At 44.2% G+C, this 112,748-nt stretch carries 118 protein-coding genes, 6 pseudogenes and 3 riboswitches (1 of these 127 only partly in view); of the genes and pseudogenes, 85 read left to right on the top strand and 39 right to left on the bottom strand.

Translation table 11 applies throughout. The features are described 5' to 3' along the window. Positions 1-95 precede the first annotated feature (95 nt). The 6 genes and pseudogenes from MHB72_RS08025 (at position 96) to MHB72_RS08050 (ending at position 2,844) form a co-directional block, all read left to right on the top strand. On the top strand, positions 96-929 hold the full coding sequence (locus MHB72_RS08025; RefSeq protein ID WP_268344882.1) for a hypothetical protein: 834 nt from the start codon (positions 96-98) through the stop codon (positions 927-929). 81 nt (positions 930-1,010) lie between these two features. Continuing rightward, positions 1,011-1,280, top strand: coding sequence for a hemolysin XhlA family protein (locus MHB72_RS08030; RefSeq protein ID WP_017474918.1), 270 nt, complete (start codon positions 1,011-1,013; stop codon positions 1,278-1,280). A gap of 15 nt (positions 1,281-1,295) precedes the next feature. Further along, positions 1,296-1,559, top strand: coding sequence for a phage holin (locus tag MHB72_RS08035; protein ID WP_080624027.1), 264 nt, complete (start codon positions 1,296-1,298; stop codon positions 1,557-1,559). 51 nt (positions 1,560-1,610) lie between these two features. Next, a pseudogene (locus tag MHB72_RS22870) lies at positions 1,611-2,372 on the top strand (peptidoglycan recognition protein family protein); the annotation flags it as partial. A 48-nt stretch (positions 2,373-2,420) separates the two neighbouring features. After that, positions 2,421-2,690: pseudogene (locus MHB72_RS22875) on the top strand (peptidoglycan-binding domain-containing protein); the annotation flags it as partial. Positions 2,691-2,697: 7 nt separating this feature from the next. Next, positions 2,698-2,844, top strand: coding sequence for a hypothetical protein (locus MHB72_RS08050; RefSeq protein ID WP_268344884.1), 147 nt, complete (start codon positions 2,698-2,700; stop codon positions 2,842-2,844). Positions 2,845-2,962: 118 nt separating this feature from the next. On the opposite strand, the gene MHB72_RS08055 is transcribed toward MHB72_RS08050, so the two are convergent. From MHB72_RS08055 to MHB72_RS08075, 4 genes are all read right to left on the bottom strand, one after another. Then, positions 2,963-3,823, bottom strand: a complete 861-nt coding sequence (locus tag MHB72_RS08055; RefSeq protein ID WP_268344885.1) for an HNH endonuclease — start codon at positions 3,821-3,823, stop codon at positions 2,963-2,965. Positions 3,824-3,902: 79 nt separating this feature from the next. Continuing rightward, positions 3,903-4,760, bottom strand: a complete 858-nt coding sequence (locus MHB72_RS08060) for an SMI1/KNR4 family protein (RefSeq protein ID WP_268344886.1) — start codon at positions 4,758-4,760, stop codon at positions 3,903-3,905. Between the two features lie 437 nt (positions 4,761-5,197). Then, complete coding sequence (locus MHB72_RS08070; protein WP_340902270.1) at positions 5,198-5,533, bottom strand: hypothetical protein; 336 nt, start codon at positions 5,531-5,533, stop codon at positions 5,198-5,200. Positions 5,534-5,550: 17 nt separating this feature from the next. Next, complete coding sequence (locus tag MHB72_RS08075) at positions 5,551-7,074, bottom strand: T7SS effector LXG polymorphic toxin (RefSeq protein WP_016886587.1); 1,524 nt, start codon at positions 7,072-7,074, stop codon at positions 5,551-5,553. A gap of 255 nt (positions 7,075-7,329) precedes the next feature. Here MHB72_RS08075 and MHB72_RS08080 point away from each other — a divergent pair, with 255 nt between their 5' ends. Together MHB72_RS08080 and MHB72_RS08090 are read left to right on the top strand one after the other, a co-directional pair. After that, entirely contained in the window at positions 7,330-8,451 is a 1,122-nt protein-coding gene (locus tag MHB72_RS08080; RefSeq protein ID WP_340902273.1) for a Rap family tetratricopeptide repeat protein, read from the top strand. A 379-nt stretch (positions 8,452-8,830) separates the two neighbouring features. Then, positions 8,831-8,923 (top strand): annotated as a pseudogene (locus tag MHB72_RS08090) (peptidoglycan-binding domain-containing protein); the annotation flags it as partial. A gap of 149 nt (positions 8,924-9,072) precedes the next feature. On the opposite strand, the gene MHB72_RS08095 reads toward MHB72_RS08090, so the two are convergent. Further along, positions 9,073-9,405, bottom strand: coding sequence for a MerR family transcriptional regulator (locus tag MHB72_RS08095; RefSeq protein WP_020451114.1), 333 nt, complete (start codon positions 9,403-9,405; stop codon positions 9,073-9,075). Positions 9,406-9,596: 191 nt separating this feature from the next. On the opposite strand from MHB72_RS08095, the gene MHB72_RS08100 reads away from it, so the two are divergent. The 3 genes from MHB72_RS08100 (at position 9,597) to MHB72_RS08110 (ending at position 10,671) form a co-directional block, all read left to right on the top strand. Continuing rightward, positions 9,597-9,752 (top strand): hypothetical protein, encoded by a 156-nt coding sequence (locus MHB72_RS08100; protein WP_020451115.1) that lies wholly within the window; start codon positions 9,597-9,599, stop codon positions 9,750-9,752. 104 nt (positions 9,753-9,856) lie between these two features. Further along, positions 9,857-10,036 (top strand): hypothetical protein, encoded by a 180-nt coding sequence (locus MHB72_RS08105; protein WP_020451116.1) that lies wholly within the window; start codon positions 9,857-9,859, stop codon positions 10,034-10,036. A 173-nt stretch (positions 10,037-10,209) separates the two neighbouring features. Continuing rightward, on the top strand, positions 10,210-10,671 hold the full coding sequence (locus tag MHB72_RS08110) for a MarR family winged helix-turn-helix transcriptional regulator (RefSeq protein WP_020451117.1): 462 nt from the start codon (positions 10,210-10,212) through the stop codon (positions 10,669-10,671). Between the two features lie 5 nt (positions 10,672-10,676). On the opposite strand, the gene MHB72_RS08115 is transcribed toward MHB72_RS08110, so the two are convergent. The 3 genes from MHB72_RS08115 to MHB72_RS08125 form a co-directional block, all read right to left on the bottom strand. Then, the gene (locus MHB72_RS08115; protein WP_216920435.1) at positions 10,677-12,527 is read right to left on the bottom strand and encodes a DNA ligase D; all 1,851 of its coding nucleotides are present in this window, start codon (positions 12,525-12,527) and stop codon (positions 10,677-10,679) included. Positions 12,528-12,530: 3 nt separating this feature from the next. Further along, positions 12,531-13,403, bottom strand: a complete 873-nt coding sequence (ku, locus tag MHB72_RS08120) for a non-homologous end joining protein Ku (RefSeq protein ID WP_026579818.1) — start codon at positions 13,401-13,403, stop codon at positions 12,531-12,533. A gap of 148 nt (positions 13,404-13,551) precedes the next feature. Beyond that, entirely contained in the window at positions 13,552-15,204 is a 1,653-nt protein-coding gene (locus MHB72_RS08125) for a diguanylate cyclase domain-containing protein (protein ID WP_023856782.1), read from the bottom strand. Between the two features lie 288 nt (positions 15,205-15,492). On the opposite strand from MHB72_RS08125, the gene MHB72_RS08130 reads away from it, so the two are divergent. The 4 genes from MHB72_RS08130 (at position 15,493) to MHB72_RS08145 (ending at position 19,313) form a co-directional block, all read left to right on the top strand. Continuing rightward, entirely contained in the window at positions 15,493-16,134 is a 642-nt protein-coding gene (locus MHB72_RS08130) for a DedA family protein (protein ID WP_026579816.1), read from the top strand. 272 nt (positions 16,135-16,406) lie between these two features. Then, entirely contained in the window at positions 16,407-17,174 is a 768-nt protein-coding gene (locus tag MHB72_RS08135; protein WP_020451122.1) for a TerC family protein, read from the top strand. 295 nt (positions 17,175-17,469) lie between these two features. Next, positions 17,470-18,228, top strand: coding sequence for an RNA polymerase sigma factor SigI (sigI, locus tag MHB72_RS08140; RefSeq protein ID WP_020451123.1), 759 nt, complete (start codon positions 17,470-17,472; stop codon positions 18,226-18,228). Next, the gene (locus MHB72_RS08145; RefSeq protein ID WP_216920437.1) at positions 18,225-19,313 is read left to right on the top strand and encodes an anti-sigma factor domain-containing protein; all 1,089 of its coding nucleotides are present in this window, start codon (positions 18,225-18,227) and stop codon (positions 19,311-19,313) included. Before sigI ends, MHB72_RS08145 begins: the two co-directional genes overlap by 4 nt. Before the next feature lie 12 nt (positions 19,314-19,325). Here MHB72_RS08145 and MHB72_RS08150 read toward each other — a convergent pair whose 3' ends face one another. Continuing rightward, complete coding sequence (locus tag MHB72_RS08150; protein WP_020451125.1) at positions 19,326-19,523, bottom strand: alpha/beta-type small acid-soluble spore protein; 198 nt, start codon at positions 19,521-19,523, stop codon at positions 19,326-19,328. Between the two features lie 131 nt (positions 19,524-19,654). Beyond that, positions 19,655-20,374, bottom strand: coding sequence for a DUF1836 domain-containing protein (locus MHB72_RS08155; protein WP_216920439.1), 720 nt, complete (start codon positions 20,372-20,374; stop codon positions 19,655-19,657). Between the two features lie 141 nt (positions 20,375-20,515). Here MHB72_RS08155 and htpX point away from each other — a divergent pair, with 141 nt between their 5' ends. From htpX to MHB72_RS08180, 5 genes are all read left to right on the top strand, one after another. Then, positions 20,516-21,409 carry a protease HtpX gene (htpX, locus tag MHB72_RS08160; RefSeq protein ID WP_020451127.1) on the top strand — a complete coding sequence of 298 codons (894 nt, stop codon included), beginning with the start codon at positions 20,516-20,518 and terminating at the stop codon, positions 21,407-21,409. Between the two features lie 146 nt (positions 21,410-21,555). Then, entirely contained in the window at positions 21,556-22,905 is a 1,350-nt protein-coding gene (locus MHB72_RS08165) for a TrkH family potassium uptake protein (RefSeq protein WP_145652510.1), read from the top strand. A 111-nt stretch (positions 22,906-23,016) separates the two neighbouring features. Next, positions 23,017-25,017, top strand: coding sequence for a penicillin-binding transpeptidase domain-containing protein (locus MHB72_RS08170; protein WP_216920441.1), 2,001 nt, complete (start codon positions 23,017-23,019; stop codon positions 25,015-25,017). 47 nt (positions 25,018-25,064) lie between these two features. Beyond that, entirely contained in the window at positions 25,065-25,280 is a 216-nt protein-coding gene (locus MHB72_RS08175; protein ID WP_101560789.1) for a hypothetical protein, read from the top strand. Then, on the top strand, positions 25,277-25,459 hold the full coding sequence (locus tag MHB72_RS08180) for a hypothetical protein (RefSeq protein ID WP_020451131.1): 183 nt from the start codon (positions 25,277-25,279) through the stop codon (positions 25,457-25,459). The genes MHB72_RS08175 and MHB72_RS08180 overlap by 4 nt, the downstream gene beginning before the upstream one ends. A 52-nt stretch (positions 25,460-25,511) precedes the next feature. Here MHB72_RS08180 and MHB72_RS08185 read toward each other — a convergent pair whose 3' ends face one another. Continuing rightward, positions 25,512-26,537 (bottom strand): acyltransferase family protein, encoded by a 1,026-nt coding sequence (locus tag MHB72_RS08185; protein ID WP_020451132.1) that lies wholly within the window; start codon positions 26,535-26,537, stop codon positions 25,512-25,514. 309 nt (positions 26,538-26,846) lie between these two features. Between MHB72_RS08185 and MHB72_RS08190 the strand changes: the two genes are divergently transcribed. The 3 genes from MHB72_RS08190 (at position 26,847) to MHB72_RS08200 (ending at position 29,767) form a co-directional block, all read left to right on the top strand. After that, positions 26,847-29,057, top strand: coding sequence for a PAS domain-containing sensor histidine kinase (locus tag MHB72_RS08190; protein ID WP_020451133.1), 2,211 nt, complete (start codon positions 26,847-26,849; stop codon positions 29,055-29,057). A gap of 7 nt (positions 29,058-29,064) precedes the next feature. After that, complete coding sequence (locus MHB72_RS08195) at positions 29,065-29,562, top strand: methylated-DNA--[protein]-cysteine S-methyltransferase (RefSeq protein ID WP_020451134.1); 498 nt, start codon at positions 29,065-29,067, stop codon at positions 29,560-29,562. 91 nt (positions 29,563-29,653) lie between these two features. Beyond that, positions 29,654-29,767 carry a hypothetical protein gene (locus tag MHB72_RS08200; RefSeq protein ID WP_023857319.1) on the top strand — a complete coding sequence of 38 codons (114 nt, stop codon included), beginning with the start codon at positions 29,654-29,656 and terminating at the stop codon, positions 29,765-29,767. A 6-nt stretch (positions 29,768-29,773) separates the two neighbouring features. On the opposite strand, the gene mtnA is transcribed toward MHB72_RS08200, so the two are convergent. The 3 genes from mtnA to MHB72_RS08215 form a co-directional block, all read right to left on the bottom strand. Next, positions 29,774-30,835, bottom strand: a complete 1,062-nt coding sequence (gene mtnA, locus MHB72_RS08205) for an S-methyl-5-thioribose-1-phosphate isomerase (RefSeq protein WP_195536248.1) — start codon at positions 30,833-30,835, stop codon at positions 29,774-29,776. A gap of 5 nt (positions 30,836-30,840) precedes the next feature. Further along, a complete protein-coding gene (gene mtnK, locus MHB72_RS08210; protein ID WP_020451136.1) occupies positions 30,841-32,037 on the bottom strand; it encodes an S-methyl-5-thioribose kinase in 1,197 nt (398 codons plus the stop codon). Positions 32,038-32,119: 82 nt separating this feature from the next. Next, a riboswitch (SAM riboswitch) is annotated at positions 32,120-32,263 on the bottom strand. An 83-nt stretch (positions 32,264-32,346) separates the two neighbouring features. Continuing rightward, on the bottom strand, positions 32,347-33,126 hold the full coding sequence (locus MHB72_RS08215) for a carbon-nitrogen family hydrolase (protein WP_020451137.1): 780 nt from the start codon (positions 33,124-33,126) through the stop codon (positions 32,347-32,349). A gap of 95 nt (positions 33,127-33,221) precedes the next feature. Between MHB72_RS08215 and MHB72_RS08220 the strand changes: the two genes are divergently transcribed. From MHB72_RS08220 to MHB72_RS08240, 5 genes are all read left to right on the top strand, one after another. Continuing rightward, positions 33,222-34,412, top strand: a complete 1,191-nt coding sequence (locus MHB72_RS08220; RefSeq protein ID WP_216920443.1) for a pyridoxal phosphate-dependent aminotransferase — start codon at positions 33,222-33,224, stop codon at positions 34,410-34,412. Between the two features lie 49 nt (positions 34,413-34,461). After that, a riboswitch (SAM riboswitch) is annotated at positions 34,462-34,561 on the top strand. 83 nt (positions 34,562-34,644) lie between these two features. Beyond that, positions 34,645-35,862, top strand: a complete 1,218-nt coding sequence (gene mtnW, locus MHB72_RS08225; protein ID WP_216920445.1) for a 2,3-diketo-5-methylthiopentyl-1-phosphate enolase — start codon at positions 34,645-34,647, stop codon at positions 35,860-35,862. Beyond that, entirely contained in the window at positions 35,859-36,557 is a 699-nt protein-coding gene (gene mtnX / locus MHB72_RS08230) for a 2-hydroxy-3-keto-5-methylthiopentenyl-1-phosphate phosphatase (protein WP_026579807.1), read from the top strand. Before mtnW ends, mtnX begins: the two co-directional genes overlap by 4 nt. Beyond that, complete coding sequence (locus tag MHB72_RS08235; protein ID WP_020451141.1) at positions 36,518-37,144, top strand: methylthioribulose 1-phosphate dehydratase; 627 nt, start codon at positions 36,518-36,520, stop codon at positions 37,142-37,144. The genes mtnX and MHB72_RS08235 overlap by 40 nt, the downstream gene beginning before the upstream one ends. 15 nt (positions 37,145-37,159) lie before the next feature. Continuing rightward, positions 37,160-37,696 carry a 1,2-dihydroxy-3-keto-5-methylthiopentene dioxygenase gene (locus tag MHB72_RS08240; protein WP_216920447.1) on the top strand — a complete coding sequence of 179 codons (537 nt, stop codon included), beginning with the start codon at positions 37,160-37,162 and terminating at the stop codon, positions 37,694-37,696. A gap of 27 nt (positions 37,697-37,723) precedes the next feature. Here MHB72_RS08240 and fosB read toward each other — a convergent pair whose 3' ends face one another. After that, on the bottom strand, positions 37,724-38,188 hold the full coding sequence (gene fosB, locus MHB72_RS08245) for a metallothiol transferase FosB (RefSeq protein ID WP_216920449.1): 465 nt from the start codon (positions 38,186-38,188) through the stop codon (positions 37,724-37,726). Continuing rightward, positions 38,175-38,492 (bottom strand): YkvA family protein, encoded by a 318-nt coding sequence (locus tag MHB72_RS08250; RefSeq protein ID WP_023857313.1) that lies wholly within the window; start codon positions 38,490-38,492, stop codon positions 38,175-38,177. The genes fosB and MHB72_RS08250 overlap by 14 nt, the downstream gene beginning before the upstream one ends. A gap of 218 nt (positions 38,493-38,710) precedes the next feature. Here MHB72_RS08250 and MHB72_RS08255 point away from each other — a divergent pair, with 218 nt between their 5' ends. Further along, positions 38,711-38,953: an aspartyl-phosphate phosphatase Spo0E family protein gene (locus tag MHB72_RS08255; RefSeq protein ID WP_020451145.1), complete on the top strand. Its 243-nt coding sequence runs from the start codon at positions 38,711-38,713 to the stop codon at positions 38,951-38,953. A 58-nt stretch (positions 38,954-39,011) separates the two neighbouring features. Here the strand turns inward: MHB72_RS08255 and MHB72_RS08260 are convergent, their stop codons facing one another. Beyond that, on the bottom strand, positions 39,012-40,523 hold the full coding sequence (locus MHB72_RS08260; protein WP_216920451.1) for a PAS domain-containing sensor histidine kinase: 1,512 nt from the start codon (positions 40,521-40,523) through the stop codon (positions 39,012-39,014). A 237-nt stretch (positions 40,524-40,760) separates the two neighbouring features. On the opposite strand from MHB72_RS08260, the gene MHB72_RS08265 reads away from it, so the two are divergent. Continuing rightward, positions 40,761-41,216 (top strand): MarR family winged helix-turn-helix transcriptional regulator, encoded by a 456-nt coding sequence (locus tag MHB72_RS08265; protein WP_020451147.1) that lies wholly within the window; start codon positions 40,761-40,763, stop codon positions 41,214-41,216. Between the two features lie 23 nt (positions 41,217-41,239). On the opposite strand, the gene motB is transcribed toward MHB72_RS08265, so the two are convergent. The 3 genes from motB to MHB72_RS08280 form a co-directional block, all read right to left on the bottom strand. Beyond that, positions 41,240-42,019: a flagellar motor protein MotB gene (motB, locus tag MHB72_RS08270; RefSeq protein ID WP_020451148.1), complete on the bottom strand. Its 780-nt coding sequence runs from the start codon at positions 42,017-42,019 to the stop codon at positions 41,240-41,242. Next, positions 42,012-42,815 (bottom strand): flagellar motor stator protein MotA, encoded by an 804-nt coding sequence (motA, locus tag MHB72_RS08275; RefSeq protein WP_020451149.1) that lies wholly within the window; start codon positions 42,813-42,815, stop codon positions 42,012-42,014. The genes motB and motA overlap by 8 nt, the downstream gene beginning before the upstream one ends. 198 nt (positions 42,816-43,013) lie before the next feature. Further along, entirely contained in the window at positions 43,014-45,110 is a 2,097-nt protein-coding gene (locus tag MHB72_RS08280) for an ATP-dependent Clp protease ATP-binding subunit (RefSeq protein WP_216920453.1), read from the bottom strand. Positions 45,111-45,330: 220 nt separating this feature from the next. Here MHB72_RS08280 and MHB72_RS08285 point away from each other — a divergent pair, with 220 nt between their 5' ends. From MHB72_RS08285 to MHB72_RS08320, 8 genes and pseudogenes are all read left to right on the top strand, one after another. Continuing rightward, the gene (locus MHB72_RS08285; protein WP_161517300.1) at positions 45,331-46,368 is read left to right on the top strand and encodes a YkvI family membrane protein; all 1,038 of its coding nucleotides are present in this window, start codon (positions 45,331-45,333) and stop codon (positions 46,366-46,368) included. An 81-nt stretch (positions 46,369-46,449) separates the two neighbouring features. Next, a riboswitch (PreQ1 riboswitch) is annotated at positions 46,450-46,494 on the top strand. Between the two features lie 138 nt (positions 46,495-46,632). After that, positions 46,633-47,292 (top strand): 7-cyano-7-deazaguanine synthase QueC, encoded by a 660-nt coding sequence (queC, locus tag MHB72_RS08290; protein WP_020451152.1) that lies wholly within the window; start codon positions 46,633-46,635, stop codon positions 47,290-47,292. Between the two features lie 2 nt (positions 47,293-47,294). Then, complete coding sequence (gene queD, locus MHB72_RS08295) at positions 47,295-47,735, top strand: 6-carboxytetrahydropterin synthase QueD (RefSeq protein ID WP_023857309.1); 441 nt, start codon at positions 47,295-47,297, stop codon at positions 47,733-47,735. Further along, positions 47,728-48,459, top strand: coding sequence for a 7-carboxy-7-deazaguanine synthase QueE (gene queE, locus MHB72_RS08300; protein WP_145624526.1), 732 nt, complete (start codon positions 47,728-47,730; stop codon positions 48,457-48,459). The genes queD and queE overlap by 8 nt, the downstream gene beginning before the upstream one ends. A 21-nt stretch (positions 48,460-48,480) precedes the next feature. After that, positions 48,481-48,978 (top strand): preQ(1) synthase, encoded by a 498-nt coding sequence (gene queF / locus MHB72_RS08305; protein ID WP_009328607.1) that lies wholly within the window; start codon positions 48,481-48,483, stop codon positions 48,976-48,978. Positions 48,979-49,631: 653 nt separating this feature from the next. Next, positions 49,632-50,690, top strand: a complete 1,059-nt coding sequence (locus tag MHB72_RS08310) for a tyrosine-type recombinase/integrase (RefSeq protein WP_149169432.1) — start codon at positions 49,632-49,634, stop codon at positions 50,688-50,690. Positions 50,691-50,756: 66 nt separating this feature from the next. Next, a pseudogene (locus MHB72_RS08315) lies at positions 50,757-51,672 on the top strand (tyrosine-type recombinase/integrase). Between the two features lie 349 nt (positions 51,673-52,021). Further along, positions 52,022-52,558 carry a hypothetical protein gene (locus MHB72_RS08320; RefSeq protein WP_216920456.1) on the top strand — a complete coding sequence of 179 codons (537 nt, stop codon included), beginning with the start codon at positions 52,022-52,024 and terminating at the stop codon, positions 52,556-52,558. A 250-nt stretch (positions 52,559-52,808) separates the two neighbouring features. On the opposite strand, the gene MHB72_RS08325 is transcribed toward MHB72_RS08320, so the two are convergent. The 8 genes from MHB72_RS08325 to MHB72_RS08360 all read right to left on the bottom strand — a co-directional run bounded on the left by MHB72_RS08325 (position 52,809) and on the right by MHB72_RS08360 (position 58,694). Beyond that, a complete protein-coding gene (locus MHB72_RS08325; RefSeq protein WP_149169434.1) occupies positions 52,809-52,982 on the bottom strand; it encodes a hypothetical protein in 174 nt (57 codons plus the stop codon). Positions 52,983-53,602: 620 nt separating this feature from the next. Beyond that, positions 53,603-53,746: a DUF3967 domain-containing protein gene (locus MHB72_RS08330; protein WP_243456952.1), complete on the bottom strand. Its 144-nt coding sequence runs from the start codon at positions 53,744-53,746 to the stop codon at positions 53,603-53,605. Positions 53,747-53,868: 122 nt separating this feature from the next. Then, entirely contained in the window at positions 53,869-54,378 is a 510-nt protein-coding gene (locus MHB72_RS08335) for a DinB family protein (protein ID WP_095290342.1), read from the bottom strand. Between the two features lie 376 nt (positions 54,379-54,754). After that, positions 54,755-55,546, bottom strand: coding sequence for a DUF817 domain-containing protein (locus MHB72_RS08340; protein ID WP_145645976.1), 792 nt, complete (start codon positions 55,544-55,546; stop codon positions 54,755-54,757). Between the two features lie 110 nt (positions 55,547-55,656). Continuing rightward, positions 55,657-55,878 (bottom strand): helix-turn-helix domain-containing protein, encoded by a 222-nt coding sequence (locus MHB72_RS08345; protein WP_020451161.1) that lies wholly within the window; start codon positions 55,876-55,878, stop codon positions 55,657-55,659. 10 nt (positions 55,879-55,888) lie between these two features. Further along, positions 55,889-56,371 (bottom strand): DUF2975 domain-containing protein, encoded by a 483-nt coding sequence (locus MHB72_RS08350; RefSeq protein WP_020451162.1) that lies wholly within the window; start codon positions 56,369-56,371, stop codon positions 55,889-55,891. A 551-nt stretch (positions 56,372-56,922) separates the two neighbouring features. Further along, positions 56,923-57,255, bottom strand: coding sequence for a hypothetical protein (locus tag MHB72_RS08355; protein WP_216920458.1), 333 nt, complete (start codon positions 57,253-57,255; stop codon positions 56,923-56,925). Positions 57,256-57,266: 11 nt separating this feature from the next. Further along, positions 57,267-58,694, bottom strand: coding sequence for a lipase family protein (locus MHB72_RS08360; protein ID WP_254122113.1), 1,428 nt, complete (start codon positions 58,692-58,694; stop codon positions 57,267-57,269). A 50-nt stretch (positions 58,695-58,744) separates the two neighbouring features. Here MHB72_RS08360 and MHB72_RS08365 point away from each other — a divergent pair, with 50 nt between their 5' ends. From MHB72_RS08365 to MHB72_RS08375, 3 genes are all read left to right on the top strand, one after another. Next, entirely contained in the window at positions 58,745-59,089 is a 345-nt protein-coding gene (locus tag MHB72_RS08365; protein WP_216920463.1) for a DUF1433 domain-containing protein, read from the top strand. Between the two features lie 490 nt (positions 59,090-59,579). Then, positions 59,580-59,894 carry a hypothetical protein gene (locus MHB72_RS08370; protein ID WP_216920465.1) on the top strand — a complete coding sequence of 105 codons (315 nt, stop codon included), beginning with the start codon at positions 59,580-59,582 and terminating at the stop codon, positions 59,892-59,894. A gap of 412 nt (positions 59,895-60,306) precedes the next feature. Then, the gene (locus tag MHB72_RS08375) at positions 60,307-61,161 is read left to right on the top strand and encodes a DUF1672 family protein (RefSeq protein WP_128822335.1); all 855 of its coding nucleotides are present in this window, start codon (positions 60,307-60,309) and stop codon (positions 61,159-61,161) included. Between the two features lie 321 nt (positions 61,162-61,482). Here MHB72_RS08375 and MHB72_RS08380 read toward each other — a convergent pair whose 3' ends face one another. After that, on the bottom strand, positions 61,483-61,671 hold the full coding sequence (locus MHB72_RS08380; protein ID WP_003181225.1) for a YkvS family protein: 189 nt from the start codon (positions 61,669-61,671) through the stop codon (positions 61,483-61,485). 142 nt (positions 61,672-61,813) lie between these two features. Here MHB72_RS08380 and MHB72_RS08385 point away from each other — a divergent pair, with 142 nt between their 5' ends. The 6 genes from MHB72_RS08385 (at position 61,814) to MHB72_RS08410 (ending at position 68,407) form a co-directional block, all read left to right on the top strand. Continuing rightward, on the top strand, positions 61,814-62,032 hold the full coding sequence (locus MHB72_RS08385; RefSeq protein ID WP_371268714.1) for a hypothetical protein: 219 nt from the start codon (positions 61,814-61,816) through the stop codon (positions 62,030-62,032). Between the two features lie 229 nt (positions 62,033-62,261). After that, positions 62,262-62,870 (top strand): cell wall hydrolase, encoded by a 609-nt coding sequence (locus MHB72_RS08390; RefSeq protein WP_020451169.1) that lies wholly within the window; start codon positions 62,262-62,264, stop codon positions 62,868-62,870. Positions 62,871-63,049: 179 nt separating this feature from the next. After that, entirely contained in the window at positions 63,050-64,390 is a 1,341-nt protein-coding gene (locus tag MHB72_RS08395) for a polysaccharide biosynthesis protein (protein ID WP_023857303.1), read from the top strand. A gap of 63 nt (positions 64,391-64,453) precedes the next feature. Then, positions 64,454-64,945 carry an endospore biogenesis thiol-disulfide oxidoreductase StoA gene (gene stoA, locus MHB72_RS08400; RefSeq protein WP_216920467.1) on the top strand — a complete coding sequence of 164 codons (492 nt, stop codon included), beginning with the start codon at positions 64,454-64,456 and terminating at the stop codon, positions 64,943-64,945. 255 nt (positions 64,946-65,200) lie between these two features. Beyond that, positions 65,201-67,108 (top strand): heavy metal translocating P-type ATPase, encoded by a 1,908-nt coding sequence (locus MHB72_RS08405; protein WP_216920469.1) that lies wholly within the window; start codon positions 65,201-65,203, stop codon positions 67,106-67,108. Between the two features lie 204 nt (positions 67,109-67,312). Continuing rightward, a complete protein-coding gene (locus tag MHB72_RS08410; RefSeq protein ID WP_128822338.1) occupies positions 67,313-68,407 on the top strand; it encodes a M24 family metallopeptidase in 1,095 nt (364 codons plus the stop codon). A gap of 70 nt (positions 68,408-68,477) precedes the next feature. Here MHB72_RS08410 and MHB72_RS08415 read toward each other — a convergent pair whose 3' ends face one another. Further along, the gene (locus MHB72_RS08415) at positions 68,478-68,612 is read right to left on the bottom strand and encodes a hypothetical protein (RefSeq protein WP_003181237.1); all 135 of its coding nucleotides are present in this window, start codon (positions 68,610-68,612) and stop codon (positions 68,478-68,480) included. 473 nt (positions 68,613-69,085) lie between these two features. Between MHB72_RS08415 and MHB72_RS08420 the strand changes: the two genes are divergently transcribed. From MHB72_RS08420 to splB, 8 genes are all read left to right on the top strand, one after another. Then, positions 69,086-69,811 carry an NPP1 family protein gene (locus tag MHB72_RS08420; RefSeq protein WP_145624700.1) on the top strand — a complete coding sequence of 242 codons (726 nt, stop codon included), beginning with the start codon at positions 69,086-69,088 and terminating at the stop codon, positions 69,809-69,811. Between the two features lie 211 nt (positions 69,812-70,022). Continuing rightward, complete coding sequence (locus tag MHB72_RS08425; protein WP_128822342.1) at positions 70,023-70,994, top strand: LacI family DNA-binding transcriptional regulator; 972 nt, start codon at positions 70,023-70,025, stop codon at positions 70,992-70,994. A 137-nt stretch (positions 70,995-71,131) separates the two neighbouring features. Then, positions 71,132-71,977 carry a glucose PTS transporter transcription antiterminator GlcT gene (gene glcT, locus MHB72_RS08430; RefSeq protein ID WP_003181243.1) on the top strand — a complete coding sequence of 282 codons (846 nt, stop codon included), beginning with the start codon at positions 71,132-71,134 and terminating at the stop codon, positions 71,975-71,977. 223 nt (positions 71,978-72,200) lie between these two features. Beyond that, entirely contained in the window at positions 72,201-74,297 is a 2,097-nt protein-coding gene (ptsG, locus tag MHB72_RS08435; protein ID WP_020451176.1) for a glucose-specific PTS transporter subunit IIBC, read from the top strand. 100 nt (positions 74,298-74,397) lie between these two features. Further along, positions 74,398-74,664, top strand: a complete 267-nt coding sequence (locus tag MHB72_RS08440) for a phosphocarrier protein HPr (RefSeq protein WP_003181247.1) — start codon at positions 74,398-74,400, stop codon at positions 74,662-74,664. Continuing rightward, the gene (gene ptsP / locus MHB72_RS08445; protein WP_216920471.1) at positions 74,664-76,382 is read left to right on the top strand and encodes a phosphoenolpyruvate--protein phosphotransferase; all 1,719 of its coding nucleotides are present in this window, start codon (positions 74,664-74,666) and stop codon (positions 76,380-76,382) included. Before MHB72_RS08440 ends, ptsP begins: the two co-directional genes overlap by 1 nt. Before the next feature lie 120 nt (positions 76,383-76,502). Beyond that, entirely contained in the window at positions 76,503-76,736 is a 234-nt protein-coding gene (locus MHB72_RS08450; protein ID WP_025808421.1) for a transcriptional regulator SplA domain-containing protein, read from the top strand. 73 nt (positions 76,737-76,809) lie between these two features. Then, positions 76,810-77,838, top strand: a complete 1,029-nt coding sequence (gene splB, locus MHB72_RS08455; RefSeq protein ID WP_023857297.1) for a spore photoproduct lyase — start codon at positions 76,810-76,812, stop codon at positions 77,836-77,838. Positions 77,839-77,845: 7 nt separating this feature from the next. Here the strand turns inward: splB and MHB72_RS08460 are convergent, their stop codons facing one another. Further along, complete coding sequence (locus tag MHB72_RS08460; protein WP_216920823.1) at positions 77,846-78,538, bottom strand: GNAT family N-acetyltransferase; 693 nt, start codon at positions 78,536-78,538, stop codon at positions 77,846-77,848. Positions 78,539-78,759: 221 nt separating this feature from the next. Between MHB72_RS08460 and MHB72_RS22880 the strand changes: the two are divergent. The 4 genes and pseudogenes from MHB72_RS22880 to MHB72_RS08475 form a co-directional block, all read left to right on the top strand. Continuing rightward, positions 78,760-79,686, top strand: a pseudogene (locus MHB72_RS22880) (HAMP domain-containing protein); the annotation flags it as partial. A 15-nt stretch (positions 79,687-79,701) separates the two neighbouring features. Continuing rightward, a complete protein-coding gene (locus MHB72_RS22885; protein WP_373367297.1) occupies positions 79,702-80,628 on the top strand; it encodes a methyl-accepting chemotaxis protein in 927 nt (308 codons plus the stop codon). Between the two features lie 101 nt (positions 80,629-80,729). Further along, positions 80,730-81,515, top strand: a complete 786-nt coding sequence (locus tag MHB72_RS08470) for an SDR family oxidoreductase (RefSeq protein ID WP_216920476.1) — start codon at positions 80,730-80,732, stop codon at positions 81,513-81,515. 13 nt (positions 81,516-81,528) lie between these two features. Further along, a complete protein-coding gene (locus tag MHB72_RS08475) occupies positions 81,529-82,401 on the top strand; it encodes an NAD(P)-dependent oxidoreductase (RefSeq protein WP_216920478.1) in 873 nt (290 codons plus the stop codon). A 44-nt stretch (positions 82,402-82,445) separates the two neighbouring features. Here the strand turns inward: MHB72_RS08475 and MHB72_RS08480 are convergent, their stop codons facing one another. Then, entirely contained in the window at positions 82,446-83,207 is a 762-nt protein-coding gene (locus tag MHB72_RS08480) for a CAP domain-containing protein (protein WP_050820756.1), read from the bottom strand. A 348-nt stretch (positions 83,208-83,555) separates the two neighbouring features. Here MHB72_RS08480 and MHB72_RS08485 point away from each other — a divergent pair, with 348 nt between their 5' ends. Beyond that, complete coding sequence (locus MHB72_RS08485; protein WP_144497590.1) at positions 83,556-85,664, top strand: peptidoglycan D,D-transpeptidase FtsI family protein; 2,109 nt, start codon at positions 83,556-83,558, stop codon at positions 85,662-85,664. Between the two features lie 160 nt (positions 85,665-85,824). After that, the gene (locus MHB72_RS08490; protein ID WP_216920481.1) at positions 85,825-87,633 is read left to right on the top strand and encodes a PAS domain-containing protein; all 1,809 of its coding nucleotides are present in this window, start codon (positions 85,825-85,827) and stop codon (positions 87,631-87,633) included. Here MHB72_RS08490 and MHB72_RS08495 read toward each other — a convergent pair. Together MHB72_RS08495 and MHB72_RS08500 are read right to left on the bottom strand one after the other, a co-directional pair. Next, positions 87,611-88,833: pseudogene (locus tag MHB72_RS08495) on the bottom strand (aminotransferase A). The gene MHB72_RS08490 and the pseudogene MHB72_RS08495 sit on opposite strands and share 23 nt — an antisense overlap. Positions 88,834-89,024: 191 nt before the next feature. Then, complete coding sequence (locus tag MHB72_RS08500) at positions 89,025-89,183, bottom strand: hypothetical protein (RefSeq protein WP_165583461.1); 159 nt, start codon at positions 89,181-89,183, stop codon at positions 89,025-89,027. A 171-nt stretch (positions 89,184-89,354) separates the two neighbouring features. Here MHB72_RS08500 and MHB72_RS08505 point away from each other — a divergent pair, with 171 nt between their 5' ends. From MHB72_RS08505 to MHB72_RS08515, 3 genes are all read left to right on the top strand, one after another. Beyond that, the gene (locus MHB72_RS08505; RefSeq protein ID WP_020451188.1) at positions 89,355-89,879 is read left to right on the top strand and encodes an RDD family protein; all 525 of its coding nucleotides are present in this window, start codon (positions 89,355-89,357) and stop codon (positions 89,877-89,879) included. Between the two features lie 96 nt (positions 89,880-89,975). Beyond that, complete coding sequence (locus MHB72_RS08510; RefSeq protein WP_020451189.1) at positions 89,976-91,295, top strand: MFS transporter; 1,320 nt, start codon at positions 89,976-89,978, stop codon at positions 91,293-91,295. A gap of 73 nt (positions 91,296-91,368) precedes the next feature. Continuing rightward, positions 91,369-92,286 carry a chemotaxis protein gene (locus tag MHB72_RS08515; protein WP_020451190.1) on the top strand — a complete coding sequence of 306 codons (918 nt, stop codon included), beginning with the start codon at positions 91,369-91,371 and terminating at the stop codon, positions 92,284-92,286. A gap of 28 nt (positions 92,287-92,314) precedes the next feature. On the opposite strand, the gene MHB72_RS08520 is transcribed toward MHB72_RS08515, so the two are convergent. The 4 genes from MHB72_RS08520 to MHB72_RS08535 all read right to left on the bottom strand — a co-directional run bounded on the left by MHB72_RS08520 (position 92,315) and on the right by MHB72_RS08535 (position 95,840). Continuing rightward, positions 92,315-92,776 (bottom strand): YkyB family protein, encoded by a 462-nt coding sequence (locus MHB72_RS08520; protein ID WP_020451191.1) that lies wholly within the window; start codon positions 92,774-92,776, stop codon positions 92,315-92,317. A 141-nt stretch (positions 92,777-92,917) separates the two neighbouring features. Next, positions 92,918-94,219 (bottom strand): MFS transporter, encoded by a 1,302-nt coding sequence (locus MHB72_RS08525; protein ID WP_020451192.1) that lies wholly within the window; start codon positions 94,217-94,219, stop codon positions 92,918-92,920. A gap of 88 nt (positions 94,220-94,307) precedes the next feature. Next, positions 94,308-94,805 (bottom strand): L,D-transpeptidase family protein, encoded by a 498-nt coding sequence (locus tag MHB72_RS08530; protein ID WP_020451193.1) that lies wholly within the window; start codon positions 94,803-94,805, stop codon positions 94,308-94,310. A gap of 177 nt (positions 94,806-94,982) precedes the next feature. Next, positions 94,983-95,840 (bottom strand): metallophosphoesterase, encoded by an 858-nt coding sequence (locus MHB72_RS08535; protein ID WP_216920482.1) that lies wholly within the window; start codon positions 95,838-95,840, stop codon positions 94,983-94,985. 146 nt (positions 95,841-95,986) lie between these two features. On the opposite strand from MHB72_RS08535, the gene fadH reads away from it, so the two are divergent. From fadH to rok, 18 genes are all read left to right on the top strand, one after another. Further along, the gene (gene fadH, locus MHB72_RS08540; protein WP_075753081.1) at positions 95,987-96,751 is read left to right on the top strand and encodes a 2,4-dienoyl-CoA reductase; all 765 of its coding nucleotides are present in this window, start codon (positions 95,987-95,989) and stop codon (positions 96,749-96,751) included. A 68-nt stretch (positions 96,752-96,819) separates the two neighbouring features. Further along, complete coding sequence (locus MHB72_RS08545) at positions 96,820-98,040, top strand: EAL domain-containing protein (RefSeq protein ID WP_095290375.1); 1,221 nt, start codon at positions 96,820-96,822, stop codon at positions 98,038-98,040. 109 nt (positions 98,041-98,149) lie between these two features. After that, entirely contained in the window at positions 98,150-98,776 is a 627-nt protein-coding gene (locus MHB72_RS08550) for a DUF3993 domain-containing protein (RefSeq protein WP_216920484.1), read from the top strand. A 458-nt stretch (positions 98,777-99,234) separates the two neighbouring features. After that, positions 99,235-99,477: a YkuJ family protein gene (locus tag MHB72_RS08555; RefSeq protein WP_003181299.1), complete on the top strand. Its 243-nt coding sequence runs from the start codon at positions 99,235-99,237 to the stop codon at positions 99,475-99,477. A gap of 11 nt (positions 99,478-99,488) precedes the next feature. Beyond that, positions 99,489-99,638, top strand: coding sequence for a hypothetical protein (locus tag MHB72_RS08560; RefSeq protein WP_020451198.1), 150 nt, complete (start codon positions 99,489-99,491; stop codon positions 99,636-99,638). 57 nt (positions 99,639-99,695) lie between these two features. Continuing rightward, on the top strand, positions 99,696-100,214 hold the full coding sequence (locus MHB72_RS08565) for a ribonuclease H-like YkuK family protein (protein ID WP_020451199.1): 519 nt from the start codon (positions 99,696-99,698) through the stop codon (positions 100,212-100,214). Positions 100,215-100,352: 138 nt separating this feature from the next. Next, entirely contained in the window at positions 100,353-100,532 is a 180-nt protein-coding gene (abbA, locus tag MHB72_RS08570; protein ID WP_003181305.1) for an antirepressor AbbA, read from the top strand. A 180-nt stretch (positions 100,533-100,712) separates the two neighbouring features. Beyond that, positions 100,713-101,156, top strand: coding sequence for a cyclic-di-AMP-binding protein CbpB (cbpB, locus tag MHB72_RS08575; RefSeq protein WP_020451200.1), 444 nt, complete (start codon positions 100,713-100,715; stop codon positions 101,154-101,156). A gap of 142 nt (positions 101,157-101,298) precedes the next feature. Beyond that, positions 101,299-102,174, top strand: a complete 876-nt coding sequence (locus MHB72_RS08580; protein WP_216920485.1) for a LysR family transcriptional regulator — start codon at positions 101,299-101,301, stop codon at positions 102,172-102,174. Positions 102,175-102,304: 130 nt separating this feature from the next. Next, the gene (locus MHB72_RS08585) at positions 102,305-102,784 is read left to right on the top strand and encodes a flavodoxin (protein ID WP_020451202.1); all 480 of its coding nucleotides are present in this window, start codon (positions 102,305-102,307) and stop codon (positions 102,782-102,784) included. Then, positions 102,774-103,667 (top strand): WD40/YVTN/BNR-like repeat-containing protein, encoded by an 894-nt coding sequence (locus MHB72_RS08590; RefSeq protein ID WP_020451203.1) that lies wholly within the window; start codon positions 102,774-102,776, stop codon positions 103,665-103,667. Before MHB72_RS08585 ends, MHB72_RS08590 begins: the two co-directional genes overlap by 11 nt. Positions 103,668-103,696: 29 nt before the next feature. Next, complete coding sequence (locus MHB72_RS08595) at positions 103,697-104,149, top strand: flavodoxin (RefSeq protein ID WP_020451204.1); 453 nt, start codon at positions 103,697-103,699, stop codon at positions 104,147-104,149. Positions 104,150-104,255: 106 nt separating this feature from the next. After that, entirely contained in the window at positions 104,256-104,966 is a 711-nt protein-coding gene (gene dapD, locus MHB72_RS08600) for a 2,3,4,5-tetrahydropyridine-2,6-dicarboxylate N-acetyltransferase (protein ID WP_065644039.1), read from the top strand. 69 nt (positions 104,967-105,035) lie between these two features. After that, positions 105,036-106,160 carry an N-acetyldiaminopimelate deacetylase gene (locus MHB72_RS08605; RefSeq protein ID WP_065644040.1) on the top strand — a complete coding sequence of 375 codons (1,125 nt, stop codon included), beginning with the start codon at positions 105,036-105,038 and terminating at the stop codon, positions 106,158-106,160. Between the two features lie 62 nt (positions 106,161-106,222). Then, complete coding sequence (locus tag MHB72_RS08610) at positions 106,223-106,468, top strand: YkuS family protein (RefSeq protein ID WP_003181323.1); 246 nt, start codon at positions 106,223-106,225, stop codon at positions 106,466-106,468. Between the two features lie 294 nt (positions 106,469-106,762). Then, positions 106,763-107,305 (top strand): biofilm-specific peroxidase AhpA, encoded by a 543-nt coding sequence (gene ahpA, locus MHB72_RS08615; RefSeq protein WP_020451207.1) that lies wholly within the window; start codon positions 106,763-106,765, stop codon positions 107,303-107,305. Between the two features lie 89 nt (positions 107,306-107,394). Continuing rightward, positions 107,395-107,853, top strand: a complete 459-nt coding sequence (locus tag MHB72_RS08620) for a redoxin domain-containing protein (protein WP_020451208.1) — start codon at positions 107,395-107,397, stop codon at positions 107,851-107,853. 546 nt (positions 107,854-108,399) lie between these two features. Further along, on the top strand, positions 108,400-108,987 hold the full coding sequence (gene rok / locus MHB72_RS08625; protein WP_020451209.1) for a transcriptional regulator Rok: 588 nt from the start codon (positions 108,400-108,402) through the stop codon (positions 108,985-108,987). A gap of 144 nt (positions 108,988-109,131) precedes the next feature. On the opposite strand, the gene MHB72_RS08630 is transcribed toward rok, so the two are convergent. Continuing rightward, on the bottom strand, positions 109,132-110,088 hold the full coding sequence (locus MHB72_RS08630) for a sporulation protein (protein WP_216920486.1): 957 nt from the start codon (positions 110,086-110,088) through the stop codon (positions 109,132-109,134). A 152-nt stretch (positions 110,089-110,240) separates the two neighbouring features. Here MHB72_RS08630 and mobA point away from each other — a divergent pair, with 152 nt between their 5' ends. The 3 genes from mobA to MHB72_RS08645 form a co-directional block, all read left to right on the top strand. Next, positions 110,241-110,828, top strand: coding sequence for a molybdenum cofactor guanylyltransferase (mobA, locus tag MHB72_RS08635; protein ID WP_026579784.1), 588 nt, complete (start codon positions 110,241-110,243; stop codon positions 110,826-110,828). 105 nt (positions 110,829-110,933) lie between these two features. Beyond that, positions 110,934-111,947 (top strand): molybdopterin-synthase adenylyltransferase MoeB, encoded by a 1,014-nt coding sequence (locus MHB72_RS08640; RefSeq protein WP_216920487.1) that lies wholly within the window; start codon positions 110,934-110,936, stop codon positions 111,945-111,947. Positions 111,948-111,965: 18 nt separating this feature from the next. Beyond that, a protein-coding gene (locus MHB72_RS08645) for a molybdopterin molybdotransferase MoeA (RefSeq protein ID WP_020451213.1) crosses the window boundary here: on the top strand, positions 111,966-112,748 show its 5' portion. 510 nt of this gene lie beyond the right edge of the window; only the first 783 of its 1,293 coding nucleotides appear in the window; it begins with the start codon at positions 111,966-111,968; the stop codon falls past the right edge of the window.

Raw genomic sequence — 112,748 nt, forward strand, 5'->3', positions numbered from 1 at the left:
TTATTTTGCCTTTTAGGGGGTGATCTATGGGCGCGTGCTTCATCCGTTTGATTAGCCAGATTAAAGAGATATACAAAAACAGAGGAGGATGAACATTGGCTAAACACAATTTTTTGTTTCCGTTGGATGCTGATTCAAGACCAGGTGCGGTGAAACCATTTCGGGAGGGAGATACGGATTTTACAGTTCCTAATATGGATGTCAGCGGCGGCGCAGAGCTGCTTACCAATCTACCATTAAAAGCTACAGAGGTTTATAACCAATATGGCCAGGACCGGCTGGGAGATGTACTCATTTCTAAGGTTAGAGGTTATGCTTTTGCAGATAAAGCCGGGTCATTATATGTTGAAGAAAGTGACGACGGGAATTCTTGGTCAACAGTGGAATCTATCGATATAGCAGAACATGCTTTGGGTGACACAGGATGGGTTTATCTATCCAAAAGGTATTATCGTTTCCGATATGTCAATGGCAACCTGGAACAGTCTGATTTTGCCCTATATCAATCCCTTGGATCCGGTGAACAGGATGTCCGGGTTTCAGGAGGATTCGAGGCTCCTTCTTTAGACATTCCAGCTGATGGTCTCCCTGTAAAAGCACTGAAAACTATTACTTCAGAAAGCTTTTTAGAAGAGCAGGTCATCAAAGCGGGAGAGTCCATCTATCTAAATATTGATGCGGCAGGCCATCAGCTTGGGGTTGCGATTTATCTGTATGAAAAGACAAATCTGAGTGTTCGCATGACTTACATCATCCCGGGAACAAGCAACTATACCCTAAAGGGTTATGAAGATATCATTGTATTAGAAAATAATGATCGGGACGCTCAGAAGGTTGATTTATTAGCTGCCTCTCCGCGACTTATGTTGACCAATAACGGAGAAACAGATGTGAAAATTAAAAACCTTGTGGTTACTCATTTCTTGTAAGATCACACCGTAAAAAAACGGTGTTTTTTATTTTGCCTCAAAGGAGGTGAAAACGATGTGAGAACAGGAGGATTAGGGGACATGACGCAACCGAATGAGTATGATGTTTTACAGAAAGAAATCGCGGAGATCAAAGCAGATCAAAAAACACAAGATCAGCGGATCACTACCCTCGAAAGAACGACTGACCGACATGATCAGCAGATCATTTCAATTAATGAAAAACTGAACAAGATCGAGGAAAACACAACTTGGATCAAGCGCAGCATCACCGGCGCGATCATTACAGCGGTTAGCACCGGCATCATCGGCGGCGCAATCGCTGTTTTTTATAATCTACTGCAGAAATAAGGAGGAAAACACAATATGAAAAACTTTGATAAAGGCACGGTAGTCCGGACGGTGCTTCTTTTTATTGCATTGGTAAACCAGACATTGATCATGTTTGGAAAGGCAGCTTTGCCGATCAGTGAGGACCAGGTCAATACGCTGGCCGACGCTTTGTATTTAACTTGCTCTACGATTTTTACAATCGTCACGACGTTGGTCGCTTGGTTTAAAAACAACTATGTCACCGGTAAAGGTAAACAGCAAAAAGAAGTGTTAAAACAAAAAGGATTAACAAAATGAGGTTGCCGTCTGGCAGCCTTTTTTATTTAAAACAAAATAGGAGGGGTTCAAATGGTTAAAGTCGTGAAAAACTTTGTGAAAGTCAATCAATATACCCGGCCAGGGCTGAAGTTGGCGGGAGTGAAAGGGATTGTTATGCACTATACGGCGACGCCGGGCGCTTCTGCATTGAATGAGAGGGATTACTTCAATGGCACATGTATAGCCATTAAACGCAAAGCTTCAGCTCATTATTTTGTGGACCGTAAAGAAGCGCAGCACATCATTCCTGAAAATGAAGTCGCGTACCATGCACATGATAAAAACCGCTGTTATGTGAGTTTTCTTAAACCGAACGCCAACACAAAGTCAATCAGCGTTGAAATGTGTGTCGAAAAAGACGGCAGGATTCACAGTGAAACGGTTCAGAATGCCGCTGAATTGGTTGCCGACCTGTGCAAGCGTTACGGTCTTTCTACTAACAAAATCGTCCGCCATTACGATGTAACAAACAAAATTTGCCCGGCACCGTGGGTGAGCGATTCCAGCCAGTTGGCGGCATTCAGGAAAAAAGTTGATGCTCTGCTTGGAAATAAAACTGTGTCAAAGACAACATCACCCACGAGCCAGTCAAGCAAATCCACAGGGACTATCCTGAAAAAAGGGTCGTCCGGTTCCAAGGTCAAGTCGCTGCAGAAACGTTTGATTGCCGCTAGTTTCTCTCTACCGAAGTATGGGGCCGATGGCTCGTATGGCAATGAGACGGTGCAGGCCGTCAAAGCTCTGCAAAAGAAAGCGGGTATCGCGGTGGATGGAATTTACGGACCGGCTACAGAAAAGGCACTCGCAGGTATTGAAGCGAAAAAGAAAAAGTCGTCCTCAAGCAGTAAAAAATCATCCTACCCGCTGCCGTCTGGCATCTATAAGGTAAAAAGCCCACTGATGAAAGGGACAGGCGTCCGACAGATTCAAGAGGCTCTAGCTGCCCTCTATTTCTATCCAGACAAAGGAGCGAAGAATAACGGCATAGATGGTTATTACGGGCCGAAAACGGCGAACGCAGTCAAACGGTTCCAGCTTATGAACGGGCTGTCTGCTGATGGAATTTACGGTCCTAAAACGAAGGCGAAACTTGAAGCTCTATTGAAGTGATGAAGAAATGCTGAAAAAAATCCAAGAAATTGATGAAAATATAGTTGTTATTGAAGAGCGAACTAAAAAAATAGACAGCTTGCCAACAAAAGATGAAATGCAACTTTGCATTTCTGAAACATTAAAAACCCTTTTGAAAAAGCCCTGTCCTTAAACGGTTTCAGCTGATGTACGGGTTTTCTACCGAAGGTATTTACGGACCGAACACTAAAGCGAAATTGGAATCATTTTGACTCAAAAAAACCAGCCCGTTAGAAAAGGGCTGGTTTTTATTAGAGTTTTCCCCATATAGATTTTCCACCAGTATGTCCGGTTTTTTGATGGATAGTTTTATTTACTAGCTGAAGCTTTCCAGTATCTTGGTGATGATGCCAAACATAACCTCTAGGTGTCTTGCCCATCATAATATCTCCTCTTTGTGCTGAATTAAATTTTTTAGCGTGTTTCGGTGACCTAATTGCAATTCTTAAAGATTCATTTGCGTATTTAAATTGAGTTTTGTTGCTTGATTTAATTAATAGTTGCGGAAGCTTATAAGTGTACTTTGGATTGAAGACTGGAAAGCCCTTTGGGTTGAAAAATATACCGGTTTTAGGGTGTTTCTTATTGGCCAATTTTCCGTTTTTAACTCTTATGTTTTTGGTTGTCTTTTTCAAATATTGTTTAACAAAAAGTTTACCGCCAATCCTTGAAACGATCGCAGTTGCGGGAGGGATCAGCCATACATATTGAACTTGAGCAATGTTTTCATTTTTTCCTATGTCGTCTGGAATTGGTGAATGTTCTGTTTTAATAATTTCATTGTTTTCATCATGAAAAATGTCATCAGAAACTGTTTCTAACTCTTCATCTGTGATATCGTCTTCAAGTTCACCTTGGTATACAGGGTATTCTTCCCATCCCTCATAATACTTAGATTCCTCAAAGTCAGAATAATCTTCATATGTCGACTCTACGTAGTTATTGTATTCCTCATCTTCAGGAAAGGAAGTGTCTTCGTTTGAAGTCTGTGATGTTTGTTCTGTGGAGTAGGCCTGATGAGGGGATTCAGCTTTAGCGAATTCCGGTAAAATAAATGAAACAAAAAGCAGAAGGGGGACAACGGCACATAAAAATTGTCTCGTTTTCTTCATAATAACTCCTTTATAGTATTATTTGGTAACATAACCATAATACTATAAAAATAGAAAAAAACAACACGAATGTTGTTTTTTAAAAAAAATCTTTTATTTGTGAAAGGAGTATATCTAGAACTGAGTCATTCAGTTTCTCAAGCGTAGCAACGATTTCCTTAACCAATAGACTTGTTTCTTCATTATCAAATGTTAAATCTACATGGTAAGAAATAATTGTTTCTAAAGCACTGGCTAGTTCCATTGCAGTTGCACGATTGGCTTTTGCCGAACTTTCTTTTATTTTGGTAAGCAGCCATTTCAGATCTTCAAAACTTTGAATAGGGTATAAAGTAATCCTGTGCAGCTCTATATCTATATTTTTATTTAGAATGTTTTCAGCTTCTTCTTTTGTAATTGCATCTGGATGATCAGGTGTGATATACGAAAGTTTATAGTCTTCAGGATTAATTCCCTGTAAGTTTTCAATGTCATCAATATCAACCGAATCATCTGTGTATAGTTTAGAGAGAAATTCCCCGAATGAATCTGCTAATCTAAAATTTTCTTGTAGCTCTGAATCAAAGTAATGAACAGGTGGATTTTCTTTTGTATTTCTATAGTCTAAAGCAACCCAAGTGTGGCCATCCCCATGAATTAGAATAAGGTTGTCAGGCAATCCCCATTCTTTAATTAAATACTGGCTTTCAAGAATTCCTTCTTTTTTCCCTAAGCCTAATAAATAGTCAAATTCGATATGATCCTTTGCCCAGGAAGTAGGCCGATCAGTAGGGAAAGCATTATAATTGATGTATCCTCCATTTTGTTGAAGAATAAGCTCTTTATACTCCTTAGGGAGTATTACACCTAACTTTTTTTCAGCTTTCAGAATATCTTTCTCTGTTACTTTCTTCAAAGTGTATGGATCCTCATCCTCGTACATCCAAAAATCTTTCAAGCTAGATACCTCCTCATCATTCGCTATCAATATCATTATAAATGCAATGGGGCAAACCTAAAAGGACTTATTAGAAGAAACATCATTATTTGGTATATATGCCATATATTGATTATGAGCTAAAGAGACTTTAATGTCATGCCACATTACAGGAAAAAGTTAGATCTGTTCAATCCCTACGACATCCTCAAATTTAATGAAATTGGTGTCTCCTTTGAATCCACGACATGGAAAGTTTTCTGTTGCTGATTTATGTAATGAATATGACCCTCTATTTGAACGGTCTCCACGATTCCAGGTCCGCGACTTTATTGCGGTCAAACGCCAGCTGATGCACGGGCTGTCTGCCGATGGAATTTGCGGGCCAAAACGAAGGCGAAACTTGAAGCGTTGTTGAAGTAATATAAAAAGGCCCTCTATAAAAAGAGGGCTAACTGTTATTCGTTACTGTCCAATTCCCATACTGTCTGACCATCTACTAAAATTTTATTTGGAGGATCATCATAAAGGGAGATTTCAACCAAGGAGCTTTCCCCTTGCCTTAACCAATCATATACACTGCCTTCGTTATTAATAGGGTGGGATATAATGTTATTCACTCTAAACGCAACTGCATAATATTCTGTGTAATTGATATCGTCATCTTCTAATCCATTATCTGTTTCGTAAAGTGTGTCTGGATTTCCGATAATTTTTAATCCATTTTTCCATTCTAATCGCAGTTCTTTACCACCATATTCATCTAATGTTTTTATTAAAGAGTTATATTCCATGAGTATCAATCCTTTTCTTATGGTTCTAATGGTTTTGCAGGAACTATATGAGCACCGTCTTTTGAATAATGTATTGTTCCCCTGGTAGTTTCAATATATTTACCAGTTTTCATGTCATATGCTTTACCTATTTTTTGGCCGAAGTCAACAACTTCCCTTCCCTTCCTTGGGAATTCTCCCGTGCCAGCATATTTATCAAGCAACTCTTGAGCTTTTTTATTATCCCCATAGAAGATACTCTTGGTTCTGCCATTTGCAATTTCTTGTTTATAATTTGGTGTTCCAGGAATATGTTTTTCTTGAGCTCCTGGTTTAACTTTTGCAGGGAAACCATTTACTTCACGGTACGGACCTTTTGGAACGGATTGTTTGCCGTAGGAAGGGGTTTTATCTACCTTCGCAACTTTCTTTCCAGCTTCTTCACCTTTAAATAACTTGAAGCCGCGCTTTCCGTACTTAAATGCCTTTCCGAAAGGTGTGACACTCAATCCGGCCATCAAACGATCACCATTATCTTTAACGATTTCGCCTGTCGCAAGGTCGTATCCAAACGCTGCTCTTACTGCATCATACACACCTGTAAATTCCATCGCTGTATCGAAATATTTAGCAAAGTCGCTTTTTTCCACATTCTCTGGAAGGGTGTAGGCGGGTTCTATCTTGACGATTGTATCACCATCTATGTATGCCCGGTAAAGCGTATCGTTAAATACTCTATAATCTTTTTTCAGTTCATTCAATTCCTCTTGGGTGTACTCTTTCTTGGAAACCTTTTGTGTCGCCAATTTTTTTAATCGATCTGGATCGGCGAGAGTGTTTACGTCCGCATCTTCTTTGTCTCCGACTTTTTTCAGCATGGCACCCATCGCTGTTTCTTGATTTCCACTCAAGGTATCCATCTCATCCGGCTTTAAAATCGCGCCTTTTTGATAACCGGTGATTTCAATTTTAGGGCCGGTATACATCTTTTCGAGCCGCGCCATGTATCTCTGCATCGTCTCAAGGTCGTTTTCAGCCGTTTTGAGGGCGTTGGTTTGCTCGCGGTCAAAAGCATGCAGCTTTTCAAGTGTTGTGCTGATTTCCTTTAACGCTTTCTGATTTTGCTCATGAAAACCGCTATCATTCAAATCCGGTAAATCAACGATATGACTGACTTTTGCGATCGTGGCGTTGGTCTTAGAAACCAAATTTTTTGTTGTTCGATCAGCGGCATTTAAGCCATTCTCCAACTCGTGTTCGAGAAAGGACTGTGAAATAAATCCGTTATGGTTGGGTTCCAGAGAATTTAGCGCGCTTTTCATTTTCTTCAGCGTGGAACTGTATTCCTCTATGAAAGCATCATAGAACTGTAGAAAAGGGGTGTGACATTCCTCGTAAAAGGCGCGGATCGCGTCGCCGCCTTTTCCTTTTAAAGCATCATCAAGTGATGTGATCCCTTCAACGGCCTTTTTGACTTTGGCGAATTCGTCTGATTGTTGTTTTAATTGTTCGAGCGTTTGATCAATTGCATTGTGCAGCGCTTGAACATCCAGCGTCTTCATGGCATTCTCCTCTAATCCTTTTCGTTAAATCAGTATAAAGTTTACCACTATACGGAAACCAATTGGGGAAAAAATCCTGTGGATCTCTGAAAATGAATCATAATGATTAGGTCAAAAAACCCAAAAGATAGTGTCGTTAGATTGTTGTTGTCAAGAATTGATGTTTTCTGTAAAATGATTACCATGAAGAAAAAGGAAATAACTTTGATTGATTTTTCTGAAAAATTACAATCTTGAGAGAAAGGAAGAGGATATGTGAGCGTCATACCTTATGATTTGGTTGCGACAAAAATGAATTTTTGGTACACCGCCTTAAAAAACAATTGGCCTGGTCAGGCAGAAGATACTAGAAAAGAAGTTGAAAAAGAAATAGATCAAATGGAAGAGAATCAAGACGTGCTTGTCTATTATAATTTATTGAAGTTCCGGCATAATCTTCAGTTTGATTATATGTACTCTGATCCAGGTGGGAATTTAGATGCACGCTTTGATGAATTTAAGAAAATTAGGGATCAGAATAATCTAGAAGGGATGTTGGAGTATTATTATCAATTCTTTGCAGGGATGTATCATTTCAGACAAAAGGAATTGATACTTGCGCTGAATTTTTATAGAAATGCTGAGAGACAACTTGATTCTTTTGAGTGCGATGAATTGGAGAGGGCCGAATTTTATTTCAAAGCATCAGAAGTGTATTACCATATGAAACAAACGTTCTTTTCCATGAACTATGCTACCCGTGCGTATAATATATACAAAAAATACGATACATACGGAGAACGTAGAGTCCAATGCCAGTTCATTTTAACGGGGAATCTAATTGACAAAATGTATCCAGAAAAAGCATTAATCAATTTACATAAAGCGCTTGAGGAATCAAATGATCTTGGTGCTGATCATTTAATTGGCTCATCGCATTTGAATCTTGGAATATGTTATAATCAGCTTGAAGAACTTGAAAAGTCATCCAATCATCTCCAAAAAGCCCTGGAAGTATATAAAGAGGGGAATCACAGTTTTATACCGAAAACTTTGTTTAACCTTGCCCACGTTAAAGCAAAGCAGGCTGAATGGAGCGCAGTCGATAACCTTTATTTTGAGGGACGAGACTTGGCTGAAAAAAATAGCAACTCATACGATCTCGCAAAACTTGAAATGCTAAAGGGGCTTTACTTGATTCATGATGTAGACTTGATTAGGGAGTCCTTTAAGTTCTTCAAAGACAATGGTCTGTATGCTGATATGGAAGACTACGGTGTCATCGCTGCAGAAGTTTTAGAGGGTAAAGAAAAAGTTCGGGATGCCTGTGAGTTCTACCGAATTGCATACGACGGAAGAAGACAAATTCAAAGGAGTGGGATTGTAGATGAAATCTAAGGTATTGATTTGTGCTGTTCTTTTATTAAGTGCAGTTGGCGTGATTGGTTCCTCATACATCCAAGCTGAAAATGCTTCTTATAAAGTTTCGGAGAGGTTAGCATCCTAATAACAAATAAACATTAATTAACTATTGAATGAATAATTAATTTGATATACATTCAGTACACATTTCATCATATCAATGGTAAAAGAAGAAAAGCCCTTCACATTTTCCGAAGGGCTTATTTCAATTCCACCCCAACAATAGCCTCAAATTTAATAAGAGTCGTGTCTCCTTTTGAATCCACGACAAGAAACATCTTGCGGATCTGATTTATGTAATGGATATGGCCCTCTATTTGAGCAGTCTCCCCGATTTCCAGTCCGCGACTTTGTTGCGGTCAAACGATTCTAGGTGATGAACGGTTTGACCGCCAATGGTATTTACGGGCCGAAGACGCGGGCAAAGTTGAATGACCTCTTAAATTAATCTTTGACCACTTTTTGACCTTCTTTATAGTATCTTTTCTGATTGCCTGAGATTTAATCACCGAATAAACCAAGAAATAAATCTGGTTGAGATCATGACGAATTCCGGGTGATTTAAAGGGTATGAAACGGAGGGTATGATTCGTTTTTTTAGCGGTTTTTGTATTTAAAATGAGCGTTAAGCTGTCCTTCGAGCATTTTCTTTCTGAGCTGCTGGTCGTTTTTCAGTCTCTGTTCTTTTTTGCGCATATCTTTGAGGATTTCTGCCGTCTGAACACCGTCTTCCCGCTTGTTTGCGATTTCCATCAGCCGTTCGACGTCAGCAAAGGAATACTTGCGCGTGCCTCTTGAAGAGCGCTGCGGATAGATCAGCTTGCGTTCTTCGTAATAGCGGATCTGCCTGACCGACAAACCCGTCAGCTCGCTGACAATGCCAATAGAAATCACTTTTTTATCTTTATAAGAAAGATCTTCGACTGTCATTTTCCCACCCCTAAGATGACTTTTTTTGTATTATATAAGAAAACGCGCGAAAAAACCTGACGTTTGTTAGAAAATCTAACATTGTTGAAAAACTTTTAAAAAAATCGCGGAAGAAAAGTTTACAGGAACCATGCAAGGGGTAAAAGTGTTTTGTATGCTGTAGATACAGACTGATGAGGGGGAATCATTGGATGAAGGAACACAAAGCGGTCTCACTCGCCAAAGAAATCGTTGCTTTAGACATTAAAAGAGACGAATTGCTCGAGACATTAATGAATCTTGCCGGAAAGGATGCGTTTCCGCTGCTGAGGGCAGTGCAGAACGGCTTTTATCAAAAGTCCTCTTAAATCCGGAAGCGGGAGTGAAAGCAAACTTTACACGGCCTTAAAGCCTGGTTAATAAATAAGGTCTATTCTTATATTACAACACACGAAAATGAAAGGAGAAGATCATGAGCAGGTTGTTAAAAAACGCTTTGGAAAAGGAAAGAAACCATTACTCAAAAAAACTGAGCTCACTCGGTGAGTATAATCAGGATGTTTTGCAGAGGATGACGATTACGGAGCTCAGAAAAGAATATTTTTATTTTTTCCGGAAAAATAAAGCCCGTGTTCAAAATCGGCCATTTTGAAAAAACGGGCTTCTTTTTAATATCTTAAAAAAAATAAGCAGGAGTTTTCTTTCGAATAACGAAAATATATACTTATAGAATATGGGAAAAGCATGACCCTTTCTTTTTCTACATTTGTAAGGGTTTTCATTTCCCGGGTTCATTTTAAGAAAATAGTATAAGAGGTAGATGATATGAGACTTTCGTTTAATGAGGAAGAAGTTCACCGTGCTATGTCGCTGTACAAGGTTTTTGCCAGGGCTTTTAAAAGCGTTTCAGAACATAGTATTCGGGACAGCAAGGAACACGGCTTTAATCCTACAGAATTTGCTGTATTGGAGCTTTTGTATACGAGGGGAGCCCAAAAGCTGCAGCAAATCGGCTCGAGGCTGCTCCTTGTAAGCGGAAACGTAACCTATGTGATCGACAAATTGGAAAAAAACGGTTTCATCAAACGAGAGCAGGACCCGAAAGATAAACGGTCTGTCTATGCGAATTTGACAGAGAAGGGAAAGGCATATCTCGATGAGATTTATCCGATCCACTCCCTGAGAATTGCGCGGGCTTTTTCAGGCTTGACAAAAGAGGAACAGGAGCAGCTGATGGCCCTTTTAAAAAAAGCCGGAATCCACAGCCAGCACCTATTGTTTCGCTGAAAAAGTCAATTTTCCGAACGGTCAATTTCTTTTAAGTGATCGAGAATAGCTTTGATCTGTTTGTCTTGGGGCTGTCTGAAGAAGCTTTCGAAAGGGCATCCGAGCTCCTTTGTGCGTTTGATGACAGCCTCCATCGTAAAATTTGAGGGTGCCAAGTCTGAATGGACTTCATCCCAAAACAGTGGTGCGGCCACTGTGCCAATCTCATTGCCTCTTGTGGAATACGGGCAGATGATCGTTTTTCCCGGAGCGTGCTGCACATAATCAATATAGAGTTTTCCGCCCCTGTTTTTAATCAGGCGTTCGGTTGTGAACAGATCGGGAAAAAGTGAGACGCAATAAGAAGCCGCAAAGCTTGTGAAAAGGCGGGTTTCTTCATAAGTAAAGGCGTTTTTTGAAATCGGAATATAGATTTGTATCCCTTTATTTCCCGACAGCTTTGGAAAAGACAAGAGGCCAAGCTGTTCAAATAAACGGTGCAATTCATTCGCGGCTCTGACGGCCTGTGGAAACTCCGACCTTGAAGGCGGATCGAGATCGAAAACGATTTCGGTCGGACGGGTCGTATCCGCTGTTTGAAAAGGGATATGGAACTCCAGCGCAAGCTGATTGGCAAGCCACAGCAGGACTGAATAATCGCTGCAGATGATATGCTCGTGCTCGTCATCCCGAATGGTCGTGATAAATTCGGGTGCGTAGTCGGGCTTGTTTTTTTGAAAAAAAGATTCTCCGCCGGAACCGTGCGGATAACGGATAACGGTAAGCGCCCGATTGTCGAGAAACGGAAGCAGAAAATCGCCGATTTCATTCAGATATCCAATGTAATCCGCTTTTGTTTTATTGCTTTTAGGAAAGATGACTTTATCAAGGCTTGTCAGCTGCAAATCGGGGTGGACGTTTCTTGAATGAAGCAGCAGGCGCTTGTAAGTACAATCTTCCCAAGCCATGTCAAATTCAAAAGAAACAAACGACACCTCGCGCAATGTCCCGTAATGAATCGTTAAATAATGGACCGTCATGCAAATCGACGGATCTATGGTATATTCGCCGGGCTTTGTTTCGGTTCCGTACTGCTTGACGATTGAAAGAATGGCGTTTCTTTCCTGTTCTCCGAGTCCGTGGGAAACCGAACCGACTTCTTTGATTTGACCGCGGTCATAGACGGCGATTGTCAAATAACGGTTTGCCATGTTGTAGCCTGTCATAAATACAGCTGCTTTTTTGTAGTTTTTGAGCTTGAGCCATTCGGCTGTTTTTTTATTTTCAGCCCAGCGGCTGTCTTTTTTCTTCGCAACAATTCCCTCGCCGTCAAACCTTTTAACAGCATTCCATAGAGCATGGAAATCTGAAGTGTCAGGGATGTATTGAATTCGTGCGTGAGCCATCGGATCGGGAGCCATCGGCAAGCCGAGTTCTTTCATCAGGTCGGAAAGCACGCGTTTTCGTTCGGTATAGGGGAGTGAGGTTAAACTTTCTCCTTTAAAGACCAGTAAATCAAAAACGAGGTACTGACACGGTTTCTTCGCGGCAGCTTGTTCAATCAACTCGGCCTTTTTGCTTAACCCTCTTTTTTGGACGTATTCAAACCGGGAACGAAAACGGTTTGTCAACGACACAATTTCCCCGTCAATCGTAATCGGCAAGTGTTCTTTGAGATTTTCGATCATGCTTTTTGCAAATTCCGTAATTTCCGGAAATGTGTTTTCGAGCGGCTGCGCGTTTCTGCTGATGAGCGAAACGTCGCCGGCCGCAGAAATTTTTAAAATCCCCCGATACCCGTCATACTTGGCTTCATACCGCCAATTGCCGCCTGAAGGAGCGGATGTGGTCAACACGGGTTGCATCGTAATTCCCATTTTTTATTTTGCCTCTGAAGCTTTTTTGCGCGACGTTTTTTTCTTTTTTTCCCCGGTTCCTTTTGCAACAGGCGTTTTTGCCGCTTCCCGGTCAGGCGCTTTTGTCCGTTCGATGCTGGCTTGGAGAGCGCTCACGAGATCGATGACATCCTCGCGCGGAGCGGCGGCTCCGGCATTTGGTGTGACACCCTCATTATGATCGATTTTCTCTTTGATTTTATCCATCAGCGCAAGTCTGTACGTATCTTCATATTGTTCAGGCGCAAATGTCGTCGTCAGCTCGTCTATTAGTGAAATCGCGGTTTGCAGCTCTTTTTCGTTGACCGCGGTTTCCTCCGGAACACCGGGTACGTGGGCCGCGTTTCGGACTTCATCAGGGTAGTGGATAGACTCCATTAAAATGCAGTTCTCGTAGACGCGAAGAATGGCGAGCTGTTTTTTGGAGCGGATGGTCATATGGGCGATTCCGATCTTTTCTGTTTTTCTGAGCGCTTCGCGCAAAAGTGAGTACGCTTTTACACCGTTATCTCCCGGTCCGACGAAATATGAACGGTTGAAATAGATGGGGTCGATTTCCTTTAGCTGGACAAAATCAACAATTTCGACAGCTTTGTCTTCCTGCTCTTCTTTGAGCTGTTTCAGCTCATCGTCCGATAAGACGACGTATTTGCCTTTAACATATTCGTAGCCTTTGACGATGTCGTCGGGCGCGATTTCCTGGTGGCAGTTTGTGCACTTTTTCTCATACTGAATCGGGGCGCGGCATTCTTTATGAAGCGACCTTAATTTAATATCCTTATCCTCTGTCGCTGCGAACAGTTTAATGGGGATATTGACAAGGCCGAAGCTGATTGAGCCTTTCCACATCGTATGCATCGGTTCGGTTCAACTCCTTTTCTTTTATTGATGCCTCTCTGCAGATTGTTTCATGAATAGCAACTTATGGATAACAGCGCGAAAAAAAAGCATCCAGGCTTCGGCCCGGATGCTTGCGGCGATACAGTGATTTGCTTGGGGAAAGCGCTTAGTTCGGCTCGGGTTCCTCCTGCAAAGACGGTCTGTTCTTTCTGGCGAGAGAAGAAGAAAAATATTGATATCTGCTTTTGCTTTTGTGCTTCGCGGCGTACATGGCCATGTCGGCTTTTCTCATCAGCTCATCACCGTCTGTTCCATCGGCCGGGGAAACGGCGATTCCGATGCTGACGGATGTTTTGAGGCGGTGCTCTTTAATGTGAAAAGGCGTTTCAAACTGACTGATCAATTGCCTGGTCAGCTGATCGGTTCCATGTAAAGGGGCGACAATGATAAATTCGTCACCGCCTAACCGGGCGATGAAGCCTTCATCAGGCACACAATGCGCCAAACGCTGTGCTGCTGCCACCAGCAGCAGATCTCCGACGTCGTGGCCAAGGGCGTCATTAAACACTTTGAAACGGTTTAAATCCAAAAACAATACGGCCGTCCCCGTCTTCTGCCGCTCCAGAGCATTTGCGAGATGGTCGACTGCATACCGTCTGTTTGGCAAATCTGTCAACGCGTCATAGTGAGCCATTCTATGGATTTTGCGTTCTGCTTCACGCTGGTTTGTCATATCTTTACAAATGACATAAATGCTGTCAAGCTGCTTTCTGACGTACACCGGTATCAGCGTCACATTTACATCAAAACGCTTTTCAGCTATTTCGATTTCCGTGTCGCGGTTGAGGGCCTGTTTTTCATTTTGGACCTGAAGAAACCAGTTGAGCAGTCTGTCATGATCCTCCTGTCGAAAAAACGAAGACAGGCGCTCAGGCTCAACTCCCATTTTTTCAAGAAGGCTGTATCCCGATGAATTGGCGGAAAGCATTTTGCCTTCAAGCGAAAACACGTAGATCGGATCAATGTTGTGGTTAATTAAGGACTGGAACCGTTCCTCATTATCTTTGATTTTCTCGATATGAAACAGCAGACGCTTGTCAGTGAAGGCGCCGAAAATCAAGAAGCATTGAAGCATCAGGCTGACAAGTACGATCATAATGCCCAGTTCAATTGCATCGATTCCTTCGCGGCCTGTATCACGGCCGTCAGTCATGAAAAGCGTAGCTGCTGCCATTCCTGTATAGTGCATGCCGGAAATGGCGCCGCCCATTAAAAGCGCGCTTCCGATTTTAATGAACAAGATCCGAAAGGAGCCGGTTTTTTTGGCGAATACCACTGACAGTTTTAAGGCAGCGAAGGAGGCGAAAATGGCGATTGCAAAAGAGGCGGCATAAAGAACGGGATGATAGACGATTGTCATATTCTCCATCGCCTCCATCCCGAGAAAATGCATGGATGCGATCGCACTTCCCATTGCAAGGGAGCCCGCCGCCAGTCTTGCATTCGTCGGTTCTTTTCCATTCACAACATAAAATGAAATGAGCGAGCCTGCGAAAGCGGCAACAATCGAAAGCAAGACGAATCTCAAATCGTATTTCATTTCTTCGGCTGTCTGAAATGACAGCATCCCGATAAAGTGCATAGACCAGATACCAAGCCCCATCGTGAGGGATCCGGCCAAAAGCCATCCGATATTTTTCCTGCCCTTTGTATGGACGACCCGTTCCGATAAATCAAGGGCTGTGTATGCTGCCAAAACCGCAGTGATATAGGATAAAAGAACGAACCATCCATTATATTCACCAAAAACTTCTGTCACTTTCTTCTCCGCCTTTTTGTACTATGATGAAAAATCTGAATTTCTATACTGTATTATGAAAGGCCAGACTGCCGTACTCTTAACCGTTGACATAAAAAAGCGGCAATAGCGCTACATCCGGTATAATTCGTGAATTATACTATATATAATGAAATTCGCCAATAAAAAATGATATCCTTCTGCTCTTTCTAAGGAGGACTTCCCATTTTGCTCTTCAATTTTCCTGAATTGTGTTAAAATCGTTTTTGTACGTTCTTTGGAACTTGAAATTATCAATCGTCAAAGGTTGTGGTCGATATCGAGGAGTTTATTTTATCATTGGCTGAGGCGTTTAAGAGCCTCTCGTATTTAGGGATTTTTCTGGCGCTGTGCATCGAATTCGTGCCGGCTGAAATCGTTCTGCCGCTTGCCGGCTACTGGGTGTATCAAGGCGATATGTTGCTGATCGGGGTCGTTGCCGCAGGTTCACTGGGAGGTGTCGCAGGTCCGCTGACGCTTTACTGGCTCGGGAGGTACGGGGGGCGGCCGTTTTTGGAGCGCTACGGCAAATACTTCTTCATTAAGCCTGAAGCGCTCGAAAAATCGGACAGGTTTTTTGAAAAGCACGGGGGGTTTGTCGCATTCAGCGGCCGGTTTATACCGGGCATCAGAACGCTGATTTCCATTCCGTGCGGACTCGCTAGAATGAACGTGTGGGTGTTTTGTATTTATACATTCCTTGCGATCACGCCGATTACGTTCGTCTATGTCTATTTAGGCTTTTACCTCGGCGAAAACTGGAGCAAAGTCGGCAGCCTATTGGACGGATACCTTCTTCCGGTCGGCATCGGATTCATCGTTTTGTTCGTTCTTTACCTTTGGGTGAAAGGCAGGCGGAAGAAAGTCAAATCGCAAAGCGTTTCAACTTTTTTAAATAAAAATAAGGATTGACAGCCGGGCGCATATGAGGTTAATATTATCTTATAATTCAATATTTTCTTTTATCCCAAAGGGGAGTAGCGTCCGGATGTTAAAACCGGAAACAAAGTCGTCAGTTCATGGATGTTCATCCATCGGCTTTGTTGGCATGATTTAATCAATGATAACCATGTCTAGCAAGACCTTTGCCTAATGTTGGCAGAGGTCTTTTTTGTTTTCTGAAAATACCCTGCTGCATTAGCGGGAATAAGAGAAAGAGACAATCACTTAGGAGGAATTATAAAATGGATGCAGCATTATTACTTGAATATGGTTGGGTTCTTCTCATCCTAGTCGGGCTGGAAGGTATTTTGGCCGCGGACAATGCCCTCGTCATGGCGGTCATGGTTAAACACTTGCCTGAAAAAGACAGAAAAAAAGCGCTCTTCTACGGGTTGGCCGGCGCGTTTGTGATGAGGTTCGGCGCTTTGTTTGCGATCTCTTTTCTTGTCAACGTCTGGCAGGTGCAGGCGATCGGCGCCGTCTATCTGCTTTACATCTCCATTCACCATATTTTGAAAACCCATGTTTTCAAAAAGGACGAAAAGGTGAAAGAGTCGAAGCAAAGCGGTTTTTGGCCGACGGTTATCAAAGTTGAGCTGGCGGACATCGCGTTTGCCGTCGACTCGATTTTGGCGGCGGTTGCGCTGGCTGTCACACTTCCGGCAACGAACCTGCCGCAAATCGGCGGACTTGACGGCGGACAGTTCATGGTGATTTTAGCCGGTGGGATTATCGGACTGATTATTATGCGTTTTGCTGCAAGTCAATTTGTGAACTTGTTAAAGAAACGTCCGAGCCTGGAAACGGCTGCTTTTCTGATTGTCGGCTGGGTTGGTGTGAAACTGACGCTCTATACGCTCGCACACCCGCAAATCAACATCGTCTCTGAACATTTTATTCATTCAGGTACTTGGAAGTTCATCTTCTGGGCGGTGCTGATCGCTATTGCGCTCGGGGGATGGTTTATGACAAATCCGAACAAACACGAGAATAAAGCTGCAGAGGAGTAAACAGCTTTCGCCAGACTGCCGGTCTTTCACCGGCGGTCTTTTTTGTTTGCCCGCACTGGGAAGCACCAGGGATGATTGCCCTAGTCCAACCGAAATAAGATTTCATTTTATTAACAGGCGTGTTACAAAAACGGCGGGAAAACCCCCTTAATCGTCAAACAGATCACGAATTGTTCTAGGAGATCAAACAAATCATTGTCACAATTGAAAAATTAGAAATGAATACCGCGTTTTCTCCTTTGCGATTCCCTATCAAATTAGCTATCATTAATGAGTAGTATAGGGAGGAACTGAGGTGAAACCAGTGCTTAGCCTTTTGTTTAAGACAGGAAAAAAGAAACAACAATCATTAGAAGAGTCTGTAATAAGCATACAAAAAGGAAATCAGCAGTTGCAAAACGAGCTTATCCATCAGTATAAGCCTTTTGTGGCTAAAACGGTTTCATCCGTGTGCAAACGATATATAGATGAAAAAGATGATGAATTCAGCATCGGCTTGATTGCATTCAATGAAGCCATTGAAAAATATTCTTCTGATAAAGGAAATTCTCTGCTGGCATTTGCAGAGCTGATCATTAAGCGCAAAGTCATTGATTATATCAGAAAAGAAGCGAGAAATGCCCAGAATATCAATATGGACATGCAAGAAGGAGAAGAACAGGAATCCTCTCAAAGCATGATTGAAGCGGAGCTTTCCATTTATGAATTCAACCGCATGCTCGAACAGGAGCAGAGGCGGGAGGAGATTTTCCATTTTAAAGAAAGGCTTAAAAGTTTTGGCCTGTCTTTTTCCGATTTGCTGGAGCATTCGCCGAAACATACGGATGCAAGGCAAAACGCCATCAAAGTGGCATATACGCTAGTCGAACATGAAGAGTTAAAAAAGATCTTGTTTGAAAAAAAGCAGCTTCCCGTCAAACAGCTTGAAAAGCTGGTGGCTGTCAGCAGAAAAACCGTAGAGAGAAACCGCAAATATATCATTGCTATGGCGATCATTATAACGGGCGATTATGTTTATCTTAAAGATTATCTAAAAGGGGTGCTCAATTCATGAGAAGAGGAATTATTGTAGAAAAAAATAAAAAATTCGTCACATTGCTAACCCCTGACGGACAATTTTTAAAAGCAAAGAGCACAGAGGAAGATTATGAAATCGGTCAGGAAATAGCTTTTCCCGCGGAGACAAGAATGTCGAGGAAGCGTGCGGGCTTTTTTGATCTGCTTTCGCTCCGTCCGCTGAAAGCAGGCGTTTTTTCAATCGCGGCGATCATGCTGCTCGCTTTCATGATCATCCCTGATGTTTTAAACAATAAAGCATATGCCTATATGACGATCGATATCAATCCAAGCTTTGAATTGACACTCAACAAAAACTGTGAAGTGATCGATTTGGTGCCGCTGAACGAGGATGGGAAGGACTTAATGAGCAGTATAGAAAATTGGGAAAAGTCTGACTTTAAAGAAGTGATCAGTGAAATTGTCGAAGACAGCGATAAGAGCGGTTATGTCACCGAATCAAAAGAAGTGCTTATCGCCACCGTATATGAAAACAATAAAGATGACACATATAAGGCGACGGTAAAAAGCGAAATCGATCATGTAGCGAAAAAATACGAGCAGCAGAACTATAAGATGGAAGCGGTGGAATCAGACCTGGATACGCGTGCAAAAGCACAAAAAGAAGGCATCTCAACAGGCCGTTATATCCGTTCCCACAAAGATGAATTAGAAGACAAAAACAAAGATGATGACAATGAAGATAACAAAGATGATCAAAATCAGGGAGAAGACACAGGAGAAAAAGAGAAAGCTGTGAAAGAAGAAGATCAGCCGGAACAACATACAGATGATGAAGAATCAGATACGGAAGATCATCCGGACGGCGAAAAACCTTCAGATCAAGATCACTCTCAATCTGATCAAGAAATGGAAAAAGAAAAGGAGTCAAAATCCCCTAATACCGAAAACCCTCAAGAACATAACCATAATGACAAAGACGGTCAGCAGTCGGAGGAAGGAACGCAGAAAGGCGGTTCCGGCACAAATCAAGAGAGCCCTAAAACTCCTTACCAAAAGGAGAAAAAACCTTCTGACCAAACAAATCAACAAGAATATCCGCCGAGCGGGCCCGGCGAATAAACCATAGCGTATTTATTTGTCAGTATGCCCATTCATTTGAGCTTGTGCCTGCTGTACAAGTCGTTTTGTCATTTCCCCGCCTACAGACCCGTTTGAGCGAGCGACCGAGTCCGAGCCGAGCTGGACGCCGAACTCCTGGGCGATTTCATATTTGAACTGGTCTAAAACCTGCTCCGCCCCGGGAACGACGAGTTTATTCGTTCTTGCCATGATTCTCAACTCCTTTTTCAATTGGTACTGCTTGTTTAGTTTGAAATGGACTGAGGCTTTTTATGCTGGCAATTGTTGAAGGTGTAAAAAAACGCCTGGCTCAGGTAGCCAGGCGCGCCGGTCAGCGGCGATTACTTCATATCATATTTTAAGAAGACGCTGTCAATCATGGAATGGGCGGTCGCCTGTATGTGCGAAGCGATAACGGATAGCACCGTGATAGCGGTGATATCTCTCGCTTTGTTCCATTCGGGATCGGCCAGATCTTGATAAAAACCGCGGAGCTGTCCAGTCTGCTCGATGACGATTTTTTCGAGCGCCGATTCATTCAGCGTATAGTCTTTGATCCGGTACACATAATCGAGAACCCGCGCGTACCCTTCATAAAAGCGCAGCGGACTCACCACATCATCTGAGCGGTCTGTAATCGTATTAAAAACCGTTGTTAAGATCGGACGGATCGTTTCGAAGTCATAAACCGATTTTAAGTCTCGTACAATGAGAAGGATGACGGCTTGGTCGATGGAATATTTTTTGCCGAGTTCCGGATGTCCCATCAAATCTTTTATATCGCGTTTGATCCAGTTTTGGATGGCTGTCGATTTTAAGGATGTCAGTTCGCACAAATTTCCAAGTTCAACAATTTCATTTGTGGAAAGCCCGTGTTCCGTTTTTGGTTTTTTTCGTTCGTACCGGACAATGAATTCGGGGATGTCCAAATTGTCTTCCGGCTCATCGGGCGCCAAATCGGCCGATCTCAAAAGAATCGCAAGCGGACTGACATCCAGCTGCCCTTTTAAAGCGTACATCAGTTTGGCCATTTCCAGGCGAGTCAGTTTAAAAGGTTTCATCATTCCACCTCATTATGTATTAAAATGAAATAGCAAACAATATAAACATTATCTTACGTCTTATCACTTGCATTTTCAATTCTATGCCGTATAATTTTATTATACGAGTTCATTTGATCTTATTATAACATGGAGGTAATCATGGGAAAAAGAATCTTTCTCTTTCTTTTATCGAACATTTTAGTCATTACGACGATCGGTATCGTGTTGTCCATTATCGGTTCGCTGACAGGCGTAGGCACGTATTTCACGGCTGGCGGCGGCATCGATATTGTTGCGCTTCTCGTATTCAGTGCGGTTGTCGGCTTTGTCGGCTCCTTTATGTCGCTTTTGATGTCAAGATGGATGGCGAAAATGGCGATGGGCGTTCAGGTGCTGAATCCTGATAAGCAAACGCTCAGCTACGAAGAGCAGCAGCTCGTTGACCGGGTATATAAGCTGTCCCGCGCCGCCGGACTGACAAAGATGCCTGAAGTCGGCATCTACAATTCACGCGAAGTGAATGCCTTTGCGACCGGGCCGTCCAAAAACCGCTCGCTTGTCGCTGTATCGACGGGTCTTCTTCAGGAAATGGATGACGACGCAGTGGAAGGCGTTCTTGCTCACGAAGTCGCGCATATCGCAAACGGCGATATGGTGACGATGACGCTCCTTCAGGGAATCGTCAACACGTTTGTTGTTTTCTTCGCCCGGATTGCGGCATGGGCTGTTTCACGCGTTGTCCGTGAAGAGCTGGCGCCGATCGTTCACTTTATCGCGGTCATCGTATTCCAAATTGTGTTTTCCATTCTCGGAAGCCTTGTCGTGTTTGCGTACTCCCGCCACCGCGAATATCATGCGGATAGAGGAGGAGCAGACCTTGCAGGCAAGGACAAGATGATTCACGCGCTCCGCTCGCTTGAGCAGTACACTTCAAGAGTCAAAGAAGAGCAGGCATCTGTTGCCACTTTGAAAATCAACGGGAAAAAGCACACATCGCTTTTCTCAACACACCCTGATTTAAGCGACAGAATCCGCCGTTTGGAAGCAAAATAATCAATAAGCAAACCCCCTTGAAAAAGGGGGTTTGCTTTTTAAATTTAAAAATCGAAAATCGGCTGTACATAAGAGCATGTTTCCTTTAAAATGGAACACGTTATACACAAGAAGCTACTTTTGAATATTGAAAAGAAGGAACGATTATGAAGGTTTTATTGAGAAAACTACTGCGCGTGCTGTCTCCTGTACAGCTGATCGCGCTCTATTATTTTTTGGCGGTGACGGTTTCCGTTATATTATTGAGTCTGCCCGTTGCACACAAGAATGATGTGGAATGGTCATTTATCGATGCCCTTTTTACTGCGGTGAGCGCAGTGAGTGTAACCGGTTTGACGGTTGTTGATACAGCTGATACATTCAGCACGGCGGGAATTTGGATTTTGGCGTTTGTTCTGCAGTTTGGCGGGATCGGTGTGATGGCGCTCGGAACATTCGTCTGGCTGATTTTCGGCAAGCGGATCGGTTTGAAAGAGCGCCGGCTGATTATGACCGATCAAAATCAATCCAACTTATCGGGCCTTGTCAAGCTGATGAAGCACGTGCTCGGCTTGATCCTGCTGATCGAACTGTTTGGCGGGCTGATTCTCGGCACTTACTTTTTAAAGTATTTTGATACACCTGGGGAAGCCTTTATACACGGGTTTTTTACGAGTATCAGCGCAACGACCAATGCCGGTTTTGATATTACCGGCAACTCGCTGATTCCGTTTCAGCACGATTATTTTGTCCAGTTTATCGTCATCATGCTGTTGATTTTGGGTGCGATCGGCTTCCCGGTGCTGATTGAGGTAAAGGATTTTCTGCTCAGCAAAGAGCGCAAATTCACTTTCAGCCTGTTTACCAAACTGACATCAGTCACTTTTTTCCTTTTAGTGATTGGAGGCGCGATCGGCATATTCGCCACGGAAGCGCGCTTTGCCTTTTCAGGAAAATCGTGGCACGAAGTCATATTCTATTCGCTGTTCCAGTCGACGACGACCAGGAGCGGCGGACTCGCGACGATCGACATCAGCCAATTCACGCATACGACCATTTTGTTTATGTGCATGCTCATGTTCATCGGCGCTTCGCCAAGCTCTGTCGGCGGGGGCATCCGGACAACGACCTTTGCCTTAAACCTGTTGGCGCTGTATCACTTCGCGCGGGGAAATAAATCGGTGAAGATTTTCAAACGTGAACTGCACCAGGCGGACTTAATGAAGTCATTGATTGTGACGCTGATGGCGGTTATTCTCGTTTTCGGCTCGACACTCATTTTGACAATGACGGAAAAACATTCTTTGCTTGAACTGCTGTTTGAAGTGTGTTCCGCCTTCGGTACGACCGGCTTGTCGATGGGCATTACTTCAGATTTGAGCACGATCGGCAAAAGTGTCATCATCCTTCTGATGTTCATCGGCCGAATCGGCATTGTCACGCTGCTTTATTTATTCGGCAGAAAAGAAATCGAAGCGAACTACCATTATCCAAAGGAAAGAATAATTATCGGATAAGAAAGACAGTTTAGTTAAACTGTCTTTTTTTATGATCATAAAGTCGGTCGCTGTATTTATTTGTATGATATAATGCTTAAATGGCGGATTGAAAAAAAGGGGGAAGCAACGATGAAAATGAGAGTCATCCATTTGTTTATAGCCGCCGGATTTCTATTGCTCGCCGGAGCCTGTTCTAACGAGCCGACAGCAAAAGAAAGCATGGATCAATATGTAAACAAATGGAACGATCAAAAATTTGAAGAAATGTATGAACAGCTGTCGGCTGAAGCGCAAAAATCGATTTCAAAAGACGATTTTATCAAGCGCAATCAATCCATTTATGAACAGATCGGAGTTTCCGATTTGAAGGTTTCAGCCGTCGATAACGATGAAGATGAAAAAAATAAAGAGAAAAAAGATGCAGTGACAATACCGTATAAAGTCAGCATGAATACATTGGCCGGCCCCGTTTCTTTTGAAGGGAAGGCAAAGCTTGTCAAAGAAAAAAAAGGCGGTGACACGTCATGGAAAGTCAACTGGAACCCATCCTTTATTTTTTCACAGCTGAAGGAAGGGGAGACCATCCGGATTACCGCCAAGGAACCAGCGAGAGGCATCATTTATGACAGAAACGGAAAGAAACTCGCTACGAATGCGACAGTGCCTGAAATCGGCGTCGTTCCGAGGCAGCTCGGAGATGATAAAGATGGTGTCATCAAAAAGCTCGCGAACATGCTTGACATGGAAAAAGAAGACATCGAAAAACAGCTGTCCGCAAGCTGGGTGACGGACGAATCATTCGTTCCCTTGAAAAAAGTGAAGCCTGGTAGCACAGAGCTTCTTAAAAAAGCGACCTCTCTTCCCGGGGTTTTGAAACAAGACACGCAATCAAGATACTATCCTTACGGTGAAAAAGCCGCACATCTTACCGGTTACATACGGCCGATTACCGAAGAGGAATTAAAGCAGAATAAAGAAGGCTACAGCGAGCATTCACTGCTCGGAATCGTCGGTCTCGAACACATTTATGAAAAAGAACTCAGAGGAGAAATCGGCTGGACGATTTCGATTCCTGAATCAAACGCGACGGTTGCCTCAAAGGATGCAAAAGACGGAAAAGACATCCATACCACGATCGATATCAACAAACAGGAAGAACTGTACAACCAGTTAAAAGATGACTCCGGTGCTGCCGTTGCGTTAGAGCCGCAGACTGGAGAAACGTTGGCGCTTGTCAGCGCGCCTTCATACGATCCGAACGGGTTTTTGTTTGGCTGGAAAAAAGGAGAATGGGAAAAACTCAACAAAGATGCGTCTGCGCCATTCACCTCTAAATTTAATAAAACCTATGCTCCGGGTTCAACGATCAAACCGATCACGGCTTCAATCGGTCTGAAAAATGACGCGATCAAAGCGGATGAACCTAAGAAGATCGAAGGGAAGGAATGGCAGAAAGATTCGTCATGGGGCGGATATAAAGTCACACGGGTTTCCGATCGATTAAGCGATGTCAACCTGGAAAACGCGCTGATCACTTCCGACAACATTTATTTCGCGCAGACCGCCCTTGACACAGGGAAGGATCAATTTGTCGAAGGCCTGAAATCATTCGGCTTCGAGGAAAAACTTGATTATGAATTCCCGACGAAGTCTTCCTCCATATCAAACGAAGGAATCGACTCGGATATTCTCCTTGCCGATTCAGGATACGGACAGGGGCAAATGCTGATGTCGCCGATACACCTCGCGGCAAGCTATACGCCTTTCTTGAACGATGGTAATCTGATCAAGCCGCACCTGATCAAAAAGGACGGCGAAGAGAAAGAAATATGGCATAAAAACGTACTGCCCACAGGCGGAGCAGAAGCGATTACAAAAGGATTGAAAGGCGTTGTAGAAGACCCTCGCGGCTCGGCTTACAAGCCGGTTGTCAAAGGGCTCACGATCGCAGGGAAAACGGGAACGGCCGAGCTGAAAACGAAGAAAGACGAAAAAGGTAAAGAAAACGGCTGGTTCACCGCTTATGATTACAAAAACAAAAACCTTTTAATCACGATGATGATCGAGGATGTGTCAGATCGCGGCGGCAGCTCATATGTCGTCAATAAAGTGAAAAAAGTGTTTAAATAAGCACCCTTCAGGGTGCTTATTTTTTTGCCGAAAACTGGATGTGTGGAATGTACGGAAACGGAAAGGATATGGATGAAACGACAAAAGAAAGGAATGTCACCATGAAAAGAAAAGTTGCCAGAAATGAAGCGGCTCTTAACAATAAAACGCCTGCTGAAAGCATGCATGATCATCAATACATGACCCAATATGATGCCGAAAACGGAGACAGGGGCGCCAACCGCAACTCGAAACAAGGGAAGCAGGGAGAATCACGCCAATGAAAAAACATCAAAAAAGCAAGGATATGCAAAACCATAAAAAACCGATGAATCCAGATGTGCTTCAAGAGGAATTTTCAAACGAACTGGGCGATGTCAACGCCTTTAAATTGATTGATGTGATCGAGAACAATAAAAAGAAGAACAAAAAGGCGGACGGACAGCAGCGGGATAAAGATTAAAACTGCGGATCAAACGAGAAAGGTGCAAATCGGAAACGATTTGCACCTTCATTTATTTTAAATAAGGGTTATATCCGTTGTCTTTTTTCAACATCCTCATTAAATTCGTCATTTTCAATTCGATGAATGGCTGGGCGACCGTTTTCACAAATCCGCTTGATAAGCAGAAAGTTAAAATCGCCGTGGCGATGATTAATAGTGTCAGACTTTGATAATCGGCAAGCCATTCTTCCGCTCCCGTTTTTCTGAACGACTTGATGATAAAGCCGTGCAGCAGATAGACATAAAATGTGCGCGTTCCCCACAGGGTAAAGAAATACCGCCTTTCAGGCACAAGCGCCATGAACGCGAAGGTTGAAGCGAACGTGATGACGAGGAGCGCCACTCGGTTTAACCCGCTTTTTATCCCGACATCGCCGAATTCCGAATAGGGTTTGGACCCGAACAGCCAGGAGTAATCGAAGTCTACAAAAAAGTAGAAAACGAACGTTGCTGCTAAAACGGCTAGAGCGGCCTGCTTGCCTTTCCAGCCTCTCAGTATTTTAAAATGGTCTTTTTGCAAATAATAGCCCGCCAAAAAGACCGGGAAGAAAACAAACGTGCGGGACAGGCTGAGCGTGTTGCTGATCAAGTCGATATATCCGACAAGAACGGCGATCGCAAAGCTTGCGGCAAACGCCCATTTCGCCGGCAGTTTTGTGAATGGAAACAACAGGATATTCCAAAAGAACAGGCTCAGCAAAAACCAAAGCGACCATTGCGGTTCAATCGGATTTGCGGCCGTTAAGCTTTGATCATCGATAAAGGAATAAAACAGCGTATAGATTCCCTGGAAAATCAAATAAGGAACAATCAGCTTCCAGGCGATTTTTTTGACATAGCCGGGGCGGTTGAACCCTTTTGCAAAATAGCCTGATATGAGAATAAAAGCAGGCATATGAAACGTGTAAATAAATTTATAAATATGAAGCAGAGCATCATTATCATGAATATAGGACCTGATTATATGTCCGAATACGACGAGAAAAATTAATAGGAATTTTGCATTGTCGAAATAGCTGTCGCGCGAAGTCGCCATAACATCACCCTTTCACAAACATTTTCAGGAGACGCCGGTGCGGGAAGCGTCTGAACCCCGGAACATTCTTTCCGGAATGACGTCTTCCACCAGTCTGGCCTCATTTTAAAATTTTAAAATAGAAAGCATGTGTTTTCCTATGCATTAAGTCTTATTGTTAGGTCGATGTAATTGAACAGTAAGGAACTTTTATATCGTCATCTTCCTGTAAAATAGGCGGAAAGGTTGTAAAAGTTCGAAACAAATGAAGGAAGATTTTCCGGTTTGTAGAATAATTGGAGGACAGGTTTTCAAGAAGGAGTGTAATAAATGGAGGAAACTCTTGATTTGAATGAATCCTTAAATCTGCAAAACCAGCTGAACAGACTGAAGAAAGAGAACGCCAAGCTGAAAGCGGATTTGTATCAGTATGAGCTGCTGTTTAACGGGACGCTGGACGCTATTTTTATATTGGATAAACAGATGAACATCATCCAGGCGAATGATGCCGCCTGCAAAATTCTGCAAAGCCAAAAAAAGAATTTGCTGGACCGGTCGGCGCTCGACTTCCTGCACGCCGTCCCGCCGGATGAACTGAACCAGAGCATTCAACGCTTTTTGGAGCGGGGATATGCGAAAAAAGAAGTGGCCATCAGGCTTGACAACGGATCTGTCAAATATATCGAGTTTACTGCAAGCAAAGGAATCGGTGAAGACTGCTATTTTGTCGTCATGAGGGACATTTCATCGAAAAAAATATTGGAGCGGGAGCGCACCATTAATGAAAAGCTGTTTAAAGATTTGTTTCACCGCGCGGTTGAAGGAATCGTCATCTTTGATAAACAAGGCTGTTTCATCGATGCGAACCATTCGTTTTGCCAGAGCTTCGAAATTGAAAAAACAGAGCTTTCAAAACTGAAGCTGTCTCAATTCGTATCCCCTGAAAACAAGGGGCGGCTCGATAAAATCTGGAATGCTCTTTTCAGAAGAGGGAAAGCAAAAGGGGAGCTTCCTGTCCGGCTCAGATCAGGAGAAGACCGGCTGTTTGAGCTTACGATAACCTCGAACATTTTAAACGGCTTTTACATGTCGATTATGAGGGATATTACCGAGAAGCGCTCGATGGAAAAACAGCTGTTTAAAAGCGAAGAACGCTTTAGAGAAGTCTTTGAAAATGCGATGGATGCCATTATACTGATGAATAACGACGGCCGCATCGTCAAAGCGAACCAGTCGGCCTGCAAAATCTTCGAACTGCCGATGGAACAGCTTCTCAACAAGAAGATGACCGATTTTATTGATCAAACCGATCAGAGGTACCATGCCATTCAAAAGCAGTATGATCAAAAAGGGGAAATCCGGGCGGAACTGCTGTTTCGTATGGCAAACGGACAATATAAAGAGCTTGAGTTCACGTCAAAACGGATCATGTTCGACAGCCAGGACCTAACCATTTTAAGAAATGTCAGCGACAGAAAACGAATGGAACAAGAATTGCGGGAAAGCGAATTGAAGTTCAGAAAAGTATTCAACGGATCAATGGACGGAATCGTTCTTTTCAACAACCAGTACGACATTATCGATGCGAACCCCCTTGCCGGAAAAATTCTCAGCACCCCTCTTGAACAGCTGAAAACGTCCAATCTACTTGATGTCATCTCCGGCTATCATATAGAAAACGCAGCTTCTCCCGCTAAAACGATTTCCTTAGAAGAAATGGACAATGACATCCCATTCCTGCTGAGCGACCAAAAACGGATTCTTGAATTTTCATTTAAAAGAAATATCATTCAAAATATGAACTTGGCGATGCTCAGAGACGTGACAGAACGAAAAGAGCTTGAAGAGCGGCTCCGCAAGTCTGATACCCTTCACGTCGTCGGCGAACTCGCAGCCGGAATTGCCCATGAAATCCGCAACCCGATGACGGCGCTAAAAGGATTTATCCAACTGCTGAAAGGCAGCATCCAAAATGAGGATCACGCGCTTTACTTTAATGTCATCACATCAGAACTCAAAAGGATTGAATCGATTATTACGGAGTTTCTCATCCTTGCAAAACCGCAGGCGATTATGTATGAAGAAAAAAATATCGTCAAAATCATGCAGGACACAATGGATTTGCTGCACGCACAGGCAAACCTTGACAACGTTCAGATGCATCTGAAGTGCGAAGGCGGCATTCCGCTGATTTATTGCGAGCCGAATCAGCTGAAACAGGTATTTATCAACATTTTGAAAAATGCGATTGAAGTGATGCCTGACGGAGGCAACGTATATGTGTCGATCAAACCGAAAGGAGACGACCATATCATTATCTCGCTTGCTGACGAAGGAATCGGCATGACAGAAGACAAATTGAAGAGGCTCGGCGAACCTTTTTACACGACAAAAGAACGGGGCACTGGACTCGGGCTCATGGTCAGTTATAAAATTATTGAAGAGCATAATGGAAAAATCGAAGTTGAAAGTGAAGAAGGGAGAGGCACGACATTCCATCTGACTCTCCCGATCAGACAGCATCATGAGGAGGAGGCTTAATCGCATCGTGGGCTTTTATATTGAAATGACCTCGCCTTTTGGACAAGCTTACATTGTCGAGGAAAATCACCACATTACACATTTGCTATTTGAAAAAGATGAACTAAAACAGCTCCAGCAAGACGGCTTGGAGCTTCGCCGGACCGAAACGGAATTGTTGAAGGAGGCAAAGCGCCAGCTCGAAGAATATTTCAGGGGGGAGCGGAAGACGTTCACCCTTCCTCTCCGCCAGGATGGAACCCCGTTTCAGAAAAAAGTGTGGGAGGCGCTGCAGTTGATCCCGTACGGTGAATCACGGAGCTATTTAGATATCGCGTGCGCCGTCGGGAATCCGAAAGCGGTTCGCGCAATCGGCCAGGCCAATAAAAGAAATGCGCTGCCGATTTTGATCCCGTGCCACCGTGTCATCGGCAAAAATCGTTCTTTAACGGGGTACTCCGGAAATGAAACGGATAAAAAAGCGGTGCTGCTCGACATCGAAAATATTGCGTATAAGGGAAAATAATATTCGAGCACGCCGTTTCTTTTTTTCGTCAGCGACATATAATTTTATTAAGTTAAAAATGTTGGTCTTGGTAAAAAAGGAGGACGAATAAGTGAAAACGAACCGCCCGAACAAAATAGCAGGATACGCGGAATTGTTCGTCAAGCTGCACGTGTTGACCGAAGAGCAGAAGAAAGACATCATCAAATCGATTAAAATCCGCTAAAGCGGCCTAAGTAAGGGCTTCAGCGGAAAACAGCGCTTCAATTTCTTCTTCAAACCTGTCTGTGATAATCCCTTTTTCCGTAATGATGCCTGAGATTAAATCGTGCGGCGTGATATCAAAAGCAGGGTTGAACACTGGCACCTCTTGCGGAGCTATTTGCGTTCCGTTTATCAGCCTGACTTCATCCGGATCGCGTTCTTCAATCGGAATGTCGTCGCCGCATGAAATCGAAACATCAAAAGTTGACAGGGGAGCGGCGATAAAAAACGGGATTTGAAAGGCTTTGGCGAGGATTGCCAAGCCGTATGTTCCGATTTTATTGGCTGTATCTCCGTTTCTCGCGATCCTGTCCGCTCCGACAATGACGGCTGAAATGTTTTTTTCTTTCATCGTATGGGCAGCCATGCTGTCTGTAATCAGCGTCACGTCAATTCCCCCCTGCATAAGCTCCCACGCCGTCAGGCGCGCCCCTTGCAGGACAGGCCTCGTTTCACAGGCATAAATATGAAGGTCGAGGTCCTTTGTTTTGGCAAGATAAAACGGGGAAAGGGCCGTACCGTACCTGCTTGTCGCAATCGAGCCGGCGTTGCAGATGGTCATGATGCTGTCACCCGATTTGAACAAATGCAGTGCATTCTGTCCGATTTGCCGGCACGTTTCTTCGTCTTCAACCTGGATCTGAATGGCTTCATGGATCAGATTTGTTTTTGCTTCATTGACCGATTTTGCGTCCTCCGCACTTATTACCAGCCGATTGAGAGCCCAGGATAAATTGACGGCTGTCGGCCTTGCCTGATTGAGTTCATCTTTGATTTTTCCGAGTTCCACCAGAAACGCGGAAACGTCAGATGTATTGATGCTTTGTGCGCAAAGGGCGAGTCCGAAGGCGGCTGTAATGCCGATGGCAGGTGCACCCCTCACTTTCAGCGTTTGAATCGCATCATAGACGTCTTCTTTTGTTGTGAGGTGCAGGTATTCCGTCTTTTCGGGAAGCTTTTGCTGGTTCAGAATTTTTACCGATGCTTCTTCCCATTCGACAGAGCGGGGCACCGCAAATTGTTCAGGCATGTCATTCACTCCTTAAGTGCGTTCCGAAACGCTTCAATCAAGTCTTTTGGCGTCCGGAAACCACTGCGTTTTTCTATGAATGCTGCGCCTATTTTAAGGGCGAGCTTTTTTTGGCTGATTCTCCGGGAAAACGGAACGATTGTTTCAAGGTCCGCCACATGGGCAAGGCCGATCGTCCGGCGGATCATTTCGCAGCCGGCAAAGCCTGCTGCGTCTTCAAACGCCTGCTTCAGAACTGATTCAAGGCGTCCTTTCTCATTTTTGCAAGCGTCAAGAGCATCGTTTTCCCATGCTTCGCTGAATGTCCGGCTGAACGTATGCCAGACGGTCTCGACATGGCGGTATAAAGGAGCCCGCCTGTTTTCTTCGCGGGAAAGCGCGTGCAGCAGCAGGTTGGCGATAAACTGTCCAATGTCAAACCCGATCGGGCCGAAAAACGCAAATTCAGGGTCGATGATTTTCGTTTCGGCTTCTTCACTTGCGAAAATGCTGCCTGTATGAAGGTCGCCGTGGATCAGCGTTTCCTCTGCGGACAAAAAGCGCTGTTTCAGTTTTGCCGCTTCAATTTTTAATGCTTCATTGCGCCAAAGATCTTCCGCTTCATCGCGAAGCTCTTCTTCGAAATCGTTTGTCTCATGATCAAAGAAAGGGTCTGTGAACACAAGGCTTTCTGTAATATCGCACAGATCCGGATTCGTAAACTGCTTCACAAGCCGCCCTTTAACTGTTGGGTCAAGTGCATATTCAGACGAGTAAAAATGTGTTTTTCCAAGGAATTCTCCGATGTCTTCCGACAGGTGCGGATAATCCTTCCCGTCAATCAGTCCTTTTCTGGCGATTTCCAAGTGAGAAAGGTCTTCCAATACGGTAACGGCAAGCTCGGTGTCAGAATAGTACACGTTCGGGACAAGGTGCGGGACATGCTCGGCTTGGCGGATCAGCGCACTGCTTTCGATTCTCGCCCTGTCAAGCGACAGCGGCCAGCTTTCGCCGACGACTTTCGCATAAGGCACCGCCTGTTTGATGATCAGCCCTTTTTGCTGCTCTTTGTCATACACGCGGAAGACCAGATTCAAGTTTCCGTCCCCGATCTCCCGGCATGTCAGGGTGCTTTTGCTTGGAAAAAGCCCGAGGCGGACGGCCAGCGCGGCCGCGGAGCTTTCGGTCAAAGTTTCGTATGCTGCGGTTTTCGTTACGGTCATGTGTGATTCCCCCTAAATGTCGTTAACAATAAAAAAGCCTCTTTCTCATCGAGAGAAAGAGGCTGATTTGTCGCGTTCGCCTCTCTTATCTCTCAGAATTCAAAGTCTGATGGAATTAGCACCGTGCCCTAGCGGCGCAGAATTTCGCGCCCCATTTCACAATGGTATTACGGTCGGTTGCTGTTGGGGTCATTAGGCCAGTCCTTCACCCAACTCTCGATAAGAGAAATCAATATAAAATTTTGAAATTTCAGTTCGGTCAGTTGCTGAAAATGTTACCAGCATCTCAGTTTTCTTGTCAACACTTTTTTAATATAAATCTCTGCGAATGTCCTCAAAAACCGGAATTTGCCCCCGCGCTTTTTCAATGTCCCCGAGGTTGATTTCGGTTCTGATGACGGCTTCACCGCTCCCTGCTTCAGCGAGGGTGCGGCCGAGCGGATCAATGATGATGCTGTGACCCGCAAATTCGTTTGCCGGGTCACTTCCCGCTCGGTTGCAGGCTGCGACAAAGCACTGATTTTCAATCGCTCTGGCTTTTAAAAGGCTTTGCCAGTGATCGAGGCGGGCGAGCGGCCATTCCGCCGATACAAAGATGATGCCCGCACCTTCCTTCGTATGTTTTCTGATCCATTCCGGGAAACGGATGTCGTAGCAGATAAACCCCGCAGCCGGGATCCCTTCAAGCTCGAAGCTCCCGTCGCCTGAGCCCGCTGACAAATAGAGGTGTTCGTCCATCAGCTGGAAAAGGTGAGCTTTGCTGTATTCTTTGATCAAATGTCCGTTTTTGTCTGCGATGTACATGATATTGTACACACCGCTTTTTTTCTTAACGGCGACAGAGCCGCATATGATATGGACACGGTTTGCTTTTGCCGTTTCCTGCAGCCATCTCTTCGTTTGCCTGCCTTCTTCATCTGCGATGGAGCCGAGATTTTTTAAATCATAACCCGTCGTCCACAGCTCGGGAAGGAGAAGAACATCCGCTTTTCGGCTTTCCTGTTCGATCAGCTGCTCCGCTTTTTTAAAATTTTCAGAAGGATTGCCGTATGCGATATCGAATTGCAGACATGAAATTGTCAGCTTCAATCTGGATCACCTCATTTTTTTCTTTACATTTTACATTTAACAATATATGATGATGGACTATCATTTCAAGAATTTTTCAAAAGCGGGTGAATCATATGAAATTTGAGCTTTCAGATATGCTGAAACAGCTGCCTGAGCAGTTTTTCGCTTCCTTGGTGAAAAAGGTGAATGAAAAAATCGCCGCCGGCCATGATGTGATCAATCTCGGCCAGGGGAATCCCGATCAGCCGACACCTGATCACATCGTTGATACAATGGCGCAAGCCGTTCGCAACCCTGAAAACCATCAGTATTCCTCCTTTCGCGGCAGCCGTTCACTCAAGGAGGCGGCAGCCGCGTTCTATCGAAGGGAATACGGTGTAGAGCTCGATCCCGAACGCGAAGTCGCTGTATTGTTCGGCGGAAAAGCCGGTCTTGTCGAGCTTCCGCAATGTTTGTTAAATCCGGGGGATGCCGTACTCGTTCCCGATCCCGGCTATCCCGACTACTGGTCGGGCGTTGAGCTGGCAAGAGCGAACATGGAAACGATGCCGCTTACAGCGGGCAATCAGTTTCTGCCTGATTACAGCCGGATTCCGAAGGAAGTGAAAGAAAATGCGAAGCTCATGTATTTAAATTATCCAAACAATCCAACCGGTGCCCAAGCCACGCCTGTTTTTTTCGAAGAGACTGTCCGGTTTGCCAAGTCGAACGGAATTTGCGTCGTCCACGATTTTGCCTACGGTGCGATCGGCTACGACGGCAAGAGGCCTGTCAGCTTTCTCGAAACGGAGGGGGCAAAAGACACAGGAATCGAAATTTACACGCTTTCCAAAACGTATAATATGGCTGGATGGCGGGTCGGGTTTGCAGTTGGCAACGCCTCTGTGATCGAAGCGCTGAACCTTTATCAGGACCATATGTATGTCAGCCTTTTTAAAGCGGTCCAAGACGCCGCGGCAGCCGCGCTTCTATCAGACCAAGCGTGTGTCAAGGAGCAAAATGAGCGCTACGAAAAAAGGCGGGATGTATGGATTCGTGCGGTCCGTGAAATCGGTTGGCACGCGGATGCTCCACAAGGTTCTTTTTTCGCCTGGATGCCTGTCCCTGACGGGTATACATCTGAGGCTTTTTCCGATCTGCTTCTCGAAAAAGCGAATGTCGTCACAGCGCCCGGCATCGGCTTCGGCAAATACGGAGAAGGCTATGTGAGAGTCGGCCTCTTGACAAGCGAAGAGCGGCTCCGGGAAGCGGCTTCGCGCATTGCCAAGCTGAATATATTCAAAAAGACCGGCCACAGTCATTGACAACCGGGAAAAACGATGGGATAATTCAAAATAATTTATAAAATCAATATTCTTATCAAGAGCAGGCAGAGGGACAAGCCCGATGAAGCCCGGCAACCGACTTTTTAAGCACGGTGCTAATTCTTGCAGCTGACGCTGAGAGATAAGGATTCGAACCTGAAATGCGAAACCTCTTTTAGCTAAAGCAGCAAAAGAGGTTTTTTATATGCATGAAGCAGGAAGGAGCTACAGAATGAGTGAACTTTTGGCAACATATGTTTTGACAGATCAAGGATGTGACGCAGAAAAGCGGGCCGAGCAAATCGCGATCGGACTGACGGTCGGGTCGTGGACAGATCTACCGTTCTTAAAGCAGGAACAGCTGAAAAAGCATAAAGGACGCGTCGTCAAGGTCGAAGAAACAGAAAGCACGCTGGGGGAAAAACAGGCAACGGTCACCATCGCTTATCCGGAAGCCAATTTTACAAGCGACATTCCCGCTGTGCTGACGACCGTTTTTGGAAAGCTGTCTCTCGACGGAAAAATCAAATTGGCGGATTTGGAGTTTTCACAATCTTTTAAACGATCATTGCCGGGCCCGAAATTCGGCGTATACGGGATCCGGAAAAAAATCGGCGAATTTGAAAGGCCTCTGTTGATGAGCATTTTTAAAGGCGTCATCGGCCGCGATATGGAAGACTTAAAGGAACAACTCAGACAGCAGGCGCTCGGCGGAGTGGATTTGATCAAGGACGATGAAATCTTATTCGAAACAGGCAGTGCCCCCTTTGAAAAACGAATCACGGAAGGAAAAAAAGTGCTTGAGGCAGCTTTTGAAGAAACAGGGCGCAAAACGCTGTATGCCGTCAACCTGACGGGCAGGACAATGGAGCTGAAATCGAAGGCGAGAAAAGCAGCCGAGCTCGGAGCCGATGTGTTGCTGCTGAATGTGTTTGCCTACGGGCTCGATGTTTTGCAAAGCCTTGCGGAAGACGACGACATCCCGCTGCCGATCATGGCGCACCCGGCAGTAAGCGGCGCACTCACTTCGTCGCCGCATTACGGTTTTTCCCATTCGCTTTTGCTCGGCAAGCTCAACCGGTATGCGGGTGCTGATTTCAGCCTGTTCCCTTCACCGTACGGAAGCGTTGCTCTGCCGAAGCGGGATGCGCTTGCCATATATGATGAATGCACGAAGGAAGACGTTTTTAAACCGACATTCGCCGTCCCGTCGGCCGGTATTCACCCCGGCATGGTGCCGCTCTTGATGAAAGACTTCGGCATTGACCATATCATCAACGCAGGCGGGGGGATTCACGGTCATCCAAACGGAGCGGCAGGCGGAGGAAGGGCGTTTCGGGCGATCATTGATGCCGTCCTGGAAGCGGAGCCAGTCGAAGAAAAAGCAAAGCGTTCTCCCGATTTAAAGCTCGCCCTTGAAAAATGGGGAAGGGTTGAGGTTTCCGTATGAGGCAGCCGCTTATCATTTGCGATTTTGACGGAACCATTACAACAAACGACAACATCATCAGCATTATGAAACAATTTGCTCCAGAAGAGTGGCTCGCTTTAAAAGACGGGGTTCTGTCCAAGGACATATCGATTAAGGACGGGGTCGGCAGAATGTTTCAATTGCTGCCGACAAGCCTGAAAGAAGACATTATGGGATATGTACTGAAACAAGCCGAGATCCGCCCCGGGTTTACAGAGTTTGTCTCTTTCCTGGATGAGCAGGGTCTTCCGTTTTACGTCGTGAGCGGAGGGATGGACTTTTTCGTCTATCCTCTGCTTGAAGGCATTGTCGAAAAGGAACGCATTTACTGCAATGAGGCCGGCTTTTCAGGGCGCAATATCGAGATCCGCTGGCCGTATCCGTGTGACGGCAGCTGCGGAAATGAATGCGGCTGCTGCAAGCCTTCTATCATCCGCCGGCTGAAAGGCCGGGACGATTTTGTTGTCATGATTGGGGACTCTGTTACAGATGTTGAAGCTGCCAAATGTTCCGACTTGTGCATCGCGCGCGATTATTTGCTGCGGGAATGTGAGGGACTCGGCCTGAAGCATGCGGGATTCGGCGATTTCCGTGATGTAAAGCGAATACTTGAAGAGACCGCGGAGGTGAAAGAATGGACCCTGAGCAAAAATGGCACGAACTTGCCGAGGTAAAAAAAGAGCTTGCGGAAAGGGATTGGTTCCCTGCGACAAGCGGCAATCTGTCAATCAAAGTATCAGAAGACCCGCTGCGATTTCTCATCACAGCAAGCGGAAAAGATAAGCGAAAAGCATCCGCGGAGGATTTTCTGCTGGCGGACGAAGAGGGGAGACCGGCGGAGACCGGACATACGCTGAAACCGTCAGCGGAGACGCTGCTGCACACCCGTGTCTATCAAAATACAAACGCGGGCTGCTGTCTTCACGTCCATACGATTGACAACAATGTCATCTCAGAGCTTTACGCAAAAGAAAAGCAAGCGACATTCAGAGGCCAGGAAATCATAAAGGCGCTCGGTCTTTGGGAGGAAAATGCGGAGGTTACGATCCCGATTATCGAAAACAGCGCTCATATTCCGGATTTGACGGCGGATTTTGCCGGACACCTTTCAGGCGATTCAGGGGCAGTGCTGATTCGCAGCCACGGCATTACCGTCTGGGGAAAAACGGCATTTGAGACAAAGCGGATGCTTGAAGCGTATGAATTCCTGTTCAGCTGGCATTTAAAACTGAAAGCTTTGCAGGCTTACCACGTTAATTAAAAAGGGGGAGAAAGCATGGCGACAATTCGAATCCATGATGAACAAAACACGACCATTGAAAAGCAGGAAGAAGTAGAACAATTTCTAAAGGGGCAGGAGGTCATTTATGAAAAATGGGATATCACAAAGCTGCCGGCCGGCTTAAAAGAAAAATACGATTTGACCGATGAAGAGAAACAGGAGATTTTAGACGTCTTTGCCGTTGAAATCAAAGACATTTCAGAACGCCGCGGCTATAAAGCGAGCGATGTCATCTCGCTTTCTGACCAAAATCCGAAACTCGATGAGCTCTTGAAAAATTTCAAACAGGAACATCATCATACAGACGATGAAGTCAGATTTATCGTCAGCGGCCACGGCATCTTTGCGATAGAAGGAAAAGACGGCACATTTTTTGATGTCCTCTTAAATCCGGGAGATTTGATCTCCGTTCCTGAAAACACCCGCCATTATTTCACGCTTCAGGAAGACCGAAAAGTCGTGGCTGTCAGAATCTTTGTAACGACAGAGGGCTGGGTGCCGATTTATGAGAAAGAGAGTGTGAGCCAATAATGAAAAAGCGTCCGTGTGGACGCTTTTTTATTTGTTTCTTTCATAAAGGGCCTTGATGTGGCCTTCATGAAAGGAGAGATGCTGTTTTTCATTTTGATAGTATTGAAGACGGTCAAATACAGAGCCGGTGTGAAGCTCGAACTTATGGCCGTCCGGATCTGAGAAATAAATTGAATCTTTGTCGCCTTCATGCCGTTTTCTGCCCTTTAGCACGTTTACACCTAAATCGCGTAATTTCTTTTCCCAGAACGGCAAATCTTCCTGTTGAATCGAAAACGCGATATGGGTGTAAGAGTCGTGGATTTCCTGTCTCTTAATGTCTTTCTCTTCGTTTAATGCGAGCCAGATGCCGTTCAGGTCAAAATAAGCAGTTTTCTCGGCCTTTACGAGCCACTTGGCATCAAACACCTTTTCATAGAATGAAATAGAGACGGACAGGTCAGAGACTGAAAACAAGAGATGATTGATACCGAGAATATTATTGTTTGCCATTGCCGTTTATTCCTCCCGTTAGATGTATTTCAAATCCGTCCAGCTCTTTGGTGATTTGCCTGAATAGAAAAGCGAGCACAGCCGCGTCATCAAGCCAGCCGACACCTGCGAGAACATCGGGAATCAAATCGATCGGAGACAGCACATAAATCAATGCCAGCGCGGCCAGTAAAATCGTTTTTTTCGGGAATAAGGGGAAGTCTCCCTTTCTCCAGGCTCTAAATGCCTTGAAAAACAATAAGAGGCCTGAATACGCTTCTTTCACGGCAAAGATGGTTCGGAGCCTTGACACTGGTTTTTTCATCATTTAGACCTCCTTCTATCCTCATGAACTCTTTTAAAGGTGTTTGCCGTATTTCATCGATGGGTATTACACCTTTAATTCCACAAATCTATTATACTCGATTTCAAAATAATTTTTTGAGAAATAGGTTTACAAAATAAGTATAATCTGTAATAATGCTCAAGTACGCAAAATCTGGATGGTTCTAAGAAACGATATGTCGGTAAGGGGTGAAGCGTATGCAAAATTATGTTGAAAAAGAAGCATTGCTCGTTTCCATCAGCAAGAAGCGGCAAATGATGGTTGAAGCCGCTGAAATCTATGGATTTACAGGGGATGAAACGATCAGGCGGAGCCAGGAGCTGGATCAATTAATTTATGAATATCAAAAACTGTCTATGAATGAAAATGCGTCGGACCATCTGCTGCAGGATTTTTTAGGCTGCATCGACTGTCTGACCGTTGAAAAATATACGGCATAGTGACTGAACGAAAAAGAGCTGCCGTGGAAGGCAGGCTCTTTGCAGGAACGGGGAAGCCTCAGTCAACCTGTTCCTTTGAAGTCGGCAGCGTAATCGTTACAGTCGTTCCTTTATGCTGTTCGCTTTCGATCTGAATGGTTCCCCCGTACATGGAAATGATGCGCTTGCACACGACAAGGCCGAGTCCGGTTCCCTTTTCCTTTGACGTGACAAAAGGCTGGAAAATACTCTCCATCATTTCTTTTGGAATGCCTTCTCCGATATCCTTCACAATAATTTGCGCCTTCTCTTTATGATGTTCGATTTGAATGAGCAGCTTTCCGCCGTTTTTCATCGATTCAAGAGCATTTTTGGCGACGTTCAAGACAACCTGCTTAATATGATCTTTTTTACAATACACATAAGCCGGGTCTTCTCCACAGTCTTGAAATTCCACTTCCACATTATATAAATTTGCCTCAGAATGAATAATCGGCATGATTTCGTCAATCATTTCATTCATGGCGTTAAGCTGCCACTGCTCTGCCGTCGGCTTTCCGAGCACGAGAAACTCGCTGACAATCTGGTTGATCCTCCGGATTTCCTGGTCGATGATTGAGAAATACATTTGATCTTCTTTTGATTGATATTTTTTTTGCAGGAGCTGGATAAAGCCGCTGATACCTGTCAGCGGGTTTCTGATTTCATGAGCGGTGCTCGCTGCCAGGGTGCCGATTAATTCGAGCTTCTGGGCTTCATTTTGGGCGCGCTCCTGCTTGGTCCGCCGCTTCAGCAGCACATACTGGAGCATGAGGAACATAATATTCAGCAGAATGAAAATACTTAAAAATGACAGCAGAAGACTGTGAACGATTTCATCAAGCTGGACCGGTTCCGGATAAACTTCAAGCTTCCAGTCGATCTGATCCAAAAAAGCATCGACGGTGCCGCCGTCCGGCTTCTCAGGAGGAGAATGGCCTGCTGTAAAGACAATCTGATTCTTCTGATTGAGAATTTTGATATAAAGCTCAGGGCTCAGGACGTTCATGATATTTTTCAGATAATCGACGCGGATCGAAGCCAGCAGAAAATTTGTCGTTCTGCCTTCGCTGTCATAGACAGGAGTAAAAATATTCAGCTCCAGCCTGTCCGACACTGTATGTATATCATCTGTGATCACGGATTTCTTTGATTTTTCCGCTTTTTGCAGAATGCTTTTGTACGAAACCTTCTTTTTTTCTTTGACGGGAGACGTGCTGACCATGACATCGCCGTCTTTATTTAAAAGGTATAAAGCCGAAAAACGCGGTTCTTTTTTATACGTTTCCGTCAGGATTCGTTTTATATGCTGCTCATTAACAGGGTGGTTGAGGGCCGTGGCAAGGGAGCTGAGCCTTGCTTCTGTTTCGCCGATCAGGTAGTTGATTTGGTTGCGGTGAATATTGAGCATGAGAGTCGCAGTCTGACGGTGCTTTTCAGTGATATTTTCTCGTTCTTGTTCGTATACAAAAAAGCTTATAATGAAGGCGGGGATCATCACCAAGATCAAATAAAGCCTGACTTTCTTCCATAGATTTTTCAAATTGCGCATATTTTTACTCTCTCCCAATCGATACAGGAATAGGGGTATTATATCACTAGTGAGAGCCGATTTATAGAAAAGATAACCAATACCGTGAAAATAGGACACAATACCGGGGAATTTCCGGATATATCTATTTGATGTTCGATTCCTACTCATCATAACATGGTTTGAATGTTAACAGTTGACATTTTCCTCATAGTTTATTAATGTTTTCCTGTAGTTGTTTCTTTGGAGATGAGAGATATGAGTAATAGAGAACAGGAACAGTCCTTGAAATTATTTATTGTATTATCTCGAGCGTACAGATCCATTAATGATCATATGAATAAACATATTCATCATCATGGTCTGAATCCAACCGAGTTTGCCGTTTTAGAACTCCTCTATCATAAAGGGGATCAGCCCCTTCAGCAAATAGGGGATAAGATTCTACTGGCGAGCGGGAGTATTACATATGTGGTTGACAAGCTTGAGCAAAAGGAGCTGATCGCGAGAAGGGCCTGTGCGACCGACCGCAGGGTGACCTATGCGCAAATTACAGATAAAGGCACCAAGCTCCTGGAGAAGATTTTTCCGGGTCATGCAGAAGAGCTTCACCACATGATCAGCGTGTTAAGCGATGAGGAGAAAGAAGCCTGCATCGAAATGCTGAAAAAAGTCGGACTGAACGCAAGAAATATTTATAAGGGCAAAGAATAAGGAAGCTGCCAAAAGGCAGCTTCCTATTCTTTTTTATTCAAGTTTTCCTGGCCGATCGGCAGGATGAGGATTTCAACGCGTCTGTTTTTCCTTCTTCCTTCTTCGGTGTCATTTGAAGCGATCGGTTTAAATTCTCCGTAGCCTTTCGCGCTGAATATCTTGGCGTCAAGCTTGGGATTTTCGATTAAAAGCCCCATGAAATTGACAGCCCGCATCACGCTTAAATGCCAATTTGATTTAAATTGAGAATTTCGAATCGGCACATTGTCCGTATGTCCGCTGATTACGATATTGCGGGGCGGATTCAAGACGAGAAGGTCGGATACTTCCTTGGCCAGCGGAATGTCCTGCTGGCGGATCTCCGCTTTTCCGGAATCAAAAAAGATATTATCCTCGATGGAAAGGAGGAGGCCTTCGTCTGTCAGCTTCGTATTGACCTGTTTTTCAAGACTTTTCTCTTTAATAAACCGGTTGACCTGCTCCTGAATTTTTTTCAGGGACTGCTTGTCTTTTTCTTTTTGATCTTGTGAGAGATCTTTTGCTTGGTCAGGGCTTTTTCCATCTTCGGTTGTGCTCGTTTTCGGCTCGGTGAAGCTGGAATAATCCATCATTCCTGTTCCGCCGGTAAATACGGCATTGAACGATTTAGACAGCATATCGAACTTCTTGGCGTCGATCGAGCTCATGGCAAACAGTACGATGAACAAGGCCAAAAGCAGTGTCAGCAGGTCGGCATATGGGATGAGCCAAGACTCATCCACATGTTCTTCATGGTCTTTTTTGTGCTTCTTTTTTCTAGCCATTGCTGCTGTCTCCTTTGTCTCCTTCTGGGATGACGATGCTGGAGCGTTCGCTTGGAGAGACATACATCAAAAGCTTTTGTTCAATGACTTTTGGCGCCTGGCCTTCCAAGATCGAAAGGATGCCTTCAATCATGACTTCGCGGACTTTGACTTCCTGTTTGGATTTCCGCTTTAATTTATTGGCAAAAGGATGCCATAGTACATATCCGGTGAAGATCCCGAGAAGGGTCGCGACAAAAGCGGCGCTGATCGCATGTCCAAGCGCTTCAGTGTCGCTCATATCCGCAAGCGCTGCGATCAGTCCGACAACAGCGCCCAAAACGCCGAGTGTCGGCGCGTATGTGCCCGCCTGGGTAAAAATGCCCGCTCCGACTTGATGTCTTTCTTCCATTGCTTCAACTTCTTCAGTTAAAACGTCCCTGATAAATTCGGCACTTTGGCCGTCTACTGCCATGCTCATGCCGTTTTTCAAAAATTCATCATCGATCTCATTCAAATTTGCTTCCAAAGCGAGAAGTCCTTCACGTCTTGCGATTTGTGCCCACTCGGAAAACATCGGGATCAATTCGTTGATTTCGATCATCTTCTTCTCTTTGAACAAGATGCCGAAGAGTTTGGGAACCTTTTTGATCTCGCGGATTGGAAAAGCGATCACAACTGCTGCGATTGTACCGACAAGGATGATCAGCCATGCCGCGGGATTGACGAGAACGGAAGGGCTGACACCTTTCATGACCATGCCGACACCTACTCCGATGATAGCTAAGATGATTCCAATTAACGATGTTTTGTCCATTTTTTCACCAATTCCTTTAACTAACTTTTCTATCGTTAATATCGGTGTTGCGTGATAGGAACTTTAGGGTGTTTCTTAAATTGTTTCAAAATCATGGTGAAAAGGGACTTTAGGGTTATTTAATGTTAAAAAATAGAATTTTTGTGATTCTTACGTTGTATGTAAAGCGGCCTCCGCAATTGGAGGCCGTTATGTGTGTTATGCGGTTGGTTTCACCAAGATTTCATCGTTTTCAACGATAACCGCAAAACCGTTGATGTGTTCTTCTTCAAGCAGCAGATCGGTCATTTGATCTTCGACTGCTGTTTGAATGGTTCGTCTTAATGGGCGGGCGCCGAAGGCCGGATGGTATCCGATTTCAGCAATTTTTTCTTTTGCTTCATCTGAAACTTCAAGCGTCATGTTTTGCTCTTTTAACGTTTCTTCAAGCTCTTCCAGCAAGAGAGTGACGATCTTGACCAGATCTTCTTTTTCGAGCGGCTGGAACTCGATGATGCTGTCAAATCTGTTCAGGAATTCCGGCTTAAAGTAGCTGCTTAGGGAATCGATCATTGATTGTTCGCCCATTACTTGTTCTTCCCGGTTAAAACCGACGGTTGTCCGCTTTTCAGATACTCCGGCATTGCTTGTCATAATGATGACGGTATCTTTAAAGCTGACCGTCCGTCCCTGGCTGTCTGTCAGACGTCCGTCTTCCATGATTTGCAGGAACATGTGCTGAACATCGGGATGGGCTTTTTCGATTTCATCAAGCAAAACGATGCTGTACGGGTTCCTCCGGACTTTTTCGGTGAGCTGTCCGGCTTCTTCGTGGCCGACATATCCAGGAGGTGAACCGATCAGCTTCGATACGGCGTGTTTTTCCATGTATTCGCTCATATCGAGGCGGATGACGGCATCCTTCGTGCCGAACAGTTCTTCCGCAAGCCTTTTAGAAAGTTCTGTTTTACCGACACCTGTCGGGCCGACGAACAGGAATGAACCGACTGGCCTGTTTTTTGATTTCAGGCCGGCGCGGCTTCTTTTGACGGCTTTTGCCACTTTTTTTACGGCTTCTTTTTGACCGATCACGCGGCTTGAAAGGTTTGCTTCAAGCTCTTTCATTTTCTTCTGATCGTCGTGCTGAAGCTTGCCGACCGGAATGCCGGTTTTTTGTTCGATGATGGCTTGAATGTCTTCCGCTTTAACGGTTGCTCGTTTTTCTTCCGCATGGTTTTCCATTTTTTTGTGCAGTGCTTCTTCTTCATCGCGGAGCTTTGCTGCAAGCTCATAGTTTTCTTCCTGCAGCGCTTTAGCTTTTTCCGTTTCGATTTCTTTCAGGCGTTGGGAAGCTTGTTCGCCGCTGACCGTGTCGATTTTCAAGTTCGCTTTTGAACCGGCTTCATCCAAAAGGTCGATCGCCTTATCGGGAAGATGACGGTCCTGAATATAGCGGCTAGACAGAACGACACAGGCTTTGATCGCTTCATCCGTGTAAGTTACATCATGATACGCTTCGTATTTTTCTTTCAGCCCGTTTAAAATCGCCGCGGTCTGCTCAATTGTCGGTTCATGCACCATGATCGGCTGGAAGCGCCGCTCTAATGCTGCATCTTTTTCGATTTGGCGATATTCTTTCAATGTCGTCGCGCCGATGACTTGCAGTTCGCCTCTGGCAAGCGCAGGTTTTAAAATGTTGCCGGCGTCCATGGAGCCTTCGGCAGAGCCTGCTCCGACAAGAAGGTGAATTTCGTCAATAAACAAGACCGCGTTTTTGCGTTCTTTCAGCTCTTTCATCAGCTGTTTCATTCTTTCTTCAAATTGTCCTCTGATGCCGGTGTTTGCTACGAGGGAAGCGACATCAAGCAGGTAGAGTTCTTTGTTTTTCAATTTATTTGGAACATCGCCTTCGGCGATTTTGAGAGCAAGTCCTTCAGCAACGGCTGTTTTACCAACGCCCGGTTCACCGATTAAGACAGGGTTGTTTTTATTTCTGCGGTTTAAGATCTCGATTACACGGGCCACTTCATCATCGCGGCCGATCACCGGATCGAGCAAGCCTGTCTTTGCGGCATTCGTTAAGTTGACGGCAAGTTCATCGAGCAAGCCTTTTTTGGCAGCGGTTTGCGTCTGCGCTTGTGATGGCTGGCTGAAGAAAGAACCTCCTCCGCCAAAAAAATGATTTCCTGAAAACATAGAAGGCTGAGTCAGCTCTTTATAGCAGTCTTCACATAAATCCATTTGCTTTTTTGTAAAGTTGATTTGCATGTTCAGGCGAATCGTCGCCTCATTTTTTTGACAATGTTGACAACGCATTTGCCAAAACCCCCTTTATTGTATTTGACCTTTTTTGACCAATTGACTTTGAAAAAATGGTCTGTAGTTTGACCATTTCTGACTATTAGTATACATTGACCTTCTTTGACTTTCAAGTTCTATGCTTTTTTCTTTTTGTTCCTGAATGAGAAGTTGTCCTTCTTTTTAAAGGACATGGCTCATATGGTGTAGAAAGGGAATTCGTTTACGGAGGAGTCGTATGAGTCAATCACATGGATCAGCCTTTCAGCTGGCATTTGTTTATGTAGGAACGGTCGTCGGAGCCGGATTTGCAACTGGAAGAGAAATCGTCGAGTTTTTTTTAAGATTCGGCTGGCCGGGATTAGCCGGAATTTTGATCAGCGGACTGATGTTTACATTTCTCGGCGCAAAAATGATGCTGATTGCGGTCAGAATCAATGCCAAATCTTATCAGGAGCTGAATCAATATTTATTCGGCCATACGCTCGGGAAATTTGTCAATGTCTTCATGCTCGTGATTTTGCTCGGCGTGACGTCTGTCATGCTGTCCGGAGCGGGGGCGATATTTGAGGAACAGCTCGGCTTTTCAAACCAAGCGGGGATGATTGCGACGATTGCCTTGAGTCTGTTTGTCATGATGAAGGGCGTTAAAGGGATATTCGGCGTCAATGTCATTGTCGTTCCGCTGCTGCTTCTGTTCACAGTCATCGTCCTGTTCGATTCGTTTATTTTCAGAGGGCCGGAGATCCACAATTTGGCGGCATTCTCGGCGGCAAAACCCGATTGGATTTTATCCGCTGTTTCGTACGGCGCTTTTAATTTGTCGCTCGCACAGGCGGTTCTCGTGCCGATCGCTTCTGAACTGAAATCTGAACAGCTCATTATAAAAGGAGCATTAATCGGAGGGTGTCTGCTTACCCTTGTGTTGATCGCGAGCTTTCTGTCTCTTTCAACATTGCCTGATGTCCTGTTATACGAAGTTCCGATGGCACAGGTTGTATTCATTGTCCAACATTCTGTCCATATCATCTATCTGTTTATCATTTTCGGGGAAGTCTTCACATCGGTCATCGGCAATTTATATGGTCTTGAAAAGCAGATTAATGAATATCTTCATATGAAAAGCCTGTATGTATTTATGTTCATCCTGCTGACAATCTACTTGACGGGACAAATCGGCTACGGAAAACTGATATCGACCATTTATCCTTTGTTCGGCCAGCTGAGCCTCGTCTTTATATTCTTTTTGATCGTCAAAAGGGTGCCTGAGCGTTGAATGGCAGGCATTGCACTTGGCGAAACATGCGATTTGTGATAAGATGGCGAAGGAAAATTGAAACAAAATCCGCTTGAAACTGCGGGAGAGGTTCTAGCAAAACCCTCTATAAAAAACTAAGGAAAGCTGTATCCTTGGGGTATGGCCTTTTTTATTGTTTTTTTGCTAGAACACTTTTCTCACAGAGAAAGGTGTTTTTTCGTTTAGATATCAGTGAATCTCTTCTTTTATGAAATACTGACGGAAAGCGGAGAAGGAGGAATTATGAAACAGGAAAAAGCGATCGTCGTATTCAGCGGCGGTCAGGACAGTACGACTTGCCTTTTGTGGGCGCTTCGGCAATTTCAGGAGGTGGAAGCGGTCACCTTCCAATATAATCAGCGGCACCGAGAGGAAATCGAAGTCGCGAAAAAGATCGCTGAAAAGCTTGGCGTCAAGCATCACCTTCTTGATATGGAACTGTTAAATCAGCTCGCGCCGAATGCTTTGACAAGGGATGATATCGAGATTGAGGCGAAAGAAGGCGAACTTCCGTCCACTTTTGTTCCGGGACGCAACCTCGTGTTTTTATCGTTCGCTTCGATCCTCGCCTACCAGGTCGGCGCGCGGCACATCATAACAGGTGTATGCGAGACGGATTTCAGCGGCTATCCGGATTGCCGGGATGAGTTCGTCAAATCCTGCAATGTCACTGTCAACTTGGCGATGGAGCGCCCGTTTGTCATCCACACGCCGCTGATGTGGCTGAACAAGGCGGAAACGTGGGAGCTCGCCGATGAGCTTGATGCGCTTGATTTCGTGAAAAACGAGACGCTGACGTGCTACAACGGAATCATTGCTGACGGCTGCGGCGAATGCCCGGCCTGCAAGCTTCGGGCGAATGGCTACAATGAATATATGAAAATGAAAAAGGAGCGAGCTTAACAGTGCTTACACAAATTTACCCGCAACCAAGCCATCCTTACTCTTTTGAACTAAATAAAGATATGCAGATGTCAGCCGCGCATTTTATTCCGAGAGAGGATGCGGGCGCATGCAGCAGAGTCCACGGCCATACGTATACAATCAATATCACGATTGCCGGGGATGAATTAAATGAATCAGGATTCCTTGTCAACTTCAGCACCATTAAAAAATTGATCCACGGGGAATACGATCATACGCTTTTAAATGACCATCAGGAATTTTCGGGTGAAAGCGCGGATCGGATCCCTTCGACAGAAGTGGTGGCGAAAACGATTTACGATAAAACAGAGGCTTATTTGAAAGATCTCAAAAACCGTCCGCATTGCGTTCAGGTGTTTGTCAGGGAAACGCCGACAAGCTATGTCGTCTACCGTCCAAAACCGGGTGTTCACAATGGCTAAGCCGATTCCCGTACTTGAAATTTTCGGTCCGACGGTTCAGGGAGAGGGGATGGTCATCGGGCAAAAAACGATGTTTGTCAGAACAGCCGGCTGCGACTATTCGTGCAGCTGGTGCGATTCAGCTTTTACCTGGGACGGTTCGGCGAAAAAAGACATCAAATGGATGACCGCTGAAGAAGTATACGAATCTCTTAAAGACATCGGCGGAAACGCCTTCTCGCACGTTACGATTTCAGGAGGCAACCCGGCGCTTTTAAAACAGCTGGACGGACTGATTTCCCTTTTAAAAGAAAACGGTATACGGACAGCGCTTGAGACGCAAGGGACGTTTTATCAAGACTGGTTTGCCGGAATCGATGATTTAACAATTTCGCCAAAGCCGCCGAGCTCCAATATGAAAACCGATTTTAACAAGCTTGATCATATTGTTGAAAAACTGAAAGAGCACGGCCGGGCGGCAGCGGCAAGTTTGAAGGTCGTCATATTCACGGCGGAAGACCTTCAATTTGCAAAGCAAGTTCACCAGCGTTATCCTGATGTCCCGTTCTTTCTCCAAGTCGGAAATGACGACGTTCATACAGAAGACCAAGAGCGTCTCGTCGAACGGCTGCTTCAAAAGTATGAACAGCTGGTAGAAGCGGTCACGCGCGACCCTGAATTGAACCGCGTCCGCGTTCTCCCGCAGCTCCACACCCTGATCTGGGGTAACAAACGAGGCGTTTGATTGAAGAAAGGAAGATGAATGATGACCACAAGAAAAGATTCAGAACTCGAAGGCGTAACCCTTCTTGGAAATCAAGGCACCAATTATTTGTTTGACTATTCTCCGGAAGTGCTTGAGTCTTTCCCGAATAAACACGAAAACAGGGACTACTTCGTGAAATTCAACTGCCCTGAATTCACATCCCTGTGCCCGAAAACCGGACAGCCCGATTTTGCCACGATCTATATCAGCTACATCCCTGATAAAAAAATGGTAGAAAGCAAGTCTTTGAAACTGTATCTCTTCAGTTTCCGAAATCACGGCGATTTTCACGAAGACTGCATGAACATCATCATGAACGATTTAATTGAGCTGATGGACCCGCGCTACATCGAAGTCTGGGGCAAATTCACGCCGAGAGGCGGAATCTCAATCGACCCGTACACCAACTACGGCAAACCCGGCACAAAGTATGAAAAAATGGCCGAGTATCGGATGATGAATCATGATCTGTATCCGGAGACGATTGATAATCGGTAAGAGGTGCAGGAGAAGTGAGGGTTTGTGAGGGTTTGTGATCGTTGTGTGACTGGAGTGACAGTAAAAGTGTGACTCGGGTGTGACCCGAAAATAGCGAAGTGTGACCCGTGAAAATACGGTATTTTGTATAGAAATAATGGTCGAGGGGATAGAAATGTTTGTGACCTAGACGTGCAATTACGCACGTCTATTTTTTTTTCATGTAGAACGTTCCTACGGTATTTACCTTGCGCATACGTCGTTTTTAAAAGGCGTCTATGATTCCGAGACGCTGGAAGAAATCGGCCTATATGCGGTACGTCAAACGTTCATCGGAACGAAACGAAAGCATATTCGGAATCTGGCCGGCTACTACAACGGCGTGCTTGACCGGATACTAGACCGCCTATACGAGACAAGATTCGATTCGTTAATCGAAGAGTGAAAGGGGATATTTTTCGTCATTCGCCTCGTTAACGTCTTCGTTCGCTAGTTCGCCAACTTCGCGATCTCTTTCGTTCGGGGTTTCGTTAATTTTCGACAGTTATTCGTCTTGTTTCGTTCGTTTATTAGTGAAAAATACTGCTTTATTCTCGTTTTAAAAGAGTTATTTTTCGGTTTTCACTTGAAGTGACTAAATAATTCAGTTATTCTGACAATGAGGAGGGGATGAGATGTATATGCGGGGGAGACGAAGACCGGCGATTAAACATAGTGAGAAAAATACATACGAAAGTAAGACTCTGTCTGATGTGTGTAAACAAATTTGTAACGTAAAAATGTCTGAAGGACTTACGAAAGAAACAATTGATCGCTATCGCCGGGTTTGTGAGAGTGTGGAAGAATTCGCGGAAATTAAAGGACTGTCCACCAATGTTGAATCTATAGATGTCGAGTTTGCGAGGCAGTACATGACCTATATACTGCACGAGAAGAAAACGTTTAAGGGACACCGTTATAAACCGGAAAGTGTGAAAACTCCAGGGTGTTCTCCGAAATATGCAAATGACCACCTGAAAACTATGAGAGCAGTTTTTACTTTCTGTATAAAGGAAAATATGATTTCGGAAAATCCATTTCAAAAAATAAATAAAGTCAAGCAGCCGGAACCTATAATTCAAATATTATCTGTAGAGGAGATGAAGCAGCTTTTAAAAACACCGAATAAGCGAAAGTTCTCTGAGTTTAGAGATTACGTGGTTATGATGTGTTTAATTAACTCTATGTGTAGAATCGGAGAAATCGCCACTTTAGAGATCGAAAATATAAATTTTGAGTTGAGCTACATTATTCTTGAAGCTCAAAAAACAAAAACGAGAAAAGGCCGTATGATTCCATTAGATAAAAATACAATGCAGCTGCTTAAAAAGTTATTGTTAAGAAATACGCGATTTAAGCCTAGCAAGTATGTCTTCATTACGGAGGAAGGGACAAGACTAACGACCGACAATTTTAGAAAACGGCTTGCGGATTACGCTCATCAGGCAGGAATAAATAAAAGAGTCCATCCGCATTTATTTAGACACACCGCGGCGAGCATGTTTTTGCAGGCAGGAGGGGATCTTAGGCACCTCCAGACGATCATCGGCCATAAAGATTTACGTATGGTATTACGATATACTCATCTGTCATTAGAATCCCTCGCAAGGCAACAGAGTGAATATTCGCTAATAAACCAAGTGGTAGATGGGTTAAATAAGCCAAGGAAGACAAAAAGAAAATACGGAAGGTAGGAAATATCGTGACTCAAAAGAAAAAAAATTTTCTCGGTAGAAGAAAGTCTTCCTGATCTCTCTGGAATGTTTAATAATATCTCGGCATCGCCAAACCCAAAGCAAATTACAATTGAAAAAGCACTTACAATTATTCTCCGACAGATGGAAGTAAGCGGGAATAGGGAGCGGACAATTAGCGATTACCATCTTCATGTATCACATTTTAAGGAATCAGAAGAATTAACATATCTACATGAAATTACATATAAGTCGATTCATTCATGGCTTGGAAACATGGATGTCAGTGCACAAACAAGGCTCACGCGTTTGAAATGTCTCAAAGCATTTTTATCGCGTTGTTTCGATAATGGATGGTTCGAATCGAAGTTTTGGAAGAACGTAAAGGTGAAGGTCGACAATAAAGTTAAAGAGGGGGCGACGGATCAGGAAATCAAAATCTTACTTTCGTTATTAGACCGACTTTGTACAGCTACGTGATGCGACAGCATTGCTTCTTATGTATAAAACAGGTATGCGTGTAGGGACGCTCGCAAACTTAAAAGAAGAACATGTCGATTTTAATGGAGAATTACTTCGGTTAAGTGGTGAAATCGTTAAAAATCGAGAACCTTTACTACTGCCCTTTGATGAGACTCTCGCTCAACTTCTCTCTGTACTGGTGAATAAAAACGCCGAAATCCGCCGAGCATATAAGAAGGACAATAAATTTGTTTTTTTAACAAAGTACGGCAATCAAATAGCAACAGGGCCGTCGAATAACAATATTCAAAAACGGTTGAACAGGTATGCGCGTGAGTACGGATTAAAGAATATAAATCCGCACGCATTAAGAAGGGGCTTTGCGAAATCCTTGCTTGAAAAAGGCGCAAATTTAACTGACATTTCAAGAGCACTGGGACATAGTGATCTTTCGGTAACGACTAAATATTTATATTTAGATAAGAATGAAGTGGCCGAGAGTTTGCGGAGGTTTTTGTGAATAAAGGTCGGTGGCGAGCCGGAACGCTACACGTTTAATCCTAACGTGTTTTATCGACAGTCCAAGACGCCTGACAAGACGTTGCTTGCGATGTTTAACGTGAAGAAGCCGTAGATGAACGAAAAGAGGGCGCCAATTATGGCGCCTTTATTAGTTTTCAATTCCTCTGTTACTTGCGTGTGTAAAAAGTGAAAGTAATGACCAGAATAAATTCTGCCTAGTCATGAAAATGAATCATTTAACAATTATATATTAATAGCAAAAAATATAAAATAAGGGAAATAATGTTGAAAATCATCGTATTCTAGTTTAGAATAAAGTTACAAATAATAGAAAGGGGACTTTTGTTTTGAGTAAGAGAGTAGTGAGCATTGTCGCGACCGTTTTAAGTTTTGTGTTGTTTTTAGCTTTTACAATGCCGTCAGTTAGCTATGCTTTTGCTTCAAGTAAGGGGACATTAAGTGTTGAAAAGGATAAGTACATATCTATTTTAGACGCTTTGGAGAACTCTATTGTGAAAAAGGGTTCTGGTTATGAAGTCGACACTAAAGTAGCTCAAGACTTCGGTCTAAATGCTATTGAAATTACTAATTTAAAAGAATTTGTAAAAAGTAGTTCAAGCCAACAAATTGAAAAGACGTTAAAAGAAGTGCCTCAAGCTAAGGAGCAAGCGAAAAAAGAAAAAACTACAACTTTCGAGATTGCCGGTTTTAAGGAAAAATTGACTGCTGCTATGTACGCGGTATTTGTCACACTTTGCGGAGTAACTTTAGCTCAACAATTTATTTCTGATATGTATGAATATGGCGCTTATAAAGCATGCCACGCCCTCGGTAAAAAACATAAAAGCATAAAAGAAGCATGTAAAATAACAGGGCATTGGTAAAAAAAAATAAGAGGGCGGTAAAACTGCCCTCTTATTTTTTGATAAGCTCTAGCTCTTGAAGACTTTTAAAAAGTTTTTTCAAACCGTAAACCGTAATTAAGCCGGACAAAGTTAAGCCACCAATAAAATACAGCGATAAGTATAATGCACCCATTGTGACTATCCTTTCTTGCTTGAATTTTATTTAGTTGTTAACTTATTATAGCATATAATCCAAACAATTTCCAACACAGGAAAAGGTCCCGTTACGTCATATACTCTTCTTCATACCGCATCTGCGGCACTCCCGAAGGAAAATTCCGTCCTTCACCGAGCTTTTAAACAGCGTATAATCACAGTTGTCGCAGCGGCCATAATGAACATCCGGATATTCCTTGTAGTCGTATATAATCGTTATGTCGTATCCTTTTGTTTCGTAAACCATTCGGCCTCAACCTCCAACTATTAGAATGCGGCAATAGTGCGTTCAATTCAACGCCATTCATGGAACGAAGGAATCCGCAGTAATCCGTTTTCAGTCTTGACCCAGTGTTTGACGCGGCACCCAATCGGCTCAATATAAACGTACTTCTCCGTTTCTTCGACGTCTTTTCTCTCGGCGTGTAGTTTCCGCCGCGCATCCTAAGGCATAAACTCCATAACGCCGGCATACTCTGGCCGTCCATGTCGAAAGAAGCAGCGCACTGTCTTCCTTGCGCAATCCCTTGTCGCGCGTTTTAACTTTTATTTTATACATTCGAATGAATAATCTAAATTAAGAGTCCCTAATTCTACAGTGGGATTCTCTCCTGAATTAAAGCAATTTTGAGAGAGAGTTTGTATTTCTTTATTATTGAAAAAGCTTTTAGAAAAAAAATTAAAGACGCTGTTATCACGAGTGTGAAAGGAATTATTATAGATATCCGAGGTAAATTTGTTAACTTCTTTAATTTCATTCAGATAGTTTTCCTTCCATTATGGGAGTTTTTCTCTTATTATCACTTTTTTGTTTTAAAGTTTCACCCCATATTTTCACTAGTTCATCAATAAACTTAACAAGGAAGATCATTTCCAGAATTGCCACCACTTTTTCTTGCGAACGGCGGCCAGCATTTTTTGAGTTTCCTGGGATTCACGAAGGGATTTCATCAGCATTTCGTCTCTTTCCTTCTGCCGTTTCTCAAAAAGTTCAATGCGTTCCAGCATCATTTTATTGAATTCCTCTTGTTGTTTGACAAATTGAGATAAGGCGTGATCTATATTCAGGCCGTCCAGCATATCTTTTGGTCCACACAGTGGCCTGAACGTAACAGATACGCAGTTGTTATCTATTATTGATCTATAGAAAATTCTTTTTCAGGGAGTCCCAAAATATCTGTATTATTAGGAATATAACCAAGCAACCGTAACATTGCTACAATTTGCCCCTTATGATGAAACTCATGCGTAATAGAATGGACTAGTAATTGGTGTGGTGTTTTTTTTACGATTCCACTGCCCGCTTTCCAAGAAGGCTCTTTTTCGATAAAATCATCAAATTTCTCAGTGAATTGTTCAAACACAGTATCCACATATATATCAGCCTGTTGAAAATAACGTTGAATATCTTCTATCTGCATATTATGGAGTGCTTCCTTTGTTATGAGTGGTGAAGTTGTTTTTGAAAGCACAAAAGAACCCAGCCAAGCATGATAACAACCAGCCACATGAACTAAAGAATCTCTTATACTTTGAAAACCAAATCCAAACTCTTTTGTAAAATCATTTTTATTCAATACTTTACACTGGTCTAGTAAAATCTGTCTTGTTTGTTTCACCCAATCATATTCGTGTTTTTCCATCACTATCCCACCCCTTAAAACATATCAAAATATTCTTCTAATTATACACAAATGTGTACCATCATTAAATGCTTGATTTAATCGAACTTTAATGCAGGCAAATCAAGGCGCTCTATTTTGAGGGGGAAAAGATACATAATAATGATACATAGCCAAGTGCGACCGATAAAATGAAGAAATTGAAGAGTTTAAAACTGCGAAAATACATATGGAAAATCATTGAAGAAAACATGACGGTATATACATCCCGAGAAATAATAAGATAATGAGCTTGTTGCAGTTATGCAAAAAGAATGCAGAGACAAAGATTGCGAATACTAAAAATAGACGCCAACTATGGCGTCATAAACTCCTTGATACCCTTTAAAATAAAGAGTTATAAAAATTGACCGGCATCCACTCTAGTGGAATCTTTCTCCTTAACCAGTTTTAATGTGGCCACGATTAGAAAGCTGACAATCACTAGTAAGAGCCATGAACTCACTTTTCCTAGATGAACGAGACTCCACGCGCTGGTTTGGTTTGGATATGTCCAGGCTCCAAAAAACGTTGCGATATTTTCGGCTATCCATATAAAAAATCCGATGAGCACAAAAGAAAGTGCGAGCGGCATACGGTAACGAATTCCATTAACCTCGTATATGACCCATGATTTCCAAAAGACAATTACTACAAGTCCAGATAACCAAAAGCGGACGTCAATCCAATAATGATGGAGGAAAAAATTCAAATAAATCGCAGCGGCAAGAGGTACAACGACGAAAAACGGCGGCCACTTAACCAGTTCAACCTTAAGCCTCCTCCACGCCTGGCAAAGATAACTGGCGACACTTGCATACATAAAGCCGCTATATAAAGGCACTCCGAAGATTTTGGAATAACCTTCCTCTGGATAAGACCAGGAGCCCATTTGCACCTTGAAAAGTTCAAGAGCTAGTCCAATAATGTGGAACAATGTGATCACCTTTAGTTCATCCCGTGTTTCAAGCCCGGAATACACCATCCACCACTGCATGAGAAGGCAGATGATGAGCAGCCAGTCATACCGCGGCAGGAAGGGAAGAGGAATGATTTGTGTAATTGCCAAAGAGGCAAAAATAACGACAGGAAATAAACATGACAAGGACTGCTCCCAACCAAAACGAACGAGTTGATTTAGTGCTCTCATCATGTGTGCCTCCGAAGTTTTTTTCTGAATATATACGAGGCCAGCTTAGTATTGCAGCTAAACAGATTTACGGGTATACGCATAAGATCACCGCCGAATAGGCTAAATTTTTAATCATGGGTGTCTTCATCACTTCGGTATTCCAAAATATCTCCGGGTTGACATTCTAAAGCCTTGCAAATCGCCTCTAAAGTTGATAATCGAATAGCCTTTGCCTTTCCGTTTTTTAATATAGAAAGATTCGCCATTGTGATTCCAACCCTCTCAGAAAGTTCCGTTACGCTCATTTTTCTTTTAGCAAGCATCACGTCAATATTGATAATAATTGCCATTGTTTTCACCTCAGACTGTTAAATCATTTTCTGATTTTATATCAATCGCTTCTTGCAATAGCCTTTGGAGAACAGCAGCAAAGACGGCGATAACCATTGAAGCAAAAATAAGGACCAGTCCGATTAGTATGATGCCAGGAGCGTCGTCCATCTCCGCGATGAGATAGAAGAGTGGCATGCCTGCCGCTAATAAAATACTGATGGTGATTGCACAGTATTTTATATTCTTTAAAGCCCGTACAGACAATTTCGAGAAAGCTTTATTGTGGTCAATATAGCTTAAAAGTTTAAAGGCTTGATACAGAGCAAAGTAAAAAGGTATTGCCGCTGCATACAAATCGATATAAACGAGATATTTCAGATAAGAAATATCTGGATACAAATCAGCTGCAAAATTCGCTATCTTCGGCACGAAAAATATGCACAAAGCAAGAACTGGGATTCCAATAAGAATAACAGCCATCTTTAAAAAGAGTGTTGATCCCCGTTTCATTAAAAGCACCTCACTTATTTTGTCGATTTGAATTTAACACATTATTTATCGTTTTACAATAAAAAAATATTGATAAAGCTGATTTTATTGTTGTTATGGTATGATACCTTTTTGATTTTAGACAAGCGTTTATAAAGCTATGCAAAGAAATACGTCAGCGGAGTATACATCACCTCTTTTGGACCTTTGCGGCTTCCGCCAAACGAAAAGATCAAGCTTAAAGGGTCTCGAACGATAGCTTATATGAACGCAGGTTCGAGACAGTCAATGAATTGAAAAACGCTGGTTATGCGATAGTTAACCGGAACTCAGCAGAACCATATCGTCAAATAAATCCTAGGGTGAAAAAGCTCAAACGTACCATAAAGGAATATGTGTCAACAAGGAGACAATAAAACAACTTCCGATTGGCATGTCTTTGCCCATAACGTGAAGACTCGGGTTGAAGTCGAGGAGTTATTTGAGTGGAGACCGAAGACGATTAGGATGGTGAAAACAGAAAAGAGAATGTTGTTAGATTTAAATTAAAATAAGACGCCATTAAGGCGCCTTCATCTCGTCTTAAATCCATTCACAAAACTTTCTCCGTCCTGCTCCGTGTTAATAAGCTGCTGGGCGCTTTGGCTGATGCGCTGAGCGAGCGCCTCTTGCGCTTTTCCTTCAAAGCTGTAGAGGAGCGCTGAATAGACGCTGTTCATTTCTTTTTGTATATCGTCTATCTTAAACTTCGGTCTTAGTGTCGTTTTAATGCCTTCAAGCTTCGTTGCGGCTGATACCCTCATGCCCGTTTTCAGCATTTGAAGCTGATTGCGCCGTATGAGGAGCGTATCTTCTTGATCACCGTTTAAGTTGTTGAGTGAGGCTAGTTTATTGAAATTTTCCATTATGTCATCTCCTAAAGCTTAAGCCAGTTTGCCAGCATTTTATCTTTTGATTTAAAATCTTTTGCGATCTGAGCAAGGTACCCGCTGATGTCTTCTAAATCTGAAATCGTATTTTGTAATGAGGCGATGTACGCTTTTTCGGCATGAACATCGTAAAAGAGCGGATTGCCTTTTTTGTCAAACGACTGCGCCAGGTTTTTCAGCGTATTGTTTACATCTTCGAGTGTCAGCTTGTCGTATAAACCGTGGCCGACTTGACGGTAGGTATCGTGTTTCAGGTCGTTGATTTCGGCGTCGTGTTCCTGATAAGCGTTTTCGGCTTCGCGTTTCATCGTCCGGAGATCGTTGATCATCACATTTACTTTTTGCGCGAGCTGCTTAGCGACTTCGGGTGTTACTTTAATTGCGCCACTTCCGGATGCAACTTCCGGTGGAAGCATTGCTTTTAAATTTTTATCGTATACGAGCTCATCGCCCTCTATATTTTGAACATTGCCGTTTTCGTCGAAGGTGAAGTTATTACTTCCGACCCAATGCGTATCAGGCATTCCTAAGATTGCGGTCTGAAAGAAATACCCAGCGTTTTGCCCGATTTGTTGGAATACATCGCCCTGCATTCTCGCCTCGCGCACCGCATTTGATAATTCAGGGTCCTTCGTATAAATTGTCGTACCGTTGTGCCGGTCATACTCGTTCCACCAGCCGGCCCCGACCATATCATCCGGGTTGATAATCGATTTTATGGATCGGTCATATTCACCGTTATTAATTTTTTTTTGCTGCTCCGCAGAGTGTAGGTGGACGATTGAAGGGCTGTTAAACGCTACGGCATAGACATTATTGTTGACCGCACTGTATTCAGCCTCTGCGCCGCCGAGAGAATGTCCGGTTGTTGAAATGACCGTCGAGGTGCCTTTATACTTTTGTTTAACTTCCCGCACCAGATCGTCAGCTTGCCCGATTTGGGACGTTTTCGTAATTAACTTGTAGTTACCGGTGCTAAGCATCGAGTCTTGTGTCGGAGTTCCGTTATATTTTCCGAGTGTTTTAGAAGTATCTTTCGCATCTTTTTCGACTATGTAGTGTTCCTTCTTTTTCGGGTCAATTCCCATTACAACGTTCCCGCCGTCAGCGTCAATAACATCTTGGAAGAATTGGTTCTTAGGATCTGTTCCCGCGAAGGCTACGACGACGTTTTTTGGTGTGTCAGGTTTAACCCATTTACCGTCCTTTTTCTTCGCTTGAACAAATACATACGCGTCGAGTCCGGTGTCAGAGTCCCTTTTAATTTTATCAACGTAATAAGCCTTATTTGATTTACTCTCTATAGGTGTTCTATCCTTGAAAGCTTCTTTCATTTTATTGCTACTATATGTGTTTTGGCTAAGAAAATAATAATCCTTATCTGTTAAATTAGGAATATCGCTCTTTTTATTCATGTACATAACCCCGCAAACTATGTAAAATGTTATGAGGAAAGGATGGTTTTATGAAAAAATACATAATTATCCTTCTTGCTCTGGTCATTATAACATTTGGAGGAATATTTATGAAGCAACAAAATGATAACAGAGAGAAAGAAGAGCTTTATAATTTGGCTAAGGAAAGAATGACAGACTTTATTAAAACGAATTATGAGGACATTAAGTCAATTGATTATTCTGATGACTACGAAGTGAACCCAATGGGCGGAATTGATATTAAAGGGTATCTAAATGGTGATAAGCAAAAGAAAATATGGGGTATTTATGATAAGTCAAATGACGAAGTAGGGTCCTTCACAGTCGATGCTGAAAGAAAGCCCGAATGTAAAGATGAAATTTGCGATTATTAATAAAAGGTCCGACTCGATTGAGCGGGCTTTTTTCTATTTTTATCTCACGTTTGTTTAACTAATCAGTTTTATTACCCCTGATAATAAACCTACCGTAAAGCATTACATCGTTACAGGCATGAAGGGTGAGCTTTCCCCGGTGGAAAAAGAGATTTTCGAAGAGAATTACGAGAAAGTTAGCGAATGACTGAGGAGCCAAATAAACGGTGCCCGTTAAACTCAGATCCCTGTGAAATCTATATTAATTTTTGATGAACCTGTCGTGATATTTCCCTAATGAGGATGTCGATATTAGTCCGTCATAGATGTTTTGGGTACGCCATAAAAGAAAAGATTGCGGATATTAAAGAACCCTTTTAAAATGAGTGAACCTTTTTCCTTACTTCTACAACGTTCCCATGAATAGCCGGAACGATTTAGCTCAGCTCAATCTTGTGAGGAAGGGTATACTTTAGAAAAAGCTTAATATACTGAGGTGAATATTGAAAATATGGATTCGGCATTGAATAATTTAATCATCAGTTGCCATTACGCTTTATTGGGGGCAATTCCATACAAATTAAGGGGACTCGCAGTCAAGTTAGAAAATGAAACGTTATACTGGAAAGGCTATTTTAACGGGGAACCGACAGACGATGAAATAGAAATGCTGAGCGTAGCTTGTACAGAGGTACTTGCTGACTTTCCATATATTAAGGACTGTGAAGAAGAGTATATCAATCATAAGTTTCCTTTAAAAATGGATAAATTACAGTTTTGGGCATTTTTAAGATGGGAAGACAACGAGCATGATGAAATAGGATAAGCTGTAAAACACTTTATTATAATTTGTTACGGAGTTTGGTGTGAAGTGTAATAAACGAAAGGTGAATTCATTTTAAGATTATAGGGATTAAAGCTTTAATATGATAGTTGGTTATCGGGAAACCACTTTCAAAAACGCACAAGTTCACAATAATAAAAAGATATTCATGTTGATTAGGCGTGCATCATTGCATGTCTATTCTTTTTGGAAAGAACTTTTACCTAGAACTAAAGAACTCAAAAAGCGAGAATGACACAAATTTTATTAGTTCTATTGTCTTATTTTTTATACATAATACCAAAAATACACTTCAAATGATTTATAATGAAGCGTGCCTAATAATTAGCAAACATGGAACGTGATTCAATAAAAACGTATAAGGTTATTGCAGTATGAACTGGAGGATACAGTTTTGAAATATAAAAAAGCAGCAGCGCTTGGAATTGGTTTACTTTTATTTATAGGCGGATGTCAGAACAGAGAGGAGTCTGACATTAGCGTCCAAGATTACACAGGACAAGATTTTCATATTCAGAGCAGGGGTTATCAGAAAGAAACCGCTGAGATCGCAGAAGCGCATCGAGATGAGGTTGAAAAAACTGTAAAAGATTATTTCTTGGATCAATATAGAACAAAGGTAAAAGTCCATAACATTGTCGGAGGGCATGGATTTGTTACTGTGTATGCTGAATCGATCGGAAAATTGCATTTCTACACAAGTGCAAAAATTAAAATTGATTTGGACAAGAAAGAGGTGCAGACTGACGCGATCCGTTCATCGGAGTTGGACGTGAAAGACTCGATTACAAGCGCGATATACGCATTGGCTTTTGAAGACGAATTTGCCGCGCTAGATTACTATTTAGAGAAGCTAACAGAAGAAGAGCCGATTGTAGGCAAAACGCAGGCAGCCGTTGATAACACAAGCGGTAAGGGATATCAGACGCCTTATTATGCTGTTTCTTTAACTGCTGATTGGAAGGATGACCTTTATTCAGCATATTTAGAAAACCCGAAAAGAAGCAAACAAGACTGGCAGGAAAAATTAGAAGATGAAGAAATCACCCCAAAATCATGTGATATCAATATAAATTTATATATGAAAAAAGCACATACAAGGCCAAGTGAACGCATTTATAATCAAGTGGTGCAGGATATTGAAGACATGGAAGAGCTGGCACCAGGGACTTACAGCATTTACTTGAATGACAATAGAATCGATAAAAACTTAGGATTTAATCCAAGAAAAAGCACGCTTGGACGATAATGTCTTCCTAAACTGATCATGAAATTGAAAATGTACTGATACGGAGATCTATTTTAAAATAATGTTTTAAGGAGCCGGAAAGCGGTCGGGTATTTCATTTCATTCCGCACGGTCGCCGGTTTTTTCAGCTGTTCAATCAAAAAGCGGCATCGATTACGGCGCGGCGCGATGCTTCAAATAGCAAACTTCTTCGGGACGATGCAGGGAACAGAGGAAAAAAACCGCCGGACCCGGGTGGCAGGCGGTTTTTCCTTTTGCAGAAAAACTTGTGGAAATAAAGCTGCGTGGAAATCGTGAATATGTGCTGTAAAGGGCGGCTGATTAATGCAGGGAATCTTTAATAATTTTATAGTTTTTATGATTGACGACGGTTAAGGAGTCCAGTTCCAAGTCTCTGTAGTTTTCCATAATCGTAACATCGACGATCACAGAGTTTTCGTTTACTTTCTCTACGATTCCGGTGAGTCCGTTTTTAAATTCGATGACGTTCCCGACTTTTGCAATTTTCAAGTGACTTCCTCTCCTTTAAAGTAAATTAACCTATTGAAAGTATTTTGCAATATTTTCTTGGAGAAGTAAAGCAATTTGGGAAGCGGCATCACTATTGTTGTACCCGGTGTGACTTAATGTTATAGTTAATTAGTTAAAGATGATGAGAGAAAAGGGGAGAGAACAGGTGACAGAGCAAAATGCCATCGATCAGATCGAGCAATTAAGGTCAGGGAGCATTCATGAACTCCACGTAAAAAAAGAAGATTTTCTTTCTTTCAGAGCCATCTTAACAAAGCAGGAAGATTTTAAGCATTTTCGCGGCATTGCCCAGCATGGCGGAGATATTATATTTCAATATATGAAAGAGGCAAGAAGCTGAAAAAGGCTTTCTCAGACCGGCTGAGAAAGCTTTTTTTATTTGTGTGAAGCCATATGTTTCTGGAGATTTTGGTGTTTTCTGCATGAAATCGTCCGGCCGTCTGCAATAATGTGACAACCGGACAGTTTGATGGAAGGGATGCCAACATTTTGGCAATGAAATCAGCGATTCGTCTTGTTAGTGTAAAACATATGTTTTTTTCGATGAAGATTTGACAAGGAGGAAGGAAATGAAATCGAAATTTGCTGCGCTAGCTGCGTTTTTAATCTGCATGCTGCCGGCAGCAAGAATCGAACATGCTCAAGCTGTCATGTTGTTCTCGAAAAAAGATAAACAGGAAATGGAACGGCTGATGGAAAGCCTTAAACAGGAAGAAAATCCTGCTTTTCAATTAACAGATGAAAAAAGCTTCATTGAAGCCGCGCATCTGCCGGCTGAAGAGGAGCAGGAAAAAGAAGAAGCTGATGAAGAGACGACGGATCTTTCACATAAAGAAAAAGATCTTTTATCAAGGCTTGTACATGCCGAAGCGAAAGGCGAGTCATTTGAAGGAAAAGTGGCTGTTGCCAATGTCGTCCTGAACCGGGTGGAAGACGGCCGATTTCCTGACAGCGTAAAAAGCGTGATCTATCAAAGAAACGCTTTTGAGCCCGTTCTAAACGGCAGCATCGAGAAAAAAGCAGACCGCGAATCAGTTGAAGCTGTGGAAGAAGCGGTAGATCAAAATAAAAAAGAAACAGACGCTTTATTTTTCTATAATCCCGACATCGCTTCTGATGACTGGATTAAAACAAGAAAAGTCGTGAAGCGCATCGGCAATCATGTCTTTGCGATCTAAAAAGCAGTCAGGGCCATCCGCCTTGACTGCTTTTTATATGCAATTCTTTCTCACTTTTCACAGCCCAAGAAAAAATTTGTTTTTGATACTTTATGAAAATCAATTTTCAATGAAAAAGAAAATAATTTTTAGACTTGTCTCATATGATGGGATAAACCCGTGAGACAAGGAGAGACCTCATGAACCGTTTTGTAAAAGGAATCGTTCTTCTTTCGCTAGCTGCTTTTTTTGCAGAATGTCTTGAATTCGTCATCAACATGATTCTTGCACGGGAGCTTGGCGAGCATGGCATGGGGCTCTACATGAGTGTTTTGCCTTCCATTTTTTTAGTTGTGGTGATTGCGAGCCTTGAGCTGCCTGTATCGATATCGAAGTTTATCGCCGAGTCCACCCCGAAGCTGCACGAAAGCATGCTGAAACATGCATTGCGGATGACTGCGGTCTGCACGGTTTTTTCCACGGCAGCTGCAGTGATCATTCTTCCATTTATTCCGGTTTTTGATTCTTACCACCCTCTGATCAGAGGGCTTGTGATCGGGATGATCCCTACGGTTGCCTTTACGTCGATCGCGAGAGGCTACTTCATGGGCGTTCAGCAAATGGGTAAAATCGCAACGGCGAATGCCCTGAAAAAAATCTTTCAACTCATCGGCTTGTTTTTATTTTTTCAATGGTATTCCTTTGAATTGGATACTTCTCTTCTGATCTCGTTGTTTGTCCTTGTTGCAAGTGAAGTGGTCGTGTTTGTTTATCTGTTTTCTCAGTTTGTTTTGGTCAGGCGCGCCGCTCAAAAAGGGCAGCAGATCCACCTGCGGAGAAACGATGTTTTAAAGCGCCTGCTCACGGTTTCGATCCCGACGACGGGGCTGCGCGTTTTTCACGCTGTGACAAACGCAGTTGAACCTTTTTTGGTGAAGGGGACGCTGCTTGCCGCTGGCGTATCGAGAACATCGGCCATCGACCAGTTCGGCATGCTTTCGGGGGTGGCGATGACAATCGGCTTTTTTCCGGCTTTCATCGCCCATTCACTGATGGTCGTCATGATCCCGAGCATTTCCGAAAGCTACGCTTACGGACAATACGAAAGAGTGATCAAACGGATTAAACAGGCGATCTTCATCACGCTGTTTTACGGCATACCGTCCGTTATGGTGATGTATCACTTTGCAGATCCGCTGACCCACTTATTTTTCGATTCGGTTAAGGCGTCGTTTTACCTGAAAATGCTGTGGCCGTATTTTTTATTTCACTTTTTTGCCATGCCGTTTCAGGCCTGTTTAATCGGAATGGGGTTGGCCAAAGATGCCTTTTATCATAATGTATGGGCCAGTGTTTTGTCGTTTTTGATGATGTATGTTCTCGGATCCATGCAGACATTGCAGATGACGGGGATCATCCTAGCGATGAATACCGGAATGATTTTGCTGACGGCGCTGCATTATGTGACGATTTGCAAAGAGCTGGGCGTCACGCTTTTTTTGACAAACAAATCCCGATCTCCGAGAATTGAAAGCCGCTGATTGACCCTCTTCATAGTTTTGGTTTTTGCGGGGAAGCTAATACTAAAAAGAAGGGGAGTTCATATGCGAAGAATCAGTCTTATTTATCCGCTCATCCTGTTGCTTTTTTTCGGAGCCTTCGTATTTCAGCCGCAGGCCTCTGCAAAATATGCTTCTCCGGCAGTCATGCAGATGAACACGGTGGAGGGGCAGCGCGTCGTCATTCCCGCCGAAGGCCAAAAGACGATCGTTCATTTTTGGACGACCTGGTGTCCGCCGTGCCGTGAAGAGCTTCCGCGATTCCAATCCTACTATGAAAGCAAGCAATCCGGAGTAAAGCTCGTGACCGTGAATCTGCTGAATGCCGAAAAAAACGAACAGAAGGTGAAACAGTTTATTAAAGCAAACAAGCTGACATTTCCGATCGTTTTTGACAAAAAGGGCGAAATGATGAAAGCCTACAATGTCATGACGATTCCAACAACATTTTTCTTTAACGAAAAAGGAGAGCTGGAGAAATCGGTTGTCGGACCCATTACTGTGGAACAATTGAAAGAATGGGCAGGGAAAAGCTGAGCCGGGGGTTCAGCTTTTTTTTGAAATCTAAATGATAATTAATATCATGAAGAAATTATAATAATTATTATTTGAAAACGTAGAAAGCCGTGCTATAATGAGAAATAGAAAAGGGTGTGTTCAATGGACAAGAAGCAGTCATACCCTTTATATAAATAAAATACTCCATGTTTATGCTGCCGATGAGGCGGCAATTTGTTTTTTAAGAAGGAAATTGACGATGAATTACATTCTCAATTAGGGAGGATATTGGAGATGCAATTAGAGATCGGGAAACAATCGCAGCAGAACCGTCACACGTTTCATTTTGAAAATTGGAGGCAGCACGGGGAATTGATTGCTGCGCTTTTGTCGGGTTTGTTGATTCTTGCAGGCTGGCTGTTGTCCGGCAATAAAACATTGTCCGTTGTTCTGTTTATTTTAGCTTTTTGTATCGGCGGCTTTGCCAAAGCGAAAGAAGGTATACAAGAAACGCTGGCGGAAAAAACGCTGAATGTTGAACTTCTGATGATTTTTGCGGCGGTCGGGTCAGCGCTGATCGGCTACTGGGCTGAAGGGGCCGTGTTAATTTTTATCTTTTCTCTCAGCGGGGCGCTTGAAACGTATACATTAAATAAAAGCAAACGCGATTTGACATCGCTGATGAAATTGGAGCCGGCGGAAGCCGTTTTGCTCGAAGAAGAAAGAACAAGAACCGTGGCGGCGGCCGATCTTCAAGCGGGCGACCTCATTCTTATTAAACCCGGGGAACGCATTGCGGCAGACGGGGAGATCGAATCGGGAAGAACGAGTATCGACGAATCGGCACTAACGGGTGAATCAATCCCCGCGGAAAAAACCCTCGGAGACGCGGTTTTTGCGGGTACAGTCAATTTGAGCGGATCGCTCACCGTCCGTGTCACAAAGACAAATGAAGATTCGTTGTTCAAAAAGATCATTCGGCTCGTTGAGTCTGCACAAAACAGTGTTTCGCCGTCACAGGCGTTTATTGAGCGGTTTGAAAATATTTACGTTAAAGGGGTTTTGCTTGCTGTCGGACTGCTGCTCTTTCTGCCACATTTTCTGCTTGGCTGGAGCTGGAGCGAGACATTTTACAGAGCGATGGTGTTCATGGTCGTCGCTTCGCCGTGTGCCCTTGTCGCTTCAATCATGCCTGCCGCGCTGTCTTTAATCTCGAATGGCGCAAGAAACGGCCTGCTTGTCAAAGGTAGTGTTTTTCTTGAAAAACTTGGCAACAGCAAAATCTTTGCATTGGATAAAACGGGAACGATTACGAACGGAAAGCCCGGCGTGGAGGATATGCTTTTAGCTGCTGATATCGAGGAGCGCGAATGCTTGGAGGCTGCTGCTGCGATTGAGAAGCAGTCAGGCCATCCGCTTGCCAAAGCGATTGTCGAGTATGCAGAAGCAAAAGGCATCGAGCCTCCCGCGAATGTGTCAATCGAGGAGACGTCAGGGTTTGGCGTTCAGGCTCGATACAATGGAGAGACATGGCTGATCGGCAAAGCTGGATTTGTCGGGGAAGAGGCAGCCGGGCAATTTCTCACGGCGGCTGTTCAGGAGCTTGCCAAGCAGGGAAAAACAATTGTGTTCGTGAAAAAAGGCGAAAAAATCGCGGGGTGTTTTGCATTAAAAGACCAAATCAGACCGGAAGCTAAAGCGGTGATCGAAGAGCTGAATGCGCTTGGTGTTCAGACGGCGATGCTGACCGGGGACCAGCCTGAAACCGCAGCGGCCATCGCACGAGAAGCGGGCTTGAAAATCGTCGTTTCAGAATGCCTTCCTGACAGAAAAGTAGAGGAAGCGCAAAAACTGAAAAAAACATACGGAACAATCGTTATGGTGGGAGACGGAATCAATGATGCACCGGCCCTTGCCGCCGCTGATGTGGGGATCGCAATGGGGGGAGGCACAGATGTCGCACTGGAAACAGCGGATGTTGTTTTAATGAAAAACGAATTGACAGGACTGACCAAAATGATTCGGCTCTCCCGGAAAATGAATACGATCATTAAACAAAACGTGATTTTCTCTCTTGGTGTGATCTGTCTTTTAATCTGCAGCAACTTTCTTCAAATTCTTGATCTGCCACTCGGTGTCATCGGACATGAAGGCAGCACGCTGCTTGTTATTTTAAACGGTCTCAGGCTGCTGAAATCCTAAATAAAGAAACGGCTGCATGCTAACGGCAGCCGTTTTTTCACATCAGAGGGCTGTTTGAGGAAGAGGCGGCAATAATAGAAGCGGGCGGCATCCCCACAATACATAAGCGGTGAGCAAGAGACGGGAAAAACTGATACAATGGATGTGATGCTTTTACATGTTAAATGTATGGTACGGAAACTGTCTCAAGGAGTGAAAAGGAGCATGGAAAGAATTGAACAAATCTCTTCCTGGCTGAAAGAAAAAAACATATCTTCGGCTTTTATTCATTCAAAAGAAAACGTATTTTATCTTACCGGCTTTTATACAGAACCGCACGAACGGCTGATGGGCGTTTTTATTTTTCAAGATGAAGAGCCGTTTTTTGTTTGTCCGCAAATGGAGGCTGGTCAGGCGAGAGCAGCCGGCTGGGCGTATGAGATCATCGGATACGGGGATCATCAAAACCCTTGGGAACTCATATCCTCAGCGCTTCAAAAGCGAAACAGCCAATGTTCAAAAGTGGCGGTTGAAAAAGAAACGCTTGCTCTGTCGCGCGCCGAAATGCTGCAGGCGGTCACAAACGGTGCGGAGCTTGTCTCTGCAGAAGAAAGGCTGAACCAAATCCGCGTCATCAAAGACGAAAAAGAAATCAGCATCCTCCGTGAAGCGGCCAAGCTTGCCGATTACGGAGTCGAAGCAGGAGCCGCCGCATTAAAAGAGGGGATAGCGGAAATCGATGTCGTCGCTAAAATCGAGTATGAGCTGAAGAAAAAAGGAGTCCAGGGGATGTCGTTTTCCACAATGGTCCTTTTCGGAGAAAAGTCAGGACAGCCGCACGGAAACCCGGGCAGCCGCACGCTTAAGCCGGGCGATTTCGTCCTCTTTGATTTAGGCGTGATCATTGACGGTTACTGCTCTGATATTACAAGAACGCTCGTGTATCAAAATGTGAGTGAAAAACAAAAAGAAATATATGATACGGTGCTTCAGGCCGAAACGGAGGCGCTTAAGATGAGCAAACCCGGTGTCAGAATCGGTGATCTTGATTTAAAAGCGCGCGGCATCATCGAAAAAGCGGGCTATGGCGATTACTTTCCTCACCGTCTCGGGCACGGGCTCGGGATTTCGCCTCATGAATATCCGTCCATGAGCCATAACAATGATGAGCTTTTAAAACAAGGTATGGTATACACGATTGAACCCGGCATCTATGTGCCGGAAATCGGAGGGGTGCGCATCGAGGATGATGTACTTGTCACTGCCGATGGAGCAGAAGCGCTGACAAAGTATCCAAAAGAGCTGACTGTCATTTCTTAAAAAACGGAACCCGCGCCCGCGCGCGGGTTCTTTTTTATGCTGACGTGAATCGTTTGTCTTATTACCCGCGTCAATCCTTTGAAATGAAAAAATCGTCAAAGGAACGGAATGGTTTGATCTCGTGTTTTTCTTTAAGCGGTTTCATCGCCGCTTTTGAAGACAGTACGATAACGATACATAATAGAATCAGAATGAAGATACCCATTTTTCTTCCCCTTTCTGGAATGAAAACGTGTTCAGCACCGGTGCTGACTTCATTCTAAATTATGAAACGCTTTCCATATCAAGCCCTAAATTAATAAAAAACCCTGATGTCAGGGTTTTCAGGAATTTTGCCGAGCCGCTTAATATGATTGACGTTGAAAAAGTCTTGTGATGATCGTTTGAAGAATGAATCTACAGCGCCTTTTTGTTTTTATTATGGGGATTTAGATTGATCAAAAGATAATCGGATTGCATCATTATTCTCATGTTAAAAATTTGTATACTAAGCTCAAAAGAAGGGAGGGATTAAATGGGACAAACGCTGACAAATTAAATCTGCCGCAGACAATTTCATCTCTCATCCAGATATTTCAGTCCCCGCAATGATTGCGGATTCACCCCCACACAAATAAGCGTTAAAAAACTTCTCTAATGATTTGAAGTCCATTATTTATGAAAGGAAGCTAGCAAAGAGTGAAAACATTAGGATATGTACTGTTTTTGTCGATATTTGCTTTTGTCAGTATCGTACCGGCAGCTGACGCGAAAGTGATTGATCATGACAAAGTGCAAGGCTTCAGTGAAGTAACCCCTGTGACGGTTTCTCAAAAAGCGGCCAAACGTTTTCAGCCTTATTTAAAGGTCGGAAGCGGCTGCGTGCCTTTTCCCGCAGTTGACGCACAAGGCAATACAAGCGGAGGCCTGGAGCCTACCGGAGCGCCCGAAGGACACTGCAGCAAAAGCGTGGGACAAGTGTACTCCCGCTCTGCATGGTACAATGGAGTATGGGCGATTATGTACGCATGGTATTTTCCTAAAGATTCACCTCTGCCTTTTAAAGCATTCGGCCATCGACATGACTGGGAAGGAATCGTCGTATGGATCGATAACCCGGCAAATCAAAATCCAAAAGTGTTTTCCATCGCTTATTCTCAGCACGGTAAATTTCAAAAAACAGCTCCAAACAACAAGATCATGGAAGGTGATCATCCGAAAATCCGCTATGATGCTCCTCAAGCACCGATTAACCACAGTTTATATGTGGACAACGCAAAGGGCGGAACCCAGCCTCTCATCGGATGGGAAGATTTGACGCCTGCCGCAAGAAACGCATTGAACACGACGGATTTCGGAAGCGCAAACGTTCCTTTCAATGATCACAATTTCATGAATAACCTTGGAAAAGCATGGTTTAGATAAAAATATTTCGTGTATCGGCTGATTGTGAAATATTTTCATATCAGCCGGTTTTTTTCTCCGTACATCTTCTTCACTGTTTTCTTCATATTTATAGAACCCCGAAAAAAATTCCGAAAACGATCAAAATCCACGTCTCCAAGCGATATAATTTCTTTATGACGCGAAATGATCCGGCATGTATGAAAAGATTTGAAAGAAAGAAGGGAAACGAATGGCAAATATCAGGGAAATAGCTGAAGCCGCAGGGGTTTCCATCACGACTGTTTCAAGGGTTCTCAACGGCCACCCGTATGTCAAAGAAGAAAAACGTCAAAAAGTTCTTGAGACGATTGAACGGCTCGAATATGCAAGGAATATGCATGCCGTTCATTTATCCAAAGGCTTTTCAAATATGATAGGTGTTGTGCTGCCGACCATCGGCCTCCCTTATTTCGGCGAGCTGCTGGAAGGAATCGCTGAAGAAGCTGCAAAGGAAGGCGTTCACTTTTCGCTTTATCAAACAAATTATCAATTGGAAAAAGAAATTTTTGCATTGGAGCAGCTGAAACAAAGACAGGTGGACGGCCTGATTTTCTGTTCAAAAGCGATGTCTGATGAAGCGCTTTTGGACTGGCATGAGACCGGTCCGTTCATTCTGTGCCAGGACTCAAGCGAACGGTATTTTTCAACGGTCAGCATTCCGCACAAAGATGCTTTCCGGTTAGGACTGGATTTTTTGATTGAAAAGGGGCACACAAAAATCGCCATTGGTTTGGCAAGGAAAAATGGCATGAACAGCCATTTTCGCCTTGAGGCATACAAGGAAGCTTTGGCCGCGATCGGGGAGCCTTACCGGGAAGAATGGGTATTCGAGCGGTCGCTGACGATAACCGACGGGCAAAAGCTGTTCTCTGAATGGAGAGAGATGGAGGAGAAGCCGACAGCTGTTTTTATCGCCAACGACCAAGTAACAGCCGGTATGTTTCTTGAAGCGCAACGTCATCAGGTGGATATTCCCGGAAGCCTCGCCATTTTAAGCTGTGACAACCAGCCAATCAGTGAAGTGCTGGGCATTTCAACGATCAAAATTAATATAAAGGAAATGGGGAAGCATGCGTTTCGCCTTTTGCGAAAAAGAATCGGCGGTGCCGGCCCGGAAAAACAGACCGTTCCATACAAGCTGATCAAAAGGGCGACTGTGTAATGTAATCAAAACATCAATCATTTTCCAGACAGTGATCAAATTTCGACATTTTTCATCAAAAAGGTCAAAATAAATTGACGCGCTTTCATGAGTTTTGTACGATATGAGAGATTGATGACAAAAAGGAGCTGAGGATCGTGAACAGATCCTTTACCGTTGAAAAGGTACTCAACAACAACGTTTTAATCGCTCTCCATGATGATTACAGAGAAGTTGTCTTGATTGGCAAAGGAATCGGTTTTGGCAAAAAGCGCGGAGATCTTATCGAACATGAGAACTATGAAAAAATGTTTATCCTGGAAAATGATAAGGAACAATCGCAGTATAAGAAGCTCCTCACTTATGTCGATGAAAAAATGGTTGATATCGCCAATGATGTTATCTACCATATCGCGCAAAAAATCGGCCAGCCGCTGAACGAACACATTCATGTCGCGTTAACGGACCATATCGCATTTGCGGTTAAGCGCTTAGAAAAGGGATTTGATATGAAGAATCCGTTTTTGCTTGAGACGGAATCGCTTTATCCGAAGGAATACGAAGTCGCCAAAGAAGCCGTCGATATGATAAATGAAAAATCAGACATTCAGCTGCCTGAAGGCGAAATCGGGTTTATCGCACTTCATATCCACAGTGCGATGACGAACCGCCCGCTTTCTGAAGTCAATCAGCATTCCCAACTGATCTCCAGGCTTGTCCAGGTCATCGAGGATTCGTTCCAGATGCAGGTCAACAGGGAAAGTGTGAACTATTTGCGGCTGATCAGGCACTTGCGCTTTACGATCGACAGGATTAAACGGGACGAGCCGATTCAGGAGCCGGAAAAATTAATGTTATTGTTGAAAACGGAATATCCGCTGTGTTACAATACTGCTTGGAAGATGATCAAGATCTTGCAGCAAGCGCTCAAGAAACCGGTTCATGAGGCAGAAGCCGTTTATTTGACATTGCATTTGTACCGTTTAACTAATAAAATTTCATAACGCCTTTATAACGTGTTACTGATTCGATCAGGCATGAGTGAAAAAAGGGAAGAAATGAAGACGCTGTCTTTTGTTTCTTAGTGTACCCGCTTTCACCCATGCCTTTTTTGTCGTTCTAAAGGCGAAATGTAAACGGTTTATTTGGATGAAAAAGCAGTCTTTTGAACGAAGTTGTCATGAATTTTTGCTGTAAGGTCAAACTATCCTTAGAGGGGGTTAAAACATGTTTAAATCGCTATTTGGCGTTCTGCAAAAAATTGGACGGGCGCTGATGCTTCCTGTTGCGATCCTGCCGGCTGCAGGGATTCTGCTAGCGCTTGGTAATGCCATGCAAAATCCGCAGATGACAAAAGTCGCACCATTCTTAACGAACAGCACCGTTCAGCTTGTTGCGAAAGTGATGGAAAGTTCAGGTGACGTCGTGTTCACCAACTTGGCGCTCCTTTTCGCAGTCGGGGTTGCCATCGGTTTGGCTAACGGCGACGGTGTTGCCGGAATCGCCGCTATTATCGGATATCTTGTTATGAATGTCACGATGAGTGCAGTGCTTCTTCAAAACGGTTCGATTCCAAGCGACGCAGTTGAAAGAGCACAGTTCTTTACTCAAAACCATCCGGAATACACGACAATGCTCGGCATACCGACATTGGCAACGGGGGTATTCGGGGGTATTATTGTCGGTGTCCTGGCCGCTGCCATGTACAACCGATTCTACACAATCGAGCTTCCGCAGTATTTAGGATTCTTTGCCGGAAAGCGCTTTGTTCCGATCATTACATCGATTTGTGCATTGCTGCTGGGACTCGTCATGCTGTTTATCTGGCCGCCGATCCAAGGCGCGCTGAACAGCTTTTCGACAAACTTGCTTGCAGCAAATGAAGCGGTCGCAGCTCTCATTTTCGGAATGATTGAGCGGGCCCTGATCCCGTTCGGTCTGCACCATATTTTCTACTCGCCGTTCTGGTACGAGTTCTTCAGCTATACGAATCAGGCGGGAGAAATTGTCCGCGGTGACCAAAGAATTTTCATGGCGCAAATCAAAGACGGCGTCGATTTGACAGCGGGTACATTTATGACCGGTAAGTATCCGTTCATGATGTTCGGTCTTCCTGCGGCAGCGCTCGCTATTTATCATGAGGCAAAACCGCAGAACAAAAAGCTTGTTGCCGGAATTATGGGTTCAGCAGCATTGACATCATTCTTAACAGGGATCACTGAGCCGATCGAATTCTCATTCTTGTTCGTCGCTCCGATTCTGTTTGCGATTCACTGTGTGTTTGCCGGCCTGTCATTCATGATGATGGACATTTTAAATGTTAAGATCGGGATGACATTCTCCGGCGGTTTGATCGACTACTTCCTGTTCGGAATTCTGCCGAACCGTACAGCTTGGTGGCTTGTCATTCCTGTCGGTTTAGTCCTGGCTGTCGTCTACTACTTCGGATTCAGATTTGCCATCCGCAAGTTCAACTTGAAAACGCCTGGACGCGAAGATGCAGCTGCAGAATCCGCTGATGAAGGCAAAGAAGCAGCAGGAGATCTTCCTTATCAAATTCTAGAGGCGATGGGTGACCAAGAAAACATCAAACACCTTGACGCTTGTATCACAAGACTTCGCGTCACAGTCAACGATCAGAAGAAAGTTGACAAAGAGCGCTTGAAAAAACTCGGCGCATCTGGCGTGCTAGAAGTCGGCAATAACATCCAAGCAATTTTCGGACCAAGATCCGACAATTTAAAATCGCAAATGCAAGACATTATGTCAGGCCGCACACCGCGTCCTGAAAAAGCACCAAACGCTGCCGAGGAAGTAGAGCAGCAAATCGAAGAAGTCATGGTCGAGCCTCTTCAAAATGAATCAGGTGAAGAAGTATTCGTTTCACCGCTTGCTGGTGAGCTTCATCCGATTACAGATGTTCCGGATCAAGTATTCTCCGGAAAAATGATGGGCGACGGATTCGCGATTCTTCCTGCAGAAGGCACAGTTGTGTCACCTGTAAGAGGGAAAGTGCTGAACGTGTTCCCGACAAAGCATGCGATCGGTCTGCAGTCTGACGGCGGCAGAGAAATTCTGATCCACTTTGGAATCGATACGGTCAGCCTGAAAGGTGAAGGCTTCACTGCATTTGTTTCTGAAGGTGACCGGGTTGAGCCGGGCCAGAAACTGCTTGAAGTCGACATTGAAAAAGTGAAGGACAGCGTACCTTCCCTGATGACGCCGATCGTGTTCACGAACCTTCAAGAAGGCGAAAGCGTGAGCTTAAAGGCAGAAGGCAATGTCAGCCTGACACAGGACGATATCGTCCGCGTTGAAAAATAAATTCACAAAATGGCCGTACTTGTCAGATGACATGTACGGCTGTATGATATAATATTGTGAATGTACTAAAAGCTTTAAATTAAAAGGAGATTGATAAAAAATGGCACAAAAAACGTTTAAAGTAACTGCAGATTCTGGAATCCACGCTCGTCCAGCGACTGTTCTTGTACAAACAGCAAGCAAATATGATGCAGATATTAATTTGGAATATAACGGAAAAACCGTCAACCTTAAATCAATTATGGGTGTTATGTCACTAGGTATTGCTAAAGGTGCTGAAATTACGATTTCTGCTTCCGGCGCTGATGAAAATGATGCTCTTTCCGCACTTGAAGAAACAATGAAAAGCGAAGGTTTAGGCGAATAATGCTTGAACTAAAAGGAATAGGCGCTTCAGCCGGTATTGCGATCGCAAAAGCATATCGGCTTGAGGAGCCTGATCTAACGGTTGAAAAGAAAAACATCTCTGATTCTGATGCGGAAGTAAATCGTTTTGAAGACGCCATCGAGCGTTCTAAAAAAGAGCTTGAAATCATTAAAAACCATGCATTGAAAGAGCTTGGAGAAGATAAAGCGGAAATCTTTTCTGCACATTTGTTAGTATTAAGCGATCCGGAACTGTTAAACCCGATTAAAGACAAAATCAAATCGGACTCCGTCAACGCGGAATTCGCTTTAAAAGAAACGGCCGACATGTTCGTCACAATGTTCGAGTCGATGGATAACGAATATATGAAAGAACGCGCCGCAGACATCCGCGATGTCACCAAGCGTGTCACAGGGCATCTTCTCGGCGTTGAAATTCCGAACCCGAGTCTGATTTCCGAAGAGGTCATCATCGTAGCCGAAGACTTGACACCGTCTGATACAGCGCAACTAAACCGCAACTTTGTTAAAGGGTTTACAACAGATATCGGCGGACGGACGTCCCACTCAGCCATCATGGCGCGCTCGCTTGAAATTCCGGCCGTTGTCGGCACAAAAGCGGCAACAAAAGGCATTCAAAACGGCGTAACAGTGATCGTTGACGGTATCAATGGCGATGTCATCGTTGATCCTGCCCAGGAAACAATCAGCGAATACGAAGAAAAGCATCAAGCCTTCCTGGCGCAAAAAGCCGAATGGGCGAAGCTTGTCAATGAACCGACTGTAACGAATGACGGACATCATGTGGAACTTGCCGCTAATATCGGTACACCTGATGATGTAAAAGGCGTTCTGCAAAATGGAGGAGAAGCAGTCGGCCTTTACCGGACTGAATTCCTTTACATGGGCAGAGACCAGCTTCCGACTGAAGAGGAGCAATTTGATGCCTATAAAACCGTTCTTGAGCGTATGGAAGGCAAATCAGTTGTCGTTCGTACTCTTGATATCGGCGGAGACAAAGAGCTTCCATATTTAGAACTGCCAAAAGAAATGAACCCTTTCTTGGGATACAGAGCGATCCGTCTTTGCCTTGATGAGCAAGAGATTTTCAGAACGCAGCTTCGTGCGCTGCTTCGGGCAAGTACATATGGAAACTTAAAAATTATGTTCCCTATGATCGCGACTGTAAATGAATTTAAAGAAGCGAAAGCGATTCTTTTAGAAGAAAAAGAAAAGCTGAAAGCTGAAGGTCAACAAGTTTCCGAAGACATTGAAGTCGGTATGATGGTTGAAATCCCTTCAACAGCGGTGATCGCTGATCAATTCGCTAAAGAAGTCGATTTCTTCAGCATCGGAACGAATGACCTGATTCAATATACGATGGCTGCTGACCGGATGAATGAGCGGGTATCTTACCTATACCAGCCGTACAATCCTGCGATTCTCCGCCTGATCACGCTTGTCATTGAAGCGGCCCATAAAGAAGGAAAATGGGTCGGCATGTGCGGCGAAATGGCGGGAGATGAAATCGCGATCCCGATCCTGCTCGGTCTTGGACTGGACGAGTTCTCAATGAGCGCGACGTCAATCCTGCCGGCAAGAACGCAAATCAGCAAGCTTTCTAAAAAAGAGACGGAATCGTTCAAAGAGCAAATTCTGTCCATGAGCACAACAGAAGAGGTTGTACAATTCGTAAAAGAAACCTTCAATATGGCATAAGCAATTGAAAATCCGGACAGGCATAACCAATGCCCGTCCGGGTTTTTTTGTTGATCTGAATGATCTCGGCTGCGGCGGAAATAATACATGTGACCAATAGTTAGAAAGGGGGGTTTTGATATGCCCAGGCAGCCATTCAAACCGGGTGATGAGGTCTACGTCATTTACCGGAACCCGCATGCCGCCAATGTCGCGCATATAAAGGAAGCTGAAGTCGTTGATCACCCGCTTCACGAAGGTGAACTGGCATTGTTTATGTATGATACATATCACGCCTTTGCCGAAGATGATGCCGTTTTTTCTTCATATGAAGAGGCGGAACGGCTTTACCGTGAGTTATTTGACGGGATATGAAAATATTACCGGTATATCACATCCTCTAAATGCAAAAAGTAACGGAAATAAGCAAAGGATGTGTCTGTTTCCAATGGTAAAACCGTTTGTTCCCCAGCTCGTCTATATTGAACCGAGAGCGCTGGAATACCCGCTGGGAAAAGAGCTGAGGGATAAATTTTCAAACATGGGGCTTGAGATCAGGGAAACGACTTCACACAATCAGGTGAGGAATATCCCGGGGGAAGGCCACCTGCAAAAATACAGAAATGCGAAATCCACTTTGGTCATCGGCGTCAGAAAAACATTGAAATTCGATTCATCAAAACCGTCCGCAGAATACGCGATTCCGTTTGCAACAGGGTGTATGGGTCACTGCCATTACTGCTATCTGCAGACGACAATGGGCAGCAAGCCGTATATCAGAACGTACGTCAATGTGGAGGAAATACTTGATCAGGCGGACCAGTATATGAAAGAACGCGCTCCCGAGGATACGCGGTTTGAAGCTTCTTGCACATCTGATATTGTCGGGATTGACCATTTGACACACACATTAAAGCGTGCAATTGAGCATTTCGGTCAATCCGACCACGGTAAATTGCGTTTCGTGACAAAATTCCATCATGTCGACCATTTGCTTGATGCCAAGCACAACGGAAAAACGCGTTTCCGCTTCAGCGTAAATGCCGATTATGTCATCAAAAGTTTTGAACCCGGCACATCCCCTTTGGATAAACGGATCGAAGCCGCCGTGAAAGTAGCGGAAGCAGGCTATCCGCTTGGTTTTATCATCGCTCCGATTTATATTCATGACGGCTGGCAGGAAGGCTACAGAGTGCTGCTCGAAAAGCTCGATCGTGCGCTGCCGCAGCATGCAAGGCGCGACATTACCTTTGAAATGATCCAGCACAGATTCACGAAGCCGGCAAAAAGAGTCATTGAAAAAAACTATCCAAAGACAAAGCTCGAACTGGATGAAGAAAAACGGCGCTATAAATGGGGCAGATACGGGATTGGCAAATATATATACCAGAAGGATGAAGAAGCAGAGCTTCGCAGCGCCCTTGAAACGTATATTGATAACTATTTTCCCGAAGCAAAAATCGAATATTTCACATAACAGAGCTTTAGCCGGAAATGCTCTGTTTTTTGTTTTGAGATGTTAAAAAAGGGTTTTTCCACTCCATTAAGACCGCATAATGAAGCGATTCCTCATCTTCAATGTAGCCGGGAATCACGCAAACCGGCGATCGTCCGCACTGGAGCAGGAATGAGAGCACGGGATCGCGCTTTTCCCCGTCCAATACAGCTTGAACATACTGTTCGGGCGTCATTTCTTCAGCCGACTTGTGATAATGGGGAATCCGTCCGCCTCCAATGAGCCGCTTGAGCCCTTTAAAGACCGTCAGTTCATACATGGACTGCATCAGCCGCTTTCCGATGCCGAGTTTTCGATAGTGAGGGGACACGGAAATATCGACGACATAAAGGGAGTTTCCATCGTTTTGATGTGTGCCGATATACCCGTTGTCTGTCACTTCGTCCCAGCTGTGGTGAGGATGATGCGGATCAAAATCAGTCATGAGCGCCGTCATCGAACCGATGATTCGGCCTTCGGAAACCGCGCAAAGTGCACCATCGGGAAATCGTTCAATATGGGAATGGAGCTGCTTTTCATTCCACAAAAGGTCTTCCGGAAACGGAGGCGGAAAGCATTCTCTTTGGAGTGCAATCAAATCGGGAATATCTTTGTTGTTGTAATTGCGGATGTCCACCTGCTGATAAGAAGTGCCGTTATCGACGTAAAACTGTTTATAGATCGCCCATCACTCCTTTTGATATTTCCTTCATTATACCGTTATTTTAGCAGGCTATCTTAATTTTTCGAAATTTTGGCCGATAAAAAGAATATGAAGGTGCATGTAAAGGAGGGTTTCATTTGTTTAAAAAACTGCATGTCAAAATTGCCGGATTTGTTGCCATCCTGCTGATTTTGACGGTTATCGTCCTACAGTTTTCCACAACACATTTGTTGAAATCGATGCTTGAAGATGAAGCAAAAGAATCGACTTCAAGTCTGCTTAACTCGATCAAAGGTAATATCGAGCTTCAATTAGAAAACTATGAAATCGCTTTAAATCGTATGAGCGACAGTCGAATGGCGCAGTCATTTTTAGAAGATGATCAAAATAAATTATTGGGCAGACTGATCAACGACGAATTAAAGCAAATCAAGGATAAAAACGAATTTGTCACCAATGCGTATATAGCGACTTCAAAAAAAGATATATGGATATACCCGAAAGCCGAATTTGATAAAGATTTTGACCCGACGACCCGGCCCTGGTACACATCGGCTGCCAAAACGCCTGATCAAGTGATCTGGACAGAGCCGTATCAAGATGTCGTGTCTGGAGAGATGATGGTCGCAGCGGCTAAAGCAGTCGTTGTCGACAATAAAGTATTAGGCGTCATCAGCTTAGATATTTCACTGAATTCATTAAACAAAATTATCGAAAATCAAAAGATGCCATATGACGGCTACGCATTTATTTTGGACCAAAACGGGACAATGCTTGCCCACCCGTCAAAACAAGGTGACGATATATCGAAAGACAAAACATATCGGGACATCCCGTCATCCAAAGACGGAATCAAAGTAGGCAAAGATACTGTGATCGCTTATCAGACCGTCGGTGGTACGGGCTGGAAAGTCGGTACGCAATTCGACACGGCGAAGCTGATGTGGGTCGCACAGGAAATGAACAAAATGGTCATGATCGTTTCAATCATTGCTTTGGCAGCGGCGATCATTTTAAGCTATTTCCTTGCCAAAACGATCACAGGCCCGATTAAGCAGCTGATTGCCAAAACAAAGGCTGTCGCGGGCGGTGATTTGACGGTCCAGACAGCAGCTGCCTCAAAAGACGAAATCGGTATATTAACAAAAGACTTCAACAAGATGGTCGAAAACATGAAAGAAATGATTGTGCAAGTCGGAACCTCGTCCGGAAAAGTATCGAAAACGACCGATCAATTAAGCGCTGTTTCAAAAGAAACGGTTTCTGCGAGCGATGAGATTGCCAAAGCAATCGAAGAAGTGGCGACAGGTGCGACAGAACAAGCGGCAGAGATCGAAAATGTAAATGAACAATCCGAACGGCTATCTGTCAAAATTAAAGAAATTGAACATCATGCCGACAGCATCAAGAAGCTTTCAAGAACATCAGAAGATGCAAGCTATACAGGAATCGATGCCCTCGGGCAGCTGCTTGCAAAATCAAATGAAGCCAACTCGGAGACGAAGAAAGTGGAACATATGCTTTTGCAGCTTGAAGAAAAAACGAAAAACATTGAAGAGGTTGTTACAGCCATCTCGGCAATCTCTGATCAAACAAACCTGCTTGCTCTGAACGCCAGCATTGAAGCAGCCCGTGCCGGCGAAAGCGGACGCGGTTTTGCGGTAGTTGCAGATGAGGTGAGAAAGCTTGCCGAACAATCGGCGGTCTCTTCACAGCATATCAGCGAAACGGTCAAGCAGATTCAGCTGGAAACGAAAGAAGCCGTTTCAGCGATGACGGAAGCAAGCAAGATGAATGAAGAGCAAAATGGAATGATTCATGAGACAGGAGAAGCGCTCAGCAAAATTACTGCAGAAATGCAGGCGCTCGTCAATTCAATTGACCACATTTACTCTGAAATCTCTGGTATGAGCGGAGAACAGCAAAAAATGTCTGATTCGATCCAAAGCATTTCAGCTATTTCTCAGCAGTCAGCAGCGGCTGCGGAAGAGGTTAGCGCTTCGACAAACGAGCAGCTGACAGCGCTGGAAAGCATCGCCAAATCGGCTGAAGCGCTGAGTGAGGCCAATCAAGAATTATTAAATGCGATCAATAAGTTTAACGTGTAATAAAGAAGTCCCTCTTTTTGAAAGAGGGACTTTTTCAACGCTCACAATCCCAATTTTCAGAATATACATGTTACACTATAAATATGAAGGGAGTGATGATTGTGGACTTAAAGATGAATGGCAAAACGGCGCTTGTGGCAGCAAGCAGCAAAGGACTAGGCAATGCCATTGCAAAAGCCCTTGCGAAAGAAGGGGCAAATGTCATGTTGTCCGGGAGACACGAAGCGGACTTGAAAAAAGCTGCGGAAGAGCTGAATGGACTCGGCGGCGGATCCATCTCATATCAAGTATGCGATCTTGCAGATGCTGACGGGATCAAAGCGCTCGTTCAAAAGACCGCTGACACATTTGGAACGATCGATATGCTCGTCAACAATGTCGGAGGACCGAAAGGCGGCAGCCTGCTCGATCTGACAGACGCTGACTGGACTTCTTCATTTGAATTGCATCTGCTCAGCTATGTCCGTTTAATCCGCGAAACTTTTCCATATCTAAAAAAGGATGGAGGCCGCATTGTTAATATCGCTTCTTCATCAGTCAAGCAACCGATTCCGGGGTTGCTGCTTTCCAACACGTTTCGAATGGGAATCGTCGGTCTGACAAAATCCATTGCGGAAGAGTTGGCCGAACACCGCATTTTGATCAACACGCTCGCCCCTGGGAGAATCGCGACAGATCGCGTGGCAGAGCTTGACCGGCTCAAAGCCGAGAAAACAGGCCTTTCCGAGCAGCAGGTGAAGGAAAGCTATGAGAAAGAGATTCCGCTCGGCTCCTACGGAAAACCTGACGACTTTGCACAATATGCAAGCTTTCTTTTATCAGAATGCAATACATATATGACTGGACAGACTCTGCTGATAGACGGCGGAATGGTAAAAGCAATTTAAGGGGGATGACATCATGAAAAAAACGATCGGATTTATCGGACTCGGTGTAATGGGAAACAGCATGGCCTCGCATATTTTAGCTGCAGGCTATCCCGTCAGCGCCTATACGAGAACAAAACAGAAAGCGGACAGCCTCGTGGAAAAAGGGGCGGAATGGAAATCATCCGTCAAAGCACTGGCGCAGTCGTCTGATGTGATCATCACAATGGTCGGCTACCCAAAAGACGTTGAAGAAGTTTACTTTGGAAGCGAAGGCATTATTGAAAATGCCAAAACAGGTTCTTACCTCATCGATATGACGACTTCCAAGCCTTCTCTCGCCAAACAAATCGAGGCTGCTGCAAAAGAGAGAGGACTTTACGCTTTAGATGCTCCGGTTTCAGGCGGGGACGTCGGCGCGAGAAACGGCACGCTCGCCATTATGGTCGGAGGAGAACGGAAAGCCTTTGATGAATGCTACCCGATCTTTTCGATCATGGGTGAAAACATTCAATATCAGGGGCCGGCCGGAAGCGGGCAGCATACGAAAATGTGCAACCAGATTGCGATTGCTGCAGGTATGATCGGCGTTGCAGAAGCGATGGCCTACGCCAAAAAATCCGGACTCGATCCCGATAATGTGTTAAAAAGCATTACGACCGGTGCTGCGGGAAGCTGGTCCCTCTCAAATCTCGCGCCTAGAATGCTGAAAGGCGACTTTGAACCGGGCTTTTACGTCAAACACTTTGTTAAAGACATGGGCATCGCGCTAGAAGAAGCGGAGTTGATGGGCGAGAAAATGCCGGGGCTCGAGCTTGCTAAAAGCCTTTACGACATCCTTGTGGAAAAAGGCGAAGAAAACAGCGGCACCCAAAGTGTGTACAAGCTTTGGACAGAATATAAATAACGAAAAAAACCACTTGCTCAATGCAAGTGGTTTTTTGCTGGTTCTTATTTTCCGATGAACTGCTGAGTCCAGTAGTTGCCGTCTTTCACATATCCAACACCGATATGCGTGAAGTTAGGGTTCATAATGTTTTTTCTGTGACCTTCACTGTTCATCCAAGCTTTGACAACTTCCTGAGGCGTTTTTTGGCCTTTCGCGATGTTTTCTCCGGCAGTGCGGTATGTGATGCCGAATTTCTTCATCATGTCAAATGGAGAACCGTAAGTCGGGCTGTTGTGATCAAAGTAATTGTTATCTTTCATATCTTGAGATTTCGTGCGGGCAACCTTGCTCAGTTTTTCATCCAAAGTAAGAGGTTTTAGTCCTTGTTTCTTTCTTTCCGCATTCGTCAGCTCAACAACTTCTTTTTCATACGCGCTTACAGAAGAAGATGAAGGCGCTGTATTTTGCTTTTGCTGTGAAGTCTGCTCTTTTGAAGCCGCAGGCTTTGAAGCTTCCTGTTTTTGAGTCTGCGTGCTTTCAGGCTTTGAAGCTTTAGGCGCAGAAGACTTCGGTGCAGAAGCTTTAGGCTGTTGAGTGGCTTGTTTCTTATAAGAATGAAGCAGGGACTGAATTTTTTCCTGGTCAGCTTTAGAAAGCTGGTTCATGTTTTGGATATTCAGTTTGCCTTTGAGATCAGTTACATTTATGGAATGAACGGTTTTGACTTGTACTTGCTGCTGCTCTTTAGCGTCAGCGTGTTGAACGCCGCTGAATGTGAAGAGCGTTGCTGCAGCTGCTGCTGATAAAAGAAAAGCTTTTTTCATAAACAGTAATCCTCCTAAATGTTGTAGTTGTTGTTGTTTCGTACACTAGAATCATAACACGGCTTTTTTGAAATAATAGATCCATATATTCCCTTTGACAAGGTATTATTGTTAATTTTGACATAAAAAAAGAAAAACCCTTTGCTGCCAATATGCAACCAGATCGCTCTTTTACGCGTCTTGTCATAAACGTGGTAAAATTTAAATGTGTTAGCTAAATTTTAATATAAAAAGAGATTGACAGCTTTTTTAAAAACTTTAGATTGTAACAACCATTACAAAAGTGTTACAATATATCTCAGTTAATTAATGTAAAAATTGAATATTGTGAGAGGAGAGAGAGTTTCAGTGACAGAATCTCAACATGATCCGGCTGAAATCAAAAAGAGCAGGCGTTCGCGTTTATGGCGGATCAACCTGTACTTCTTTGCGGTGTTCACTTTGTTCGCTGCGCTGATTGTCAAGCTGGGCCTCGTGCAAATCGTCAATGGAGAGGCGTATGAGCAGGAAGCTTCGAAAACCGAGGCGAAAATTGCGTCATACCCGGCGCCGCGGGGTAAAATGTATGACAGATACGGGCGGGTGGTTGTCGACAACCAAAGCGTTCCTGCGATCACATATACGATGATGACAAGCACAAAAACGGAGGAAAAAATCAGCACAGCCAAAAAACTCGCAGAATTGATCGATATCGATACTTCGTTTCTGAAAGAAAGAGATTTGAAAGATTACTGGCTTGCCAGACATCCGAAAAAAGCTGCTGCACTTCTGAAAGACGGCGAGAAAACCCTCAAGTCTGATCAAACATACAAGCTGCAGGTTGACCGCGTTCCGGCAGAAGAGATCAAAGCGCTGGAAAAGGACAAAGACGAGCTTAAAGTCGCCGCGATTTTCAGAAGGTTTTCAGGCGGCTATGCGTATGAGCCGCAGATCGTCAAAGCGATGAGCCCGAAAACCGAGGGGAAAAACGATGCGCAGCTCCTTGATGAGAAGGCTTCAAAACAGATGCCGGCCAACGATTTAACGTATGAGGAAGTCTCACGCGTTTCCGAGCATCTTGAAGAGCTTCCCGGCGTTGACGTCATCATGGACTGGACCAGGAAATATCCTTATGAAAAAACGCTCTACTCCATTTTCGGAGGCGTCACAACGCCTGAGCAAGGGCTCATCAAGGACCGGGAAGACTTCTACCTGACAAGGGGATATGCCCGGAATGACAGAGTGGGAAAAAGCTATCTCGAGTATCAATATGAAGAATATTTAAATCCGAAAAAAGCGAAAGTGCAATATACAGAAAACCGCTCAGGCAAGGTCATCAGCCAGGAAACGGTTGATGAAGGAAGACGCGGCTACGATCTGCAGCTGACATTCGACATGGAGCTCCAAAAGAAAGTCGAAGAAGCTATCGAAGAGGAGCTTAATAAATTCCGCGGCTCAAACTACATGCTGGACAGAGCGTTCGTCGTCATGATGGATCCGAATAACGGAGATATCCTGTCCATGGCCGGAAAGCGAATCATCGACGGCAAAATCACCGACTATTCAATCGGCGCGTTTACGACCCAGTACGAAATGGGATCGGCAGTTAAAGGTGCGACCGTGCTTGCCGGCTATCAGGACGGCATGCCGCATGGGCAGAGATATTTAGATCATGAGCTGAGCTTCGCAGGGCCTGTTACAAAAGGCTCCTACAGAGGAAACACCATCGGCTGGGCTGATGAGGTTAGAGCGTTGGAAAAAAGTTCAAACGTTTATATGTTTTATGTAGCTATGAGAATGGCAGGGATCACGTATAAACCTGGCGGCTCCCTTCCGGCAAACCTCGAAGACTTAAATAAAATGAGGTATTATTTCAATCAATTTGGCCTTGGGGTAAAAACAGGCATCGACTTGCCGCAAGAGTCGGCCGGGATGCAGACAAACCCAAAAATAGTCGGGGGTCTTCTTCTTGATGAAGCGATCGGCCAGTTTGACACGTATACGCCTTTGCAGCTCGCCCAATATGTTTCAACGATTGCCAACGGCGGATACAGGTTACAGCCGAGAGTCGTAAAAAGCATTCACCAGCCTGAAAGTGAAAAACTCGGTTCAGTCATTGAAGAGCGCTCTGCCAACGTTTTGAATCGTATCAACAATTCCCAAAGCGACATCGCTATCGTTAAGCAAGGATTTAAAAGAGTAACCCAGACGGGAACTGCAGCCGGCGCATTCGGTTCGCTTGACGTATCAGGCAAAACCGGAACGGCACAGACGCACTACTACGGCACAAACCGAAACTGGTGGGGGAGAGGTACTTATAATATCACCTTTGCCGGCTATTATCCGTCAGAAAATCCGCAGGTCGCCTTCAGCGTTGTCGTCCCGTCTGTTGACGACAAAACGAAGATGAACAAAAACATCGCCGCCAAAATCGTCAAAGCCTATGTCGATCTGCAAAAAAAATACAGCAAGGATTAGACAAAAAAGAACACGGATTTTTTCCGGGTTCTTTTTTTGTTATCAAAATTTGACGAATGCTAGAAGTTTTGAAGGAGATTTCTCGCATTTTAGCGAATCCTTTTAAGCAAAATAGTTTTAATGAATGCTGGTCATGAATAGGGTATAAAGGAGGGATATGATGGAACAAAAAACAAAACGTTTTGAGCAATATAAGCCCCATATGAATTTACAGGCAGTCCTGTCAGCTAACGGCCGTTTTATATACATATCTGCAAATTGCAAAGAACTCTTAAGCTACCAGCAGAATGAACTGATCGGTACGTATTTGAAGGACTATTTACACGAAGACGATCTTTTTCTGGTAGAAAGCTATTTTTACAATGAGCATCATTTGCTGCCTTGCACCTTCAGATTTGTGAAAAAAGACTACACGATGATCTGGATCGAAGCATCGATCGATTTCGTGACGACCCATGTTGGAGAAAAAGAACGCGAGATTGTACTCAAAATGAAAGTGTTTGAAGACCGTCCCTCTAAGAAAAGCAGCTCCATAAAAGAGGAAGACACACCGGAAGAAGCTGCCAGGCTGCCGGCAAAAGAGGAATTCGAAGCCATGGTGGAAGGCTTGCCAAACCCTCTGTGCATCAGCGTTCAAGGGGAAATAGTCTACGTCAATGACGCCATGGTCAACCTGCTCGGAGCCGAGCACAAACGGCAAATTATCGGAAAGTATTCCTACGATTTTATCGAGAAAGAGTACCATGACATCGTCAAAAACCGTATCAAGCGGATGCAGCAGGGACTTGATGTCGGAATGATCGAGCAAACTTGGCATAAGCTCGACGGCACGCAGATTCACCTCGAAGTCAAGGCGGCACCGACCATTTATCAAAAACAGAAAGCGGAGCTGCTCCTGCTCATTGACATTTCATCGAGGAAGAAATTCCAGACCATTTTGCAAAAAAGCAGGGAGCGCTATCAGCTCTTGATTCAAAACTCAATCGATACGATAGCCGTTATTCATAAAGGTAGATGGGTCTTTATGAATGAATCAGGCATTCGTCTGTTTGAAGCAAAGACGTATGAGGATTTAATCGGCAAAGATATTTATGAACATCTGCATCCGTGCGATCACGAAGATGTCAAAGCGAGGCTGGAACGGATTACAGACCGAAAATCCGAATCTGAAATCATAAAGCAGACGTGGTATACATTTGAAAAAAGGCTCATCTATACAGAAATGGTTTGCATCCCTACGACATTTTTCGGGGAAACGGCCGTTCAGGTGATTTTAAGGGATATTTCTGAACGCAAGCAGACCGAAGAGCTGATGGTCCGTTCGGAAAAACTGTCGATCGCCGGACAGCTTGCAGCCGGGATCGCCCACGAAATCCGCAATCCGCTCACCGCGATTAAAGGGTTTTTACAGCTGATGAAGCCCACGATGGAAGAAAATGAACATTATTTTAATATTATCTTTTCCGAATTAAGCAGAATCGAACTGATCTTGAGCGAGCTTCTCATGCTGGCAAAGCCGCAGCAAAACGCATTGAAAGAAAAGCTAGATCTGATCAGGCTGATCCGCGAAGTGACGGCTCTTTTAGAAACGCAGGCCAACTTAAACGGCATTTTGATCAATACGATCCTCCCGGACAATATCTATATTAAAGGGGACCAAAATCAATTAAAGCAAGTGTTTATCAACCTGATCAAAAACGCCGTCGAATCCATGCCGAACGGCGGTACGGTCCATTTGACCGTCAGAGAAACCGATGATTCGGTCATCGTCGAGGTGGAGGACGAAGGAGAAGGGATACCTGAACATGTCATGAAGCGAATCGGCGAGCCGTTTTTGACGACGAAGGAAAAAGGAACAGGCCTCGGTTTGATGGTCACCTTCAATATCATCGAAAATCACAACGGAACAATCGAAGTCGACAGCAAAGCAGAAAAAGGCACGACATTTAAGATTTCATTCCCAAAATAAAATAAAAAACAACGGCGTAAAAGCCGTTGTTTACGTAGTCTGTATCGATTGCCTCTTATTGAAAACAAAGGACTCCAGCCGGTCAAGACCTTCCCTTAGCGTATCAGGAGAATATGCGTAAGAGATCCTCACATAGCCTTCCCCGTATTCAGAAAACGAGCTGCCCGGCACGATCGCAAGCCCCTCTTCCTCAAGAAGCGACATGCAGAAATCAAAGGAAGACATTCCAAATGATTTGATGGACGGGAAAATGTAGAATGCTCCCGACGGTTTAATCACATCGAGGCCCATTGTCACAAGTCTGTCGTACACGTAGTCAAGCCGTTTTTTATATTGCTCGCGCATGATCAGCGCGTCATCAAACCCGTTGGTGACGGCTTCTAGAGCCGCTTTTTGAGAGATCGATGAAGCGCATGATACGTTGTATTGATGGACTTTTAAAATATGTTTGGCGATTTCCTTCGGCGCGAACAAAAATCCGATTCTCCAGCCTGTCATGCTGTGGGATTTGGAAAGTCCGCCGATGACGATCGTCTGGTCCCTTAACACAGACGCGATGGAGTGGTGCGGTCTGTCAAAAGTGAGTTCGCTGTATATTTCATCCGAAAGCACAAAGACGTTTCGACCTTTTAAAAGGGAGGCGATGTCCTTCAGCTCTTCTTCGGACAGCGTCATTCCCGTCGGATTTGACGGATAAGGAAGAACAACACATTTTGTCTTCGGCGTCAGCGCTTCCTCGATCAATTTTGCTGTCAGCTTAAAGCCGTGAGACGTGGTGTCAATGATCAATGGAGACGCTCCGCACATTTTGATGATCGGCTCGTATCCGGGGTATACCGGCCCCGGAAGAATGACTTCATCGCCAGGTGATAAAATCGTGCGGAATGCCGAATCGATGGCCTGGCTGGCTCCGGTCGTCACAATGATCTCGCTTTCCGCTTCATAATTTAAATCGGCTTTTTTCTTCATATAAAGCTGTACAGCCTGCCTCAGTTCGGGATATCCGGCGTTGTGAGTGTAAGATGTTTGATTCTCATCTATCGCTTTTTTGGCGGCCTGTTTGACATGGTGGGGGGTGAAGAAATCAGGCTGGCCGATTGTTAAAGAGATTACGTTTTCGTACTGGGATACAAGGTTTGAGAACTTGCGGATCCCTGAGATTTCGATTTCTTTTACATTTGGATTAAGCAAATGTTCCATTTAGCATCACCTTAAAAATGTTATGGTTTATCTTATTTTACCATCATCAGACCAATTGTCATCTTTTAATCAATCAATTTTATAAAAACTCGTAACAAGTATATGCAAAACAATGCAAGGTATGCGGACATGCGGATGGCAGCAGATAGAAAAATAAGACAATCAAACGATTGTCTTACGTTATATTTCGTTTAGTAGCCGTAATCGAAGTCAACATCTTCTTTCCACGAAATATATATTTGTTCTTCACTGTCTGAAGCATCCTTGAGCATTTCTGTGTAAACGGCACGGCTGACCCCTTCTAAAATGGTCATTTCATGATTTTTAATCGTTACAATTGTTCCCATCATAAACACCTTTCCTGAAAAATCCTTGACCATTGTAACACGATAAATGTCAAAGTCAATGAAAAACTTGTGAGCCGTACATTAATTTAACTTTAAAAAAACGTGATACGTATTGATAATATTCAGCGAATCTTAGTAGTATATAGAAGTCAAGATGTTAGGAGGAAAAGCACATTGGAATTGGAATTAGACAAACACGAAACTGCTCCTGAAAGGAGCGAGTATGCCGGAATCGGCGCGCGTTTTGTAGCTTCCCTGCTCGACGGATTGATTCTCGGGATTCCCGCATATATTTTCACGTACGTTTTAACAGCGGCGTTGATGTTGGGAAATTCGGATATCATGCTCATGATGGAGACTGATCCCGAGTATTTGAGCGATCAGGAAATCTTTACGTTTATCATCAGCATGTTCAAAACCATAGCGATCGTTGGAAGTATTACTTTTATTGTTTATTTTCTTTATTACACGCTGATGGAATCATCCAAATGGCAAGGGACGCTCGGCAAGAAAATCATGAACGTTCAGGTGGCGAAAGCAGAAGGCGGAAGAATCTCTTTCGGCCGTGCGGCCGGAAGGTTTCTGGCCAAAAGCTTTCTTTCTCCGATTTTGTTGGTCGGCTACATTATGGCCTTTTTCACAGAAAGGCGCCAGGCGCTTCATGATATGTTGGCAGGAACCATTGTCGTAAAAAAATAACGGGTAAAAGACAGCACGCTTTCAGCATGAATGCGTGCTGTCTTGTTCAGGAAAATGTTTCACGGCAGGAATAAAAATAAGGAGGCATCAATCCAGATGGATACTCAGCCGGAACGTGAACAAGCTGTAAAGCGGGCGCAAAGAACGGGAATCAAACTCTTTTTGACGTTGCCGATTCTATCTTGGGCGTTATACGATTTTGCAAACACGATTTTTTCATCAAACATTGTGACGATCTTTTTTCCTTTTTATTTGCAGGAGGCAGTCGGCGAAAACGCCAGCATGAATCAGGTGGCAAGCACTTTTATCTCCTATTCGAACGCAGCCGCAAGCTTCCTGCTCGTCATTTTCACGCCTTTATTCGGGGTGTTGATTGACCGGACGGGCAGAAAGAAAAAATACATCGGTCTGTTTACGATGATTTGTGTTTTGTGCACCATCTTAATGGGGGTTTTTGCGGGCGCTTCGTTTCAGAAGGACATATACGGGCTTCCGTTATCTTTGATCCTTGTTGTTGTCATGTTTGTGACCGCAAAGTTTTTCTATCATTCAAGCTTGGTGTTTTATGATACGATTTTGGCTGATTTGGGTACAAAAGAAGAAATTCCTCTCTTATCAGGATTCGGGATTGCGATCGGATATATCGGTACTTTGGCCGGCTTAACGGTTTACCTTCTGGTCGGGAACCAGGATTTTCACCGTGCTTTCATCCCGTCGGCTCTCTTGTTTTTACTTTTTTCACTTCCGTATTTGCTCTTCACGAAAGAGAAAAGAAAACCGGAACCGAAAGAAAAAAAATCGTTTTTCAGCGGATACAGGGAAATCGTGCAGACGTTCAAGGACATTCGCCTGTACAAACCGGTCTTCTTGTTCATGATCGCCTACTTTTTCCTGAATGATGCGCTTGCTACAGCAATAGCCATGATGGCGGTTTATTCAAAAACGGTCATCGGTTTTACGACCGGTCAATTTGTATTACTTTACCTTGTTTCAACGGTCTCAAGCATCATCGGTTCATTTTTGCTCGGCTTTGTAACAAAAAAGATCGGCGCTAAACACGCAGTCAGTCTTGTCGCCGCCATTATGATCACCGCTTTGACGATTGGAGCATGCACGACGTCAACAGTCTTGTTTTGGATTGCGGGAAGCCTTTTCGGTATCTCGCTTGGAGGCACATGGGTCGCATCAAGGACACTGATTATCGAACTGACGCCCGAGCATAAAAGAGGCGAATTTTTCGGATTGTTTGCTTTGTCGGGGAAAATCTCTTCCATTTTCGGTCCGGTCCTGTACGGATCGATTACTTTGCTGTTCAGGGATTTAGGGAACATGGCCAGCAGAATGGCTTTCGGATCTTTAGTGTTATTGGCAGCGATCGGCCTGATCATTCATCAAAATGTTAAGGCAAAAGCTTAACCCAGAGCATCAACTTTTAACAAAAGACGCCGATATAAAAAGTAAACACAAAGTAGGATAGAGAGGGATATCAGTGTCTTCAAACCAACAGGAAATTTTATTAAGTTCGGGAACCAATGAATTAGAAATCGTGAAGTTCGAAGTTGGTCTCAACATTTTCGGCATAAATGTCATGAAAGTCAGAGAAATCATTCAGCCGGTTGACATTACGAAAGTGCCTCATTCGCACAAGCATATGGAGGGCATGATCACATTGCGCGGGGAAATTCTTCCCGTCATTGATTTATTCTCTTTCTTCGGCGTCGAACACGGTGAGGACGAGCATCAAGAAAAATACATTGTGACGGAATTCAACAAGCGGAAAATCGTCTTTCACACTGGATCGGTTTCGCAGATTCACCGGGTGTCGTGGGAAGAAATCGAGAAGCCGACCGCTTTAAATCAAGGAATGGACCGTCACCTTACCGGCATCATTAAGCTCGACGGCACAATGATTTTCCTGCCTGATTACGAAAAAATCATTTTTGATCTTGAGTCTGAGTCAGGTACGGACCCTTATCAAATGAAAGATGAAAAATTTGATCAGAGACGGACTGACAAAAAGCTGATGATTGTCGAAGACTCTCCGCTCCTCTTGCGGCTTTTGGTGGAAAAGCTGAATGAAGCAGGGTATAACAACATCGTGTCTTTTGAAAACGGAAAAGAGGCTTACGAACATGTGCTTCAATTGATGGAAGACGGCACAGCCCTTCACGAAAAAGTCGATCTCATGATCACGGATATTGAAATGCCGCAGATGGATGGACACCGGCTCACAAAGCTGTTAAAAGATAACCCGCTGAGTTCGGAGCTGCCGATCTTGATTTTCTCTTCTTTGATTACAGACGATCTTCGCCATAAAGGGGAACAAGTCGGAGCTGACGAACAAATCAGCAAGCCAGAGCTCAACGAACTGATCGAAAAGCTTGATAAATATATTTTCAAGAACTAAAAAAAGCCTCTTTTCGAGGCTTTTTTTATTAAAAATAGCTTTCGCCAAGCTTCTTGAAGACGGGCTTTGAGGCAGGGCGCTTCCGGTTTGTGACGAGCGGTTTTTCCTTAATTCCCGTGTAGTTTTGAAGAAGCTGTTTCGCTATATTCAAGGACATATGAGCTTTAGGGTTCCGATACGAATGATTTAATGTACCTAAGTGTGGAAGGCTTGCGAAGTCTTCTTTTGTTGGAGGCATGTGAAAAAAGTAGTCTCCGAGAGAAATCAGCACATCTGACTGCTGCTGGCTGAATCTTGGATTTTTCGAAAAGTGAAGGCCTACCTTTTTACCCTTTCCTTCATTAAGCAGCTTTTGCAAAGCTTTCTTTTTCAGAAGATACAGGTATTTGGGATTAGTCGCGGTTTTTGCATGGCGATTAACTGTATAAATCGCTTTTGAAAGGTTTTCAACTGTCGGTTTTAATTCTTTCGTATGATTATGGTCGTCCATTTTTTCTCTCCTATCCATTCGTTTCTAGATCACCTCCTAAAGTTGCAAGGCTTATGTCTAAATTATACGAAATAGAACAGAAAATGCAAATATCTCATAGAAAAAACGCGCGATTTTTTAAGGAATCGCGCGTTTTCATCTTTATAAAACAGAGTTCATTTTCGCTTTTGTATTTTTTTGTCTCTTCAGCGCCGCTTGAACGTCGATTTCCGCGTTCTCGGCGCTTAATTTAGGCAGGACGATAAAATAGTACATCGCCGCCAGCAGAATAATGCCCGCCAAACCGTAATATATATAATCCACATCGGCGATGATTCCCGGGAATAGAACAGCGATCACGCCAAGCGCTGAGGATTGCGCCATCATTGTCAGCGGATCGGTCCACCCGCTGACTCTTCCCATCAGCCTTGGGTGGACGATTTTGGGAATCCAGCCGCCAAGCGCTGTGTTGATCGGTCCGATGCATATTCCGGCAAGAAACGCAGCCGAGTAATATACGGGCAATTGATCTGTAAAGCCAAGCAAAATGATAAAGGCACCCGCAATAAAAATCGGGACTGACATCATGTATGCCGGCTTCACTTTTTTTTCAAGCAGAGCGGCGACGGCAATCCCTGTCAAAAGTCCGATACCCAGTACGATTGTAAAGAGGGATGTGTGCCACTCATAACTGTCAGGGGACAGCTCATACTTCATTTTAAACATCGGCAGAACCGAAAGTCCCCCGCTGACAAGTCCGAAGATAAAATATCCGAATACGAGAGAGGCAAGCAATTTATTTTTTAATATATAAACGATGCCTTCCTTAAAATCGTGCATCGAATCTTTGACGGTCATGTTTTTCCAGCCTTTTTGCCCGTTCGGCTGCCGCGCTTCTAGCGGAATATCGCAGGAACGGATTAAAAAGCCGGATACGATAAAGCTCACAAAATCAAGAGCGATAGCACCATGAAGGCCGATCGTCTTGTACATAAAAGCTCCAATTCCTACGCCGAACAATAGAAACAGGCTGAAAAGCATCTGGTTCAGTCCGGCTGCCTTTGCATACTGATCCTTTCTTAAAATGGCCTGGACCAAACTTGCTTCGGCCGGGTAGAAAAATTTTGTAACCGCGCTTCTGATAAATAGAACTAAAAACACAAGCGGTATGATCTGAAGATACAGTACAAAGAAAAGAACGACAGTCAATCCCGCTCTGATCCAATCACAGTTTTCCGCGACTTTCTTGCGGTCAAAACGGTCAGCGACCACCCCGACGATAAAGAATACAAAAACCGTCGGCAAGGAATACATCAGCTCGGCGATTGTAGTGTAGGCCGGCTGGCTGCTGAAACGGTCGAGCAAGAAAAAAGCGAAAGCCATGTTTCCGACTGTCGTTCCCATTTGAGAAGCGAAAGCTGCGAAAAAAAGTCGGACGAAATTACGATTTTTAAAAAGATCCATATATACGCTCCTTACCCTAAAGGTCCCATTATATCTTAATACAAGATGTTGTATTGTTCAAATTGCATTTGTCTGGAAATGTACTGGTCTAAGGTGTAATGGACACTCGGGTTCCGTTGGGTACGATAGAAGCAAGTTCCAGAACATCCTGATTGTGCATGCGGATACATCCCCTTGAAACAGCTTTGCCAATTGACGCCGGGTTATTCGTGCCATGGATGCCGTAGTGCTGTTTTGAGAGGCTCAGCCAGTAGGCGCCGAACGGGCCGCCTGGATTTGGCTGCCGGTTGACAATGACAAATTCGCCTCTCGGCGTCTGTGTGAGGATTTTTCCGACGGCAATCGGATATGTTTTTACAAGTCTGTTTTGCTCATATAATCTGAGCGTTCTCCCGCTGAGAGACACGACAATCCGGTAAGGGATTGTGTCCGGGTTTCTAATGCCGGGAATGATAATCGATTGGCCTGCGGACACTTGGCCGCCGTTTAAGCCCGGATTCGCCTGCAGCAAAGCCTGCCGGGTCATTCTGAAATCGGCGGCGATGCTTTCCAGAGTTTCTCCAGATTTTACTTGGTACATCAGCAATAATCAGCACATCTCCTTTTCAAAACGAAAAGAGAGCCTTTTCCGCTGCTAATATATAGACGGAAAGAGGCTGGGGAAGTTTCGTTTTTTTAATGAGGATTGGATGAAATGAGCGGGAATGCTTTTACTTAATGTATGCAGATGCCTTTCATTTTGAGCCAAAAGGCCGGTTAAGGATTAAGTGGATTTAAGCTGGAACACGGTGATTTCAGGCTTTGACAAAAAGCGGAGCGGCAGCCTGGTCGTGCCGATTCCTCGATTGACATAGATTTTCATTCCAGCTGTTTCATACATCCCTTCCGTATAAATTTCTCCGTACGGAGGCGTGATTAAAGGACCAAATACGGGAATCTGAATTTGTCCGCCGTGGGTGTGTCCGGATATTTGCAAATTGACGGGGTATTGTTTTGCCGTTAAAGCAGCGTCTGGCTCATGGACGAGCAAAATCGAGAAGGCTTTTTTACTCAGTTTTGACAGGATGCCTTCATAGTCGGGGCTGCCGAGCATCAAATCATCGAGTGACGCGATCTCTATTACGCTTCCGTCTATCAATTCAAGCTTCATGAAGTCGTTTCGCAGCACCTGAAAACCGGCCGATGCCATGAGCGTCTGATAGACTTTTGTTCCATAGCCGCCGTGATCATGGTTTCCGAATATGGCAAGCTTTCCATAGGGGGCTGAAAGCTTTTTTAAGGCGTTGACAGCATGCTCGTGTTCCCGGTAGCGATGCGGTTTATCTATTAAATCCCCGCTGAATACGATAAGGTCCGGGGAAAGGGCGTTCACTTGGCTGACAACATTTGAAAGCTCGTCTGCTGTAAAGTATTCGCTTAAGTGGGTGTCGCTGAATTGAACGATCCGAAAGTGGTCAAACCCTTTAGGAATGAGACGATGCCGAATGGGAATCAAGTTTGTTTCAAGCATGTGCGGCTCGAGATAGCGCGCATAGCCCAAGCCGCCGGCAGCGGTAAAGAGCCCTGCTGCAGCAAGGCCTAAGAAGCCTTTTAAAAATTGTCTTCTGGACGGATTTTTCATAAGCAACCAACCTTTAATAGAATCTCTACATTATATCATCCAGAAAAGCCATTTTAGGACAGTCCGCGTGTTTTGTTAATTTTTTTTAACTTATATGATAAACTATGAATTGAATGAATACTCATTCATAAACAAGGGGGATGGATATGGACAGAAAAGTTGTAATCGTGACCGGCGGGTCGAGCGGAATGGGAAAAGCGATCGCCAAAAAGCAAGCCGAAGAAGGCTGGAATGTGATGATTACAGGCAGAACGCAAGAAACGCTTGAAGCGGCCAAAGAAGAAATTGAAACATTTGCGGGGCAGGTGGCTATATGCCGGATGGATGTCAGGTCTGTTGAAGATGTGGAACAGATGATCACAGAGACGGCAGGACGCTTTGGTACGATCGACGCTTTGGTTAACAATGCCGCAGGGAACTTTATCTGCCCTGCTGAAAAACTGTCGGTCAACGGCTGGAAGGCGGTCATCGATATCGTGCTGAACGGCACATTTTATTGCAGCCAGGCAGCCGGCCGCTACTGGATCAAGGAAAAAAAACGTGGCCAGATTTTAAATATGGTCGCGACATATGCATGGGGCGCGGGTGCCGGTGTCGTTCATTCCGCGGCGGCAAAAGCAGGTGTCCTGTCGCTGACGAGGACGCTTGCCGTCGAGTGGGGAAGTGCATACGGGATCAGGTGCAATGCCATCGCGCCCGGTCCGATCGAGAGGACGGGCGGTGCCGAAAAATTGTTTGAATCGGAAGAAGCCGCGCACGCGACAATCAAAAGCGTTCCGCTCAACAGGCTGGGAACCCCTGAAGAAATCGCGGGACTCGCCGCATTTTTGCTTTCTGAACAGGCGGGATATGTCAACGGGGAGTGTGTGACGATGGACGGCGGCCAATGGCTGAATCCCCGTCCGTTTTAAGATTTCAAATTCAAAGGTGCGGGCCGGTATGGTATAATCAGACAAAGATTAGAAGCAGGTGATATGCCATGTTGGATCCACTCGATATTTTAACGAACATTGAAGATGTTATTCCATACTATCAGCCGATCTTCAGTGCTGAAGAACAAAAGGTGATCGGCTATGAAGTGCTGGGGCGTATCAAGGTAGAATCTGAAGTGAAGAGTCTCGGGCCGTTTTTTTCTGATCCGACAATTCCTGAAGAATACAAGAAAGAGGTTGATCTCAAGGTGATCCGCCAGGCGCTTGATCATTTTTTGGAGAGCGGGCGCGACCTGCTCATCTTCGTCAATCAAGATGCAAATGTGCTGATGATGGATCACGGTGAATCGTTCCTCGACCTGTTGATGGAATATCAGGATAAAGGGCTCGAGCTCAACCGTTTCGTTATCGAAATCACGGAGCAAAAGTTTGAAGGGGATATTGAACAGCTGCATCATTTGCTGACCTACTACCGTACATACGGAATTAAAGTCGCTGTTGATAATATCGGAAAGGAAAGCAGCAACCTCGACAGAATCGCTCTTCTTTCCCCGGATCTGTTAAAGATCGACCTTCAGCCGCTCAAGCTGTCTTCTCCTTCGCCATCCTATGAATATGTGCTTTACAGCATATCGCTCCTTGCCAGAAAAATCGGCGCCGCATTGCTTTACGAGGATATTGAGGCGAGCTTTCAGCTGCAATACGCATGGAGAAACGGAGGCCGGTATTTTCAGGGGCAGTATCTTGAACTGCCGAAGGATGAATTTATCGAACGGAATGTATTAAAGGACCGGCTGCATGCCGAGTTTCACCAATTTATCACACATGAGAAGAAGAAGCTAACCATTTTGTACGACCACTCTGAGCAGTTTTACAAACGGATTCATCAGCTTGTCACATCGCTAAAGAAAACAGCTCAGTCAGACGATGAGTTTCTCTTCAATCTCGGAAAAGAACTGACCGATTGCAGCTTTAGAATTTACATGTGCGATGAAGACGGGATTCAGCTGACGAAAAACGTGTTTAAACATGACGGAGCATGGATATTTCAGCCTGAGTACATCGGCAAAAACTGGAGCTGGCGCCCTTATTTTCTCGAGAATATCATGAGGATGAGAACGATGAGAAAAGGGTTTTTCAGCGATTTGTACAGCGATATCGAAACGGGGGAAATGATCAGAACATTTTCCTATCCGATGGATGAAGAATTGTATCTGTTCATTGACCTGTCCTACTCATATTTATACGAACAAGACGGATTAATTTAAGCGGCGGCCTTTCGCCGCTTTTTCTTTTCGAAAAAATGAATCCCGAGAGGTTTGTTTTGCGTATATAAAGGAAAATGTGAATATATATGATAAAAAAGGGGCGGATCATATGAAGAACGTTTGGTCATCCTTACTGTGCGGACTATTGACTGCGGCTTTTGTATTCCTCTGTGCGGATTTTGCCGAAGCCGGAGAAAAACCGACAAGAGCGTCGTTATTTGAGACCCTTCAATCCGTATCCGACGTCCATTTTCAGCTGACCGAAAAGGAAAGAACGAAAACAGACATGTTATCCCTCTTGGAACCTTATATGGAACACGCCATGGCAGCGAAGTACGTGGAGGCGAACGCCTTTCCCGAACAAGCGGGGTGGATTTTTTACGGGACAGACGCGCCGGAAGTGGCAATCCCTTTCTTCAGCTATGATGAAAACACAAAAGTGGCGGTGAAAGACGGAAACTATACCGTATACGAATGTGTTGGAGATCAAGACCGCGGTCCTGTTTCATATCAAAAAAATTATCAGACGGTGACGCTAAAGAATATCGGCGGCAGCTTCAAAGTAACGGCTATCGGCCAATCTGATACAAAACCGGCTGGAGAAGACATGATGGCCGAACAACCGGACGAGAAAGAAACAAACTCGAATTTTGCGGATAACAAGGAAGAAGATCACGCTGTATTCCCGCTGTTTGTCATCGATGTTAACTGGACATTGGCCGAACTTTTCAGCTAGAAAAAGAATTTTTAAAAAATTCATTGACAATGATACTGATAATCATTATCATTTAATTATAGAGAGATGAACCTCTCTGTTCCCCAACCCCTCTATCAGATCAAGATTTTAAAAAACTTGGCGCTGCCCCCGCCAAGTTTTTTATTTGCGTGGAATCCCGCATTGCAAATGGCTGCGGGATTTTTGGGCTTTAGGTGTGGGACAGGAATAAGACAATCCTGTTGCCCCATAAATCTAAATTGGTGGTTAAAATAGGCTCCTCTGCAGTCAAAAAAATATTTTTCATGTATGACATGAAAAAAGAAAACTCAAACTATGAAAAGCGGTTTTTCTTTTTCATGATCAGAAACGAAAAATGTCATCGGCTGATACTTTGTGGTATGATGCGTGTAGAACTTGTATTATAATTAATACTTGTTGATCCTGAAGTTGTTTTTTTGAAAGGAGTCTTTTTTAGAATGTCACAATTAATGGGTATCATCACGAGACTGCAGAGCCTGCAGGAGACTGCGGAGGCTGCCGGAGAACCGACGCAGCGCAATTTTGAAGTAAACGGAGAAAAAATTTGCAGCGTAAAATATTTTGAAAAAAACCAAACATTTGAGCTGACAGTTTATCAAAAAGGCGATAAGCCTACCACATTTCCGTTTGACAACATCGATATGATTTCAATCGAAATCTTTGAACTGCTTCAGCAATAGGAGGATATGGCATGAAAGCTTTTCCAAGCGTTATTTGTCCGAATTGCAAAACAACCGAGCATATGGATCAAGTGCTGACAGCCCAGTCCAATCAGAATGTAATTTACAGATGTGACAGCTGCGGGTTCAGCTTGAAAAATATACCGACCAAAAAAGGATAGCAGACAGACGAATCGTTCCATCTTCGGTGCAGATCAAAAATGAAAAGGGGCATTCCAATGGCTGATTCTTTTCTTTTTTATAATCTTTCTGAAGATCAAATGACATTTCCTGAAGTGATCGGGAGACTGAAGGCGTTCATACGCCAAGATCCGCGGGCAAGCTATCTGCTGTCCGTCGGAACAGACTCGCAAATCCATCAGAACTGCACAAAGTTTATCACGGCTATCCATTTGCACCGCAAGGGCAAAGGAGCGTGGGGCTGTCTGAAAAACACGGTTGTCAACAGACCGATACATAGCCTCAGGGAGAAAATATCGCTTGAAACAGCTTACAGCCAAGAGATTGCCGCATATCTTTTAAATGATTACTTTAATGAAATTATGGATCTGCTTCTTCCGTTTACAGACGAGGGAGCAGATTTAACCCTTGAAGTTCATTTGGATATCGGAAAAAAAGGAATGACAAAGGATTTAATCCAGGAAATGACGGGCCGGATCACCTCCATGGGAATCTGTGCCAAAATTAAACCTGACTCCTATACAGCTTCAAGCTATGCAAACCGGTACACAAAATAATTGTTTGAAAGAAAATCGAACATATGTCGAAATGTGCGGTTGACGTTTGAATTGCAATTTCATATTCTAGCCCTATAGAAACTAGAGAGAACATATTGTTTCTGACTCTAGCTAAATCAATTAGGGGGCTGGTTAAGAATGGAACGCTTTTCAGAAGAAGAGAGAAAACTGTTGCTGAACGTACTTTTGGACCATGAGTATGCCGTAGAGCTACTAAGCAGTGAGATCAATGATATAGAAACGGGTACAAAAAATGTGGATAGCCTGACATATAAAAAACTGGTTACCTTATACGACCGTGTCCGGTCTGAAAATTAGGTCAGATTATATCAATTGATACTCATTAGAGTATCTTTTTTGTTTCCTAAAAGGATATGGAATGATAAACTGACCTTGGAAGAAAGGAAAGTTTTCGACAAATATTGATATCGTTTATATTATTGTAGTATAGGGAAAATATGCGTTGATGGATTAAAGCTGAAAAGGAGTCGAAAAATCATGATTAGTATGCAATCAGATGAACTTCTTGAAACGACAGTAGGTCAGTTTATGATCGATGCTGATAAAGTAGCCCATGTTCAAGTCGGAAATAATCTGGAACATGCCCTTCTCGTGTTGACGAAAACCGGATATACCGCGATCCCTGTACTTGATGCTTCTTTCCGTTTGCACGGATTAATCGGAACGAATATGATCATGGATAAAATCTTCGGCTTGGAACGAATCGAATTTGAGAAGCTTGACAAGATTCATGTTGAAGAAGTCATGCTGACAGACATCCCACGCTTGAAAATTGACGACCCGATCTTAAAAGGATTCGGACTGGTCATCAACAACGCGTTTGTATGTGTCGAAAATGAAGAGCAGGTTTTCGAAGGCATATTTACAAGGCGTGTCGTGTTAAAACAGCTGAATAAGCATTTGAGAACGTTGAATAAATAGGCGCGGCAGCGGCCTATTTTTTATTTGCAGCGCTCCACCAAACCCTCCGCACATTCTCCGAAGCCTGACTTTCCGCTTGATTAAAAAACAGCCGTTTGATTAAATGTATGATAAGAAAAACTTATTGGAATGAGGAATGTCCATGCAGCTTCAAGAGCTCCAAATGCTTGTCGTTCTGGCGGAAGAATTAAATATGCGGAAAGCGGCTGAACGCCTGTTTGTTTCCCAGCCGGCTTTGTCCCAACGCCTGCAGACCATTGAGAAATCATGGGGAACGAAAATTTTTTTGAGATCGCAAAAAGGGCTGACGGTTACGTCTGCCGGAGAAAAAATCATCCAGTTCGCAAAAGATGTGACATTGGAACAGGAAAAAGTGAGAGAGAATATCGATGAGTTGGAGGGCGAGATTCACGGTACGCTCAAATTGGCGGCCGCTTCGATCATTGGGCAGCATTGGCTTCCCAACGTTCTGAAAACCTATGTCAAACAATATCCAAACGTGAAAATTTCGCTCGTGACCGGATGGAGCAGCGAAATGCTGAAAAGCCTCTACGAAGACCATGTTCATGTCGGCATTATCAGAGGAAACCCGGAATGGAAAGGACCGAAGCATTACTTGATGCGGGACGAATTGTACCTTGTCGATACAGAGATCCGTAACATTGAGGACATTGCCAAAACGGAACGGCCGTTCATCCAGTTCAAAAGCGACAGCACGTACTATCAGGAAATTCAGCACTGGTGGCATCAAAAGTTTAAAACGTCGCCAAAGCAGACCATTATTGTCGACCAAATTGAAACATGCAAACAGATGGCTTTCCACGGAATCGGCTATGCGATCCTTCCATCTGTGACGCTTCACGGAAGCGGGAGCCATGTTCATCAAATCCCGCTGCTTGACGCTAAAGGAAAAGCAATCGGCAGAGATACGTGGCTGCTCGGTTATGAGCCGGCTTTCCAACTGAAGCAAGTACAGGCGTTTGTAGAGGTTGTGAAAGAATGTACGGCAACTGAATAAACATTAGAAAGGCAGGACTCAAAAAAGAGGGCTGCTTTTTTTGTGCGATTTATTGACATTGATAATCATTATCATTTAAAGTGTATCTATATAATAATGAAAATCATTATCAATTTCAGAGGTGATTCTGTTGTCTAAAGCATTAATTGCATATGCCAGCATGTCCGGCAACACGGAGGATATCGCGATGATCATCAAAGATACATTGAAGGAGAACGGTTTTGATGTCGCAATTCAGGAAATGGATGATGTCGATGCCGATTCATTGGCTGAATACGATCTTCTTTTAATCGGCACCTACACATGGGGAGACGGGGATCTTCCTTATGAAGCGGAATCGTTTTACGACGAGGTCTCTTCGCTTGACCTTAAAGGAAAGAAAGCGGCATGCTTCGGATCCGGCGACTATGCATACCCCCGCTTTTGCGAAGCGGTCAACACGTTTTACAGCATGCTAGAACGAACCGGCGCCGACCTTTATCGAGAGACCTTGAAAATAGAACTTGCCCCCGAAACGGATGAAGATGCCGAGTGCTGCAAGGAATTTGCCGAAGGTTTTATAAGATGGGCAGAACACGAAAAGCGGCAGGCTGAGACCCATGTTTCATAAAGGTGCGACGGCCGTCGCTTCGGCAAAGCATTCCGGTTACTTTGTCGCCATCAAGCGGGAAGGGATTTTTCACTATTCACTTGAGCAAGGCTGGACAAAGCTCTTTCAATTAAAAAGCAAAATATGTTCCATCACCTATATCGGCGATTATTTATTCGGCGCAGGGGAGAGGGGAACGATTATCAGATCGTCTGACCAAGGAGCAACCTGGTCAATCTCAAGCTTTCCGACAAACGCTACGATTTGGTCGATCACAGGGACAACGGACGGCTTTGTTTGTGCCCATGGGAAGCATTGCATTTACATATCAGAGGATTTCGGCGTCTCATGGAAAATCGTCAAGCCGTTTTCCGCTTTGAGTCATCCGCCCGTTATCCGCTCTCTGTGCCTCCATGAGGAGCGCCTTTACATCGGAACGCAGATTCATGAAGTGCACGGCGGTGTTTGGGCATACGATTTGGCAGCAGAATCGGCTTTTTTGATCAAAAAAGAAACCGGCCGCATGACCGCCTCGATGATCGCATTTGAAGGCGAATGGCTGGTTTGTGCGATGGGATCTAAAAAAGGAAATCACGGTGCCGTCAATTTGGTCAACATCCATACGAATGATGAAATACAAATCAGCCAGGGCCTTGTTGAGAATGAAGAATCATTCCTGGATGTGTCCGAAGACAACGGAATCATCTATGTCACGTCGGCTCAAGACCGAGACGGATTTTCAAGAATCTACCGGCTTGATTTCTTTGAAAGAGAGCTGAAATGGTTTGACACGATTAAAGGGCATGGATTCAGAGTCGCCAATCAAAAGGAGAACTTCTTTTGCGCGGGTCTTTATGAATGCAAATTTGTCAGGCCTTATGAACAGCCTGCTGCAGCCCACTGATTTTATAGCGTTTTATAGGAGGAATAACGATGGGGAAAGTTTTGCTGGTTTATGCAAGCATGTCTGGAAATACAGAAGCAATGGCCGATTTAATCGAGAAAGGCCTTCTTGAGGGCGGGGCCGAAGTTGACCGCCATGAAGCGATGGATGTAGATGCGGCGCTCTTTAACGATTATCAGTATATGATATTTGGCGCTTATACATGGGGCGACGGGGATCTCCCGGATGAGTTTTTGGATATTTACGATGATATGGAAGGGATGGATTTCACAGATAAGATGTTTGCCGTTTTCGGGTCCGGAGATACTTCTTACGAGCATTTTTGCGGTGCCGTCGACATACTTGAGGACAAAATCAAAGAGCTTGGCGGAGACACGGTGCTTCCGTCCGTCAAAATCGAAATGAATCCGGAAGATGAAGAAGAAGACATGCTGCTTCAATTCGGCAGGGATTTTGCAAAGAAATGTGAAGTGCCGGCATGACATTTGCTAAAAAAGAAAACGGGACGCCCCCTTTCCTTTTTTTCTTGTTTTTAAATCTTTCCTTTGATACAGTAATGAGGAGAAAAAGAGAAGGAGGACTTACATAATGAAAATGATGGATGCAAATGAGATTATCTCATTTATTCAAAATAGTAAGAAATCAACACCTGTTAAAGTGTATGTGAAAGGCGACCTTGAAGGAATTGACTTCGGCGCTTCAGCCAAGCCTTTTATTACAGGGCATACTGGGGTAGTATTCGGTGAATGGGCGGAGATTCAAGCTGCGCTCGAAGCAAACAAAGGTAAAATTGAAGACTATGTTGTCGAAAACGACCGCCGCAATTCGGCGATCCCAACGCTCGATTTGAAAAATATTAAAGCGCGAATCGAGCCGGGTGCGATCATCCGCGATCAAGTGGAAATCGGCGACAACGCCGTTATCATGATGGGAGCTTCCATCAACATCGGCTCTGTAATCGGCGAAGGAACGATGATCGATATGAATGTCGTGCTGGGCGGACGAGCTACCGTCGGCAAAAACTGCCACATTGGAGCGGGTTCCGTGCTTGCCGGTGTCATTGAGCCCCCTTCAGCAAAACCTGTCGTTATTGAAGACGATGTCGTCATCGGTGCAAACGCCGTCGTACTTGAAGGCGTGACTGTCGGAAAAGGAGCCGTCGTTGCTGCCGGCGCAATCGTTGTGGAAGATGTGGCACCTTACACAGTAGTTGCCGGAACGCCTGCGAAAAAAATCAAAGACATCGATGAAAAAACAAAAGGCAAAACAGAAATCAAACAGGAATTGCGTCAGCTTTAAGAAGCGGCGGCGAAAAGTGCGTGGATGTGACAATCCACGCATTTTCGTATCGCCGGGGAGGTTAGAAAGATGAAATTGGACGAATTAGCAGCGATTCGCAGAGATCTGCACCAAATTCCTGAACTCGGTTTTCAGGAATATAAGACACAGGCTTATCTTTTGAACCACTTACTAAAGCATCCGGAAGACCGGATTGAAATCGAAAAGTGGAGAACCGGACTGTTTGTAAAGGTTAAAGGGACAGCCCCTGAACAGATTTTGGCTTACAGGGCGGATATGGACGGGCTCTCGATTCGGGAAGATACCGGATATTCTTTTTCTTCCGTACATCAGAACAGGATGCATGCGTGCGGGCATGATTTCCATATGACGATTGCCCTCGGCATCATCGATCATTTCGTCCGCAACCCGGTTAAACAAGATCTGTTGTTTTTGTTCCAGCCTGCTGAAGAAGGGCCGGGCGGCGCTGAACCGATGCTTGAAAGCGATTTGTTTAAAAAGTGGGAGCCGAGCATGATCACAGCGCTGCACATCGCGCCTGAGCTCCCGGTCGGAACGATCGGAACGAAAAGCGGGCTGCTCTTTGCCAATACGTCAGAGCTTGTAATCGAACTTGAAGGAAAGGGCGGGCATGCCGCATATCCCCACCTTGCAGAAGATATGGTGGTCGCCGCCAGTTCGCTCGTTACGCAAATGCAGTCGATCGTAGCCAGGAATGTCGATCCGCTGGACAGTGCTGTCATTACCATAGGGACGATTACAGGCGGATCGGCACAAAACATTATCGCTCAGCAAGCAAGGCTTGAAGGGACGATCAGGACGCTGTCCCCAGCCTCAATGGAACAGGTGAAGAAAAGGATCGAGGCGATGGTGAGCGGCCTGGAAACGGCTTATCAATGCAACGGTAAAGTCAGCTATCCGGCAGCATATTATCAGGTCTATAATTCAAGCGGTTTAGTTGAAGACTTTATGCAGTTCGTTTCTGAAAGCGGCCTTGCAGAGGTCATCCGTTCAAAAGAAGCGATGACAGGAGAGGACTTCGGCTATATGCTGAAAAAGTATCCGGGCTTCATGTTTTGGCTCGGCGTCGATTCACCTTACGGACTCCACCATGCCAAACTGCAGCCGAAAGAGGAAGCGCTTGAGACGGCAGTCCGCGTTATGACGGCTTATTTCTCTTCCAAAGCCAATTAGAACAAGCGGCTGGTATAAAAAATCAGCAAACGTGGCATCTTAATTGGTGGAGGTGTTTCTTCATGTCGAAAAAAATCGGAATCGAACAATCTCTTTCTGATGTCGAGGCTGCTTTGAAGGAAAAAGGGTATGAGGTTGTAACGATGAAAACCGAAGACGATGCAAAAGGCTGCGACTGCTGTGTTGTCACTGGTCTGGACACTGACATGCTCGGGATTTCAGATACGATGACCGGAGCATCTGTCATTCAGGCGACTGGTTTAACTGCCGATGAAATCTGTCAGCAGGTTGAGCAAAAACTTCAGTAATAAACATAAAACCGAAGTTCCAGCTTCGGTTTTAACTTGTTTTTCCAAAAAACGGCTGTCGGGTGTTAAATGGTTGTTTCATCATCCGGAGGCATGTTACACTTTTTTTAAAGGCTTAAAAAAAGAACAACCGCTAATTTAAATTTATTATCAATTAATATTGACTAAAAATATGGTAAGTATTATAATGAATTATGTATGTGATGTTATTAACTAAATGAGAATTTAATATTTAAATTCTCATTTTGATATGGGTAGCAGAACCCAAAAATCACAATTGGAGGGATACATAAAATGGCAGAACGCATGGTAGGTAAACAAGCGCCGCGCTTTGAAATGGAAGCGGTTCTTGCAAACAAAGAATTTGGAAAAGTAAGCCTTGAAGAAAACATGAAGAATGATAAGTGGACGGTTCTATTCTTCTATCCTATGGACTTTACTTTCGTGTGCCCGACAGAAATTACAGCAATGTCTGACCGCTATGACGAGTTTGAAGACCTTGATGCAGAAGTAATCGGCGTTTCAACTGACACCATCCACACTCACTTGGCATGGATTAACACAGACCGCAAAGAAAATGGTCTCGGCCAGCTGAAATACCCGCTTGCTGCCGACACAAACCATGAAGTATCCCGTGAATACGGCGTACTGATTGAAGAAGAAGGTGTGGCGCTTCGCGGATTGTTCATCATTAATCCGGAAGGCGAACTTCAATATCAAACAGTGTTCCATAACAACATCGGCCGTGATGTAGACGAAACATTGCGCGTGCTTCAAGCGCTGCAAACAGGCGGTCTTTGCCCTGCAAACTGGAAACCGGGTCAAGCAACTCTTTAATTTTTATTCTCAAATTAGAAATCAGATTGGAAAGGTCTAACATTTGTTAGACCTTTTTAATCGACAAAAATGACAATGGAGGAAAAATCATGAAATTACGCCAGCCGATGCCGGAACTGACCGGCGCAAAAGAGTGGTTAAACGGAGAAGTGACAAAAGAGCAGCTTATCGGAGAAAAGCCGACATTAATTCATTTTTGGTCGATCAGCTGCCACTTGTGCAAAGAGGCGATGCCGCAAGTCAATGAGTTCCGCGACCGCTACAGCGATAAACTAAACGTGGTGGCCGTGCATATGCCGCGTTCAGAAGACGATTTAGACTTGAATAAAATCAAAGAGGTTGCCGCTGAACATGATATTACTCAGCCTGTTTTTGTTGACAGCGACCATAAGCTGACTGACGCTTTCGAAAATGAATATGTTCCGGCTTATTACGTTTTTGATAAAACAGGCCAACTTCGCCATTTTCAAGCTGGAGGAAGCGGGATGAAAATGCTCGAAAAACGTGTAAACCGTGTTCTTGCCGAAACAGAACAGTCTGCTGAATAAAGATGAAAAGCCCCGTTTTCATGGGGTTTTTTGTTTATTCGGCTCCTCATTGCAAAAAAAGCAAAAAAATTTCCTCTATCCGCCCCTTTCGACAAATGGATCATTAGACACTGTTTATTTTACTTGATGAGTCTTATGTCCTGTTTTTGTTTCAGGAGTATTTCTGACTTTCCCTGTACACAACAAACTGCGAATTCGACAAGTGAAATCTGTTAATTTTGAATATTCTGGATTTATAAGCCGGATTAATCATTGATATTTCACACTTTCCATCACGATTAAACAGTAGAGTCTATTCCTAAATTATGTTTCGTTGAAAAGTAATTTTCTATGTTCCTTCATTATTTACCATTTTTCGACAATGGGTTTAGAGTAGGCCGAAATGCTTCGAAAACTCCTCAGGCTTCAAGTTTTCCGGAAATTTAGTTCTATTTTCTTAACGGAAAGCAACAGTAGAAAAACGAAAAAATAGTTGATAAAATTAGTTTGGTAATCTAATATTTTTATTGGAAGGTTTATTTATTCTGATAGGAGGGTATAAACGGTATGTTTAACGAGAGGGAAGCATTGCGTTTAAGATTGGAGCAGCTGAATGAGGCTGAGGTTAAGGTGATTAGGGAGTATCAAATTGAGCGGGATAATATATATGCAAAGCTGCGTGAATTGGATCGTCCATCCAGCTTTAATGATACAAAAAAAGATTTTCGCCCGGAGCGTAAAACGGAATCTCTCCCTGTTTTAGCTGAATTAGCTGCGCAGGAGATGAAGAGCTATCAGCAACAACAGCAGCAGCCGCAAGCATCTCAAAAGAACCAGCAGCAGACTTCTCCGCAAACCTCCTCACTGCCTGCCGGAATTCCAGATGGAACGACAAGGCGCAGAAGGGGTACAGCACGTCCAGGCTCAAAAGCTGCAAAACTGCGTGAAGCGGCGATTAAAACATTAAAACGCCATAATGCGGCCATCAAAAGCTCCGAACTTCAAAAAGAAATCGAAAAAGAGAGCGGACTTGAGATCCCTAATATGACAACCTTTATGCAAAGCCTGATTAAAATGTACCCGGAAGTCAAAAAACCATACCGCGGTCAATATATATTAGAGGGTGAGATTTCTACCGAGACAGAGCAGCAATAGTCAAACCCTTGCTTTTCCAGATAGCGTTTCCATTTTGAGGAACACCAAGGCGGCCGCTATATACGCCGCCGCCCTAATCAACTGCTTGAGACAATCGACTCAAGCGGTTTTTTATAAAATCCAAATTATTCCTTAAAGTGGTATTCAATTTAAAGGTTTTGTTTCTTTGTCTTTGCGTTTAATTTGATAGACCCATTTTTGCGGGGTTGTTTCTTCTTTCGTCTGCTTTTTCCATTCAGTTATTTTCTGATCCATTTTCGTGTCATTTTGTTTGATGACGCTCAATTGCTGTTGGAGCTGATCGACTTGCTCCGTAACTGTTTGAAGTACCGCCTCGATCTGCTCTGACCGTTCAAAAAGCTCTTCGTTTTGTTCAAGCGCCTTCTCCGTCTGCTGAGATGTATCAATATCGGCAAAATGAGAAGCGATCCACTTATCACTTTCATCGAGCTGCCTTTTATAGGATAAAATCGTTTCGTAAAACAGCGCTTCTTTTGTTTTTTCAGCCTCCAAAAGGCGGTTTTTCGTTTCTGTCACCCGCTCTTTTAATACCGCAACATCTGTTTCGATTTGTTTGAGCTGAAGACCTTTAGCATGAAGTTCGTCTTTCAGGCGGGCATTTTCGTGTGCAGCGTTTTCGAGCTCATGCTCCTTTTTTTCCCTCAGCGTTTTTTCTTTTTCCGCATGAAGCTTTTCATATTCTATTTGGCTATGTAAGCTTTTTTTCTCTTCTTCGGCTTTTACATTTGTTAAATGAAGGCGGTGCTTTTCTTCTATCTCTTGTTTTCTTGCATAGGTTTCTTTTTGAAGGAGCTCCTGAAGAACAACGATTTTACCCAGCAGTTCGCTTTTTATCCGGTTGAGCGTTTCGGCCGACTCGTCTTCCTTGTTTGCCGAAATCCGCTCCAGTTCGATTGACAGCTGCTGAAGCTGCTGCTTCATCGCTGCGTTTTCCTGGCTGAGCTTATGATTTTTTTGATGAAAATAGCTTGCTTCAAGCTCGTGGATCAATTGATGTGACCTTGCCAGCTCCGCTTTTAAAAAAAGGTTTTCCTGTGATAAATCATGAAAGTAAGGCAGCGAACCCGTTGTTTTTTTCATGGTGACCAGCCCCCTATTAATGTTACAACTACAATATGCATAAATGAAACACGGCATGCCTTTTGAAAAAGAGATTTTACAGACTTGTTCGGATTTCTAAAATTTTGCTATGATGTTCGCAGGCAGAAACACGCGAAGGAAGGTTGAGCTGCATGAAAGAAATACATGTCATATTATCGGGGGGCCTTTCACGCCGTTTTGGGGAACCGAAAGCGTTTGCCCGCTGGCAAGGCAAGCCGCTTTATCAATGGTGCAAACGTGCGCTGGGAGGCGATGTCCTGATATTGAGCCGTCCGGGGCTGACGGAGCGGTTTAAAGAACTCGGGGAAAAAGCGGTGCTGGAAGATATCGAACCGTTCAGTGGGAGAGGGCCGCTTGCAGGTATGTACACAGCCATGGTTCGGGCGGAAGGGGAATGCTATATTTTTTCGGCCTGTGATACCCCGCTTGTCCGGCAGGAGACCATATCGGCTTTAAAACGGCAGATGACCCCGGCGGATGACGCCGTCGTGCCGGTCGCAGACGGAAGGGCGCAGCCGCTTGTTGCTGTCTACAGCAGAAGGGTGAAATCCGTCCTCCTCGAACAGCTTCAGCAGAACGAGCTGAAGATCAGCAGTTTCCTCGACCGCATCCGCGTCAAGTATATTGAAGCTGATAGGGTCGGGGCAGAGCCGTGGGAATTTATAAATGTCAATAAAAAGTCGGATTTAGATAAAATAGAACCGTTCTTTCCGGGATGAAATATTTTATTATAGATTGCAAGGGTTTTTCGGAAAGTGTTTTTCAAAAAACAGCGGACGGAAAAATGATATGATATAGAAAAGGAAGTAAAGGGGATCATCCTGATGCATGAACGGTATTCAAGACAAATCAGATATCAAAACATCGGACAGGCGGGTCAGGACAGAATCAGGCAGAGCCATGTTTTGATCGTCGGAGCCGGGGCGCTCGGCACGTCGGCTGCCGAGGGGCTTGTGCGCGCAGGCATCGGTACACTGTCTATTATAGACCGCGATTATGTGGAATGGAGCAACCTGCAAAGGCAGCAGCTCTATACAGAGAAAGACGCGGAGGAAAGGCTTCCGAAAGCGGCAGCCGCAAAAGAACGTCTTTCCCAGATCAATCGCGATGTTGAGCTTCGTACATATGTTGCCGACGGCACCGTGGAAACACTCAGACCGCTGATCAAAGAAGCGGATGCTGTCATCGATGCAACGGATAACTTTGAGACCCGCATGATCATCAATGACCTTGTCCAAGAGACGGGCACTCCGTGGGTTTACGGCGCTTGTGTCAGCAGTCAGGGCATGTATATGACGATTATTCCTAAAAAAACGCCGTGCCTTGCCTGCCTGTTTGAAGATGTTCCGATTGGCGGGGCTACATGCGACACGTCGGGGATTATTTCGCCGGCCGTTCAAATGGTGTCGGCTTATCAGCAAGCTGAAATTCTAAAAATCTTAACGGACAACCAAGATGCGCTTGAAACCGCTTTTGTCACGTTTGATTTATGGGCGAACACCCACTTCCGAATGGAGATCGGCCGCAATGAGACATGTCCTTCGTGCGGAGAAACGCCGGTTTTTCCTTTCCTCAGCAACATGAGCCAAAAAAAAGCCGACGTTCTGTGCGGAAGAGAGACCGTCCAAATTCGCAGCGATATGTTAAAACGGCTGCCTAAAGAGGAACTCATGAAAAAACTTTCGGGCATCGGAAAAGTGGATGCGAATGATTATTTGCTGCATGTACAATACGAGACATTCAGAATCGTCATATTTAACGATGGAAGAGCCCTTGTTCACGGCACAAATGATATAAAAGAAGCCAACTCCATATTGGCGAGAGTCATCGGAATGTAACAACAGGAGGTTTTTTTAATGATTGAAAAAAGAACGCCCATTCCAGTTTTTGAAGCCGCTGCGCGTGTCTCTCGGCACTGGAAGCAGGGAGATACAGAGTGGATCCACCTTGAGGAGAGTCTCCATAGATTTTTAGCCGAAGATGTAAAGGCTGATCACGACGTACCCGCTTTTGACCGTTCGCCGTACGACGGCTTTGCTGTCCGAGCTTGCGATACCGCCGGTGCTTCACGGGAAAATCCGCTGCAATTCGAGGTGGTTGATCACATTGGAGCCGGAGCCGTGTCAGGTAAAACGCTCGGTCCTTTTCAAGCTGTCAGAATTATGACCGGAGCGCAGATTCCGGAGGGCGCTGATGCGGTAGTCATGCTTGAGCTGACGAAAACCTACTCAGAAGACGGTAAAAACTATATGGTGTTAAAACGCTCATTGGAGCCGGGAGAAAATATTTCAAAAACCGGAGAAGATGCGAGAAAAGGATCAGTGCTTGTGAAGAAAGGAACCCGGATCACGCCGGGTGTTGTCGCTTTGCTTGCAACATTCGGATATGCAGCGGTACCTGCAGTCAAAAAGCCTGTGGTAGGCATCATTGCCACCGGAACGGAGCTCCTGAATGTCAGCGATCCCCTCGTTCCCGGAAAAATCCGCAACAGCAATGCAGGCATGGTGGCCGCCCAGGTTGAAGAAGCAGGCGGAACCCCCCTTTATTTAGGGAAGATTTCTGATCGATTTGACGAAAGCTTTGCAGCGGTGGAAAAAGCTTTGGACAAGGTGGATTTTCTGATTACGACCGGAGGGGTG

The organism is Bacillus sp. FSL K6-1284, from assembly GCF_038002625.1.
Taxonomy (GTDB): Bacteria; Bacillota; Bacilli; order Bacillales; family Bacillaceae; genus Bacillus; species Bacillus paralicheniformis.

Bases quoted from the DNA above. Each gene is read 5' to 3' on its own strand.
- MHB72_RS08520 (WP_020451191.1), bottom strand. From the start codon at position 92,776: ATGGACGACCATAATCATACGAAAGAATTAAAACCGACAGTTGAAAAC.
- MHB72_RS08170 (WP_216920441.1), top strand. From the start codon at position 23,017: ATGAAAATGAGAGTCATCCATTTGTTTATAGCCGCCGGATTTCTATTG.
- MHB72_RS08055 (WP_268344885.1), bottom strand. From the start codon at position 3,823: ATGAAGAAAACGAGACAATTTTTATGTGCCGTTGTCCCCCTTCTGCTT.
- MHB72_RS08365 (WP_216920463.1), top strand. From the start codon at position 58,745: ATGAAAAAATACATAATTATCCTTCTTGCTCTGGTCATTATAACATTT.
- MHB72_RS08450 (WP_025808421.1), top strand. From the start codon at position 76,503: ATGCCCAGGCAGCCATTCAAACCGGGTGATGAGGTCTACGTCATTTAC.
- MHB72_RS08560 (WP_020451198.1), top strand. From the start codon at position 99,489: ATGAAAGCTTTTCCAAGCGTTATTTGTCCGAATTGCAAAACAACCGAG.
- MHB72_RS08580 (WP_216920485.1), top strand. From the start codon at position 101,299: ATGCAGCTTCAAGAGCTCCAAATGCTTGTCGTTCTGGCGGAAGAATTA.
- MHB72_RS08110 (WP_020451117.1), top strand. From the start codon at position 10,210: ATGAGACTTTCGTTTAATGAGGAAGAAGTTCACCGTGCTATGTCGCTG.
- MHB72_RS08330 (WP_243456952.1), bottom strand. From the start codon at position 53,746: ATGATGCTGGAACGCATTGAACTTTTTGAGAAACGGCAGAAGGAAAGA.
- htpX (WP_020451127.1), top strand. From the start codon at position 20,516: ATGGGAAAAAGAATCTTTCTCTTTCTTTTATCGAACATTTTAGTCATT.
- MHB72_RS08180 (WP_020451131.1), top strand. From the start codon at position 25,277: ATGAAAAAACATCAAAAAAGCAAGGATATGCAAAACCATAAAAAACCG.
- MHB72_RS08370 (WP_216920465.1), top strand. From the start codon at position 59,580: ATGGATTCGGCATTGAATAATTTAATCATCAGTTGCCATTACGCTTTA.
- mtnX (WP_026579807.1), top strand. From the start codon at position 35,859: ATGAGGCAGCCGCTTATCATTTGCGATTTTGACGGAACCATTACAACA.
- MHB72_RS08350 (WP_020451162.1), bottom strand. From the start codon at position 56,371: ATGAAACGGGGATCAACACTCTTTTTAAAGATGGCTGTTATTCTTATT.
- MHB72_RS08620 (WP_020451208.1), top strand. From the start codon at position 107,395: ATGAAATTACGCCAGCCGATGCCGGAACTGACCGGCGCAAAAGAGTGG.
- MHB72_RS08595 (WP_020451204.1), top strand. From the start codon at position 103,697: ATGGGGAAAGTTTTGCTGGTTTATGCAAGCATGTCTGGAAATACAGAA.
- MHB72_RS08165 (WP_145652510.1), top strand. From the start codon at position 21,556: ATGAAGGTTTTATTGAGAAAACTACTGCGCGTGCTGTCTCCTGTACAG.
- fadH (WP_075753081.1), top strand. From the start codon at position 95,987: ATGGACAGAAAAGTTGTAATCGTGACCGGCGGGTCGAGCGGAATGGGA.
- MHB72_RS08190 (WP_020451133.1), top strand. From the start codon at position 26,847: ATGGAGGAAACTCTTGATTTGAATGAATCCTTAAATCTGCAAAACCAG.
- MHB72_RS22885 (WP_373367297.1), top strand. From the start codon at position 79,702: ATGATTGTGCAAGTCGGAACCTCGTCCGGAAAAGTATCGAAAACGACC.
- mtnK (WP_020451136.1), bottom strand. From the start codon at position 32,037: ATGACCGTAACGAAAACCGCAGCATACGAAACTTTGACCGAAAGCTCC.
- MHB72_RS08525 (WP_020451192.1), bottom strand. From the start codon at position 94,219: ATGGATCTTTTTAAAAATCGTAATTTCGTCCGACTTTTTTTCGCAGCT.
- ahpA (WP_020451207.1), top strand. From the start codon at position 106,763: ATGGCAGAACGCATGGTAGGTAAACAAGCGCCGCGCTTTGAAATGGAA.
- MHB72_RS08565 (WP_020451199.1), top strand. From the start codon at position 99,696: ATGGCTGATTCTTTTCTTTTTTATAATCTTTCTGAAGATCAAATGACA.
- MHB72_RS08185 (WP_020451132.1), bottom strand. From the start codon at position 26,537: ATGGCGACTTCGCGCGACAGCTATTTCGACAATGCAAAATTCCTATTA.
- motA (WP_020451149.1), bottom strand. From the start codon at position 42,815: ATGGACAAAACATCGTTAATTGGAATCATCTTAGCTATCATCGGAGTA.
- mobA (WP_026579784.1), top strand. From the start codon at position 110,241: ATGAAAGAAATACATGTCATATTATCGGGGGGCCTTTCACGCCGTTTT.
- MHB72_RS08030 (WP_017474918.1), top strand. From the start codon at position 1,011: ATGACGCAACCGAATGAGTATGATGTTTTACAGAAAGAAATCGCGGAG.
- queF (WP_009328607.1), top strand. From the start codon at position 48,481: ATGACCACAAGAAAAGATTCAGAACTCGAAGGCGTAACCCTTCTTGGA.
- MHB72_RS08605 (WP_065644040.1), top strand. From the start codon at position 105,036: ATGAAATTGGACGAATTAGCAGCGATTCGCAGAGATCTGCACCAAATT.
- motB (WP_020451148.1), bottom strand. From the start codon at position 42,019: ATGGCTAGAAAAAAGAAGCACAAAAAAGACCATGAAGAACATGTGGAT.
- MHB72_RS08395 (WP_023857303.1), top strand. From the start codon at position 63,050: ATGAACCGTTTTGTAAAAGGAATCGTTCTTCTTTCGCTAGCTGCTTTT.
- MHB72_RS08490 (WP_216920481.1), top strand. From the start codon at position 85,825: ATGGAACAAAAAACAAAACGTTTTGAGCAATATAAGCCCCATATGAAT.
- ku (WP_026579818.1), bottom strand. From the start codon at position 13,403: ATGCATACGATGTGGAAAGGCTCAATCAGCTTCGGCCTTGTCAATATC.
- MHB72_RS08360 (WP_254122113.1), bottom strand. From the start codon at position 58,694: ATGAATAAAAAGAGCGATATTCCTAATTTAACAGATAAGGATTATTAT.
- MHB72_RS08075 (WP_016886587.1), bottom strand. From the start codon at position 7,074: ATGAAGACGCTGGATGTTCAAGCGCTGCACAATGCAATTGATCAAACG.
- queE (WP_145624526.1), top strand. From the start codon at position 47,728: ATGGCTAAGCCGATTCCCGTACTTGAAATTTTCGGTCCGACGGTTCAG.
- MHB72_RS08255 (WP_020451145.1), top strand. From the start codon at position 38,711: ATGCAAAATTATGTTGAAAAAGAAGCATTGCTCGTTTCCATCAGCAAG.
- splB (WP_023857297.1), top strand. From the start codon at position 76,810: ATGGTAAAACCGTTTGTTCCCCAGCTCGTCTATATTGAACCGAGAGCG.
- MHB72_RS08610 (WP_003181323.1), top strand. From the start codon at position 106,223: ATGTCGAAAAAAATCGGAATCGAACAATCTCTTTCTGATGTCGAGGCT.
- MHB72_RS08390 (WP_020451169.1), top strand. From the start codon at position 62,262: ATGAAATCGAAATTTGCTGCGCTAGCTGCGTTTTTAATCTGCATGCTG.
- cbpB (WP_020451200.1), top strand. From the start codon at position 100,713: ATGATTAGTATGCAATCAGATGAACTTCTTGAAACGACAGTAGGTCAG.
- MHB72_RS08550 (WP_216920484.1), top strand. From the start codon at position 98,150: ATGAAGAACGTTTGGTCATCCTTACTGTGCGGACTATTGACTGCGGCT.
- MHB72_RS08345 (WP_020451161.1), bottom strand. From the start codon at position 55,878: ATGGCAATTATTATCAATATTGACGTGATGCTTGCTAAAAGAAAAATG.
- MHB72_RS08340 (WP_145645976.1), bottom strand. From the start codon at position 55,546: ATGAGAGCACTAAATCAACTCGTTCGTTTTGGTTGGGAGCAGTCCTTG.
- MHB72_RS08310 (WP_149169432.1), top strand. From the start codon at position 49,632: ATGTATATGCGGGGGAGACGAAGACCGGCGATTAAACATAGTGAGAAA.
- MHB72_RS08335 (WP_095290342.1), bottom strand. From the start codon at position 54,378: ATGGAAAAACACGAATATGATTGGGTGAAACAAACAAGACAGATTTTA.
- MHB72_RS08410 (WP_128822338.1), top strand. From the start codon at position 67,313: ATGGAAAGAATTGAACAAATCTCTTCCTGGCTGAAAGAAAAAAACATA.
- MHB72_RS08070 (WP_340902270.1), bottom strand. From the start codon at position 5,533: ATGGAATATAACTCTTTAATAAAAACATTAGATGAATATGGTGGTAAA.
- MHB72_RS08135 (WP_020451122.1), top strand. From the start codon at position 16,407: ATGGATGCAGCATTATTACTTGAATATGGTTGGGTTCTTCTCATCCTA.
- ptsP (WP_216920471.1), top strand. From the start codon at position 74,664: ATGCTTGAACTAAAAGGAATAGGCGCTTCAGCCGGTATTGCGATCGCA.
- MHB72_RS08590 (WP_020451203.1), top strand. From the start codon at position 102,774: ATGTTTCATAAAGGTGCGACGGCCGTCGCTTCGGCAAAGCATTCCGGT.
- dapD (WP_065644039.1), top strand. From the start codon at position 104,256: ATGAAAATGATGGATGCAAATGAGATTATCTCATTTATTCAAAATAGT.
- MHB72_RS08415 (WP_003181237.1), bottom strand. From the start codon at position 68,612: ATGGGTATCTTCATTCTGATTCTATTATGTATCGTTATCGTACTGTCT.
- MHB72_RS08500 (WP_165583461.1), bottom strand. From the start codon at position 89,183: ATGATGGGAACAATTGTAACGATTAAAAATCATGAAATGACCATTTTA.
- MHB72_RS08235 (WP_020451141.1), top strand. From the start codon at position 36,518: ATGGACCCTGAGCAAAAATGGCACGAACTTGCCGAGGTAAAAAAAGAG.
- MHB72_RS08425 (WP_128822342.1), top strand. From the start codon at position 70,023: ATGGCAAATATCAGGGAAATAGCTGAAGCCGCAGGGGTTTCCATCACG.
- MHB72_RS08325 (WP_149169434.1), bottom strand. From the start codon at position 52,982: ATGGTTTACGAAACAAAAGGATACGACATAACGATTATATACGACTAC.
- MHB72_RS08105 (WP_020451116.1), top strand. From the start codon at position 9,857: ATGAGCAGGTTGTTAAAAAACGCTTTGGAAAAGGAAAGAAACCATTAC.
- MHB72_RS08440 (WP_003181247.1), top strand. From the start codon at position 74,398: ATGGCACAAAAAACGTTTAAAGTAACTGCAGATTCTGGAATCCACGCT.
- mtnA (WP_195536248.1), bottom strand. From the start codon at position 30,835: ATGCCTGAACAATTTGCGGTGCCCCGCTCTGTCGAATGGGAAGAAGCA.
- MHB72_RS08175 (WP_101560789.1), top strand. From the start codon at position 25,065: ATGTACGGAAACGGAAAGGATATGGATGAAACGACAAAAGAAAGGAAT.
- MHB72_RS08100 (WP_020451115.1), top strand. From the start codon at position 9,597: ATGAAGGAACACAAAGCGGTCTCACTCGCCAAAGAAATCGTTGCTTTA.
- rok (WP_020451209.1), top strand. From the start codon at position 108,400: ATGTTTAACGAGAGGGAAGCATTGCGTTTAAGATTGGAGCAGCTGAAT.
- ptsG (WP_020451176.1), top strand. From the start codon at position 72,201: ATGTTTAAATCGCTATTTGGCGTTCTGCAAAAAATTGGACGGGCGCTG.
- MHB72_RS08510 (WP_020451189.1), top strand. From the start codon at position 89,976: ATGGATACTCAGCCGGAACGTGAACAAGCTGTAAAGCGGGCGCAAAGA.
- MHB72_RS08145 (WP_216920437.1), top strand. From the start codon at position 18,225: ATGAGAAGAGGAATTATTGTAGAAAAAAATAAAAAATTCGTCACATTG.
- stoA (WP_216920467.1), top strand. From the start codon at position 64,454: ATGCGAAGAATCAGTCTTATTTATCCGCTCATCCTGTTGCTTTTTTTC.
- MHB72_RS08555 (WP_003181299.1), top strand. From the start codon at position 99,235: ATGTCACAATTAATGGGTATCATCACGAGACTGCAGAGCCTGCAGGAG.
- MHB72_RS08285 (WP_161517300.1), top strand. From the start codon at position 45,331: ATGAGTCAATCACATGGATCAGCCTTTCAGCTGGCATTTGTTTATGTA.
- MHB72_RS08630 (WP_216920486.1), bottom strand. From the start codon at position 110,088: ATGAAAAAAACAACGGGTTCGCTGCCTTACTTTCATGATTTATCACAG.
- MHB72_RS08115 (WP_216920435.1), bottom strand. From the start codon at position 12,527: ATGGGAATTACGATGCAACCCGTGTTGACCACATCCGCTCCTTCAGGC.
- MHB72_RS08035 (WP_080624027.1), top strand. From the start codon at position 1,296: ATGAAAAACTTTGATAAAGGCACGGTAGTCCGGACGGTGCTTCTTTTT.
- fosB (WP_216920449.1), bottom strand. From the start codon at position 38,188: ATGGCAAACAATAATATTCTCGGTATCAATCATCTCTTGTTTTCAGTC.
- MHB72_RS08260 (WP_216920451.1), bottom strand. From the start codon at position 40,523: ATGCGCAATTTGAAAAATCTATGGAAGAAAGTCAGGCTTTATTTGATC.
- mtnW (WP_216920445.1), top strand. From the start codon at position 34,645: ATGAGTGAACTTTTGGCAACATATGTTTTGACAGATCAAGGATGTGAC.
- MHB72_RS08150 (WP_020451125.1), bottom strand. From the start codon at position 19,523: ATGGCAAGAACGAATAAACTCGTCGTTCCCGGGGCGGAGCAGGTTTTA.
- MHB72_RS08220 (WP_216920443.1), top strand. From the start codon at position 33,222: ATGAAATTTGAGCTTTCAGATATGCTGAAACAGCTGCCTGAGCAGTTT.
- MHB72_RS08095 (WP_020451114.1), bottom strand. From the start codon at position 9,405: ATGACAGTCGAAGATCTTTCTTATAAAGATAAAAAAGTGATTTCTATT.
- MHB72_RS08405 (WP_216920469.1), top strand. From the start codon at position 65,201: ATGCAATTAGAGATCGGGAAACAATCGCAGCAGAACCGTCACACGTTT.
- MHB72_RS08385 (WP_371268714.1), top strand. From the start codon at position 61,814: ATGAGAGAAAAGGGGAGAGAACAGGTGACAGAGCAAAATGCCATCGAT.
- MHB72_RS08475 (WP_216920478.1), top strand. From the start codon at position 81,529: ATGAAAAAAACGATCGGATTTATCGGACTCGGTGTAATGGGAAACAGC.
- MHB72_RS08240 (WP_216920447.1), top strand. From the start codon at position 37,160: ATGGCGACAATTCGAATCCATGATGAACAAAACACGACCATTGAAAAG.
- MHB72_RS08535 (WP_216920482.1), bottom strand. From the start codon at position 95,840: ATGAAAAATCCGTCCAGAAGACAATTTTTAAAAGGCTTCTTAGGCCTT.
- MHB72_RS08155 (WP_216920439.1), bottom strand. From the start codon at position 20,374: ATGAAACCTTTTAAACTGACTCGCCTGGAAATGGCCAAACTGATGTAC.
- MHB72_RS08265 (WP_020451147.1), top strand. From the start codon at position 40,761: ATGAGTAATAGAGAACAGGAACAGTCCTTGAAATTATTTATTGTATTA.
- MHB72_RS08250 (WP_023857313.1), bottom strand. From the start codon at position 38,492: ATGAAAAAACCAGTGTCAAGGCTCCGAACCATCTTTGCCGTGAAAGAA.
- queC (WP_020451152.1), top strand. From the start codon at position 46,633: ATGAAACAGGAAAAAGCGATCGTCGTATTCAGCGGCGGTCAGGACAGT.
- MHB72_RS08545 (WP_095290375.1), top strand. From the start codon at position 96,820: ATGTTGGATCCACTCGATATTTTAACGAACATTGAAGATGTTATTCCA.
- MHB72_RS08355 (WP_216920458.1), bottom strand. From the start codon at position 57,255: ATGGAAAATTTCAATAAACTAGCCTCACTCAACAACTTAAACGGTGAT.
- MHB72_RS08640 (WP_216920487.1), top strand. From the start codon at position 110,934: ATGCATGAACGGTATTCAAGACAAATCAGATATCAAAACATCGGACAG.
- MHB72_RS08050 (WP_268344884.1), top strand. From the start codon at position 2,698: ATGCTGAAAAAAATCCAAGAAATTGATGAAAATATAGTTGTTATTGAA.
- MHB72_RS08280 (WP_216920453.1), bottom strand. From the start codon at position 45,110: ATGCGTTGTCAACATTGTCAAAAAAATGAGGCGACGATTCGCCTGAAC.
- MHB72_RS08480 (WP_050820756.1), bottom strand. From the start codon at position 83,207: ATGAAAAAAGCTTTTCTTTTATCAGCAGCAGCTGCAGCAACGCTCTTC.
- abbA (WP_003181305.1), top strand. From the start codon at position 100,353: ATGGAACGCTTTTCAGAAGAAGAGAGAAAACTGTTGCTGAACGTACTT.